This is a genomic window from Serratia sp. JUb9 (assembly GCF_014298095.1).
GTDB lineage: Bacteria > Pseudomonadota > Gammaproteobacteria > Enterobacterales > Enterobacteriaceae > Serratia_B > Serratia_B rhizosphaerae.
In genome coordinates this window covers 1,205,633-1,320,038 of the sequence record NZ_CP060416.1, presented here as the reverse complement: position 1 = coordinate 1,320,038, position 114,406 = coordinate 1,205,633, and the positions used below count along the sequence as shown (strand labels likewise).

The following is a 114,406-nucleotide window of genomic DNA, read 5'->3' as shown; positions in this document are numbered from 1 at the left end:
GGTGGTTCGCTGGAAGATCTGTGGAGCTTTAACGACGAACGCGTGGCGCGGGCGATTTTCGCCAGCCATATCCCGGTGGTCAGCGCCGTCGGCCATGAAACCGACGTCACCATCGCCGATTTCGTCGCCGATCTGCGCGCCCCCACGCCTTCCGCCGCCGCCGAACTGGTCAGCCGCAATCAGCTGGAGCTGCTGCGTCAGCTGCAGTCGCAGCAGCAGCGGCTGGAAATGGCGATGGACTACTACCTGGCGCAGCGTCAGCAGCAGTTCAGCCGCCTGCATCACCGCCTGCAGCAACAGCACCCGCACCTGCGGCTGGCGCGTCAGCAGACGCAGCTGTTCAAACTGCAGCGCCGGCTGGAAGAAGGCATGCAGCATCAGCTGCGTCTGACGTCACGCCGCAGCGAGCGCCTGCAGCAGCGCCTGAATCAGGTGCAGCCGCTGGGGCGCATTCACCGCTGTCAGCAGCGTATTCAGCAGCAGGAGTACCGGCTGCAGCAGGCGCTGGAACGTCAGCTGAACGGCTACCGCCAGCGCTTCGGCGTGGCCTGCAGCCAGCTTGAGGCGGTCAGCCCGCTGGCAACGCTGGCGCGCGGCTACAGCGTGACGCAAACCCCGCGCGGCGAGGTGCTGAAAACCACCAAACAGGCGCAGGTGGGCGAAATCCTGAAAACCCGTCTGCAGGACGGCTGGCTGGAAAGCGAAGTGAAAACCATCAAAAAAGTGAGCAAGCCGCGCAAGAAGCGCGCGGCGGAATAGTCTTCAGCGGGCGCCATGACGGCGCCCGTTTGTTTAGCTCAGCGAATAGCCGTCCGCCCGTTCCCCGTTGATCCACAGCTCGCGCGTTTCCGCCACCGGCAGCGTCACCGCCAGCCGCCGCCACGCCGGGCGGAAATCCCCTTCATGGCTAAACGTCAGCGCAATACGCTCTGCGTCGCACTGCATCCGCCAGCGCAGCCACAGCGCGCCGCCCTGCCGCCAGGCGTCGCTCTCGCCGTCGTCTTCAAACAGCAGCCCTGAGCGCTCGCCCTGCTGCAGCGGGAACAGTTTAAGTTCACGCTGGTCATCCGCCGCCACGTCAACGTGCGCCAGACGGCGCGAAAGCGGCAAGGCGGCGCCGGCCCGCACCAGCAGCGGCAAACGCTCCAGCGGCGCCGGCAGCGTCACGCTCTGCCCGCCGCTGAACCACTGGCCGCTGTAGAAGCAGTACCAGCCCGCCTGGTTATCCGGCAGATATACCGTACGCTCACGCTGCTCCGGCTCCACCACGCTGGCCACCAGCAGATCGCGCCCCAGCATAAAATCGTCGTTTTCGCACCAGACGCGGCTGTCCTGCTCGTGATCGAGGAAGGTCGGCCGCAGCATCGGCTCATCCTCGGCGCAGGCCTGCCACAACAGCGTATACAGATACGGCATCAGCTGATAACGCAGGTTGATCGCCTGACGGATCATCGGCGTCGCCGCCGGGTACATCCATGGCTCGTTCACCGTGGCGTCGTCGTTCCAGGAGTGAATGGTAAAACGCGGATGCATCACGCCGTTTTGCACCCAGCGCACCAGCAGCTCGGCGTCCGGCTTATCACCGGAGAAGCCGCCGACGTCATGACCGACGTTATACAGCCCGGACAGGCTCATCCCCAGCCCCATGCGGATGTTGTAACGCAGCGTCTGCCAGCTGGTGCGGTTATCGCCGCTCCAGGTCTGTACATAGCGCTGCATGCCGGCGCAGCCGGAACGGGAAATCAGGTACGGCCGCAGGCCGGGGGCAAAGCGCTGCTGGGCCTCCATCGAGGCGCGCATCATCAGCAACGGCATCACCGGGCGGATATGCTTGATGGCGATCGGCCGGCCAAAACCGTGGCAGCGCGCTTCGCCATCCCACACTTCGTATTCGTTGTTGTCGTTCCAGGTGGAATCGATGCCCATCTCCAGCAGCTGCTGCGTGACGCCCTGCTGCCACCAGCGCACCGTCGCCGGGTTGGTGAAGTCGAGGTGTGACCCTTCGTCATCCCAGAAGCTCGAGCGCTCAGGCGCGTCGCTTTGCGAGTCGCGGATAAACAGCCCCTGCTCCGCCACCGCTGCGTACTGCGGGTGGTCCTGCAACAGACAGGGTTTGATATTCGCCGCCAGCTTCAGCCCGGCCTGGTGGAACGCCGCGCTCAGCGCCTTCGGCTGCGGCACCTTGTCGTAGTTCCAGTTGAACACGTAGCGTTTATCGTTAATCGAGGTATAGCCGGAGGAGAGCTGGAACGAATCGCAGGGAATCTCATGCTGCCGGCACAGGGCGATAAACTGCTGCAGCTGCTGCTGCGCATCCGGCGCGTCGGTATAGTGCATGGTGGAGCCGCTGTAACCCAGGCTCCACTTCGGACCGAAGTGCGTTTTCCCGGTCAGACGCAGCAGCGCTTTGGTCACGTCCAGCACCTGCGGCCCGAGGAACAGGTAATAATCCAGATCCCCCGCCTCCGCCTGATAGCGGCGGTAGGCCGGATGGTAGTTGTCCAGCTCATTGCCCAGATCCAGCCAGCAGCTGCTCAGGTTATCGTAAAACAGGCCGAAGCTGACGTCCTCGCGCCGGGTGATGGTAAACGGAATATGCTTATACAGCGGATCGGTGCTGGCCGCGTTGTAGCCCATGGCGTCCAGGTTGCGCATCTCAAAACGGCGGCCGCTGCGCTCCAGATCGCCGGATTTTTCCCCCAGCCCGTAATAGTGCTCGCCGCCGAAGCGGCGCTGATAGTGCGCCACGCCGTCGCCGTGCGCGTTCAGCAGATAGGCGCTGGTCGGCCGGTCGGCCGCCAGCGGACGCCACTGCCCGTCGGCGGTGCAATACTCCCACTCCAGCCACAGGGGCTGATGCACCGTCACCCGCAGCGCGGCGCTGGTCACCACCAGCCGATCGTCATGCTGCTCCAGGCGGTAGCCCGGCAGGCTGAAACCCGCCACGCTGAGCCGGTCGCGCCCTTCCCACGGCACGTCCTGCTGCGGCGCAATGCTCCAGGTGCGGTCCAGCGCCAGCTCGCCGTTGCGTTTCAGCAACACGCGGAACAGATCCTCCTCCAGCACGTAGAGGCAAAACAGATGCTGATCATCCACCAGCAGTTCGATGCGGTCGTCATATTGGCCGGCGAGGCTCCAGTTCTTTAGCGTTTTCATAGGGCATCCATCTTACGGGTTAAGGTTTTTTTTCTTGCCGCGCTCGGCAATCAGGGCAATCAGGAACAGCGCGCCGATCAGGTCAAAGAAGCCCATCGCCACAAACAGCGGGCCGAAGCCGACGGTATCGGACACCGCGCCGATCAGCAGCGTGAACAGGAAGCTGGCGATCCAGGCGCTGGAACCGCGCATGCCGTTGACCGTCGCCACCTGATTTTTATCGAACGACTCCACCACCAGCGCGCTCAACATGCAGGAGATCACCTGGTGGCCGAAACCGCCGATCGAAATCAGCAGGATCGCCAGATAGGGATCTTTGGTGATCGCCACAAACGCCAGCGACACCATCAGGAAAGCGCCGGTCACCGAGCTGGCGACCACCGAGTTCACGCGCGTGCAGCCAAACCATTTACGGTACAGCGTGGTGAGATAGCCGCTGGCAACGCTGCCGATATCCGCCGCCAAGAACGGCAGCCAGGCGAACATGGCGATCTGCTTCAGGTCCATACCGCGTTCGCTGGCCAGGTACAGCGGCACCCAGAAGCTGAAGACCGCCCAGGCCGGTTCGGCGAGGAAGGCCGGAATAGCGATACCGTAGAATTTTTTGTTTTTGGCCAGCAGTTTGAGGGATTTAAAAAACGGCAGACGCGCCAGTTCTGGCTCATTGTCCGCACCGATCAGCGCCAGCTCCTGTTGGCTCAGATTCGGGTGCTGCTGCGGCGCATGATAGAAGCGCCACCACAGCAGCACCCAAACCATCGCCAGCGCGCCGGAGAACAAAAATGCGCCCTGCCAGCCAAAGGAGACGTGAGCAACCACGATAATCGGCGGCGCCAGCATCGCGCCGACGGAAAAGCCCACCCCGGCCCAGCCGGCGGCAATCGGCCGCTCTTTTTTCGGGAACCAGTCGGAAATCGCCTTGGCGTTGGCCGGCGTGGCGGCGGCTTCCGATGCGCCCATAAAGAAACGCAGGATCGCCAGTTGCAGCCAGCTGCCCGCGCCGGCGTGCAGCATACAGACCAACGCCCAGACGCTGGCGCAAATCAGGAAGCCCATTTTCAGGCCGATCTCGTCAATCAGCCAGCCGCACAGCGGCTGGAACAGGGTGTACGCCAGCTGGAAAGCGGCGACGACCCAGGAATACTGTTCGGTGGTCATATTCAGGCTGGTTTTCAGCTCCGGCGCCAAAATGCCCAGCGAGTTGCGGGTAATGTAGTTGACCGTCACCCCCAGCAGAAACAGCGCCAGCATCCACCAGCGTAACGATTTGAACTTACGCCGTCCGCCGTGCACGGCTTCCTGGTTTATCTCAACACTCATCTTCTCTGCTCCGCGGCGTCGGCGTCTGTCGCTTCGGCCTTTTTATGGGTACATGTGTTATTCGGAGGGATTAACAGCGGCGCAAACCTCGCCCTGTTACGACAATCCGGTGCAGTAAAACCGCCAAATTGGCCTGATAACTCGGGCAAATTGGTGAACCAGATCAGACTATCGGCCAGCGATGAACAGAGAAACGTGGTTTTTTGCAAAAATTTTCATACATTAAATAACCACGGCGCGACAAGGCGGCAACGCCAGTAAATACGCAGAACCGGCGCTATGAAAAAATTTTCATCACGCGATTTGAACGAGATCACAAAATGAACGGAAAGCTGAAAGTGCAGGAAATTGCCCGCCAAACCGGCCTGTCAATCAGTACGGTTTCCCGGGTTCTGGCGGGCAAGGCCAACACCAGCAGCGCCGCACGGCAAAAGGTGCTGGAGTGCGCGCAGCGCAACGGCATTTTGCACGCCATTTCCAGCGGGCGCCTGATGCTCAACAGCGTGATGGTGTTTGCGCCACAGCGCGCGTTTGACGTGCGCACCGATATTTTTTACTACCGGGTGATTCAGGGGATTATCGCTGCGCTGGCGCAGCACGAGGTCAGGATCCGCTATTGCGCGCTGGAAGAAACGCACAGCGACGGGGCGCTGTTCCTGGCCAAAATGAATGAGCCGCAAACCCAGGCGGCGCTGATTATCGGCATCGATGACGAGCATATCCACGCGCTGGCCGCCGATCTCAATAAACCCTGCGTGCTGATCAACTGCAGCGATCGCAGCATGCGGCTCGACAGCATCTCCCCCGACCATCAGCGCATCGGTGAATTTTCCGCCGACTATCTGCTGCAGCAGGGCCACCAGCGTATTCTGCACCTACAGTGCCTGCGCCGCCGCACCATGGAGCTGCGGCTGGCCGGCATACGCCAAGCGTATATGCAGCAGCACATGCCGTTTGATGAAAGCCGGCAGCTGATCACCACCTCCGGCTTCGGCAGCGCGGAAGCGGAGCAGGCGCTCGCGACCTTTATCGGCCAGCTCGCTGACCGCAACGCATTGCCGACGGCGGTGCTTGCCGGCGGCGACTATATGGCGGTCGGCGCGGTTAACGCCCTACAACGGCTCGGCTTCAGCGTACCCAACGATATGTCGGTGATGAGTATGGACGGTTTCAACCTGGCGGAAATCCACGACGTGCCGCTGACCTCGCTGCACGTGCCGCGCGACGAACTGGGCGCGGAAGCCATCCAACTGCTGCAACGGCGGATGCTGCGGCCGGACGCCCCGGTCTGCAACCTGCTGCTGCAGGGGCGGCTGGCGATCCGTGAATCGGTCAAGCGTCTGAACGTGCAGCAGGCGACGCCGGCGGTGAGCACTTACCACCACAAGCTGTATGACGTGTGAACTACACTTAAGCGGAGTGCATCTGATGCGTTAACCGGCGTGGCAGCCTAAGGAGAGTCATCATGTCTAACCTGCTTGCTCGTTCCGTTATTCCGCCTTATATCCTGCGACGAATCGTCGAACACGGCAGCGTACCGCAGCGCGATTGCGCCCAGCATACCCTGAACCATGTGCAGAGCCTGCTCGGCAATATGCCGCTGCGCGCCGACGGCACGCAAACCGCCGCCGCCGGCAGCGTGGAGCGCGATATCTATGACGCGCAAAACGGCACCCAACTGCCGGGCAAGGCGGTGCGCAAAGAGGGCCAGCCCAGCAACGGTGACGTGGCGGTGGACGAAGCTTACGACTACCTCGGCGTTACCTACGACTTCTTCTGGCAGGCCTTTAAACGCAACTCGCTGGACAACCAGGGGCTGGTGCTGACAGGCAGCGTACATTACGGCCACGAATACCAGAACGCCTTCTGGAATGGCCAGCAGATGGTGTTTGGCGACGGCGACGGCGAAATCTTCAACCGCTTTACCATCGCCATCGACGTCGTCGGCCACGAGCTGGCGCACGGCGTTACCGAAAGCGAAGCCGGGCTGGTCTATTTTCAGCAGGCCGGCGCGCTGAATGAGTCGCTGTCCGACGTCTTTGGCGCGATGGTCAAACAATTCCACCTGAAGCAGACCGCCGAGCAGGCCGACTGGCTGATCGGTGAAGGCTTGCTGGCCGAGGGCATCAACGGCAAGGGGCTGCGTTCGATGTCTGCCCCCGGCACCGCCTATGACGACCCGCTGCTGGGCAAAGACCCGCAGCCCGCCAGCATGCAGGATTATATTGATACCAAAGAGGATAACGGCGGCGTCCATCTCAATTCCGGCATTCCTAACCGCGCGTTTTATCTGGCGGCCAGCGCCCTGGGCGGCTATGCCTGGGAACAGGCCGGCGTAGTGTGGTACGACACGCTGTGCGACAAGGCGCTGCCGCAGGATGCCGACTTCGCCACCTTTGCCGCGCTGACCGTTAAGCACGCCGGGCAACGTTTCAGCCAACAGGTGGCGGATAAAGTTCAGGCGGCCTGGCGGCAAGTGGGGGTGGAATAATGCGTCCGCTGCCATCGTTCAGCCAGATAACGGTGATTGAACTGGCCCGGGAAGGCGGCTTTGCCTTTATTCCCAAACTGGCCGGACTGCGGCGCATCGTCGTCGCCGATATTTCGCCGGATGAATGCCAACGTCTGGAACAGTTGCTCAATCAGTCGCTGCCCTACGCCCGCGAGGAGGGGCAGCCCGACTCCCCCGGCCGCGGCGACCAGCGTTATTTTCGCGTACAGATTGATTACTACGGCCAAGAGGGCAGCAGCCAAATCGTGCTGCTGATCCCGGAAAGCGAGGCGCCGCAGGCGCTGGTCGATCTGTGGCAGACCGGCCAGGTGGATAAATAGCGCGCTACGCCGCCGGTACGGCGGCGTATCAGGTCAGCGGCAGATAGCGAAAGCGCACGCGCTTTTTGCTGATTAACCCGTGGCCGTGCTGGCACAGGTAATCTACCGCGCCGCAGGCCTTCAGTTCCTGCAGCGGCTGCCCGCACTCCGAGCAGTCGGCCCGCTGTCGGTAGTCGCGCTGGCAGCCCTGACAGTGAAAGTGACCCTTCTCCCACACCAGCGGCTGACCGCAGTCGGGACACAGTGCGTCCATCCGTTTTCTCCTGTTAGATTGCGCCCCAGGAACGTAAGAAATAAATTCCCAGCGCGGTGGTGAAGAAAGAGCCGACGGTGGTGATGGCGATAATATTGGCCGCCAGCGTCGCGTTGCCGCCCATCGCCCGCGTCATGACGTAGCTGCCGGAGGCGGTCGGCGTGGCGGAAAACAGGAAAATAATGCCCAGCGCCGCGCCCTCAAAGCCGCACAGCCAGCCGCCCATCGTCATCAGCACCGGCACCACAAACAGCTTGGCCGCCGAGGAGAGCGCCGCCACGTTGGAGGAACGGAACATCGCCCGCAGGTCGAGGCTGGCGCCGGTGCACAGCAGCGCCAGCGGCAGCGACAGGCCGGAGATATAGCTGCCGGTCTGCACAATCACCTGCGGAATGCCCAGCCCGGTCTGGGCATACGCCAGCCCGCACACCAGGCCGATAATCAGCGGATTGGTGACGATGCCGCGCAGCAGCGACAGGCGGCTGATTTTCTTGTCTGGCCCGCCCTGCAGACTGCGCGTCAGGGTGATCACCGACAGCACGTTGAACAAAATCACGGTGACCGTCAGATACAACGACCCCAGCGCCACGCCCTCATCGCCGTAGGCGGTCATCGCATAGGCCAGGCCGACGATGGCGGTATTGGCGCGAAAGCCCCCCTGCACGAAGACGCCGCGCTCGCGCGGCTCTTTCACCAGCCACAGCGCGGCGATCTCCAGCATCAGGAAGGTGGCGACGGTGCCCAATGCGCCGTACATCACCAGCGGCAGATTAGCCAGGATATGCGGATGGTTGGTGGCAATGCTGAAAAACAGCAGGCAAGGCAGCGCCAGGTTGAACACCAGCTTGCTGGTGCCGTCGATAAAGCGATCGTCCATCAGACGCCGATAGCGCAGGAACACGCCCAGCAACATCATCAATAAATTCGGTACGGTAACGCTGAATGCAAAATTCCAGGTTTCCCAGGACATGGTGTTCCTTCAGACTCAAGTGCGGCAACAATAATACTCAGATAATAAAACGATTTCGGACAAATAAAAAAGGGCGCGGTCAACGCCGCGCCCTGTTATACCCGTCATACTCCAAGTTTCAGGTGTGTTGGCGGCGCTCAGTCACCCGAATCGCTTACCTGTGTAAGCTCATCGGGATGCCTTCCCTTGCCGCCTTCCTGTCACTCGAATTATTTGCCTTTCTTCAGATGGCTCATCAAGCGTTTGCGCTTACGCATCTGGGTCGGCGTCAGCGTATTGCGCTTGCCGGCAAACGGGTTCTCACCCTCTTTGAACTGGATACGGATCGGCGTCCCCATCACCTTCAGCGAGCGGCGGAAGTAGTTCATCAGATAACGCTTGTAGGAATCCGACAGGTCGGTCACCTGGTTGCCGTGGATCACCACGATCGGCGGGTTGTAACCACCGGCGTGGGCGTACTTCAGCTTCACGCGACGCCCGCGCACCAACGGCGGCTGGTGGTCGTCCGCCGCCATGTTCATGATCTTGGTCAGCAGCGAGGTGTTAACACGGCGCGTGGCGCATTCGTAGGCTTCCTGCACCGACTCGAACAGGTTGCCGACGCCGCTGCCGTGCAGTGCGGAAATAAAGTGCACGCGGGCAAAATCAACGAAGCCCAGACGCAGGTCGAGCATCTCTTTGACGTGATCGCGGTCTTCCTCGCTCATGCCGTCCCACTTGTTGACCGCAATCACCAGCGAGCGCCCGCTGTTGAGGATAAAGCCGAGCAGCGACAGATCCTGATCGGAGATGCCTTCGCGCGCATCGATCACCAGCAGCACCACGTTGGCGTCTTCGATCGCCTGCAGCGTTTTGATCACCGAGAATTTCTCTACGGTTTCCGTTACTTTTCCGCGCTTACGCACGCCGGCGGTATCGATCAGCACATATTCCCGCTCATCGCGCACCATCGGAATGTAGATGCTGTCGCGGGTGGTGCCCGGCATGTCGTACACCACCACGCGCTCTTCGCCGAGGATGCGGTTGGTCAGCGTGGATTTGCCAACGTTCGGCCGGCCGACAATCGCCAGTTTGATCGGCAGATCCTGCGGGTTGAAGTCATCTTCCTCATCCGCCGGGATGCCCTCTTCTTCCAGCTCGCCGTTCTGCTCCGCCCAGTAAGCGGCGTTGGCCTCTTCTTCGGTGAGCTCGACTTCCTGCTCTTTTTCCGGCACAAACGGCACCAGCACGTGTTCAATCAGCTGCGTCACGCCACGGCCGTGAGAGGCGGCGATAGGATGCACATCACCCAGCCCCAGCGCGTAGAAATCGGCGCTGGCCATATCCGGGTCGATACCGTCAGTTTTGTTGGCCACCAGGAAGGTTGCCTTCTGACGGCTGCGCAGATGCTGGGCAATGCCCTGATCGGCAGGCATCAGCCCGGCGCGCGCATCGACCATAAACAGCACGATATCGGCTTCTTCAATCGCCAGCAGCGACTGGCCGGCCATATGGGTTTCGACGCCATCCTCGGTACCGTCGATGCCGCCGGTATCGATGATGATAAATTCGTTGCCCTCTACTTCGGCACGACCATACTTGCGGTCACGCGTGAGCCCGGGGAAATCCGCCACCAGCGCATCGCGCGTACGTGTCAAACGGTTAAACAAGGTGGATTTACCCACATTCGGGCGCCCGACCAGCGCGACGACAGGTATCATTGTTGAAGCCTCTATTACTTAATTATCAATGCGTTACCACGCTACGGATGGACACCGGCAGCGCAGCTTATAAAAATACGAAACGGCCCCTGAACGTTTCAGGAGCCGTTGTGCCCGCATCACCTCTAGACGGTTATGTCCTGGCCTGCGGGTCTCGGTGCTTGAGCGGCCGGGCTCAGCGGGTAAATGCGTAAACCTCGCCGCCCTTGGCCTGCACCACCAGCTTCTCGCCCGCTACCATCGGCGCAGACAGGAAGCCGGAGCTGTCCACTTTCTGCTGAGCAACGAAACGGCCGTCGGTGGTGTTGATCCAGTGCAGGTAGCCTTCGGAATCGCCAACCACCAGGTAACCATTATACATCGCCGGCGGCGTCAGGTTACGGTGCAGCAGTTCGCTCTGCGTCCAGACGGTCACGCCGCCTTCGGTGCTCAGGGCAATCACGCGGTCGTTTTGGTCAACCATATAGATACGGCCGGCATCAACGATAAAGTCGCTCACGGAACCCAGCTCGCGCTTCCACATAATCTGGCCGGAGCGCAGATCCAGCGCCGCCAGGTTGCCATTATACCCCAATGCATAGACTACGCCGTCAACAATCACCGGCGTGGTGTCAACGTCATTCAGACGGTCGATTTCCGTAGCGCCGCTCGGCTGGGAAATGCGCTGCTGCCAGATCAGCTGGCCCTGCTGCATCAGCACGGCGTTAACGCGGCCGTTATCACCGCCGACAATCGCTGCGCCGTAAGCGGTGGACGGAGCGGATTCGCCGCGCAGAGACAGCGCCGGCATATCCAGGTTAACGGTCCACTTCACCGCGCCGTCGGCCTCATTAAACGCCTGCAGCTGGCCGTTGCTGGTATGCACCAGCACCATGCCGTCGCTCACCACCGGACGGGACAACACTTCACCGGCGGCCTTGGCCTGCCAGGCTAGCGTGCCGTCAGAGGTGTTAAGTGCGTAAACCACCGCCTTCTCGCTGCCCACATAGGCATTGGAGCCGGCAACCGTCACGCCGCCGGATAACAAGGCTGAACGGTTACTCGAGAAGAAGCCGGTTTTCTCAGACAGATCGGCCTTCCACTTTTCTTTACCGCTTTCGGCGTCCAGCGCCTTCACAATGCCATGACGGTCGGCAGCATACACGGTGCCGTCCTGGTAGGCCGGACGCAGGTGCGAATAATATTCGCCGATGCCGTCGCCGACCGAGGTGCTCCAGGTTTTGCTCGGAGTAAACTGATTTTCAACTTTTGGCAGCGGAGACATGGTGACCACGTCTTCTTCGCTGTTGAACAGCGAACAACCGCTCAGCAGGGCGGCGGAAACCAGCCCGACCAAGAGTGTTTTACGCAATTGCATTGGGAATTCCCCTTAGCTGGACAAGTTATTCAATTTCATGCGCAGCAGCGCCTGCTGAGCCTGAGAAGGATTGGATTCAAGACCTTTGCTGTAGGCTTCACGCGCGCCCTTGGCGTCGCCTTTCGCCAGCAGTACGTCGCCGCGGATGTCCGCCTGCATCGCCGCCCAGCCTTCGCCTTTGACGCCATCCAGCGTTTTCAGTGCTTCATCCAGCTTTTTTTCCTGCAGTTGGACGCGCGCCAAACGCAGGTTAACGATTGACAGCAGGTTATCTTCTTTCGCTTTCCCCTGCGCCAACACCAGTTGCTGTTCCGCTTTTGCAAAATCTTTTTGTTCAACGAAATGCTTCGCCAGCTCCATCGCCGTCATCACGCCATAGCTGTTGCCATTCGCCTGAATGAACTGCTCCGCAGCGGCGACGTCGCCCGATTTGCCGGCAGCCAGCGCTTCGCTGGTCTGCTGATAAGACTGGGAGGCAGCCAGCATATTGGAGTCCTGATGACTCTGCCAGATACGCCAGCCAACCAGGGCACCAATGCCAAGCACCACGCCGACCGCCAGCGCTTTGCCGTTTTCGGCAAAGAAGCGACGGAGAGCGTCAACCTGTTCGTTTTCGGTGGTATAGACTTCCACGGTGTCCTTCTCCTTAACCTAACATCAAAGCCAGCTTCGCCGCGAGTTCGCTTTGCGCCAGCGTTTCTTGTTCACCACTACGCAGGTCTTTTACCACCACCTGCTGCTGCGCCACTTCATCTTCACCCAGGATCAGCGCCACGCGAGCGCCCCATTTATCCGCGCGGGTGATTTGCTTCTTGAAGTTGCCGCCGCCGTAGTTGGTCATTAATTTCAGCTGCGGCGCAGCGTCGCGCACCTGCTCCGCCAGACGCATCGCCGCGCTCTGCGCCCCTGCACCGGAGGAGATGACATAAATATCCACCGCCGGATCGGGCTGGAACTCCGGGTTCACCGCCTGCACCAGCAGCACCAGACGCTCCAGCCCCATGGCGAAGCCTACCGCCGGCGTGGCGCGGCCGCCCAGTTGCTCGACCAGACCGTCGTAACGACCGCCGGCGCACACGGTACCCTGCGCGCCCAGGCTGGTGGTGACCCACTCAAACACCGTGCGGTTGTAATAATCCAGGCCGCGCACCAGACGCTCATTAACGGTATATGGGATGCCGGAGGCGGTTAAAAGTTCACACAGGCCGTCGAAATGCGCTCTGGACTCGTCGTCCAGATACTCGGACAGGCGCGGCGCATCATTCAGCAGCGCCTGTACGTCCGGGTTCTTCGAATCCAGCACCCGCAGCGGGTTGCTGTACATGCGACGCTTGCAGTCTTCATCCAACACCTCGACGTGCTGCTCCAGGAACGCCACCAGCGCATCGCGGTAGTTGGCGCGCGCCTCCAGCGAACCGATGGAGTTCAGCTCCAGCTTGACGTGATCGGCGATGCCCAGCGCTTTCCACCAGCGCGCGGTCAGCAGGATCAGTTCAGCATCGATATCCGGCCCCTGCAGGCCGAATACTTCGGCGCCCAGCTGATGGAACTGGCGATAGCGGCCTTTCTGCGGACGTTCATAACGGAACATCGGGCCGATATACCACAGACGCTGTTCCTGATTGTACAGCAGACCATGTTGGATACCGGCGCGTACGCAACCCGCCGTACCTTCAGGACGCAGCGTCAGGCTCTCGCCGTTGCGGTCGTCGAAGGTATACATCTCTTTTTCCACGACGTCGGTCACTTCACCGATGGCGCGTTTAAACAACGGGGTCTGCTCTACAATCGGCAACCGGATTTCGCTGTAACCATAGCTGCCCAGCACCTGCTTCAGGGTGCCCTCAATACGCTGCCATAATGCCGTTTCTGCCGGCAGGTAATCGTTCATGCCGCGAATGGCTTGAATGTTTTTTGCCACGTGAGTTCTCTGTTCGTTTTATATAAAAATGAACCCGATTATAGGGACTTTCGCCTGCGTGATTCAATGCGCAAGCGCCCCCGGGTTCATCTGGGGGGCAGACATCAGGCCTGCCCGGCAATAGTGCTTACTTTTCCAGCATGTTGACCGTAATGCGGTTGCTTTCATCCATCATCGCCGCTTTGGCGCGGATCTTGGCTTCCAGCTGGTCAATCATCTGTTCGTTATCAAAGCGCTCTTTCTGACGCACGCCGTCTTCATAGAAGCCGCTTTTCTTATGGCCGCCGGTCACGCCCATCGTCGAGACCAGCGCCTCGCCCGGGCCATTGACCACGCAGCCGATAATCGATACATCCATCGGCGTGATGATGTCTTCCAGGCGCTGCTCCAGCGCATTGACCGTGCCGATCACGTCGAACTCCTGACGCGAGCAGGTCGGGCAGGCGATAAAGTTGATACCGCGCGAACGGATACGCAATGACTTCAGAATATCGAAGCCGACCTTCACCTCTTCCACCGGATCCGCCGCCAGCGAGATGCGCAGCGTATCACCGATGCCTTCCGACAGCAGCAGGCCCAGACCAATGGCCGACTTCACCGACCCGCTGCGTGCGCCGCCGGCTTCGGTAATCCCCAGGTGCAAAGGCTGATCGATGCGCGCGGCCAGCAGGCGATAGGACTGCACCGCCAGGAATACGTCGGAGGCTTTCACGCTGACCTTGAACTGGTCGAAGTTGAGACGGTCGAGAATATCGACGTGGCGCATCGCGGATTCTAACAGCGCTTCCGGCGTTGGTTCGCCGTACTTTTCCTGCAGGTCTTTTTCCAGCGAACCGCCGTTGACGCCGATACGAATCGGGATGTTTTTATCGCGCGCGCAGTCAACCACTGAGCGAATGCGCGATTCGTTGCCGATATTGCCGGGGTTGATACGCAGGCAATCGACGCCGTATTCGGCCACCTGCAGGGCGATGCGGTAATCGAAGTGGATATCCGCCACCAGAGGTACGCTGACCCGCTGCTTGATCTGCTTGAACGCCTCGGCGGCGTCCATGGTCGGTACGGAAACGCGGACGATATCAACGCCGACGCGCTCCAGCGATTTGATCTGGTTAACCGTGGCTTCAACATCGGTAGTACGGGTATTGGTCATGGACTGCACCGCAATCGGCGCGCCATCGCCAATGGGCACCTTGCCGACGTAAATGCGTGTTGATTTGCGACGGTTAATGGGTGCTTGGTTATGCATCACTTACTCTTCTCCATTGCTGCTCATCACTCAAGACGCCAGCCGCGCAATCACTGCGCGGCAACGGTCAGACGGGCAACACGGTTTGACTTAACAAACCGGCTTAAATCTACCGGTTTACCTTGATATTGAATCTGCACTGCCGCCGGCGCACCGATGGTCAGCTTGTAAGGCGCGGAGCCGGTCAGGTTCAGCTTACCGCCGCTTTTCTGCATGCCGCTGAACAGCGTTTTACCGCTGGCGTCGGTGACCTGCAACCAGCAATCGGCGGAAAAATCCATCACCAGCGCATTCGGGTCGACCGCCGGCGCGGCCATGGCGGCATCACCGGTCGGCAATGACGCGGCGTTATCGGCAGGCGCGGCATCAGGAATGCTGGCCTGGCTTGGCGCCACCACCGCCGGCTGCTGCGCGGCGTCGCTGCCGCTGGCGACCGATGGTGTGGACGGCGCAGGCGCTGCCGGCGCACTGTCGGCCGGCGCAGGCGTTGGAGCGGCATCCGCTGCCGGCGTCTGCGTATCGGCATTATTGTCCGTCAGCGGTACCGACTGGCCTTCGCTCTGCTGCGACAGCTGCGCCGATGACTGGTTGGCCATGTTGGCAATCTCATCCTGCTGCGCCTTGTGATTTTGCCACCACCAGGCGCCGGTCAGGCCGATCACCACAAACAGGATCAGCCAGGTAAAGCTCATCAGCCAGCCGTCGCGCTTCTTGCGCCGTTTGCCCAATGAAAAGCTTTGCATCGGCGCCACTTTGGCCATCTTCACCGGCGTCTGCTTGGCCATCGCCGGCAGCAGTTCATCCTCCGGCACATGCACCAGCTTGGCGTAAGAGCGGATATAACCGCGCACAAAGGTCGAAGCCAGATCGTCCGACAGGTTGTCCGCTTCGATGTCGCGTACGGTAGACATTTTGAGGCACAGGCGTTCCGCAACGGCCTGCTGACTCAGCCCGAGCTGCTCTCGGGCCTGACGCAGGCGCTCGCCTGTCGTCATGGATACGGTTTTGTCTTGGGAGGCTTCAGTATTCATCGGCTAAGAACTGCTGGTACTGTTTGGATTGTGGAAAACTTCGCGCTAACTGCCTTCCATAGCGCTGAACGCTATCCTGACGGCCGGCTAACGCGGCGAAACGAATCTGTAACCATAAACTGTCGGCGCTGGCCGGCAGAACGTGCTGATAAACATCCAATAGAAACTGCGACTGCGCACGTTTCCCTGCACCAAATTGCTTTTCAGCCTCAACCAACAGCGGTGAGCCTTTATCCGGGTCGATCTTTAACGCCTTCATCAGCAGCGGCCGCGCCCGATCGTATTGATCAGCCTGTAAAAAACAGTAACCCGCGTTTTCCAGACTGTCGGCGATCTGGCCGTAATCGGCGGCTGACGCCGCGGCGCTAAACTGCTGTTGCGCCTCTACATACTGCCCTAAACTGCAAAGAAACGCACCGTAATTATTCAATACGCTACCATTGCCCGGCGCCAGTTTCAGCGCCTGCTGATAACGCTGCCGCGCAGCATCGGACGCGCCGATGCGCTGCTGATACAGCGCCATCCCCAGCTGGGTGCGGTAATCCTGCGGCGCGGCGTCCGCCGCGTTCGCCAGATTTTTACGCGCCGCCTCCAGGTTGCCCTGCTGCAGATACGCCAAACCCAGCTGCAGACGCGTCTGCGCCGCCGCCGGGTTATCCGGCACCGAACCGGAACAGCCGGCCAACAGGCCTGCCGTCAACAGCCATCCCCAGGATTTCAGCTTCATGCCGTTTGAACTCCTTGTACGATGTTACCCGATCGCCTGAGGGATTGCTGCTTACATAACAGGCTGTTAGATAACTAAAATCTTCCTATAGACTTCAGACCGTCTGCACCTTGATAGGTTCCCCGGCCATTTTCTTTTTCAGCGTGCGCTTGGTGCGGTCGATTACCTCGCCCGCCAGCTGCCCGCAGGCCGCGTCGATATCATCGCCGCGGGTTTTACGAACAATAGTCGTAAAGCCGTATTCCATCAACACTTTGGAGAAACGATCGACCCGGCTGTTGGAGCTGCGGCCATACGGCGCGCCCGGGAACGGGTTCCATGGGATCAGGTTAATCTTGCACGGCGTATCCTTCAGCACTTCCGCCAGCTGATGCGCATCGTCGGTACTGTCGTTAACGTGATCCAGCATCACATACTCCACCGTCACCCGCCCCTGGTTGGCGTTGGATTTCGCCAGATAGCGGCGCACCCCGGCCAGGAAGGCTTCGATATTGTATTTACGGTTAATCGGCACGATTTCATCGCGCACCGCGTCGTTCGGTGCATGCAGCGAGATCGCCAGCGCTACGTCGATCATGTCGCCCAGTTTATCCAGGGCCGGCACCACGCCGGAGGTCGACAGCGTTACGCGGCGCTTCGACAGGCCGAAGCCGAAGTCGTCGAGCATGATTTCCATCGCCGGCACCACGTTGGTCAGGTTGAGCAGCGGCTCGCCCATGCCCATCATCACCACGTTGGTGATCGGACGCTGGCCGGTCACCTTCTGCGCGCCGATGATTTTCGCCGCACGCCACACCTGGCCGATGATTTCCGACACGCGCAGGTTGCGGTTAAAGCCCTGCTGCGCGGTGGAGCAGAATTTACACTCCAGGGCGCAGCCTACCTGTGAAGAGACGCACAGCGTCGCACGGTCGGCCTCCGGGATATAGACGGTTTCAACCTGCTGGTCGCCGACTTTGATCGCCCACTTGATGGTGCCATCGCTCGAACGTTGCTCTTCGGCCACTTCCGGCGCGCGAATTTCGGCAATCTGCTGCAGTTTGCCACGCAGCACCTTGTTGATATCGGTCATCTGCTCGAAGTCATCGCAGCAGTAGTGATAGATCCACTTCATGACCTGGTCGGCGCGGAACGGCTTTTCGCCCAGCGAGGCGAAAAACTCACGCATTTGCTGGCGGTTCAGATCCAGCAGGTTAATTTTGGCGGCAGCCGGTTGCTCCGTTTTAACGGATTGATCTTGCATAGAATTATTTTCAGACACGGTGTGCTCGGACGCGATGGGTTCTAACATAATGATCTTTAGCCTCGTTATTACACGTTATGGCTGGCTCCCTTTCGGGAACAAGAATGGGCGAAGTGTGTTGTTATCCCTGCCGTCGCTTTCAGGCGGCGGACAGTGCCGGGATAAAACACGCCCTGGACAAGCTGACTCATCCAGGGCGCGGCATTGTACAAATTTTAGTAGCGAGTTTCCACGACGGGAAAGCATTCAGGGCATTTTTATTGTTTCAGCCGGTGAATATTACCCCTTGTCGGTAGAAACCAACGCTATCAACGCGGGCAGATTTCGCTGTCGTTGAAGAAGTAAGCGATTTCACGCGCAGCGGATTCCGGGGAGTCGGAACCGTGCACCGCGTTAGCGGTGAAGCTGTCCGCGAAGTCAGCACGCAGAGTGCCGGCCAGCGCGTTGTCCGGGTTGGTTGCACCCATGATGTCGCGGTTACGCTGGATCGCGTTTTCTGCTTCCAGAACCTGCACCATGATCGGGCCAGAGGTCATGAACTCAACCAGACCATCGAAGAATGGACGGCCTTTGTGCTCAGCGTAGAAGCCTTCAGCTTGCTCACGGCTCAGCTTCAGCATTTTAGCGGCGATGATTTTGAAACCCGCACGCTCGAAACGCGCATAGATAGCGCCGATGTCGTTGTTGGCTACGGAGTTTGGTTTAACGATGGAAAAGGTACGTTCTACGGTCATAATGGCCTCAGTCTAACTTCCTAATACGGGCCGGACTCAGAAAAAATCCGCCGGCCTTGTTCAAGTGGCGCAAATTATATGTGCGCTGTTAACGCTTGCCTACGGGAAAACCAACATTTCTTTAAAAAAATATTAGCGCCGGCGACGATTTTGCCGCCAACGCCCCGCCGGCGTACAACAATGCGCCGCTATTGGGTGGTATCCGTGGAAGGAATGATGTTGCGCAGCCAGCTGCCCCAGCGACGCTGATAGAACGGCTGGGTATGGGCGATCAGGTAGTGGCTGACGCCGCGCTCTTTTTCCGACACCAGGCAGAAGTCCACCGGCTCATCGTCCGGCAGCGCTTCGCTGGCGACGCTGCCCGCTTCCTGAATCAGCGCATCGATCTCCGCCGCATCGCCGTCCACTTCCACGCCGACCAGCAGATTGGGTTTCTCATCCAGCGCACGGTCATGCATCAGGGCCAGGAATGCCCGGCGTACCGGCTTGCGCTGGCTGAACAGCGTGGTCAGCGCATCCACCATCGCCGCCGGATACACCTCCGGCTGGCCAAGCAGGATTTGCGATTCTTTATCGATATAGTGTTCAACCGGCTTGCTCACCCCGCCGTTCGCCAGCAGCATCGTCACTTCTTCCGGATAAAACTCTTTGCCGTATTCCGCCTTCGGGTTCAGGAACAGTTCAGCGCCCTGGGTAATTTCAAACAGTACCCGCGCCGGCATAGCGATAAACGGCTGTTCGTCCTCTACCGCCTGCTGCAGCAGACGCAGGGAGGAAAAGAACGGCACGACGCTGCTGCCGTCCTGCTTTTCCCAATGCTGAATGTTCACCGGCGTATCCGCATTCAGGACGATTTCGCCCTGCTGCTGCACCTGCTCGCCGTCGCCTAGGATATAGACGGTCGACTCCAGCAGCTCGCGGAAAAACGCCGGCCGGTGCGCCGCTTCGCTGACCGCCAGCTTCAGCAGGCGCTCCAGTTCATTGTCGTCAGCGGCGACATTATCGTGGTGGTGGGAACTCATGACCAACTCCAATCATTAAGGGGCCAGCACGCTGGCCCCTTACGGTCTGTTAACGATCTCTTCAGCTTTATTTTGCTTTGTTCAGCAGCAGGTTGGCAACGGCGCGCACGCCCAGCCCGGTAGCGCCGGCGGACCACTGATCCACCGCGCCTTTACGGTAGGTGGCGGAGCAGTCGATATGCAGCCAGCCCTGCTGATACTGGGTAACAAAGTGCGACAGGAAGGCCGCCGCGGTGCTGGCGCCGGCGCTGTAGGCCGGGCCGGCGATATTATTCAGCTCGGCGAAGTTGGACGGCAGTTGGCTGCGGTGGAACTCGGCCAGCGGCAGACGCCAGAACGGCTCGTGCTCTTCCTGTGCGCTGCTGAGCAGCTCCTGCGCCAGTGCATCGTCAAAGCTGAACAGCGCATGGTAGTCATTGCCCAGCGCAGTTTTCGCCGCGCCGGTCAGGGTGGCGCAGTCGATAATCAGTTCCGGCTGCTGGGCGGAGGCGTCGATCAGGCCGTCGGCCAGCACCAGGCGCCCTTCGGCGTCGGTATTCATCACTTCGACGGTTTTACCGTTGCGATAGCGGATAATATCACCCAGTTTAAAGGCATTGCCGCTGACCATGTTGTCCGCGCAGCACAGGTAGAGCTTCACCCGCTTGTCGAGACCGCGCGCCGCCGCCAGCGCCAGCGCGCCGGTCGCCGTGGCCGCGCCGCCCATATCGGCCTTCATCGAATCCATAAAGGCGCTTTGCTTCAGACTGTAGCCGCCGGTATCAAAAGTGATGCCTTTGCCGACCAGGCAGGCGAACACCGGCGCCTCCGGGTTGCCGCTCGGGTTGTAGTCCAGCGTCAGCAGCACCGGCGGACGCGAGGAACCGCGGCCAACGGTATGAATGCCGGCATAGTTCTGCTCGCGCAGATCTTCGCCTTTGATAATGCGGTAGCTGACCGCATCGCAGCCGACGTCACACATCAGGTCGACGGCGCGGGTTGCCAGCTGCTCTGGCCCCAGCTCTTCCGCCGGCATGTTGATGGTGTCACGCACCCAGTCAACGATCTTCAGGCGGCGATCCAGTTCCTGGCGCTCCTCGGCGGACAGCTGCGGCCATTCAACGCTGCGCGTGCCCTTCGGCCCGCGGAACCCCTGCCAGAACGCCCAGCTTTGCTCCAGGCCCCAGCCTTCGCCGGCCAGCGTGACCTGACGGATACCCTGACCGTCGATTTTACGCGCCGCGCGTTGAATTGCGCCCAGCTTGCCGCCGCCGGTCAGATGGATGGTGATGCCGTAATTGTTGGTGCTCAGCAGGGCTTTTTCACCCCAGCGCGCATCTGCGGGCTGGTGGGACAGGGTAATCTGCATGGTTTCAGTCGTCATAGCCTACTCCGTATATGCTTTATACCCGTCATACTTCACGTGACAGGTGTGTTGGCTGCGCTCAGTCACCCGCATCACTTACCGGTGTAAGTGATTCGGAATGCCTTCTCTTGCCGCCTTCCCGCCACTCGAATGATTTAGGGTATATACGTTTTTATCGGTCGGATACAAAATAAACGGGCCGCCCATGGCAGCCCGTTACGCTATTAGTCGCTAGTCTGCTTCATCTAACCAGACCAGCAAAATCGCTTCCAGTATTTTCTCGTTGGAAGCCTGCGGATCGTCATCAAACTCTTCCAGCTCGCAGATCCACTGATGCATATCGGTAAAACGCACGGTTTTCGGATCGGTGTCCGGATAGGCATCGTACAGGGCTTCGCCGATCTCGCGGCTGTCGGTCCACTTGAGTCCCATTATGATCTCCCGTTCAGGATGGCGGCTAACAATTAGTGCTCGCGCGCGTGGTTAACGGTATAGCGCGGCATCTCCACCACCAGATCGTCGTCCGCGACGCGCGCCTGGCAGCTCAGACGGCTTTCCGGCTCCAGCCCCCAGGCTTTGTCCAGCATATCGTCTTCCAGCTCGCTGCTTTCATCCAGAGAGTCAAAACCTTCACGCACGATGCAGTGGCAGGTGGTGCAGGCGCAGGATTTTTCACAGGCGTGCTCGATATCGATACCGTTACGCAGCGCAACATCGAGGATGGTTTCCCCTTGTTCCGCGTCCAATACCGCCCCTTCCGGGCATAAGTCCTGATGGGGCAGGAAAACAACTTTAGGCATGGTTAAACCTCATCCACAGAATGGCCAGCCAGCGCCCGTCGGATGGAAGCATCCATACGGCGCGCGGCAAAATCTTGCGTAGTCGCATCTAATGTTTTTATTGCGGCTTCAATGGCCGCCGGCCGATCGCCCTGTACCGCCTGTTGCAAGGCGGCCATGGCAGCGTCGATCGCCTGGCGCTCTTCTTCACTCAGCAACGCCGCATCGCTCGCCAGCGCGCCCTGCAGGCTTTCCAGCACGCGCGCGGCTTCCACCCGCTGCTCTGCCAGCATGCGCGCACCGACATCGCTCTGCGCATGGGCCATCGAATCTTTGATCATCCCGGCGATCTCGTCATCCGACAGACCGTAGGACGGCTTCACCTGAATCGACGCCTCAACGCCGGTGGATTTCTCCATTGCGGTCACGCTCAGCAGGCCGTCCGCATCCACCTGGAAGGTGACGCGGATATGCGCCCCGCCCGCCGGCAGCGGCGGCAGGCCGCGCAGCGTAAAGCGGGCCAGCGAACGGCAGTCCTGCACCAGTTCGCGCTCACCCTGCAGCACGTGAATCATCATCGCGCTCTGGCCGTCTTTAAAGGTGGTGAACTCCTGCGCGCGCGCCACCGGAATGGTGGTGTTGCGCGGAATCACCTTCTCCACCAGACCGCCCATGGTTTCCAACCCCAGCGACAGCGGGATCACGTCCAGCAGCAGCATTTCGCTGTCGGGCTTGTTGCCCACCAGGATGTCAGCCTGCACGGCGGCGCCGATGGCGACTACTTTATCCGGGTCGATCGACGTCAGCGGCGTGCGGCCAAAGAAGGCGCCGACCTGCTCACGCACCAGCGGCACGCGGGTCGAACCGCCCACCATCACCACTTCCAGCACCTCTTCCGCGCTGACGCCGGCGTCTTTCAGCGCGCGGCGGCAGGCCATCAGCGTGCGTTTGACCAGCGTGGCAATCAGGCTGTTGAACTGTTCACGCGTGACTTCACCCTGCCAGCCGGCAACGTCCACCGTCACGGACTCGGCGTCGCTCAGCGCGATTTTGGCCTGGATGGCGGCGTCCAGCAGCTGACGCTGCAGGCCGTGATCGCTGCGGTCGGCCACACCGGCCTGCTCGCGCAGCCAGTCGGCCAGCAGGTGGTCGAAGTCATCGCCGCCCAGTGCAGAGTCACCGCCGGTGGCCAGCACTTCGAAGACGCCGCGGCTGAGGCGCAAAATAGAGATATCAAAGGTACCGCCGCCCAGGTCGTACACGGCAATGGTGCCTTCCTGCCCGGAATCCAGCCCGTAGGCGATGGCCGCGGCGGTCGGTTCGTTCAGCAGACGCAGCACGTGCAGGCCCGCCAGACGCGCGGCGTCTTTGGTGCCCTGACGCTGCGCGTCATCAAAATAAGCGGGAACGGTGATCACCACGCCGTCCAGTTCACCCTCCAGCGCCTGCTGCGCCCGGGCAGACAGAGTCTTGAGGATATCGGCGGACACGCTAACCGGGTTAAGCAGCCCGGCGGAGGTGGCAATCATCGGCAGGCCGTTGTCGCTGGCCTGGAATTGGTAAGGCAGGTTCGGATAGCGTTGCTGTACGTCAGCCAGGGAGCGGCCCATCATGCGTTTGACCGAGCTGATGGTGTTGGCCGGATCCTGCGCCGCCTGCGCACGCGCGGCGGCGCCGACCTGCACGGCCTGCTCGCCATAGTGCACCACCGACGGCAGCAGGTGACGCCCTTCGGCATCGGGCAGCGTTTCAGCCTGCCCGCTGCGCACCGTGGCGACCAGCGAGTTGGTGGTGCCCAGATCGATGCCGGCCGCCAGACGGCGCTGATGTGGCGCGGCGCTTAACCCGGGCTCACTGATTTGTAATAAGGCCATGTTGAGCTTCCAGAATTAAAAAAATCACTCAAAACCCAGCAGTTTTTCTTCGAGTTGTTCAACCTGTTGCTGGAGTTTGTCCAAAAAGCGCAGTTTGCGCACGGTATCGGCGGCGTCGGTCCACTGTTCGCTGTCCAACTGCTGCACCATCTGGGCGCTGCGCTGTCTGACGGCGGCGGCGAGGCGTTCGCCAAAGGCGGCCAGCGCGGCGTCATCCGCTTTGCGTTCAATGCCGTCAAGCTCTTCACGCAGCTCCAGCTGTTCCATCAGGAACGCCGTATCGCGCAGGGTATGTTGTTCATTACCCAGATCAAAACCGTGCAACGATAGCATATACTCGGCGCGTTTTAACGGGTGCTTCAGGGTCTGGTAGGCTTCGTTAATGGTCGCCGCCTGCTGTAGCGCCATCAGGCGTTCGCGTTCCGGCTGGCTGGCAAAACGGTCGGGATGGAATTGACGTTGCAAATCCTGAAAGCGGGATGCAAGCAGGCTGCCGTCCACGGGATAGCGAACTGGCAGCCCGAATAAAGTAAAGTAATCCATAGCGTGCTCTGGGCGTTATCGTGAGGGTTTCGGGTCCCCCCGCGCCGTGCGGGGGCATCTCATCCCTCCGCAAAGCCTCTGCGGAGGAACACGACGGGCTATCAGACGTTGAAACTTTCGCCGCAGCCGCACTCGCTTGAGACATTCGGGTTGTTGAACTTGAAGCCTTCGTTCAGGCCTTCCTTAACGAAATCAAGTTCGGTGCCGTCAAGGTAGACCAGGCTTTTGCCGTCAATGATCACCTTAACGCCTTTGTCTTCGAAGATCATGTCGTCGTCATTGACTTCGTCAACAAATTCCAACACGTACGCCATCCCGGAACAGCCGGAGGTGCGAACCCCAAGACGCAGGCCGAGACCTTTACCGCGGTTATTCAGGAACGCCTGAACGCGTTGCGCAGCGCTGTCGCTCATAGTAATCGACATAACAACCTCACACTCAATATCCCCTGCATCTTGCAAACCGGCGTCGGGGAGCGAACCGGCCCCGGGACAACAGACATCGTCCCAATAAACGCGGGCGCAGCATGCAACATGCTACGCCCTACACTGAACTTACTTGGCGTCGTGCTTGCTTTTATAATCAGCAATCGCCGCTTTGATCGCGTCTTCCGCCAGGATAGAGCAGTGGATTTTTACCGGCGGCAGTTCCAGCTCTTCAGCAATTTGGGTGTTTTTAATCGCTTCCGCCTGATCCAGCGACTTGCCCTTCATCCATTCGGTCACCAGCGAACTGGAAGCGATGGCGGAGCCGCAGCCGTAGGTTTTGAAACGCGCATCTTCGATGATACCGGCGTCGTTCACCTTGATCTGCAGCTTCATCACGTCGCCGCAGGCCGGTGCGCCGACCATGCCGCTGCCGATGCTCGGGTCTTCATTGTCGAAGGAACCCACGTTACGCGGGTTTTCGTAGTGATCGATTACTTTTTCGCTGTAAGCCATGACCTTGCTCCTGAATCCTGAGAATTAATGATGTGCCCATTCGATGCTGTTGATATCCACGCCCTGCTTGAACATTTCCCACAGCGGAGAAAGGTCGCGCAGACGGCCGATAGACTTGCGAACCAGCTCGATGGTGTAGTCGATCTCTTCTTCGGTGGTGAAACGCCCCAGCGAGAAACGGATCGAACTGTGCGCCAATTCATCGCTCATTCCCAGCGCACGCAGCACGTAGGATGGCTCCAGGCTGGCGGAGGTACAGGCTGAGCCAGAAGATACGGCCAGGTCTTTCAGCGCCATAATCAGCGATTCGCCTTCAACATAGTTGAAGCTGACGTTCAGGATGTTCGGCGCGCCCTGCTCCAGGTCGCCGTTCAGGTATACTTCTTCCATATCCTTCACGCCGTTCCACAGACGGTCGCGCAGCGTGCGCAGGCGCGCCATCTCGCTGTCCATCTCTTCTTTGGCGATGCGGTACGCTTCGCCCATGCCGACGATCTGGTGCACAGGCAGGGTGCCGGAACGCATGCCGCGCTCGTGGCCGCCGCCGTGGATCTGCGCTTCGATACGGATGCGCGGCTTACGGCGTACGTACAGCGCGCCGATGCCTTTCGGCCCGTAGATTTTGTGACCGGAGAAGGACATCAGGTCCACTTTCAGCTGGCTCAGATCGATAGGCAGTTTGCCCACGCTCTGGGTCGCGTCCACGTGGTAGATGATGCCGCGCGCGCGGCACATTTCGCCGATGGTGGCGATATCCTGCACCACGCCGATTTCGTTGTTCACGTGCATGATGGACACCAGAATGGTGTCATCGCGCATCGCCGCCTCAAGCTCTTTGAGGTCGATGATGCCGTTGCTCTGCGGCGCCAGGTAGGTGACTTCAAACCCTTCGCGCTCCAGCTGACGGCAGGTGTCCAGCACGGCTTTGTGTTCGGTTTTGCTGGTGATGATGTGCTTGCCTTTTTTCTGATAGAAATTGGCAGCGCCTTTAATCGCCAGGTTGTCGGATTCGGTCGCCCCGGAAGTAAACACGATTTCACGCGGATCGGCGCCCACCAGTTCAGCAATCTGATTGCGGGCGATATCCACCGCTTCCTCAGCCTGCCAACCGAAACGGTGGGAACGGGAAGCCGGGTTACCGAAGGTGCCGTCCAGGGTCAAAAACTGCATCATTTTTTCAGCAACGCGCGGATCAACCGGCGTCGTTGCTGAATAATCCAGATAAATCGGTAATTTCATTGCTCTTGTGCTCCGTACATCACTTCCAAAAACAAAATGCTCAAGTATTCGTCAGCTGCTTATGCGCGCAGATTAACGTTGATCGTCTCTTCCTGGCGGCCGTTGGCGGAACGACGCGTGTCATTATTCTGACGGTCGGCAACATCCAGTACTTCCTGATTATTGACCAATTCAGCCAGCGTAATGCTGTTCAGGAAACCGCTGATACGCTCGCTCAGGTCACGCCACAGGGTGTGCGTCAGGCAGCGATCGCCGCCCTGGCAGCCTTCTTTCCCCTGACAGCGGGTCGCGTCGACCGATTCATCAACGGCGGTAATCACCGCGCCGACGGCAATCTCGCCGGCGTCTTTGCCCAGCAGATAACCGCCACCCGGGCCGCGCACGCTGGCTACCAAACCGTTCTTACGCAGACGGGAAAATAATTGCTCCAGATAAGAGAGCGAAATTCCTTGCCGCTCTGAAATATCAGCCAATGGTACGGGCCCTTCCTGGGAGTGCAATGCCACGTCAAGCATAGCGGTTACGGCATAACGGCCTTTGGATGTCAGTCTCATAGTCAATGGTTACCTGTTGGTCAAACATGGCGGAAAGTCTGACATTCCCGAGTAATTCAGTCAACTATTTAACCGAGTAATTCACTCAGGTATTAGCACGTTTTGTAATAAAGCATAACGAATACTTATTTTTCAATTATTTGCCTAGCTTATCTATCGACGTCAGCATGCCGCGCAGAATATTCAGCTCCTGCGCTTCCGGGCGCGCGCGGGTAAACAGACGACGCAGGCGGCTCATCACCTGTCCCGGATGCGTCGGGCGAATAAACCCGCTGCGCTGCAGCGTCTGTTCCAGATGCTGATAGAAACGCTCAAGGTCATCCACCAGCGGGTAAGCTTCTTCTTCCTGCTGCGCCGGCGCTTCCGCCTGCTGGCGGTCGAGGTAGGCAACGCGCACCTCATAGGCCAGGATCTGCACCGCCATCGCCAGGTTCAGCGAGCTGTAATCCGGGTTGGCCGGGATCGCCACGTGGTAATGGCACTTTTGCAGTTCATCGTTGGTCAGGCCGACACGTTCACGGCCAAACACCAGCGCTACCGGCGCCTGCTCGCCCTCTTTCACCGCCTGCACGCCGCATTCGCGCGGTTCAAGCATCGGCCAGGGCAAGGTGCGGGAGCGTGCGCTGGTGCCTACTACCAGACCACAGCCGGCGATCGCTTCGTCAAAGGTGTCAACAATGGTGGCGTTGCCGATAACATCGCTGGCGCCGGCGGCCAGCGCGATGGCCTGAGAATCTGGTTTTACCAGCGGATTGACCAGATAAAGGTTGGTTAAACCCATGGTTTTCATGGCCCGGGCCGTTGAGCCCATATTGCCGGTATGAGAGGTTTCAACCAGAACAATGCGGATATTGTGCAGCATACAAACTCTGAGCGTGTCGGAAATCGCAGTATCCTATCACAGGAGACGACTTAATGGCATGCGCGTTACGCCCGTCTGCAATTTAACCGGTGAAGAGGTTAGGCATTTCACAGAACACCTGCTATACTCCGCGCCGTTTCCTGTTCTTTAACATCCTAGTGGAAGATACCCATGCATCCGATGCTGACTATCGCCGTGCGCGCTGCGCGTAAGGCCGGTAACCTGATTGCCAAAAACTACGAAACTCCGGACGCTGTTGAAGCGAGCCAAAAAGGGAGTAACGATTTCGTCACTAACGTCGATCGCGATGCAGAGCATCTGATCATCGACGTCATCCGCAAGTCTTACCCGCAACACACTATCATCAGTGAAGAACGCGGCGAGCTGATTGGCGAAGATCGCGATGTACAATGGGTGATCGATCCACTGGATGGCACCGCCAACTTTATTAAACGCTTCCCACACTTCTCCGTTTCTATCGCCGTGCGCATCAAAGGCCGCACCGAAGTGGCGGTGGTTTACGATCCAATGCGCAACGAACTGTTCACCGCAACCCGCGGCCAGGGCGCACAGCTCAACGGTTACCGTCTGCGCGGCACCAGCGCCAAAGACCTCGACGGCACCATTCTGGCCACCGGTTTCCCGTTCAAGGCGAAACAGCACGCGCCGGCTTACATCAATCTGATCGGTAAACTGTTCACCCAGTGCGCCGACTTCCGCCGTACCGGTTCCGCCGCGCTGGATCTGGCCTATGTTGCCGCCGGCCGCGTTGACGGTTTCTTCGAGATCGGCCTCAAGCCGTGGGATTTCGCCGCAGGCGAGCTGCTGGTGCGTGAAGCCGGCGGCGTGGTCACCGACTTCGTCGGCGGTCATAACTCCTTCAGCTCCGGCAATGTGGTCGCCGGCAACCCACGCGTCGTCAAAGCGCTGCTGGGCACCATGCGTGAAGAACTGAGCGAAGCGCTGAAGCGTTAATCAGACCCGCCAGCAAACAAAGGCGAGGCTTAGGCCTCGCCTTTGTCGTATCTATTCCGCCTTAACGCGAGAAAGGCCGCACCCCGCCGCTGAACTCCGGCTGCGCGCTGGCGTAAAGCAATACCCCGGCAAACAGCAACAACAACCCGCCCAGCAATGCCAGCGATCCCCACGCCACCGCCTGCCAGTTTGCCGACGCGCGCGACACGCTGATGCGTTCCGCCAGCCGGCGACCGTAATGTACAAACAGCGCCAGCAGCGAAATGGTCAGCGATGTGCCCAGCGCCATCGCCAGCGCCGACGCCACGCCCCAGGCAAACACGCCCAGCACCTTGGAAAACAGCAGCACCAGAATCGCGCCGGAACAGGGTCGGATGCCCATCGCCAGAACAATCGCCGCCCGCGTGCGCCAGTCGCTGCCGGCCTGCAGTTCGCTGTCGCTGGGGAAATGACGGTGTCCGCAGCCGCAATGCGCGCTGTGCACGTGATCGTCAGCCAGCGGCTGCAGACGCTGGATACGCAACGCCGGTGCCGGTTTCAGCGCCTTCAGCGCGGCGGCCAGACGGCGCAGCGCCCGCCAGCTCAGCAGTGCGCCCAACAGCACCACCAGCAGGTAACTGCCCTGCTCCAGCCAGAAGCTGCTTTGGTGCAGTTGACGCGATGACAGCTGCAGCACACCCAGCAGCAGCGCCACCAACGCCACCGCCACCAACCCCTGCAGCAAAGAAGCGGCAAAGGTCAGTTTCAGGCTGCTTTTCAGCCGCGTCGGATGCGTCGCCAGATAGGTCGAAATCACCACTTTACCGTGGCCCGGCCCCAGCGCGTGCAATACACCGTAGCTCAGGCTGAACAGCATCAGCGTGATTCCGGCGCGCTGCGGATCGGCTTTCACCTGCTGCAACAGCGCCGCCAGCTGCTGGTTCAGCGTTTTCTGCCACGCCACGCTCTGCAGCATAATTTGCGGCCAATAGTGCCACACCAGCTGCGCACCGGCCGCCAGCGCCAGCAGCAGCAACAGTAATGGCCACAGGCTGGCGGCCCAATGACGGCGACGAAGCGGCGAGCTGCCGAGGTTTAGTGACATTGTAAAGTAATCCGTTGGGCGAATTGTTGGCCAAGCTGCAGGTCCTCTCCCGGCGAATCGTTTTTATCCAGCGACAACGCATACGCCTGCAGCGAGGCGTCCGGTGTGGGCGTGAACAGCTCGAAGCGACACTGCTGCGCCATCTCGGCCGGCAGATGGATCGCCGATGAAGCCTGATAGCTCATATCGACAAAGTAGGTGGGATCATAGGTGGAGATACTAAAAGGTTTCCCCACCAGCGGCTGCGGATGCGCCAGCGGCAGGACAAACTCCAGCACCGCCTTGTGCCCCTGACGGGAAAGCCGGTATTCCGGCGGCAAATTGGTATATTTCACCGGTTTGCCGTCGCGGTAGATATCGGTAAAGTAGTGCTGCCCCAACACGTTGGCCATCACCTGCGCCGCCAGTTTTTTCCAGGTTTCCGAGTCGCTTTTGGCATTCTGCGCATCGTACAACAGGTCCGCCGACGTCATTTCGTCCATCACCCACACCATTCTCAAACCAACCAGTTGCTGTTCCTGCACCACAAAGGTGGTGTTCATATCGATGAAACTGTGCGGATGCGCCGCTGCATCCACGCTATACCACGCCGCCAATCCGACCAGCAAACCTCTTAGCTTCATCATATCAACCTTTACTTTTGTTATAACATAACACAATGTATTGATAAACCGGCATCACACCACGCCAGAATTGTGACGAAAGTTATAAGCCGAAGCAAAACCCGGTGCCAGAACCGCGCCGGCTCAATACCGTTTGCTATGCTTAAACATAATTTCAATGTTACCTGCTGGATACACCCATGAGCCTGGACACTTCCCCCGTGCCTGAGCTCTCCAGTCAACAGCGGCGCTGCCGCCTGCTGTTGCTGCTGTTTACTCCGCCGCCTACGGTAAAACTGGAGACTATCAGCCACATCAACGGCGTCGACCTCCCCACCACCCGGCAAGATATCGCCGAGGTGAGCAGTGAAATCCGGCGATTCCATCACCTGGAGATCGCGGGAACCCCCGAAGAGGGCTACCAACTGACCGGGAGCACGCTGAATCAACGCCTCTGTCTGATCCATTGGCTACGACGGGCGCTGCGCTGCTGCCCGCAGTTTGTTGAAGACACCTTCAGCCCGCAACTGCACCGGGCGTTGACCCTCGACAGCGCCCAGGCGGCCCGCTTGCAGCAGGCGTTGGAAAACTGTGCCGCCACGCTGAAACAGCCGCTTGAGGAGCGCATCCGCCTGTTCCTGCCGCCCTATCTTTGCTACTGCCTGTGGGAAATCCGCCAACAGCGCCACCCGTCGTTCACCGACGCCCAGCGCGCCTGGCTGCATCAGAAGCCGGAGCAACAGGCCGCCGCCAGGCTTTATCCGCTGCTGCTGGCGCTGTCCCGTCGCCCCCCTCAGGCCGATGAACAAGACTTTCTGGTGCTGATGTTCACCCTGTTAAAAAACCACAGCTATGAGAGCGATCACTCTGACGAAGATTTACGCCTGATGGCGGCGATCGAACGGATGGTTGAACATTTCCAGCAGCTTTCCGGCATGAGTTTCAGCAGCAGAGCGGACCTGATTACCCATCTGTTCGCCCATCTGGCGCCGGCGGTAGAGCGCTGCCACTTTGATATCGGTATTGATAATATGCTGCTAGAAGAAGTGGTGCGTAAATACCCGCGGCTGATGCGCACCACGCAGCAGGCGCTGGAGCCGTTTGAGCAGGAATATGGTATTCGTTTTTCGCGCGAGGAGGCCGGCCTGGTGGCGATAAGCTTCGGCGCCTGGCTGATGCAGGGCAACGCCCTGCAGGAAAAACAGGTACTGCTGCTGACGCTGGATAACCCGCAGCTGGAGGAAGAGCTGGAGTATCAGCTGCGTGAACTGACGCTGCTGCCACTCAATATCAAATATCAGCCGCTGCGCGACTTTCTGCGTTCCGGCGCGCCGCATGACGTCACGCTGGTGATCACCCCTTACGCCGCACCGCCGCAGGCGACGCAGCCGCCTTTGATCTACACCGAACTGCCGCTGGCGCGCGGGCAACGCAAGACCCTGCGCGCCCTGCTGGAAACTCCTTAACGCGCGACGCTGACCGCCGGCGGCCGGATAAACAGCGCCGGCAGCACAAGCGCCGCCATCACCCAGAATACGCCGCCCTGCCAGTGTTCAAACAGGAAGCCGGCGATCACCGTCATCACCGCGATGCCGCCGCCCAGCGCCAGGCCGGAATAAACCGCCTGCAGACGAATAACGTCCGGCCCGCTGCGTGCGCTGATAAAGCGCATCGCCGCCAGGTGGCAGACGGTAAAGGTGCCGCAGTGCAGTATCTGCACCAGCAACAGCCAGCCCAAATCGGTGGTGGCCCCCATCAGTCCCCAACGCGCCACGCCGCAGCAGGCCGACAGCAGCAGCAGATTGCGTGCGTTCCAGCGCCGGAACAGGATGCTGCTGCTGGCGAAAATAATCACCTCGGCCACTACGCCCAACGACCAGAAATAGCCGATGGCAGCGGCCGAGTAGCCGGCCTCCTGCCAGTAAATCGAGGCAAAGCTGTAATAACCGGCATGCGCGCCCTGCAGCAGCGTCACGCACAGCAGAAAACGCCAGACCGGCCCTTCCGTCAGCAGTTCACGCCACGAGCGTTGCGGCTGGTTCTGTACGCGCGTCTCTCCCTGCGGCATCACCGTCGGCTTCAGCAGCATGCCGAGCAACATCGCCAGCAGGCTGGCAAGCAGACAGTATAAGATGGCGTGATGTCCCCAGGCCGCTACCAGCTGGCCGGTCAGCGCGGAGCCAATCACAAACGCCAGCGATCCCCACAGCCGCACCCGGCCGTAGTCCAGCGTAATTTGCTTTTGCCAGGTGCCAGCCAGCGCGTCGGTCAGCGGCACCAGCGGTGAAAAGAACAGGTTAAAACCGGCGATGACCAGCATCAGCCAGCCCCAGGCGTTGCCAAAACAGAAGCCGACGGCGAAAGCCAGCGTCAACAGCGCCAGAATGCGCAGCGCCGTCACCAGATTGGCGGGATCTTTCACCCGAGGGGCAATCAGCAGGCTGCCGAGAAAGCGCGCCACCAGTCCGGCGCCCAGTAGAATACCGATGACATCAGGCTCCAGCCCTTCGCCCTTGAGCCAAACGCTCCAGAACGGGAGATAAATACCGTAAGAAAAGAAGTAGGTGAAATAGCTGAGCGCCAGCCAACGTGTTGATTGCAGAACCATGTTCCCTCCGGTGTGTGGGCGATACTTTGACAGAGCTCACACCGGCCCGCAATAACGCTTACGACCTATAGGATGATAGTGCCAAACACCTCACACTTTGCCCGGTAACAGACGCAAAAAAACCCGCCGCAGCGGGTTTTTTCAGGGTGCGGAAACGCGGATTACGCGTAAACCGGCAGACGGGCGCAGATATCCAGCACTTTCTGTTTAGTGCGTTCGATAACGGCTTCGTCATGGATGTTGTCCAGCACGTCGCAGATCCAGCCGGCCAGTTCGCGCACTTCCGCTTCCTTGAAGCCGCGACGGGTAACAGCCGGGGTGCCGATACGGATGCCGGAGGTGACAAACGGGCTCTTCGGATCGTTCGGCACGCTATTTTTGTTGACGGTGATGTTGGCGCGGCCCAATGCGGCGTCAGCTTCTTTACCGGTCAGGTTTTTATCGACCAGATCCAGCAGGAACAGGTGGTTATGCGTACCGCCGGAAACCACGTTGTAGCCGCGCTCCAGCACCACTTCCACCATCGCTTTGGCGTTTTTCGCTACCTGCTGCTGATAGGTTTTGAACTCTGGCTCCATCGCTTCTTTCAGCGCCACCGCTTTACCGGCGATCACGTGCATCAGCGGGCCGCCCTGCCCGCCTGGGAACACGGCGGAGTTCAGTTTCTTATACAGATCTTCGTCGCCGCCCTTCGCCAGGATCAGGCCGCCGCGCGGACCCGCCAGCGTTTTGTGGGTGGTGGTGGTTACGATGTGCGCATGAGGCACCGGGTTCGGGTAGACGCCTGCGGCAATCAGACCAGCGACGTGCGCCATGTCGACGAACAGGTAAGCGCCGATGCTGTCGGCGATTTCACGCATTTTGGCCCAGTCGACTACGCCGGAGTATGCGGAGAAGCCGCCGATGATCATTTTCGGCTTGTGAGCCTGCGCCTGCTTGGCCAGGTCGTCATAGTCGATTTGGCCTTGTTCGTCGATGCCGTAAGGCACCACGTTGTACAGTTTGCCGGACAGGTTAACCGGAGAGCCGTGAGTCAGGTGGCCGCCGTGCGCCAGGTTCATCCCCAGGATGGTGTCGCCCGGCTGCAGCAGCGCGGTGTACACCGCGAAGTTGGCCTGGGAGCCGGAGTGCGGCTGTACGTTGGCGTAATCGGCGCCGAACAGCGCCTTCGCGCGGTCAATCGCCAGTTGCTCGACGATATCCACATATTCGCAGCCGCCGTAATAACGCTTGCCCGGATAGCCTTCTGCGTATTTGTTGGTCAACTGAGAACCCTGAGCCTGCATCACGCGCGGGCTGGTGTAGTTTTCAGAGGCAATCAGTTCGATGTGCTCTTCCTGACGAACGACTTCCTGTTCCATTGCGCGCCACAGTTCGGCATCGTAATCTGCAATGTTCATTTCACGCTTTAACATCCGGCATCTCCTGACTCAATCAGCTAACTTAAAATCACCCGTTTTGGGTTGTGGGCCACAGTGTAAACTGTTTTCCCCCATTGAGGATAGGCCTTGACAGAGGTTTTTACGCAAACGATTGGCTTGAGGCTGCGCAAGGCTTTAATCCATTTAAGCTTCCCGTATTTCAACGGATATTTTCTCATCGGCCCGATGCGTTTTTTTCATGTTCTGTGAGGCGGATCGTCAGTTAACAAATACGCAACAAAAAAGCGGGTATTTACAACCTGTTAAGAAGCTTATAAGATGCATTTAAAATGCAACATTAAAACTTCACCATAAGGCTGCCCCACAATCCATCAAAAAACATGGGAAACCGTGGGGATAAACTGATGACCCGCCTGATACCTGAAGCAGGCCGGACATATACAGGAGTATGACCATGCTGGATCAACAAACCATCGCCACCGTCCAATCAACCATTCCTCTGCTGGCGGCGACCGGCCCCAAACTGACTGCCCATTTCTACGACCGCATGTTTACCCACAATCCAGAGCTGAAAGATATTTTCAACATGAGCAACCAGCGTAACGGCGACCAGCGGCAGGCGCTGTTCGACGCCATCTGCGCCTACGCCGGTAATCTGGAAAACCTGGCGGCGCTGTTGCCGGCAGTGGAACGCATCGCGCAAAAACATACCAGCTTCAATATCCAGCCGGAGCAGTATCAGATCGTCGGCACCCACCTACTGGCGACGCTGGACGAAATGTTCAGCCCGGGCCAGGAAGTGCTGGATGCCTGGGGCAAAGCCTACGGCGTACTGGCCGACGTGTTTATCCAGCGCGAGGGGCAGATTTATCAGGAAAGCGCCACCGGCGACGGCGGCTGGCGCGATCGCCGCGCGTTCCGCATTGTGAAGAAACAGCCGCAGAGCGACATTATCAGCAGCTTTATTCTGGCGCCGGTGGACGGCGGTAAGGTGGTTGACTTTAAACCGGGGCAGTATCTGGCGGTATATATCAAGGACGATGGCCTGGAACATCAGGAAATCCGCCAATATTCCCTGACCGCCGCCCCTAACGGCGAATACTACCGCATTGCGGTCAAACGCGAGGATCGCGGGCTGGTATCCAACTATCTGCATCAGAAAGCACAGGAAGGCGATGTCATCGATATCGCGCCGCCGCACGGCGACTTCTTCCTCGACGTGGCGCCGACCACGCCGGTGGCGCTGATCTCCGCCGGCGTTGGTCAGACGCCGATGCTGGGCATGCTCAATACGCTGCACGCCAAACGGCATCAGGCCGAGGTGCACTGGCTGCACGCGGCGGAAAACGGCCAGGTGCATGCTTTTGCCGATGAAGTGGCGGCTATCGCCGCAGAAATGCCGAACCTCAGCCGTCACGTCTGGTACCGCGAACCGGGCAAGGATGATGTGGCTGGACGTGACTATCAGTCACAGGGTCTGATGGATCTTGGCGCGCTGCGCGCGACGCTGGTGAATCCGCAGATGCACTACTACTTCTGCGGCCCGGTCGGCTTTATGCAGTTTGTCGCCAAACAGCTGCTGGAGATGGGCGTCGACGCCGAACGCATGCATTACGAATGCTTCGGCCCGCATAAGGTGCTGTAAGGTTCGCCGCCGGGCAGGGCTACCCTGCCCGGCGCATCGCTTAAATCGCCTCTTCGTCCTGCTCGCCGGTGCGGATACGCACCACGCGCGCCACGTCGAAAACGAAGATCTTGCCGTCGCCAATCTTGCCGGTCTGCGCGGTCTGCATAATGGTTTCCACGCAGGTGTCGACGATATCATCGGCCACCACAATCTCAATCTTCACCTTCGGCAGAAAGTCGACCATATACTCCGCGCCGCGGTACAGTTCGGTATGCCCTTTCTGGCGGCCAAAACCTTTGACCTCGGTGACCGTCATCCCGGTGATGCCGACTTCCGCCAGCGCTTCACGCACGTCATCCAGTTTGAACGGCTTGATAATCGCGTCAATCTTCTTCATTTGTATTCCTTAATTACCAATTTTTGCGGCCAAAGCCGGATGTGATCGGATAGCGGCGGTCCTTGCCGAAGTTACGGGCGGTAATACGCGGCCCGACGGCGGCCTGACGCCGTTTATACTCATTAATATCCACCAGACGGATCACCTTGCGCACCACCGCCTCGTCAAAGCCGGCCGCCACCAGATCGGCCACCGACTTGTCGTGTTCGACATAGCCTTCCAGAATAGCATCCAGAATGTCATACGGCGGCAGGCTGTCCTGGTCGACCTGATCCGGCGCCAGCTCCGCCGACGGCGGACGGTCAATCACCCGCTGCGGGATGACGTAGGAGACGGTGTTACGGTACTCCGACAGTTTGAACACCAGCGTTTTCGGCACGTCCTTCAGCACGTCGAAACCACCGGCCATATCGCCGTACAGCGTCGCGTAACCCACCGCCATCTCGCTCTTGTTGCCGGTGGTGAGCACGATGCTGCGGCGCTTGTTGGACAGCGCCATCAGCACCACGCCGCGGCAGCGCGCCTGCAGGTTCTCTTCGGTGGTGTCTCGCTCGGTGCCGGCAAACATCGGCGCCAGCTGCCCCATAAAGGCGTCGAACATCGGCTCGATGGAGACCACGTCAAATTCCACCCCCAGAATCTCCGCCTCTTCTTTTGCATCGGCGATGCTGATATCGGCGGTATAGCGGAACGGCATCATCAGCGCCTGCACTTTTTCTTTGCCGAGCGCATCGACGGCGATCGCCAGCGTCAGCGCCGAGTCGATACCGCCGGACAGGCCAAGCACCGCGCCCTGGAAGCCATTCTTATTCACATAGTCGCGCACCGCCAGCACCAGCGCCTCGTAAATCTGCGCCAGCTGCGGCAGCTCGGCGGCCGGCGCGGTCATCGGCTCAACCTCCAGCTCGTTGAAGCGCAGCAGCGTGACCTGTTCGGCAAAGGCCGCCAGGCGGTGCGTCATATTGCCGGCGGCGTCGAACACCTTCGAGCAGCCGTCGAAAATCAGCTCGTCCTGGCCGCCGATTTGGTTCAGGTACACCAGCGGCAGATCGGTGCGGCGACAGTGGCCGGCCATCAGCGTCTTGCGGATATACGGCTTCTCGCGGTTATACGGCGACGCGTTGATCGACAGCACGATCTCGGCGCCGGCCGCTTTCAGCGTATCGATCGGCTGCGGGAACCACAGATCCTCACAAATCAGCAGCCCCAGACGGTAGCCTTTCAGCTCGACGACGCAGCTGGCATCCCCTTCATGGAAGTAGCGTTTTTCATCAAACACGCCGTAGTTGGGCAGTTGCTGCTTGAAGTAGCGCGCCTGCAGTTTACCTTCGGCAAACAGCGACAGGGCATTATACAGTTTGCCCTCTTCACGCCACGGGTGGCCAACCAGAATCGCCACCTCGCCGGACGCCTGCTGCAGGCGGCCCAGCTGCACGTCGCAGCGCTGGTAAAAATCATCGCGGTACAGGAGGTCTTCCGGCGGATAGCCGGACAGCGCCAGTTCGGTGAACATGACCAGATCGGCTCCCGCCTTCTGCTGCTCCTGCACGATTTGCAACATGCGTTCGCTGTTGCCTTCAATGTCGCCCACCAGCAAATTCAGCTGGGCCAACGCAATGGAAAGTGATCTGCTCATAACTTTATGCTCTGCCATGCATCACAAACATGGAGTGTATACCCTTCACCGCGCCGTTTACGCATCGGCTGGGGGATATCCACACCCGCTTAGTGGGTTGAAAATATCATTCTTTAAAGTCGTTGGCGTCCAGTTCGTGGCGCGACAGCAACTTATAAAATTCGGTACGGTTACGGCCCGCCATACGCGCCGCCTGTGTCACATTGCCCTTGGTAATCTGCAGCAGTTTGCGCAGGTAATGCAGCTCAAACTGGTTGCGCGCCTCGGCAAAGGTCGGCAGCGCGGTGTTTTCGCCCTCCAGCGCCTGCTCAACCAGCGCCTCGCCGATCACCGGCGCCGAGGTCAGCGCCACGCACTGTTCGATCACGTTCACCAGCTGACGCACGTTGCCCGGCCAGCTGGCGGTCATCAGACGCTTCATCGCATCGGTGGAGAAACTGCGCACAAACGGTTTATGCCGTTTGGCCGATTCACGCAGCAGGTGATTGGCCAGCAACGGAATATCCTCGGCGCGCTCGTTCAGCGCCGGGATCTTCAGGTTCACCACGTTCAGGCGGTAGTACAAATCCTCACGGAATTCGTTTTTCGCCATCGCCTTCGGCAGGTCACGGTGGGTCGCCGAGATAATGCGCACGTCGATATCCAGATCGCGGTTGCTGCCCAGCGGACGCACCTTGCGCTCCTGCAGCACGCGCAGCAGTTTAACCTGCAGCGACAGCGGCATATCGCCGATTTCATCGAGGAACAGCGTGCCGCCCGCCGCCGCCTGGAACAACCCCTCGCGGTTGCTGACCGCGCCGGTAAAGGCGCCTTTGGCATGGCCGAACAGCTCAGACTCCAGCAGCTGTTCCGGCAGCGCGCCGCAGTTAATGGCGATAAAGGCTTTCTTGGCGCGCGGGCTGGCGCGGTGGATCGCCTGCGCCAGCACCTCTTTACCGGTGCCGCTTTGGCCGTTAATCAGTACGCTGACGTCCGACTGCGCCACCATGTTCGCCTGCTCCAGCAGACGCAGCATCGCCGGGCTGCGGGTGACGATATCCTCACGCCAGCTGTCATCGCCCGCCGGCGCCGACAGCGACAGCGCTTCGTCAATCGCCTTGTATAACGCATCGCGATCGACCGGTTTGGTCAGGAAGCTGAATACCCCCTGCTGGGTCGCCGCCACGGCGTCCGGAATGGAGCCGTGCGCGGTCAGAATAATCACCGGCATGCCGGGCTGACGCTTTTGGATTTCCGCAAACAGCGCCATGCCGTCCATCTCATCCATGCGCAGATCGCTGATCACCAGATCGATCTGCTCGCGCGCCAGCAGGCGCAGCGCTTCCTGTCCGCTTTCGGCGGTCGTAACGTGAAAACCTTCGCTGGTCAGGCGCATGCCCAGCAGCTTCAGCAGGCTGGGATCGTCATCAACCAGAAGTAAATTGGCCGCTTTACGTGCTGTCATTGCGCGTCGGACTCCTTGTTGGCCTCAGGTGGCGCGTAAGTATCTTCAGGCTCGACGGGAATGGCGGTGCCTTTTTCCGGTATGCTTTCCGGCTCAGCCGTCTTGCGCACCGAGGCGCCGTTACCGGCCTTGCCCTGCGGCGCGTTATTGTCCGGCAGCTCGCCCTGCAGCTGTTTGCGCGAGGAGAGACGCCGCTCAATGTCCGTCAGGTTCTCCAGTTTACGCGAGGTTTCCTGCAGCTGATTTTGCAACCGCGCCTGACTTTGGCGCAGAGCATCGACCTGGTTGTCGCTGTTTTCCTGCAGACGCTGGTAACGCAGTCGCTCTTCGGCCAACGCTACCTGCTGCTGCTGCTGCTGACGCCACAGCTGCAGCAATGGACGCAGAGAGCTGGGGAAATCCAGGCGATAGCCGTTAAGCCGATCGAGCATCTGACGCCGCTCCGCCTGGGTTGGCTCGGCGCTGCCGAGCAGAATGCTTTGCTTGAAAACGCCGTCCCAGCTGGCGGCCGGCAGCGCTCTCGCCTGCGCGCGCGCCTGCGTGGATCCGATACGTTCGGCACAGTCCATGGCGCGCAGCCAGTACAGGGAATTCTCCAGCGCTTCTTTACCGTCCAACTGCCACAGGGTGTCGCAAGGCGCGATGTGGTAATCCACCACTTTGGCGTCAGGAATCGCCTCTTGGGGCTGCTGTCCCAAACCGCCGCTGACGGCGCGATCGGCGCAGCCTGCCAGCAACAGCGGGACAAAAAACAGCGTCCCCAATAAAGAGAGCGGACGTTTGCCGAGCAAAGCACGTTGCTGCGCGCGCGTTGAAGGTTCGGTCTTCGGTAGACGAGCGCGTTTAGACCATGTGTACATTATTTATTCGTTCTCGGCGGTTAGTGGCAATTCAATACGGAAACAGACATCGGCATCGTCGACGTCAACCAACTGCAGCTCCCCGCGCATGCGGCGGATGCAGTCATGAGCGATACTCAGCCCCAGTCCGCTTCCTTTTACCGCCCCTTTTCGCTGGTGACTACCCTGGAAAAAAGGCTCGAAAATCATGGCTCGTTCGGCTTCGGGGATTGGCGTGCCGGTGTTGGCGACGTCAATCTGCACCCGCTGCCCTGCCTGACGGCTGCGAATCCAAATGTTACCGGATTCCTTGCCATAGTGCACCGCATTGGAATAGAGATTATCCAGCACGCGCATTAATAGCGTAGGCTCTGCCCAACAGTTTTTCGCTTCCAGCGCGATATCGGTGCGAATCAGCTTGGCCCTTGCCGGCAGGCTGTGCGCGGCCACCACCTGCTCAACCATCTCCGTCAGCGCGACCGCCTCATGCTCCGACGGGCCGTCGGCCAGCTTACGGTTATAGTCCAGCAGTTGCTCAATCAGCTGCTGCAGATGGCGGCTGCTCTGGTCGAGAATCGTCACCACCTCTTTCTGGTCGGCGGTCAGCGGACCGGCCACCTCATCCGCCAGCAGCTCGGTGCCTTCGCGCATGCTGGCAAGCGGCGTTTTCAGCTCATGGGAAATATGGCGCAGGAACTCGTGACGCTGAGATTCCAGCCAGGCCAGCCGTTCGCTCAGCCAGATAATGCGCTGCGCCAAAGAGCGCAGCTCGCGCGGCCCTTTAAACGTCGCGGCGGAACCGAGCGCCCGCCCCTCGCCCAGCCGGTTAATCATCCGTTCGATCGCCTTGACCGGCCCGATAATCATCCGGGTAAACAGCACCACCAGCAGCACGCTGACCAAAAACAGCAGCAGCGCCTGCCAGCCGAAGTACTGGCCCCGCTCGGCAATTGCCTGCTGCAGCTGCTGGCCGCGGGAAAATACCACCGCCCGCGTCGCCTGCACCATTTCCGCATTGGAATTGGAGAAGGATTCAAGCAGGGTTGAGGCGTCTTTATCCGGACCGCTGCTCTGGCACTGGATGGTCGCCAGCTGCGTTAGCAGCTGACGCAATGTTTGATAATAGCGTTCATCGGGCAGGATTGGGGCATGCGCGTCGAGCATTTGCGAATATTGCTTACGCTGGTTCTGATACAGCCGCGCCAGCGTGGGATCGACCAGCACGCAATATTGCCGGTAGCTGCGTTCCATCTCCAGCGCCACGCTGGTCATCGCCTCACTGCGGCGCGCGTCCACCAGCGTCGTCCGGTTGATATTAGCCGCCTGCGCGCTGAGATGATCGAGGCTCTGGTAGGCCTGATAGGCCAGCACCAGCAACGGCAGCAGCACCAACAGAAACGCCATCAGCACCAGTTGGCGCAGCGAGCGGGGGAATAAACGCCATCTTTTCAACGAAATCATCTCATTGTCCCTTGTCTGCCCTGATGCTAACCGAGTCTTCAGCAAGAGAAAAGCCTGAACGGCGGGATCGGACAGTGAAGTTTCACCGGGTATGGCATCCAGGACGGCAATAGCACAGGAAAAAGGGAAAATCGCAGCGGGAACAAGGAAATTGACGTTGGGGCATCGCGCCCCAGCGCAAGGAAGATGTGGATGCCCGTTGGCCTCGTCCCCTGGGTGATGTAGCAAAATGCTGGCATCGAACAGGACGAATAGCATCCTAATGTATCCGGGATTGATGAAAAAGCTCATCACAGTTGGATACAGGCGGTGCCTCACTCCACGTGTCGCCCGATGCTTGATAAAGTCGCGTAAGCGGCAATTATCGGTTTAGTTGGACGATAGGCACCATTTCTTTGGCATCATTCGGAGGCTTATGAGGCAAGATGTCCGTCACAAGACGGCGCCGTCATAAAAAGTTGAATGAGCAACTGCAGTCATTAATGCACACAGCGTGCCAACTTTAAGATGCACAGCATAATGTATTGATTTTATTTGATTAAAATTTAATTATCTATTTTCAGTCCGCTTATGGTCATGCTGCCGGCGCTGCTTTCTTCGCCATGCCGTCGCCAAAACCCGACACCTTAAGTGAATTTTATTATCACTCTTATAAATCAATACGTTAAATGTCACCTTTTGACGACACCCTAAATAACCCTTGTCGCAAAATACCGACATTTTATATAAAAACTTTTAAATACAATGCATTAAAAAAGGGAACGTCACCGTTCCCTTATTATCTCGCTGGCCGAGCCGAAGATGGCCCGGCCTCAAACCGCGATTTAGCCTAACTGCCGGCGGGCGTTGCGGAACATCCGCATCCACGGGCTGTCTTCGCCCCACTCTTCCGGATGCCAAGAGTTGCTAACGGTGCGGAATACGCGCTCAGGGTGCGGCATCATCACCGTCGCGCGCCCGCTGGCGCTGGTCACCGCAGTGATACCGTTTGGTGAGCCGTTCGGGTTGGCCGGATAGTTCTCCGTCACCTGACCGGCGTTGTCCACAAAGCGCAACGCCACCAGGTTATGGCTCTCCAGCGCCGCCAGATGGGCCGCGTCACGCACCTCTACGTGACCTTCGCCGTGTGAAACCGCGATCGGCATCCGCGAGCCGGCCATATCCTGCATAAACAGCGACGGGCTGGCCGCCACTTCCACCAGGCTAAAGCGCGCTTCAAAACGGTCCGACAGGTTGCGTACAAAACGCGGCCAGTGCTCGGCGCCCGGGATCAGGTCGCGCAGGTTGGACAACATCTGGCAGCCGTTACATACGCCCAGCGCCAGCGTCTGCGGACGATGGAAGAACGAGGTGAATTCATCACGCACCCGCTCGTTAAACAGAATGGACTTCGCCCAGCCTTCTCCGGCGCCCAGCACGTCGCCGTACGAGAAGCCGCCACAGGCCACCAGCGTGTGGAAGTCCTGCAGGTCGCGGCGCCCGGACAGCAGGTCGCTCATATGCACGTCCACCGCGTCAAAACCGGCGCGGTGGAACGCTGCCGCCATCTCCACGTGCGAGTTGACGCCCTGCTCACGCAGCACCGCCACCTTCGGACGCGCGCCGCTGGCGATATAAGGCGCAGCGATGTCGTCATCCGGCGCAAAGGTCAGCTTGACGTTCAGCCCCGGATCGCTGTCATTCTGCTTGGCCTGGTGTTCCTGATCGGCACAGCTCGGATTATCGCGCAGGCGCTGCATCTGCCAGGTGGTTTCCGCCCACCAGGTGCGCAGGGTGCTGCGGCTTTCGCTGTATACCGGCTGCTCGCCACTCTTGATCACAAAGCGATCGTCCTGCTGCACGCGGCCGATGCGGTGCACATTGTCCACCAGACCGTGTTGGGCAAACGCCTGCAGTACCGCCTCGACCCGATCGGCGCTGACCTGAATCACCGCACCCAGTTCTTCGTTGAACAGCGTCGCCAGCGTATCCGCGCCCAGCGTCTGAATATCCGCCTCCACGCCGCAATGGCCAGCAAAGGCCATTTCCGCCAGCGTCACCAGCAGGCCGCCGTCGGAACGGTCGTGGTAAGCCAGCAGCGCACGATCGGCCACCAGCTGCTGCATGGCGTTAAAGAAGCCGGCCAACTGTTCGACATTACGCACATCCGCCGGCTTGTCGCCCAGTTGCCGATACACCTGCGCCAGCGCGGTAGCGCCCAGCGCATTATGGCCGTTGCCGAGGTCGATCAGCAGCAGTTCAGTGTCACCCTTGTCGGTGCGCAGCTGCGGCGTCACGGTGTGGCGCACGTCTTCCACGCGGGCAAAGGCGGTGATCACCAGCGACAGCGGTGACGTCATTTCGCGCTGTTCGTCACCTTCCTGCCAGCGGGTTTTCATCGACATCGAGTCTTTACCCACCGGGATGGTGATGCCCAGCGCCGGACACAGCTCTTCGCCCACCGCTTTTACCGCTTCATACAGGCCGGCATCTTCGCCCGGGTGGCCCGCAGCGGCCATCCAGTTAGCGGACAGCTTCACGCGTTTGAGCGAACCGATTTCCGTCGCCGCCATATTGGTCAGCGCTTCACCGACCGCCAGACGACCGGAAGCGGCAAAGTCCAGCAACGCCACCGGCGCGCGTTCGCCGATCGACATTGCTTCACCGTAGTAGCTGTCGAGGCTGGCGGTGGTCACCGCGCAGTCGGCCACCGGAATCTGCCACGGCCCCACCATCTGGTCGCGCGCCACCATACCGGTAACGGTACGGTCGCCGATGGTGATCAGGAACGTTTTTTCCGCCACGGTCGGCAGGTGCAGCACGCGCTTCACCGCGTCCGCCAGCGTAATCGCTTCGCGCGCCATCGGCTCGCCCTGCGCCTGCAGCCGGGTGACGTCGCGCGTCATTTTCGGCGTTTTGCCCAGCAGGACGTCCAGCGGCATATCGATTGGCTGGTTGTCGAAATGTGTATCGTTAAGCGTCAGATGCTGCTCTTCGGTCGCCTCGCCGATCACCGCGTACGGCGCGCGCTCGCGGCGGCAGATTTCGTCAAACTGCGCCAGCTGTTCCGGCGCCACCGCCAGCACGTAACGCTCCTGCGATTCGTTACACCACACTTCCAGCGGGCTCATGCCCGGCTCATCGTTCAGGATGTCGCGCAGTTCGAAACGCCCGCCGCGGCCGCCGTCGCTGACCAGCTCCGGCATGGCGTTGGACAGGCCGCCCGCGCCGACGTCGTGAATAAACAGAATCGGGTTTTCCGCACCGAGCTGCCAGCAGCGGTCGATCACTTCCTGACAGCGACGCTCCATTTCCGGGTTATCGCGCTGTACCGAGGCAAAATCCAGGTCAGCGTCAGACTGGCCGGAGGCCATGGAAGACGCCGCGCCGCCGCCCAGGCCGATATTCATCGCCGGGCCGCCCAGCACCACCAGCTTGGCGCCGATGGTGATTTCACCTTTTTGTACGTGGTCAGCGCGGATGTTGCCGATGCCGCCGGCCAGCATAATCGGCTTGTGATAGCCGCGCAGTTCGACGCCGTTGTGGCTGTTGACCTGCTCTTCATAAGTACGGAAGTAGCCCAGCAGCGCCGGACGGCCGAATTCGTTGTTAAACGCCGCGCCGCCCAGCGGGCCTTCGGTCATGATGTCCAACGCGGTAACAATGCGCTCCGGCTTGCCGAAGTCCTGCTCCCACGGCTGTTCAAAGCCAGGGATACGCAGGTTGGACACCGAGAAACCGACCAGGCCGGCCTTCGGCTTCGCCCCGCGCCCGGTGGCACCTTCATCGCGGATCTCGCCGCCGGAGCCGGTCGCGGCGCCCGGCCATGGCGAAATAGCGGTCGGGTGGTTGTGGGTTTCCACCTTCATCAGGATATGCGCATCTTCCTGATGGTAATCATACTGGTCGCTGCCCGGCGCGGCGAAAAAGCGGCCGACCTGAGAGCCTTCCATCACCGCGGCGTTGTCTTTATAGGCCGACAGCACGTGATCCGGCGTCTGCTCAAAGGTATTTTTGATCATTTTGAACAGCGACTTCGGTTGCTGTTCGCCGTCAATCACCCAGTCAGCGTTGAAAATTTTATGACGACAGTGCTCAGAGTTGGCCTGCGCGAACATATACAGTTCGATATCCGTCGGGTTGCGCCCCAAACCGGTAAAGGCATTCAGCAGGTAGTCAATTTCATCCTGCGCCAGCGCCAGGCCAAGCTTGAGGTTGGCCTGCTCCAGCGCGCCGCGCCCTTCGCCCAGCACGTCCACCGTCTGGTAAGGGGACGGCTGATGATGAGCAAACAGCTGTTGTGCCTGTTGCAGATCGTCAAATACCGTTTCCATCATGCGGTCATGCAGCAGCGCGGCCAGCCGCCGCCACTGCGCATCGTCCAGCGCCGGCGCGCTGATATAAAACGCCAGGCCGCGCTCCAGACGCACCACCTGCGTTAAACCGCAGTTATGGGCGATATCGGTCGCTTTGGAAGACCAGGGGGAAATCGTGCCCGGACGCGGCGTCACCAGCAGCAGGCGGCCTGCAGGGGCATGTTCGGCGAGAGAGGGACCATACTTAAGCAAGCGCTGAAGTTTGGCGTGTTCTTCGGCACTTAGCGGTGCGCTAACATCGGCAAAGTGGACGTACTCGGCATAGATATCACTGACCGGAAGTTGTGCGTCCTGGCAGCGGGACAGCAGTTTGGTAATACGAAAAGCCGACAAAGCGGGCGAACCACGCAGTATTTCCATAATCAAAGTTCTCTCGTCTTCGAAGCAGCTGATTTCAGCGCTTCATTGGGCGCAACAGGGGAAAACGCGCGCCATTATAGAGAATCCGCGCCGCAGACGAAACCGTTTGCGTGGTGATTATTGATAATTCCTAATTCTGCCGTCTGATTGTCATATTGTGTCAATAAAGTTGCACACTGGCGTTTTGTTACGCAAAATGCCCGCAAATACTGTCGATATCCCCATACTAATAAATGCTTTCCGGCCCGATGCAGACAGGCGTCGCCGCGAGATAACTATTTGAAACACCAAAAACTAAACTACATTCTCATCGGCGTTATCACCGTGCTTCTGGCTCTTGCGCTCTGGCCGAACATCCCCTGGCGCAGCGGTCAGGGCGGGCAACTCGAAGAGATCATATCCCGGGGAGAGCTGCGCATCAGTACGCTCAACTCGCCGTTAACCTATTTCACTACCCCCAAAGGCCCGAGCGGCCTGGACTATGAATTGGCGAAACGCTTCGCCAATTATCTGGGCGTGAAACTGGTCGTTTTGCCGCATCAAAACATCAACGATCTGTTTGACGATCTGGACGATAATGATGCTGATATTCTGGCCGCCGGCCTGATCTACAATCAGGAGCGCCTCAGCCGCGCCCGTACCGGCCCGGCCTACTACTCCGTCTCCCAGCAGCTGGTGTACCGGCTGGGCAATGCGCGGCCGAAAACCTTTGCCGACATTAAAGGCAAACTGGCGGTGGCCTCCGGCTCCGCCCACGTCAGCACGCTGAAACAGCTGAAACACGATAAATATCCTGACCTGCAGTGGGAGTCATCCAGCGACCGGACATCGCGCGAGCTGCTGGAGCAGGTGGCCGCCGGCAAACTGGACTACACCATCGGCGATTCAGTCAGCATCGCGCTGCTGCAGCGCATCCACCCGCAACTGGCCGTCGCCTTCGACGTCGCCGACGAGGAGCCGGTCACCTGGTACCTGAAACGCAGCGGCGATGACAGCCTGTATGCCGCCATGCTGGACTTCTTCAGCCAAATGGTGGAAGACGGCACGCTGGCGCGGCTGGAAGAGAAATATCTCGGCCATGTCGGCAGCTTCGACTACGTGGACACCAAATCTTTCCTGTCGGCGATCGATTCGGTGCTACCGACCTACCAGCCGCTGTTCCAGAAATATGCCACGGCGTTTGACTGGCGCCTGCTGGCGGCGATCGCCTACCAGGAGTCGCACTGGAATCCACTGGCGACCTCGCCAACCGGCGTGCGCGGCCTGATGATGCTGACCCGCGCTACCGCCGACGGACTAGGCGTGAACGACCGCCTCGACCCGGAAGAGAGTATTCAGGGCGGCGCACTCTATCTGCAGCGCCTGATGGCAAAAATACCGGAAACGGTGCCGGAAGATGAAAGGATCTGGTTTGCGCTGGCGGCCTATAACATCGGCTGGGGGCATATGCTCGACGCGCGCAAACTGACCAAAATGCAAAGCGGCAATCCGGACAGCTGGGTCGATGTGAAACAGCGCCTGCCAATGCTCAGCCAAAAGCGCTACTACCCGCAGCTGACCTACGGCTATGCGCGCGGCCGGGAAGCCTATAACTACGTAGAAAACATCCGCCGTTATCAGGTCAGCCTGGTGGGATACCTGCAGGAAAAAGAGAAAAAAGCCGCGCGGGAACGGCAGGAGCAGACCGCCATGATGCAGAGCTACCCGGCGGTGCCGGCCAAACTGGCGCTCAACCTCGATTAATCCGCAGCGCCGGCCGCGCGCTGCGCCAGCTTCAGCGCCTTTTTCTGTTCGCGGCGCAGGCGGAAAAAGTTGCTCAGCGTCGCGGCGCACTCATCCGCCAGTACGCCAGCGGTAATCTCCACCTGATGATTCATGCCCGGATGTCGCAGAATATCCACCAGCGAGCCTGCCGCACCGGTCTTTTCGTCTGAGGCGCCATACACCAGACGCCGTATGCGGCTGTGCACCATCGCGCCCGCACACATCACGCAGGGTTCCAGCGTCACGTATAACGTCGCATTCAGCAGCCGGTAGTTCTGCAGCACCGCGCCGCCCTGCCGTAACGCCATAATTTCCGCATGGGCGGTCGGGTCATGGCGGCCAATCGGCCGGTTCCAGCCCTCGCCGATAACCTGATTGTCCAGCACCAGCAGCGCCCCCACCGGCACCTCGCCTTCTTCCTGCGCACGCAGGGCCAGTTTCAGCGCCTGGCGCATCCAGTAATCGTCATTATATTCGGTCATTATCTCGTTCCTCGTGCGCTTTGCGGCCGGCATTATACACAGTAGCCGATTCCCGCTCCTCTTTTGTCACCGGCAAAAGCACGCTCGCTCCCGCACAGCGGGTGCAGAATGGCGGCCTTTCCCCGGTGTACGCCCCTAATACGCTGAATATTCGCCAAATCATTGTGGTAGATCATGTCTCACCTCCCCCGAACGGAGTAACGTAGCAGCCATAAAATCAATGATTTCAAGGAGCGCACAATGGCTGCTGCAACATTCTATATTCCTTCCGTTAATATGATCGGCTCCGGCTGCCTGGAAGAGGCGGCGAAAACCATGCAAGAGCAAGGCCTGCGCCATGCGTTGATCGTCACCGACCGGGTACTGAACGACATCGGCGTGGTCGCCCAGGTGCAACAACTGCTCACCGCACAGGATATCCAGAGCTGCGTGTACAACGGCACTCACCCTAACCCAACCACCAGCAACGTTGAACAGGGGCTGGCGCTGCTGCGCGAACATCAGTGCGACTGCGTCATCTCTCTTGGCGGCGGCTCTCCGCACGACTGCGCCAAAGGCATCGCGCTGGTCGCCACCAACGGCGGCGATATCAAGGATTATGAGGGCGTTGACCGCTCCGCCAAACCGCAGCTGCCGATGGTGGCGATTAACACCACCGCCGGCACCGCGTCAGAAATGACCCGTTTCTGTATCATTACCGACGAAGTCCGCCATATCAAAATGGCTATTGTCGATAAACACGTCACGCCAATCCTGTCCGTTAACGATCCGCACCTGATGGCCGGCATGCCGAAAGGGCTGACGGCGGCCACCGGGATGGACGCGCTGACGCACGCCATCGAGGCCTACGTCTCCAGCGCCGCCAACCCGATCACCGACGCCTGTGCACTGAAGGCGGTAACCATGATTATGGCGTCGCTGCGCGATGCGGTGAACGACGGCAAGAACATGCAGGCGCGTGAAGATATGGCTTACGCCCAGTTCCTGGCCGGCATGGCGTTCAACAACGCCTCTCTGGGCTACGTGCATGCCATGGCCCACCAGTTGGGCGGCTTCTATAACCTGCCGCACGGCGTCTGCAACGCGGTGCTGCTGCCTCACGTACAGGAGTTCAACGCCTCCGTAGCGGCAGGCCGCCTGAAAGACGTCGCCGTTGCGATGGGGCTGGAAGTGAGCAACCTGAACGACAGTCAGGGCGCTGCGGCCTGTATCGCAGCCATCCGCAAGCTGGCGCAGGATGTCGGCATCCCGGCCGGGCTGCGCGATCTGCAGGTGAAAGAAGAAGACTTCGATACGCTGGCGGCTAACGCGCTGAAAGACGCCTGCGGCTTCACCAACCCGATCCAGGCCAACCACGAGCAGATTGTCGCCATCTTTAAAGCGGCCATGTAAACCGCGCCGGCAAGTAAGCAGCAAAAAGGGCAGGATTCGCATCCTGCCCTTTTTTGTTATTCCAACTGCTGCAGCTCGCCTTCTTTACTTACCCGCCAGCGGTGTTCGCAGAAGAACAGCAGCGGATTGTCCTGTTTGCTGTCGCTGTAGCCGCTGTACAATTTTAACGGCGCGCCGATGCGCTGCTCCAACTGCGTTACTTTTTGTTCCCCCAGGCAACGCATCACCAGCACCCAGCCGCCATAGCGGCGCGTCATCCTGCTGCCGATCAAGCGCACCCGCGGTAAAAACCGCGAATCCTGATACACCTGCTCCACCAGCCTTTCCGGTGAACCGGTAATCAGCCACACCTGCGCATCATGCGCATCAAGATACTGGCGTAACCGCATCTGCACCACAGGAAATGCGGTCACCTTGGCGCGGAAGTAGGCGACAAAGCGCGCTTCCAGCGCCCGCAACCGCGCCTCCGAATGGCCAAAAGTGATTGCCCACAGCAGCAGGCTCATCGGCCAGCGCGCCGCGCGTCCGGCAATCAGCAGCGCCGCGCCCACCAACGGCAACAGGGGGATCACCAACACAAGATTCAGCGGCTGATGCCGCAATAAAAAGCGCAAGAAGCTGCCAAACATATCTTCCTGATGCAAAGTGCCATCCAGATCGAAGAACACGATGCGGCGCGACTCTTCGGCCTTCTGGCGTGACTGGTCACTCAAACGCTACTCCTCAGGATCGTTGAACCCCATGACCCAGGTGAAAATGAACCCTGCTACAATCGTAATCAGCATCCCGGCCAGATACAACATCACCTTGCCCGAGACGATAGTCAACGCCAAAGGCAGCCCGGAGAGGCCGAAGGTAATCACCGTCGCCACCTTCCAGTAGCTGATCAGCGCACCGCCGACCGCACCGCCGAGGCAGGCGCCAATAAATGGTTTGCCCAGCGGCAGCGTCACGCCAAAAATCAGCGGCTCGCCAATGCCCAGAATACCAACCGGCAGCGCGCCCTTAATCACTTTTTTCAGCCGCGCGTTACGAGTTTTCAACAGTACGGCGAGGGTTGCACCAACCTGCCCTACGCCCGCCATCGCCAAAATCGGCAGCAGCGGATTGGCACCATGCGCCTGCACCAGTTCAACGTGGATCGGCACCAACCCTTGATGCAGCCCGGACAACACCAGCGGCAGAAACAGGCCGGACAGTAGTGCGCCAACCAGCAGCCCGCCCTTGTCCAGCGCCAGGTTGGCACCGTGGGTAATCGCATCGGAAATATAACCGCCTAACGGCTGCAGGATCGCAATCGCCAGCGAAGCGGTAATCAACGTAGTCAGCAGCGGATTTAAAATCAGCTCCACCGATTCCGGCAGCAGCCTGCGCAGGCGCTTTTCCAGCCAGCACATCAGCGCCACCACCAGCAGCACAGCGATCACACCGCCGCGCCCCGGCTGCAGCGCTTCGCCAAACAGGGTTATTTGCGCCAGCTGCGGACTGGAAAGAATGCCGGCCATTACCCCGCCCATCGCCTGCGAACCGCCGAACACCCGCGCCGCGTTAACGCCGACCAAAATATTCATAATGGCGAACACCGCGCTGCCGAAGATCGCCAGCAGGCCAAGTATATTCGGGTAGCTCAGGGCGATATCGCCGGCGATATTCGGCCGCTTCAAAAGATTAATAATACCGGTAATCAGGCCGGAGGCGATAAATGCCGGTATCAGCGGTATAAAGATATTAGCCAGTTTTTTCAGCACCCCGCTCATCGGCGCGGCGTATTTGGCTTTGGCGGCGGCCTTATTTTCGGCAATGTTATCACCGGCATCGAGAGAGGCAGCAGGCTCACTCAGCAAGGCGCGCATCTCATCCACCACCTTGGCGGCGGCGCCCGGTCCAACGATAAACTGGTGCTGTTCACCCTGCTTTATATATCCCTTCACGCCGTCCAGCCGCTGCAGCAAAGGCAGCTCCAGGCGCCGCTCATCGCTGACTTCGACACGAACCCGCGTCATGCAATTTTCCAGCTTGAGGATGTTCCCCTCGCCGCCGACGCCCGCCAAAATCTGCCGGGCCAGTGCCGCCGTCTTATCCATTGATCACCTCAATGAGCCATTAATCCGCCAACGCTGCACGCAGGTAGCCGTGATGCGCCTGTAAACGCCGCAGCGCCTCTTCAGCGCTGATTCCGGCCAACAGCATCAGAATCGCCGGCTTCACCTCAAAATCAGTCTGCGCCAGCGCAGTTTCCGCCTGGCTGCGTTCGGCGCCGGTCGCCTCAACGACAATGCGGCAGGCACGATCCACCAGCTTTACGTTGGTCGCCTTCACGTCCACCATCAAGTTTTGGTACACCTTGCCCAGTTTGACCATCGCGCCGGTTGAGATCATGTTCAGCACCAGTTTTTGCGCAGTGCCGGACTTCATACGGGTCGAACCGGTCAACGCCTCCGGACCGACCAGCGGGGAAATTGCCACCAGTGCTTCCGCAGCGATCGGCGAGTCGGGATTACAGGAGATCGCCGCCGTCGGGCAACCTAACTGACGCGCATAGCGCAATGCGCCGATCACATAAGGCGTACGGCCGGAAGCCGCCAGCCCAACCACCATGTCAGTCGGTGTTAACGTCAGATCCTGCAGGTCACGCTCCCCCAGCGCTGCGTCATCCTCAGCGCCCTCTACCGCTTTTAACAGCGCGCCGGGGCCGCCGGCGATCAGACCCACGACCACACCGTGCGGCACGCCGAAGGTTGGCGGACATTCGGACGCGTCCAGCACGCCAAGGCGACCGCTGGTGCCCGCCCCCAGATAAATCAGGCGGCCGCCTGTCTGCAGCGCCGCCGCTGCCAAATCGACCGCCTGAGCGATCTCCGGTAGTACCGCCGCAATCGCCTGCGGCACTTTACGGTCTTCATGGTTAAAGCAGGTCACCATCTCCAGCGTCGACATTTCATCCAACGTCATCGTCTCTGGATTGCGGGTTTCGGATACGAGTGCGCCTAAATTCATTGGGTAACCTCTGGAATTTTTAATTCAAAAATACAAGATAATATTTGAATATTTAATTCAACAAAGCGAGCACTATTTGCTAGTTTATACTGGCGCGCTCACAAAAATTTTTACTGCGCGCCAACGCGCCGTTATGGCAACATCTTCCCACTGGCACTATTAGGAATAACGGCATGAGTACCCTTCTTCGCATTCGTCAAATGTATCCCGCCCTGGCGCAGAACGATCGAAAACTGGCGGATTACCTGCTGCACAACGCCGAAGAGGCTCGCCATCTGAGTTCACAAAAACTGGCCCAGGTGGCCGGCGTCAGCCAGTCCAGCGTGGTCAAGTTTGCGCAGAAGATGGGTTATAAAGGTTTCCCGGCGCTGAAACTGGCGCTGAGCGAAACGCTGGCACAGCCGCAGTCGGAGCCGGTGGTGACCGTGCATAACCGGATTCTCAGCAGCGATACGCTCAAAATCGTCGGTGAGAAGCTCTTACTGGAGAAACAGGCGGCGTTGCGCGCCACGCTGGATATTAACAGTGAAGAACGCCTGTACCAGGCCTTAACCATGCTGCGCGGCGCGCGGCGAGTGTTTCTGATGGGGATTGGCGCCTCAGGTCTGGTCGCCAAAGACTTTTCCTACAAACTGCTGAAAATCGGCGTGATGGCGGTGGCCGAAGCCGATATGCATGCGCAACTGGCTGCGGTGCAGGCGCTGGACCCGCAAGACTTGCTGGTTGCCCTCTCCTTCAGCGGCGAGCGGCGCGAAATCAATCTGGCCGCCGACGAAGCCAAAGCGGCCGGCGCACAAGTTCTGGCGCTCACCTGCTTTTCCCCCAACAGCCTGCAGCAGCGTGCGGACCACTGCCTGTATACCATTGCCGAAGAACCCAGCACCCGCAGCGCCGCCATTTCCTCCAGCACTGCCCAATATGCCCTTACCGACCTGTTGTTTATGGCGTTAATCCAACATGATTTGGATCATGCGCGAGTACGTATTAAACATAGCGAACAGTTGATGAAAAAATTGGTGTAGGCGTATAATAACCTACACCGCATATAAATTAAGATATTTCTTGCCATAGATTAATTCCAAATACATTCCGCGGTCGCTAGGCGTATCCCCTTTTGGGGATATTTTCGTACGGACACAAATTATTAAGTTAATTTAATGACTATGCACACATTAATTGCTGGAAAAACACGCACAAGTATTACTCCTCACACTATTCTAGTTATTGCCCTATATATTACTTCATCAGTTGTGTTGACCTACTCCCTAGGCTACCATAACGCAAATATCATCGACATCCTACTGATGATGCTAATATTACCCTCGCTATCATCAGTTCCATTATTACGTTATCTTCTCGTCATACCCTTTTTTATCCTATGTGCGATATACTTCCCAATAGGTTATATTTACGGCAAGCCATCAGTATCGGTAATTTCAGCATTAATGCAAACCAATATATTGGAGGCACATGAGTTTTTGCTTTCAATGCCGAAACGGTGTTATCTACTACCAATTTTAGTTATCGTACTATTAATATCACTTAGTCGATATGCTTGGCGTTCGTCTACTACGGTGAAGAAAAATCTACCTTATTGGTTATTATTAGCTCTCATTTTTTTAGTTTATGGTGCAAGCAATAACTTACATACACTAAAAATTACTGATTACTTTTTATCGGCATTCACCAGTTATCGAAATTATCAAGAGCAAATCACACGGCTTGATATGGCCCGCACCACCTCTCCCGACTGGATTGTCACTCCATCAGCCGATCGACAGGCTAATTATGTCATTATCATCGGGGAGAGTATGCGACGAGACTATATGTCTCTTTTTGGCTACCCGCTGCCAACCACACCGTTTCTCGACCAGGCTAACGGCGACTTTTACAGCAACTATATTTCTACTGCCCCCAATACCTTCGAGTCCCTGCCCCGTACACTGGCGCTCAGCCAAGGTAAACAGGTTGATTACGCAAATAACGTCGTAACGCTGGCCAAGGCCGCCGGCATACAGACCTACTGGTTTTCCAACCAAGGATTCATTGGCGATTATGATATCCCAGCGTCTAAAATCGCCAGCTACAGCGACCGGCGCTATTTCCTTAAGCACGGGGACTATCTGTCGTCAAACACCGATGATTATCAACTGCTGTCGCCCTTTTCCCATACGCTAAAAAATAGTCATAATGGACTGTTTATCTTACATATCATGGGATCGCATCCAGATTTCTGTGCACGTCTGAATGGTGCCGAACCAACGTTCAGCGTTAAAAACCAGGATCTATCATGCTATCTCTCCACCTATCGAAAAACCGACGACTTTATTCAGCAGACCTACCACCTACTGCAGCAGACACAGCGCCCTTTCAAGCTGTTTTATTTCTCCGATCACGGCTTGGCCAAGCGTTATATCGGCGGAGACTCCTATCTGCGCCATAGCAGTGAATTCAAGCAAAATTACGACGTGCCTTTGGTGATCTTGTCCGATAATGCTACGCAGCACCGACAGATAGATACGCCTTACAGCGCGTTCAATTTCATCCAAATCTTCGCCCAACAAACCGGCATCGCCATTACCCAACCTGATATGGCAGCCTACGCGATACAGCAAAAGCAACGCCAAGTTTACTCAGGGCAAGAGATGGTGGCCTATGATAGTCTGGCAGAAGACAAAGTTGATCTGCCTGATGAAAACCACCTGCGCGGTTAAGAAATAACCAGAAAAGAAGCGATTTTATGGTAAAGTGCGCGGCGGCAGAAACTGCTTCTGCGCCCCCCCGGCATGTAAGATGGAATTGTTACTAATATGGCTCTGCTGATTACCAAAAAATGCATCAACTGCGATATGTGTGAACCCGAGTGCCCGAATCAGGCTATCTCAATGGGTGCGGACATTTACCAGATTGATACCGAACGCTGCACCGAATGCGTCGGTCATTATGATACGCCGACCTGTCAGCAGGTATGCCCGATTGATAACACCATTGTGGTCGACCCGCAGCATACGGAAAGCCAGGAACAGCTGTGGGATAAATTTGTGGTGCTGCATCACGCCGACAGGCTGTAATTCACGGACGCCGCGCCCGGCGGCGTCCGTATCGTCATCAGCTTTCGATTATCACCGTCGCGCAGGCATAACGGCGCTCATCGGCCAGTGAAACGTGGATGTTCGTCACACCCATTTCCTGCGCCAGCTCCGCCGCCCGTTCATGCAGGCGAATATTCGGCTTGCCTAATCCGTCGTTAAACACTTCGAACTGATTAAACGCCAGGCCGTTGCGAATACCGGTGCCGAACGCCTTTGCCGCCGCCTCTTTGACGGCAAAACGCTTGGCCAGAAAACGCACCGGTTGCTGATGCTGCTGATAGAGCGCCCATTCGGCCGCGTTCAGCACGCGCCGCGCCAGCCGATCGCCGCTGCGTTCAACCACCGCTTCAATACGTGCAATTTCAACGATATCGGTGCCAAGCCCAAGTACCGCCATTAGCGACGCGCTTCCCGCATCAGCAGCTTCATCTCGGCAACCGCGTCTGCCAGGCCGCTCATCACCGCCTGCCCGATAATGGCGTGGCCGATATTCAGCTCATGCATTTCCGGCAACGCGGCAATCGGCTGCACGTTATGGTAGGTCAGACCGTGGCCGGCATTGACCTTCAGACCCTTTTCCGCCGCATAGCGCGCCGCCTGCGCAATGCGCAGCAGTTCGGCCTCTACCGCCAGCTCACCCTGCGCTTCGGCATAGGCGCCGGTGTGAATCTCAACGTACGGCGCGCCCACCGCCACCGCCGCATCAATCTGGCGATGATCCGGGTCGATAAACAGCGAAACCTGAATGCCCGCCTGCGTCAGACGCTCAACCGCCAGCGTCATTTTGTCCAACTGGCTGGCGACGTCCAGCCCGCCCTCGGTGGTCACTTCCTCACGCTTTTCCGGCACCAGGCAGCAGAAGTGCGGCTGCAGTTCACAGGCGATGTCCAGCATCTCGTCGGTCACGGCCATTTCCAGATTCATCCGCGTCTGGATGGTCTGGCGCAAAATACGCACGTCGCGATCGGTGATGTGGCGGCGGTCCTCACGCAGATGAACCGTAATGCCGTCTGCACCGGCCTGTTCAGCGGTAAATGCCGCCTGTACCGGATCGGGATATTGGGTTCCGCGCGCGTTACGCAAGGTGGCGATATGATCGATATTAACGCCGAGCAGTAAATCAGCCATGACAACCTCTTAGATTGAAATTTTCGTTCCCGCAGTTTACACGCAGGCGGAAAGCGGCAAAAGCAGAAAGGGCGTCAGGCGTCATCAACCGGCGTATGCGGTTGCTTACGGACGAACTGACGAAACAGCTCGCGGCTTTTCAGCGGCTTGCCGCCAAGATAGGGTTTCAATGCGATACGGGTAAAACGTTTGGCGGCGCGCAGGGTATCGGCATCCGGGAACTGACGCTCGGCCAGCGCGCGCAGTTCGCGGCCGGTAAAGCTGTAATGATCCACTACCAGGCTGGCAATAAAGCCTTTTTCCTCACGATAGCGGTAGGTCATGCCGTCATCGACCGCCTCGCCGCTGCCGGCGCAGTGCAGAAAATCCACGCCGTAACCCAGATGATGCAACAGCGCCAGTTCAAACTGCCGCAGCGCATGTTCCGGCGAACCGTCTGCCGCCGCCAGCGCCTGCAGACACTGCAGGTAGTCAAAGAACAGTACCGAATAGTTGGCTTCCTGCTCCAGCACGCGCGACAGCAATTCGTTAACGTACAGGCCGCTGTACAGCATCATGCCACTGAGAGGTAAACCGAGGGAGACTGCTTCGGCGTTGCGCAGCGTTTTTACTTCGCCACGCCCGCCCCAGCGGACTAACAGAGGGGTAAAGGGCTGCAGGCAGCCCTTCAGATTGGAACGGCGGCTACGCGCGCCTTTGGCCAGTAAACGCACCCGCCCGTGGCCTTCGGTAAACAGATCCAGCATCAGGCTGGTTTCACTGTACGGTCGCCCATGCAGGACGAAAGCGCGCTCCCAGCCGTCCATCGGCGGTTACTTCAGATCGTCGACATAGCCCAGGCTGCGCAGCGCACGTTCGTCGTCCGCCCAGCCGGATTTAACTTTCACCCACAGTTCCAGATGCACTTTGGCTTCAAACATCTGTTCCATGTCCTGACGGGCTTCAATACCGATGGTTTTAATCTTCGCGCCCTTGTTGCCGATAACCATTTTCTTCTGGCCTTCGCGCTCAACCAGGATCAGACCATGCACGTCATAGCCGCCGCGGTCGTTGGCGACGAACTGTTCAATCTCAACGGTCACCGAATAAGGCAGCTCTTCACCCAGGAAACGCATCAGTTTTTCGCGGATAATTTCCGACGCCATAAAACGCTGCGAACGATCGGTGATGTAATCTTCCGGGAAGTGGTGTTCCGCTTCCGGCAGCAGCTTGCGCACAATGCCGGCGATGGTGTCGACATTCATCCCTTTCTCGGCGGAGATTGGCACCACGTCGAGGAAGTTCATCTGCTGGCTGAGGAAAGCGATATGCGGCAGCAGTTTGGATTTGTCGGTTACGTTGTCGACCTTGTTGATCGCCAGCAGTACCGGGCACTTCAGGCTGCGCAGTTTGTTCAGCACCATCTCATCGTCGTCGGTCCAGTTGGTGCCTTCGACCACGAAGATCACCAGCTCCACATCGCCGATCGAGCTGCTGGCCGCACGGTTCATCAGGCGGTTGATGGCACGTTTTTCTTCGATGTGCAGCCCCGGGGTATCCACGTAGATCGCCTGATAAGGCCCTTCAGTGTCGATACCCATAATGCGGTGACGCGTGGTCTGCGGCTTACGCGAGGTAATGGAGACTTTTTGCCCCAGCAGTTGGTTCAGCAACGTGGATTTGCCCACATTGGGACGCCCAACGATCGCGATAAATCCGCAGTATTGTGTTTCTTCGCTCATTCAAGCTCCAGCTTTTTCAGCGCTTGTTCCGCTGCCGCCTGCTCGGCTTTACGGCGGCTTGAGCCGGTGCCTACCACCGGTTCGCTCAAACCACTCACCTGACAGTGGATGGTAAACTCCTGGTCGTGCGCTTCACCGCGAACCTGCACCACCAGATAAGAAGGCAACGGCAGATGACGCCCCTGCAGAAACTCCTGCAAACGGGTTTTTGGGTCTTTCTGCTTGTCGCCCGGGCTGATTTCATCCAACCGGCTACGATACCAGTCAAGAATCAAACGTTCGACGGTCTGAATATCGCTGTCCAGGAAGACGCCGCCAATCAAGGCTTCCACCGTATCCGCCAAAATCGACTCGCGACGGAAACCGCCGCTTTTCAGCTCGCCAGGGCCAAGGCGTAAACATTCGCCCAGGTCAAACTCACGAGCCATCTCCGCCAGCGTATTGCCGCGCACCAGCGTGGCGCGCATACGGCTCATATCGCCCTCGTCTACGCGAGGAAAGCGGTGGTAGAGCGCATTGGCGATGACAAAACTCAAAATAGAGTCGCCCAGGAACTCAAGACGTTCATTATGTTTGCTGCTGGCGCTGCGGTGAGTCAGCGCCTGCAGCAAAAGTTCTTGCTGTTGAAAAGTGTAGCCCAGCTTGCGCTGCAGCCTGTTAATTACGATGGGATTCATGAGTTACCAATAGATCAAGAATGCGTCAAAAACTTTACAGCATACGGAACAGACCTGCTTTCCAAAGCTGTTTCGTTTGCAGTGGCTCTAAATCGAACCAACTTTTATCGCCCGGTATTCTACAACGAGCAGCAACAGAATGCTGCGTTTATCTCCCCGCCCTGCTTCACGCCGCACTAAATTAATACGGCGCCGGGCAGAACGGGAAGACATGCGGAATTAGTGAATACCACCAATACGGCTTAATCTTACGCCGGTCGGCCACTCACCTTCCTGTTTTTCAAAGCTCATCCAGATTGCGGTCGCTTTACCCACCAGGTTCTTCTCCGGTACGAAGCCCCAATAACGGCTGTCGGCGCTGTTATCGCGGTTATCGCCCATCATAAAGTAATGACCGGCCGGCACTACCCACTCGGCCAGCTGATTACCCGGCTGCTGGTAATAGGCGCCAACCTGATCCTGCGTGCCCGGCACGGTCAGCACCCGGTGCGTCACGTCGCCCAGCGTTTCGTTGCGCTCACGCAGACGAATACCGCCTTGCGGCACGCTGTCGTTCAGCGGCACATTGTAGAAGCCGTTGCTGGCTTCGCCCATGCCGCTGCGGCTGAACATTTGTACGAAATCGCTCGGCGCCGCCTGATTATAGGTGACCGCCAGCGCCTTATCGCAGGACTGGCCGTTGTCACATGCCGGCTGTACCGTAACGCGCTTGTTCAGCGGATCGTAGCTGACCTTATCGCCCGGCAGGCCGACAACGCGCTTGATATAATCCAGCTTCGGATTCAGCGGGTATTTAAATACCGCGATATCGCCGCGTTTCGGGTGGCCGGTTTCAATCAGCGTGGTCTGGGTAATCGGATCTTTAATCCCGTAAGCGTACTTCTCCACCAGAATAAAATCGCCGATCAACAGCGTCGGCATCATCGAACCGGATGGAATCTGGAACGGCTCGTAAACAAACGAGCGCACCACGAAGACCAGCAGCAACACCGGGAAAACCGATGCGCCGGTTTCCACCCAGCCCGGCTGCTTGGCAACTTTCGCCAGCGTCTTGTCATCCAGCGTGCCGTCGGTCTGTTCGTTGACCGCCGCAATTTTCGCCCGGCGAGCCGGCGCCCACTTAAAGCGCTCCAGGCACCAGATGATCCCGGTCACCAACGTGGCAATCGCCAGGATCAAGGCAAACATATTCGCCATGCAAACTCCCTTGTTATCGAGCCTTCGCTCTTACTTACCGTCTTTACCCACGTGCAGAATGGCCAGGAACGCTTCCTGCGGCAGCTCAACGTTGCCGACCTGTTTCATGCGCTTCTTACCGTCTTTCTGTTTCTGCAGCAGCTTTTTCTTACGGCTGACGTCGCCGCCGTAGCACTTGGCCAGAACGTTCTTACGCAGCTGTTTCACCGTTGAGCGCGCAATGATATGCGTGCCGATGGCCGCCTGAATGGCAATATCGAACTGCTGACGCGGGATCAGATCTTTCATCTTTTCCACCAGCTCGCGGCCGCGGTATTGCGCGTTATCGCGGTGGGTGATCAGCGCCAGCGCATCCACGCGCTCGCTGTTGATCAGCACGTCGACGCGCACCATGTCGGAGGCCTGGAAGCGTTTGAAGTTGTAATCCAGCGACGCATAACCGCGCGAGGTGGACTTCAGGCGGTCGAAGAAGTCGAGCACCACTTCCGCCATCGGAATGTCATAGGTCAGTGCCACCTGATTGCCGTGATACACCATATTGGTCTGCACGCCGCGTTTTTCCACGCACAGCGTAATCACGTTGCCCAGGTACTCCTGCGGCATCAGCATATGACATTCGGCGATCGGCTCGCGCAGCTCGGCAATATTGTTGAGCGGCGGCAGTTTGGACGGGCTGTCGACATATACCGTTTCACCGCCGGTGGTCTCCACTTCGTAGACAACCGTCGGCGCGGTGGTGATCAGATCCAGACCGTATTCACGCTCCAGACGCTCCTGAATGATCTCCATATGCAACAGGCCGAGGAAGCCGCAGCGGAAACCAAAGCCCAGCGCGGTGGAACTTTCCGGCTCATAGAACAGCGAGGCATCGTTCAGGCTCAGTTTGCCCAGCGCATCGCGGAAGGCTTCATAATCGTCAGAGCTGATCGGGAACAGGCCGGCATACACCTGCGGCTTCACTTTTTTGAAGCCCGGCAGCGGTTTTTCCGCCGGCTGGCGCGCGGTGGTCAGGGTATCGCCCACCGGGGCGCCCAGAATGTCTTTAATCGCACAGACCAGCCAGCCTACCTCGCCGCAGTTCAGCACGTCGCGGTCGACGCGTTTCGGGGTGAAAATCCCCAGGCGGTCGGCGTTATAAATCTGACCGGTGCTCATAACTTTGATCTTGTCGCCTTTGCGCATGGTGCCGTTTTTAATCCGCACCAGCGATACCACGCCAAGATAGTTATCAAACCAGGAGTCGATGATCAGCGCCTGCAGCGGCTCATCAGGATCGCCCTCCGGCGGTGGAATGTCGCGCACCAGACGCTCCAACACGTCCGGCACGCCGACGCCGGTTTTCGCGGAGCAACGCACCGCATCGGCAGCGTCGATGCCGACGATATCTTCAATCTCCTGCGCCGCACGATCCGGATCGGCAGCCGGCAGGTCGATTTTGTTCAGTACCGGCACCACTTCCAGATCCATTTCAATGGCGGTATAGCAGTTGGCCAGCGTCTGTGCTTCTACGCCCTGCCCGGCGTCAACCACCAGCAACGCGCCTTCACAGGCCGCCAGCGAGCGTGAAACTTCATAAGAGAAGTCGACATGGCCCGGGGTATCGATAAAGTTCAGCTGATAGGTTTCACCATCGGGCGCCTTATAATCCAGCGTGACGCTCTGCGCCTTGATGGTGATGCCGCGTTCGCGCTCCAGATCCATGGAGTCCAGCACCTGTGCGGCCATTTCACGGTCGGTCAGGCCGCCGCAAATCTGGATAATACGGTCCGACAGCGTCGATTTACCGTGGTCAATATGGGCAATAATGGAGAAATTTCGTATATGCTTCATTATAAAAGTTTTTCTGCCTTGGTATTTCTGAATTACTCGCCTATGGAAACCCGCATGGACCTAAAGCGACAGTGAGTTGGGTTAGGCCGTCTTTCGCCTGAATCGCTGCATTCTACATGCCGTAACAGCGAAAACCTAGCGATCGCTGCAGCGAAAACATTCTATTATGCGCTGTTTAATGGGGCAGGTGCCAGCCATGGATGAAAACAAATGTTAATCGGAAAAACATTTTGCCCGGACGGGAAAAGGCCGGTAAAAACGCATACCGCTCCAGCCCTTAATACATAATGCACCGCCGTGCAATCAACCCACTCTTAAACCCTCAAAAAAACAACCTTAATATCAGTTAATTATCCACTTTCGCGCTTTAGGAAAAAACCCATATACCTGACGTCCGCACCTCGATAGAAAGAGGGTGAGCTCCGTATAAAATGATGAAATCAGGGCACTACATCGGCAAGCCCGCCGGAGTTCACCAGCATATCTCTGTAGATTGATTGGAAGGTGCGTATGATCGATAAAGGGCAGATGCTGAGCCGGCACGATTTTTCAAAGGTCAACTGGGGCATTCTGGCAGCGGCGGCGCTGCTGTTAACCATCGGCGGCGCGCTGCTAATGCTGCCGCTGATGAGCAATATGGAAGAGCGCGGCATACTGACCTTGCTGCAAACCGGCGCGGTAACCATATTACTGGCGTGTATCCTGCTGGCGCTGCGTCATGTTCTGCGCCCGACGCAGACCTATCGCCTGTATGAACACGGCGTCAGAGTGTTCAATAGCCATAACCACCAGGAACGCTTTATCCCGTTTGAGAAGATCGTCGATATTTATCGCATCCGCAGCGTGCCGCTGCTGGGCAACCTGTGTGGCGGGCTGTGCGAAGCCATGGCGTTCCGTACCGCCGCCGATCAGCCCTGGTGTACGGTATTCAGCAATGTGTCACACGCCTGGGCGCTGCGTGACACCATCATCAACCAGCAGATCCTGTTGCGCGGCCCGGTGGCCCTCAATGCGTTATATCAGGGAGAGGAGCTGGCCTTTAACTATATTGCCGGCAGAACCCGCTGGCTAACCTGGCTTCTTGGCAGCAGATTACGGCACCTGCCGGGCCAGACGCTGCGGCTGAGCGCCAAAACGCTGGTTACGCCGCAGGGGGATATCGCCATCGAACAAATCCGCTCGCTGGACAGCCAGCCGCAGCACGGAGTTATCCATTTACTGGACAGCCAGGGTCAGACGCTGGCCACGCTGCGTTACTATTCACTGCTGAGCGCCGATCTGTTTATTGCGTTGCTGGAGCATATGATTAACAACCGCATCCCCGCCTACCGCAACCCGGCGATGACGCGGCCGTTCATTTAGTCAGACAGAGGGGATTCCGGCTGCAGGCGCAGCGCGGTAGGAGGCAGGCCGATTTGCAACACCACCGGCTGGTAGGCGTCCTGTTCACCCAGACGGTGGGCCAGTTTACGCGCCAGCAAAAAGGCGCCCACGCCGCCAAACAGCGCGCCCAGTGCCGCAGCGCCGTCCGTCGCCAGCCACAGCTGCAGCGCGCCGCCGCCGAGCATCATACCCAGCAGCGGTGTCAGATAAACCAGCATCGCCGAGCGCAGCAGGCTGCCTTCGGTGATGCCCACCTCAACCCGTTGCCCCGGCTCCAGCGGCTGTTCAATCTGCACCTGCAGCTGATGCTCGGTTTCCGGCACCAGTTCATTCAGCGCACGCGCACCGCAGCCCGAACGGGCCTTGCAGCTGCCGCAGCCCGCTTTAGGCTCGCAACGCAATAGCGCCACGCCCTGTTGCCACGAGACTACCGTGGCCCACTCTTTCATCATTTCGACGATCCCCTGAAGGAAATACCGTCAGCAATACGCTTGGCGGTTGACGGCGGCAGTTCGCCGACGATGGTAATCTCTTTGCCGTTGCGTAATTCGGTCTGAATCGTCCGTCGCCCCTGGCGATAGAGCTGCGTGCCAACGCCACTGCCCGCCGGGCTGACATTGACCGAGAAACTGAACAGGCCGTCGCTGTACAGTCGCGTTTCAACCGGCACGGAAACGTTCGGCAACTTGCGGCGATTGCGCGCCACTTCGCTGACCCCGGCCGGTAACCAGGCCGTGTTCCAACCCAGTTTAACATTGTCCATCGCCGGCAGGGAAATCAGCGGCGGCAATGAGGCTTTCAGCAATCCGCTCAGCGCGTTTTGCACCTCTTCCCCCACCTCAAATGAGATCACCCGATATTGCTCCAGCGTTTCGCCGTTGCGGTCAAGCAGATCCACCCGCAGCGGCAGTTTGGTCTCTTCATCCATCCAGACAATATAGCTGTAGCGCGAACCATCGCGCGCCACCACGCGGATCACCTCGCAAGGACGATCGGAAATACGCGTCCGGCCGACGGAGATAAAATCATAGTATTTCGCCAGACGGGTAAAGTCGGCGTACACAATGGAAGGCAGCGCATCAACGATATGGTCGCCCGACAGGGTAAACGGCTCCAGGCCCGGTTCGAAATAGCTGATGCCGTCGCCGCGCTGCAGCACTTCACGCCGCGGACCGTCCATATGCAGTAACTGGCCGAGCGCCTGCTGCTCCACCAGGGCATGGCGATAGCGCAACGACTCTATCCCCTGCTTGGTGATGCTGATATAGGCAAGCTCGTAATTGAGTGAACGGCTGGCGCTGCTCATTTGTTGCAACAACGCCCCGGACGCGGTCTGCGCCGGGGCGATATTTGAGTAGAGCAGGCTGCCCGTCAATAGACAAACGGAGAACCAAAGTTGCTTCATTACTGCTGCTGCATTCCTAAAGACTGGGTGCCTGGAACCTGAACGGCGGCCTGCTGCGGCGTGCCTTGATCAAGTTGCAATTGGTTTGAATGCAAGCGGCGTTGCAGTTCGTAATCCTGCAGCATCGCATTGATACGTTTACGCTGTTCCTGCACCTGCTGCTGTTGACCGCTGCCGGTTGAGAAACTGTCTGCCGGCACGCCCAGGCTGACCGGCGATGGCTGCCCCATAATCGGCAGCGTGTTGAACACCGGCGCTTCCGAAGAACCCGGCTGCGTGGCATCAGGCTGATTATAGTGCTGGACGCCGACGATCACCGCCAGAGAGACGCAGGCGGCAACCCCGACCTGAGTCAGCTGGCTGGCCCATGGGCGCACTTTGTGCCAGAAAGGCATCTTCTGCCAGGTTTCCGGCTGCGGCTGAGATTCAGGCACCGCCGAAGGAACCAGACGAGCAGGCTCTTTCTCCAGTGCAGCGGCAACACGTTCGGCGATATCGAGATGAATTACTTGTCCTACATCACCCCGAAGCGTGTCACGTATCAGGTGATAGCTCTGCCAGCTTTGTTGAAGCGCCCGATCCTGCGACAAAGAGCTCAGCAGTTCGTTATCGAGCGATTCACCATCCATCAGAGCGGAAAGTTTTTCTTTCTGCATGCCTAAATACCCTTCCTGTATCCGCCATCGCTAACGCTGAATCAGCGGCTGAACTTTATTATCGATAGCTTCCCGAGCGCGGAAAATACGCGAGCGTACGGTCCCGACCGGGCAATCCATGATGGCGGCTATCTCTTCGTAGCTTAGGCCATCCAACTCCCGCAAGGTGATCGCCATACGCAGATCCTCAGGGAGCGACTCAATGGTACGGAAAACTATCTGTCTCAACTCTTCTGACAACATTAAGTTCTCAGGGTTCGAAATTTCTTTCAATGCGCCGGCGCTTTCATAGTTTTCAGCGTCGTTGGCGTCCACATCACTTGCCGGCGGACGCCGCCCCTGAGCAACCAGATAATTCTTTGCTGTATTCACAGCGATTCGATACAACCAGGTGTAAAAAGCGCTGTCGCCGCGGAAAGATTCCAGCGCGCGATAGGCTTTAATAAACGACTCCTGCACCACATCAGGCACATCGCCCTGCGGCACATAGCGGGAAACCAGACTCGCCACTTTATGCTGGTAGCGTACCACCAGTAAGTTAAACGACTTCTGATCGCCCTTTTGGACCCGTTCAACCAGCACCTGATCCGTTAACTGCTCGCTCATCCGAGGTAAATTCTCCCCAAATCTGTCTCCACGCGTGAAATTGTACTGCCAGCCATACATTTTTCCTGAGCAAGCACTCGCTTGGAGTTCATATGGAAATCAAAGTTCCATACGGCCATTGTTTTTTCTGTTGATGTCGCCCTATCCGTGGCATTTGCCCGGACAATTAGGCTAACATGATTTTCACTCTTCTTCTGCACACATCATACGTTATGCAACCATCTTCTGAATATGTTAGCGATGTACTGATCGTCGGCAGCGGTGCTGCAGGCCTGTCACTGGCTCTGCGGCTGGCACAACACGGCAAGGTGACCGTGCTGAGCAAAGGCCCGCTCAATGAAGGCGCCACCTTTTATGCCCAGGGCGGCATCGCCGCGGTATTTGATGAAACGGACAGCATTGCGTCGCACGTTGACGATACGCTGATTGCCGGCGCGGGGCTTTGTGATAAAGAGGCGGTCGAGTTTATCGCCGGCAATGCGCGCCATTGCGTCCAGTGGCTCATCGATCAGGGCGTGCTGTTTGATATCGAAACCAACGCCCAGGGCGAGAAACGCTATCACCTGACGCGTGAAGGCGGCCACAGCCACCGCCGTATTCTGCACGCCGCAGACGCCACCGGTAAGGAAGTAGAGACCACACTGGTGGGGAAAGCAAGCGCACATCCGAATATTTGCGTCATGGAGCGCCGCAACGCCGTCGACCTGATCACCTCCAGCAAAGTCGGCCTGCCCGGCACCCGCCGCGTGGTGGGCGCCTACGTCTGGAACCGCGAGCTGGAGCAGGTGGAGACGCACCGCGCCAAAACCGTGGTGCTGGCGACCGGCGGCGCCGCCAAAGTGTACCAGTACACCACCAACCCGGACATCTCCTCCGGCGACGGTATCGCCATGGCCTGGCGCGCCGGCTGCCGCGTCGCCAACCTGGAGTTTAACCAGTTTCACCCCACCTGCCTGTTCCATCCGCAGGCACGCAACTTTTTGCTGACCGAAGCGCTGCGCGGCGAAGGCGCGCATCTGCTGCGCCCGGACGGCAGCCGCTTTATGCCGGACTTCGACCCGCGAGGCGAACTGGCGCCGCGCGATATTGTCGCCCGCGCTATCGACCATGAAATGAAACGCCTCGGCGCCGACTGCATGTATCTGGATATCAGCCATAAACCCGCCGAATTTATCATCCAGCACTTTCCGATGATCCATGACAAGCTGCTGACGCTGGGCTTTGACCTGACCAAACAGCCGATCCCGATCGTACCGGCGGCGCATTACACCTGCGGCGGTGTGATGGTAGACCAACATGGTCGTACCGACCTGGACGGACTGTACGCCATCGGTGAGGTGAGCTATACCGGGCTGCACGGCGCCAACCGCATGGCCTCTAATTCGCTGCTGGAGTGCCTGGTGTACGGCTGGTCGGCCGCCGAGGATATTGTGCGCCGCCTGCCGGCCATCAAGCTGGCCAAGGCACTGCCGCAATGGGACGAAAGCCGGGTGGATGACTCGGATGAACGCGTGGTGATCCAGCATAACTGGCACGAACTGCGGCTGTTTATGTGGGACTACGTCGGTATCGTCCGCACCACTAAACGCCTGGAGCGCGCTCTGCGCCGTATCAACACGCTGCAGCAGGAAATTGACGAGTACTACGCCAATTTCCGCATCTCCAATAACCTGCTGGAGCTGCGTAATCTGGTGCAGGTGGCGGAACTAATGGTGCGCAGCGCTATGGCGCGCAAAGAGAGCCGCGGCCTGCACTACACGCTGGACTATCCGGAGCCGCTGCCGCAAGCGCTTCCTACCATTCTGCAGCCGTAAGGCGCTCAGGGCGCGCCGGCGCCCTGCTCAATAAAACAGATAAAAATCGGTGATCAGGCGACGGAACGGTGCAGTGTAGTCACCCTCCGCCTGCTTGATGGCCAGATCGCTGTGCGCACACGTCTGCGCCGTGCGCGTCAGCGCCAGCAATATACGATGCCGTGGGGTATCCGCCCGGTCGCTGACGTTCACCCGCTGCGCCAAATGCCAGCCGCGCTGCAGCGCATCGGCGGCAAAGGCCTCGCCAATGTCATACGGCAGCACCACGCACAGCATACCGTCGGGCTGTAGCAGCCGTTCGGCGCAGGCCAGCAGTACATCATGAGTCAGCGTTTCGGTATAGCGCGCCGCATCGCGCGCCCGATCGCGGCAAGCTACCGCCGGCGCAAAATACGGCGGGTTGCTGACAATCAGATCGTAGCTGGCGGTCCGCTGCCCAGTAAACTGTTGAATATCCTGCTCATATATACGGATGCGCGACGCCCACGGCGACGCTTCTGCATTGTCATGCGCCTGCGCGGCGGCGGCGGCGTCCAGTTCTACCGCGTCGATCTGCACGTCATCCGCCGTACGCTGCGCCAGCATCAGCGCAATCAGCCCGCTGCCGCAGCCGATATCCAGCACCCGCCGGACCGCCGTCACCGGCGCCCAAGCGCCGAGCAGCACGCCGTCGGTGCCGACTTTCATGGCACAGCGATCGTGAGCGACAAAAAACTGTTTGAAGGTAAAACCGCCGCGACGCGGTTTGAAATTGGCTTTTGACTGACTGTCCACAATGAGTACCTGGCTGGAAAACCGGCGTAGCATAAGGCAATCTGCGGAGTGGTAAAAGAGTCCCGGCCTGAAAAAGGATGAACCCGGCGGCCAACCCGTCTATAATCGGCGCCCCAAGTAGAGGTAGACCATGACAGCAACCAATTTTTCCGAACTCGATCTCGATGAACGCCTGATCAACGCCCTGCGTGATAAAGGCTACGACCGCCCGACCGCTATTCAGGCCGAAGCCATCCCACCGGCAATGGACGGGCGCGACGTCTTGGGTTCGGCGCCGACCGGCACCGGTAAGACCGCCGCATTCTTGCTGCCTGTGCTGCAGCACCTGCTGGATTTCCCCCGCAAGAAGTCCGGCCCGCCGCGCGTATTAATCCTGACCCCGACGCGCGAACTGGCGATGCAGGTCGCCGATCAGGCGCGTGAGCTGGCGGCCCATACCTCACTGGATATTGCCACTATTACCGGCGGCGTAGCCTATATGAACCACGCGGAAGTATTCAGCGAAAACCAGGATCTGGTGGTCGCCACTACCGGCCGCCTGCTGCAGTATATTAAAGAAGAGAACTTCGACTGCCGCGCGGTGGAAACGCTGATCCTGGATGAAGCCGACCGCATGCTGGACATGGGCTTTGCCCAGGATATCGAAACTATTTCCGCCGAGACGCGCTGGCGCAACCAGACCCTGCTGTTTTCCGCCACGCTGGAAGGCGAAGCTATCCGCGAATTCGCAGAACGCATCCTGAACGAACCGGTGGAAGTGGAAGCCGATCCTTCCCGCCGCGAGCGTAAAAAAATCCTGCAGTGGTACTACCGTGCTGACGATGTGCAGCATAAAACCGCCCTGCTGATCAATCTGCTGCAGCAGCCGGATGTACAGAAATCAGTGGTCTTCGTACGCAAGCGCGAGCGTGTACATGAGCTGGCCACCTGGCTGCGGGAAGCAGGCATCAACACCTGCTATCTGGAAGGCGAGATGGTGCAGGCCAAACGCAACGAAGCGGTGAAACGCATGATGGACGGCCGCGTCAACGTGCTGATCGCCACCGACGTCGCCGCCCGCGGTCTGGACATTCTGGATATCACCCACGTGTTCAACTTTGATATGCCGCGCACCGCCGATACCTATCTGCACCGCATCGGCCGCACCGGCCGCGCCGGCCGCAAAGGCACCGCGATTTCGCTGGTCGAGGCTCACGATCACCTGCTGCTGGGCAAAGTCGGCCGCTACCTCAACGAACCGTTGAAAGCGCGCGTGATTGACGAACTGCGGCCGAAAACCCGCGTGCCGAGTGAAAAGAGCAACGGCAAGCCGTCCAAAAAAGTGCTGGCCAAGCGCGCGGCCGACAAGAACAAAGCCAAAAGCAAGGATAAAGCCAAGGTGAAAGTTCGCCATCGTGAGGCGAAAAACATCGGCAAACGCCGCCAGCCGAAAGGCGCACCGGCAACCAACGGCGAATAACGAACGCCACAGAAAAACCGCCTTCCGGCGGTTTTTTTATCTCCTCACAATACGCGATAACGCGCCGCCAGCCGGTGCGCCTGCAGCCAATCATCCAGCTGCTGACGCGCCTGACGCATGGCTTCATTCTGCAGATGCCGCGGCGTCTGGGCGAAATAAGCCTGAAATGTCATCCCCTGCCGGTTAACCGCCGCAGCATCCGCGCCGTTTTGCAACAGCATCAACGCCACCTGCGGCGCGTTGATTCTGGCGGCAATATGCAGCGGCGTATCACCGACGCGATCGGCCAGACGGCTGTCGGCAGCCGCATCCAGCAGTTGGCGCACCTGCGTCGGACGGCCGGCCAGCACCGCAGCGGCCAGCGGCGTCGCGCCGCTGACGGCGTTACGCACATCAACCACCGGCTGCCGCGCCAGCAGCTGTGTCAGATAGCCGGCATCCTCCACCATCGCCGCAATATGCAGCGCGCTGTTGCCGTCCATGCCGGTTTCCGTCACGTCGGCGCCGGCATCCAGCAGCGCCTGTACGCTGCCAGGCTGCTGGCGTAAAATCGCCCACTGCAACAGCGTTATACCCTGCTCGCCGCGCTCACCAAGCGCCTCCGGCGTCGCCAGTGCCGCGATACGGGCCGTATCACCAGTGGCAACCGCCAGCGCCAGCGGCTGGCAGCTCTGGCCGTTAAACGGCGTCGTTTGCTGATTCATCTGCAGTTCCTCGGCCTTTCCCGACAACGCCAATACTGCTAACGGTATCAATAACATCAGCAATATTGGCCAGCGTAATCTGTCAGGCATCGGCCTTTGTCTCCCACGGTTTCTGTTCCATCATTGAGCTAATCACCTTATCAATACCATGCGCGGCAAGACTGCGCTCCAGATGCTTGCTCGGCCGCCAGTCGTCAATACCATTTAGCGTATCATTATTTTCCAAAATGATTTGATGGCCGATGGCATTCGGGATCAGCGACGTCGACTCCTGCGTCGACGTCAGCATGTCATATTGCTCGCTGTAGCGGCGAATACCGCCGGCTTCCGCATCCTGTCTGGCTGCGGCCGGATCGATACCAAAGCGATTCAGGGTGTGATCGGACACTCCGGCAGCGTTGAAGGTGACCGCCAGCGTACCGGTGGCCAATGCGGCGGTAGCCGCCAGACCGCCCCCCAGTGAGTGCCCGCTAATTACCAGTTGCTCGCCAAACGCCGCCTTGGCGCTTTTCGCTACTGACACTGCCTGATTGTACTGTACGTCATCGTATCCCGTCGCCTGACGCACATTGCTTAACCAGTCCCGCCAGTCGTTGGTGCCGGCAAAGGCCAGTACATATTGCTGCCCGTCATGGTAAATGCCCGCCTGAAAACCCGATGCCGTATCATGCAGGCTTGCAGGCTCAATACCGGCGCTCAGCAATGCCGCATCGCTCAGGCGGCTGAAATTTTCTACGCCCTTTCCGTCCAGGCTGTAAACGTCCTTAGCCAGCAGCGCCAGGGTGTAGTCCCCCTGTTGCGGCACTTGCCCGCGCATCAGATCGGTTTTGGCCGACGAGGCGACAGCGGCGACATCATTGACCAACGAATGCAGCAGTTGCTGCGTTTGCCGGTTCTGTGACGACGTTGATGGATGCGCCGCCGTGGGCAACCGTTCGCCAGCGACAGGCTCTGCCGGAATGGGCGGCTCCGTGCGCCGTTCGGGAACCACAGGCAAAGATACGGCAGGTAACGCCGCCGAAGTAAAACTTAAAGACATGCTCATGCCGACTCCTTGTCGATAGTTCAGTCATCGCACTGATAACCAGCGCCAGGTTAGCTATCGGCAGGTCGGAGCAGTTCTGTAATACCAGAGTGTGATCCCGGTCTAAATTTTGATTGCCGGGCATAAAAAAGGGGAGCCAAGGCTCCCCCGATAAGTCAACCGCCTGACAATTACAGGCTTTCGGTAAAGGTACGTGTAATCACGTCACGCTGCTGTTCCGGCGTCAGTGAGTTAAAGCGCACCGCATAGCCGGAAACGCGGATGGTCAGCTGCGGGTATTTTTCCGGATGCTTCACGGCGTCTTCCAGCGTTTCACGACGCAGTACGTTGACGTTCAGATGCTGACCGCCTTCAACACGCACGGTCGGCTGCATTTCCATCGGCACTTCACGATACTCGATGGTGCCCAGCTCGCTGACCGGCACGATTTGGTCTTCAGCATAATCGGCTTTGGCGCACACGCAACGTGCTTCTGATTTTTCGTTATCCAGCAGCCAGAAAGAGTTCACCAGCGCCTGATTGTTTGCTTTGGTAATTTGAATACCGGTAATCATGTTGTTGCCTCCGTACAAGGGCGAAAAAACTTATTTCATTGATAACCCGAACAAGGTTTAGGTCATTTGGTAAAACCATTTATTGTTCTGTATACCAGCCCGACCCCGGTAATTCTTTGATTAAGGTCAATTTCCAACCAAAGCCCACGCGCTACAAAACGGCAAATTTCTGTTTTATATCAATATTTACCCAATCGGTACTGGCAATTATTTTTGTAAATTTTCAACAAAACCTGCAAAGACCATCTGCGCCGCCGCTGAGTGACAGGGAATGTTAAATGCGGGTTTCGCTCCGTAAAGCTAAACGGTAAGCTATGCCCGATGAATGATTAACGAAAACAAAGGAGAGCGTTAATGTCCACTCCCCTCACCTGGCATGACGTTATTGGCAAGGAGAAAGAGCAACCCTATTTTGTCGACACGCTCGCCTTTGTTGCCAATGAGCGTCAGGCCGGCAAAACCATTTACCCGCCGCAGAAAGACGTGTTTAACGCTTTTCGCTTTACCGAACTGGCCGACGTCAAGGTGGTGATCCTCGGTCAGGATCCCTACCACGGCCCGAATCAGGCGCATGGCCTTTCATTTTCCGTGCTTCCCGGCGTGCCGGCGCCGCCGTCGCTGGTGAATATGTATAAAGAACTGGCAACGGATATTCCGGGCTTCGAGCGCCCCGATCACGGTTGCCTGCAAAGCTGGGCGGAACAGGGCGTACTACTGCTCAACACCGTATTGACGGTGGAGAGAGGAAACGCGCACTCGCATGCCAATCTGGGCTGGGAAACCTTTACCGATAAGGTCATCGCCGCGCTGAATGAAAACCGCGAAGGCGTGGTGTTCCTGCTGTGGGGCTCACACGCGCAGAAGAAAGGCAATTTTATCGACCGTCAGCGTCATCACGTGCTGAAAGCGCCGCATCCGTCGCCGCTTTCCGCCCATCGCGGCTTCTTTGGCTGCCGGCACTTCTCGCAAGCCAACCAACTGCTGGAACAGCAGGGGCTAACGCCGATCGACTGGATGCCGCATTTACCGCAGCAATAAGCCAGACGGCAAAAAGGCACCCGAGGGTGCCTTTTCTTTATCTATTGCATCATACAGGCAACGATTATTTGGAAACTGCCACCATCGCCGGGCGCAACAGACGACCGTTCAGCGTATAGCCTTTCTGCATCACCATCATCACCTGGTTCGGTTCATGATCGGCAGACTCCATCAGGCTCATCGCCTGGTGCACATCCGGATTGAACGGCACATTCACGTCGCCGACAATTTCGATACCGTATTTACGCACCACGTCCAGCAAGGATTTCAGCGTCAGTTCGATACCTTCGACCATCGCCGCCAGCTCTGGATTATTACGGTCCGCCAGCTCCAGCCCGCGCTCCAGGTTGTCGATTACCGGCAGCAGATCGGAAGAGAATTTCTCCAGGGCGAATTTATGCGCCTTTTCAATATCCTGCTCGGTACGACGACGAATATTTTCGACTTCAGCCTTGGCGCGCAGCTGGCTTTCGCGTTCGCGCTGCTGAGCGTCCGCCAGTTGGGCTTCCAGCTCGGCAATACGTGCGTCACGCAGATCGACACCTTCTGCTGCTTCCTGCTGCACGTCCTCGTGCTGAGCGTGTTCCATTTCTTCCGAGACTTGCTCGTTTGGCGTCTTGTGTTCTTTACTACTCATGAATATCTCCGCGTTTTAGCATTAATCCCGCAACTTGGCTTATTATGGGGATCAAAACCGGGGTTTCAAGTCAACCGGTCACAATGTAAGACATAATCTGGCTCCGGTGAGGGAAAACGCAACAATGAATAAAAAATTTAACTGCATTGGCATTGTTGGCCACCCGCGTCACCCGTCGGCGCTGGCAACGCACGAGATGCTGTTCCACTGGCTGGTCGCCCGCGGCTACAACGTGATGGTTGAACGACAAATCGCCAAGGATCTGGGGCTGAAAGAAGCGGTAACCGGCAGCCTGGCGGAAATCGGCCAGCAGGCCGACCTGGCGGTGGTGGTCGGCGGCGACGGCAACATGCTCGGCGCGGCGCGGGTGCTGGCGCGTTACGAGATTAAAGTCATCGGCGTCAACCGCGGCAATCTCGGCTTCCTCACCGATCTGGACCCGGACAATGCCCTGCAGCAGTTGGCCGACGTGCTGGAAGGCGAATACATCAACGAGCAGCGCTTTCTGCTGGAGGCGATCGTCCAGCGTGAGCAGCAGCCATACCGCATCAGCACCGCCATCAATGAAGTGGTGCTGCACCCCGGCAAAGTGGCGCACATGATCGAGTTCGAAGTCTATATCGATGACCGCTTTGCTTTTTCCCAGCGCTCCGACGGCCTGATTATCGCCACGCCGACCGGTTCTACCGCCTATTCACTGTCCGCCGGCGGCCCGATACTGACGCCGTCGCTGGAAGCCATCGCGCTGGTGCCGATGTTCCCGCATACCCTCTCCGCCCGCCCGCTGGTCATTAACGGCGACAGCACCATTCGGCTGAAGTTTTCTCACGTCAGCAGCGATCTGGAAATCAGTTGCGACAGCCAGATCGCCCTGCCTATCCAGGAGGGGGAAGAGGTGCTCATTCGTCGTAGTGATTTCCACCTGAATCTTATTCATCCAAAGGATTACAGCTATTTCAATACGTTAAGCACCAAACTCGGCTGGTCTAAAAAATTGTTCTAAAATCTTGCTCAGCTACTTTACTGTATATAAAACCAGTTTATACTGTATGAAATTACAGTTATGTGTTTATACACAGGAAGGTTCCCATGCTGTCGCAATTAACCATCAGCAATTTTGCTATCGTTCGTGAGTTGGAGATCGACTTTCAACCGGGTATGACGGCGATTACCGGTGAAACCGGCGCCGGTAAGTCGATTGCGATTGATGCCCTGGGCCTGTGTCTCGGCAGCCGTGCCGACGGCAATGCGGTCCGGCTGGGCGCCTCCCGCGCCGACCTGTGCGCACGCTTTTCCCTGGCCGACACCCCTTCCGCCCGCGAGTGGCTGGAGCAAAATCATCTGGACGACGGCAACGAATGCCTGTTGCGCCGGGTGATTGGCGCCGATGGCCGCTCACGCGGCTTTATCAACGGCACCTCCGTGCCCCTGTCGCAGCTGCGCGAGCTGGGCCAACGTCTGATCCAAATTCACGGCCAGCACGCACATCAGCTGCTGCTGAAACCGGAACACCAAAAATCACTGCTGGACGCCTACGCCGGCGAAGCGGAACTGATGACGGAGATGCGCCAGGCCTATCAGCGCTGGCACCAAAGCTGCCGTGAGCTGGCGCACCATCAGCAGCAATCCATCGAACGCGAAGCGCGTAAACAACTGCTGCAGTACCAGTTGAAAGAGCTGAACGAGTTCGCGCCGCAAAGCGGCGAGTTTGAGCAGATTGATACGGAATACAAACGCCTGGCCAACAGCGGCCAGTTGCTGACGCTCAGCCAGCAGGCGCTGCAGCTGTTGGCCGATAGCGACGAACACAACATGCTGAGCCAGCTGCACAGCGTCAAACACCTGCTGCTGGAGCTTATCGGCATGGATGACAAACTTGCCGGCCTGCTGGATATGCTGGAAGAGGCGTCGATTCAAATCAGCGAGGCCGGCGACGAACTGCGCCACTATGCCGAACGCATGGATCTCGACCCCAACCGCCTGTATGAACTGGAGCAGCGCATTTCACGCCAGATAGCGCTGGCGCGCAAACATCATGTCACGCCGGAAGAGCTGCCGACCCTGCATCAGCAGTTGCTGGAAGAGCAGGAACTGCTGGCCCAGTATGAAAGCGACCACCAACAGCTGAACGAAGCGGTTACCCAACACCATCAGCAGGCGATGGCGCTGGCGGAGCGCCTACACCAACAGCGCCGGCACTATGCCGCCGAACTCACCCAGTTGATCACCGACAGCATGCATGCGCTGTCAATGCCGCACGGCCAGTTCAGCATCGACGTACATTTCGAACCTGAACATCTGGGCGCCGAGGGCGCAAGCCGCGTTGAGTTCTGCGTTTCCACCAACCCCGGCCAGCCGCTGCAGCCGCTGGCGAAGGTCGCTTCCGGCGGCGAGCTGTCGCGTATTGCGCTGGCGATTCAGGTGATTACCGCGCGTAAGATGGAAACGCCGGCGCTGATTTTCGATGAGGTAGACGTCGGCATCAGCGGCCCAACCGCCGCCATCGTCGGTCGCCTGCTGCGCCAACTCGGCGAGTCCACCCAGGTGATGTGCGTTACCCACCTGCCGCAGGTGGCCGGCTGCGGACATCAGCACTTCTTCGTCAGCAAACAGACCGACGGCACAGCGACAGAGACGCAGATGTCGCCGCTGGGTAAACGCGCACGCCTGCAAGAACTGGCGCGCCTGCTGGGCGGCAGCGAAGTCACACGGAATACGCTGGCTAACGCAAAAGAGCTGCTGGCGGCGTAAAAAACTCAACTTTTTCATATTCTCGCGGTCTGAATGTAGCGCTGTAAACCTGAACGATTTCAACTTGCTGCATACCGACCGCCCGACAGGCCTGAGGGGCGGCGATGCCCCGCCCTGCCGAGTCAAAATGCACGGCTATCGCCGCAGCCGCTTGAAAGTTGAAGGGTATAAAGGTTTCCAACTGCCGCAAGGTCTATTATCATCGGCATCCTATGCCCTAAAGGAATATGATTACTATGCGCTGTAAAATGCTGACTGCTGCCGCTGTGGTTCTTGTGATGCTGACTGCAGGCTGCTCGACTTTCGAAAAAATCGTTTATCGCCCTGATATCAATCAGGGGAACTACCTGACAGCCGCCGACGTGGGCAAAATCCACAAAGGTATGACCCAGCAGCAGGTCGCCTACACTCTGGGTACGCCAATGCTGCAAGACCCGTTTGGCACGCAGACCTGGTACTACGTGTTCCGCCAACAGCCTGGCCACGAGAAGATCACCCAGCAGACGCTGACGCTGACCTTCGATAGCGCCGGCGTATTGACGGATATCCAGAATAAACCGGCGCTGACCGGCAAGTAATTACGGGCCGCCCGCCGGCCCATACAAGAGTCGGTTAATCTTGTATGACAGTCACAGGCTGCAACTCGGCAGGTGAGGTTCAAAAAATAAGGCGCTGATAGCGCCTTATTTTTTTGCTTTCTCCGCGCGTTGCCGACGCAGTTCTTTCGGGTCGGCAATCAGCGGCCGGTAAATCTCCACCCGGTCGCCATCATTCAGCACATCGCCCGGCTTGGCCGGACGGCTATAGATGCCGACCTTGTTGGTCGCTAAATCGATATCCTTACGGAGTTCCAGCAGTCCGGAGGCTATAACCGCCTGTTCGACCGTACTGCCTGCCGCCAGCTTAACCTGGCGCAGATACTGACGTTCCGGCAGCGCATAAACCACCTCTACGCGTATCTCAGACACTGTAAACCTCTTTGGCGCGCTGGGTAAAAGCCTGCACCATATTGCTGGCCAGCTCTTTAAACACCTTACCGAACGCCAGTTCGATCAGTTTGTTGGTGAACTCAAAGTCCAGATGCAGTTCAACCTTGCAGGCCTCCGGGCTGAGCGGCGTAAACTGCCAGCCGCCCATCAGCTTGCGGAACGGGCCATCAACCAGTTGCATGTTGATACGATGGTTATCCTGCAGTGTATTACGCGTTGTAAAAGTTTTGCTGATACCGGCTTTGGCTACGTCCACGGCGGCGGTCATCTCACTGTCCGTCGCATTCAGTACCCGACTGCCGGTGCAGCCCGGTAAAAACTCGGGATAGGCGTGAACATCGTTAACCAACTGGTACATCTGCGCAGCGCTAAACGGCACCAGCGCAGATCGACTAATCTGGGGCATATCATTTCCTGAGCAACATAAATCGAACAGATAATAACATTTATCTGGCGTCAGACAAAAAATCTGCTACGCGGGCAGACGCCCGCTAACGCAAAAAAATTGCGCAGACGTTGAACGCTAAAGGATTTCTTTCGCTGTGGCATCCAGTATAATGAGCACCTTATGAAAAAGAAAAAAGCATACAAACCCGGCTCAGCCACCATTGCGCAGAACAAACGCGCCCGCTACGAGTACTTCATCGAAGAAGAGCTCGAGGCTGGCCTGTCTCTGCAAGGGTGGGAAGTAAAATCGCTGCGTGCTGGCAAAGCCAATATCAGTGACAGCTACGTGATGTTCCGTGACGGTGAAGCCTATCTGTTCGGCGCCACCATCACGCCACTGAACGTGGCTTCATCACATGTGGTATGCGACCCAACGCGCTCCCGTAAACTGCTGCTGAAAAAACGCGAGCTGGACTCGCTGCTTGGCCGCGTCAACCGTGACGGTTACACCGTCGTCGCCCTTTCCATGTACTGGAAAAACGCCTGGAGCAAGTTGAAGATCGGCGTTGCCAAGGGTAAAAAAGAGCACGACAAGCGCGATAACATCAAAGATCGCGAATGGCAGACGGCGAAAGCCCGTATCATGAAGAACGCAAATCGTTAAGCCGCTGGCATAGCAGCGTAAACTTCTGATATACTGCCTGACAGTTACTTGGGGCTGATTCTGGATTCGACGGGATTTGCGAAGCCCAAGGAGCATGCCGAGGGGCGGTTGGCCTCGTAAAAAGCCGCAAAAAAATAGTCGCAAACGACGAAAACTACGCTTTAGCAGCTTAATAACCTGCTCAGAGCCCTCTCTCCCTAGCCTCCGCTCTTAGGACGGGGATCAAGAGAGGTCAAACCCAAAAGAGATCGCGTGGATGTCCTGCCTGGGGCTGAAGCGTTAAATCCAATCAGGCTAGTTTGTCAGTAGCGTGTCCATCCGCAGCTGGCCGGCGAATGTAAAGATTGGACTAAGCATGTAGTGCCGACGGTGTAGTAATTTCGGACGGGGGTTCAAATCCCCCCAGCTCCACCAAATAGGTCGCCGGTGATACCAGATAGACCCGGTGATAATGACAAAAAAGCCCGCAAGCTCAGCCTGCGGGCTTTTTTGTGTCCTCAATCGCAAGATCATCCGTTCGGATGTCGAGAAAAGTGCGTGTAATCCCCAGACACCTAACATAATGAAGGCCAATCACGCATGCCAACGATGGAAGCATCCAACCATAAAAGTCATACTCTGGAAAAAGATAGATAGCCATTCTATTTTTAATTTGAAACTCGGGCATGGCAATGAGTAACTCAAAGCTATTATAAAGATAAAACTAGCCAAAGTGATAAATGTTAATACTCTGTACTCGATGTAGTAGATCCGCTATTTTTTCTATGAGCAGCAACCAGTGCATCATGTAACGCCCCTACTGTCAGATCGCGGATGATAGGACGAGGCTTATTACGCAGCCAACCTATCAACCGTCCAATACAAAGCGGATCAAACCCTTCGGAATGGAAAAGATATTCGTTCTCCCCCAGCGAGAATGTAGTCCGGTAACCGTCTTCATCCGTATGCAGGACTATTCCAAACCTCTGTGCGACCTCCTCCAAAAGCTCCGCACCATCATCGCCGGTAATGCCTAGATCTTCTTCAAGATAAGTCTGCGCAGTGATAGAAGCACGGCGACTCCCTGTAAAATCACGTACAAAGTCGATAAGCTGAGAAAGAGTAGGATAGCAATATTCAGTGTTAGTCATGATAAAGTTACACACCAAGCTTAATTATATTAACGATTAAACCAATAATATCAAAACGCTTCACAAAGCCAATTCTATCGAAAAAACGTCTGGAATGATAAAATAGGTAAATATATCACCAATAACACCCCCCTATTTCAATAGTAGTACACCTAACATATCGAGCCACAACAGTTTTATTTTCCATGCATTAACTCTTCAACGCCGTAGCACCCACAATAATTAATGCCTCCAACATTATTCCGGATAAACCACAGCGCCCTTCTCTTTTTATTCACCAGCCGGCTTTTCCTCCAACTCCGGCGCCGCACGCAGTCGCTTCAACAGCATAAACAGGAAAAGCGGCTGAATCACCGTCAGGGCCATCGTCAGCCAGGCCAGCTGGTCGACATTGCCCAACCGCCCATCCACGTTGGTTAATATCATTGAAGATACGACCGCCGCCAGGCCGCTGAAGATATGCTGGCAAACGCTTTGTAAGGACATAAAGCCCGCTCTTTCCCAGGGCTCGGGCACCTGGCTGTTTACCGCCGCCACGGCAATAGTGCGCGTCGCGGTCACCGCCATAAACAGCGTGAAAATCACGATCGGCGTCATCGATGGCGTATGTAAGAAGCCATCCCACACCACCAGCAGGATCAACAGCCCCATTATCAGCGTCATGCGCATGGCCCCCAGCTTATCAATCAGGCGACCGCCAAACTGCATCGCCAACAGGCTAAAAATACCGCCAGTCACGTAGTAATAGCTCATGTCGCTGCGCGGTACGCTCAGGTTGAATTGGAAATAGGTCGCCACGTTAGGCACGATCAGGAACGTGCTGAAAATCGCCAGCCCGATCGCCGCAAAGGCGTTCAACACCACCGGACGCCTCAGCATTTTGACAAAGGAAAACGACGGCTGTTGCTGCTGCAGATGCGCCGTCATCGTCGGCAATTTTGCGTACACCGCCACCAAGACACACATGCCCAAAGCGCTGACGATATAAAAAGGCGCGCTCCACCCGTAGCGCATCGCCAGTTCCAGCCCCAACGGAACGCCGGCAATTGCCGCCAGTGAAAAAGCGCCCATCACGATAGCCATCGCCCGGCCACGCTGCTGTTGTGGCACCGCATCGGCTACGATGGCCAAAGCTATCGACGTAGCCGGGCCGGCGCAAACTCCTGCCAACAGGCGAGTGATAAACAAACTTTCCATATTCCAGGCCAGCGTGCATGCCCAGGTCGCCGCCGACAGCCCTAATAACGCCACCAGCGCGACAGACTTACGATCGAACCGGTCAATAAACTTCGCACATAACAGCGAGGAAAGTGCCGCCGCCAGCGTATAACCCCCGCCCAGATAGCCGATATAGGTGGGTGAAATCCCCAGCTCTCGCGAAAGATCCGGCCCCAGCGGCATCACCATCATAAAGTCCAGCGCATTGACCAGTTGAATTAGCGCCGCCAGCCAGACGATACGCATTTCCGGCGTACTTACCTTGCTCATCCTTTAAACTCCAACATTAATGGCAATCCCTACGCCGGATCTGCTGATATTTTCATCTAAAAATAAGCGACAGTTCCAGCACAAACATCTGACAAAGGATCAATAGTAGTTCACTTCTTATATTTGGATATTTCGCTACGCTATATAAATTCAGTCAGAAGGACACCGCTATGGTTTGGTATGCGCAAGAACGGTTCTCCGTCCGTCTTGAGTGGGGGATAGAGGCTGTCGAACAACTTGGCCAGACGGCAGATTGCATCATCATCGTTGACGTGATGTCATTTTCAACCTGTATAAGCCTTGCGGTGGATAACGGCGCCAGGGTTTATCCCTATCCCTGGAAAGACGAGTCGGCAATCGCCTATGGCAATGAGAAAGGGGCAATCGTTGCAAGTACTGAGCGCCGCCTCAAAAGCAACGGCTATTCCTTATCCCCTTGTTCGCTCAAAGACATCGAACAAGGCGCCAGGCTCGTTCTCCCCTCGCCCAATGGCTCGGCAATCTCTTTTCGCGCCAAGGATAGCGATGCAGCCGTCTTCAGCGGTTGCTTCAGAAACATGGCGGCAACCGCCAGAGCCTGCCGCCATTTTAAGCGCATCCTGGTCATACCCTGCAGTGAACGGTGGCCAAATGGCACGCTGCGCCCTGCGGTTGAAGATTTGGTCGCCGCCGGCGGCATTATTTCTTATCTGGCGGAAAAAACATGGTCCCCGGAAGCCAGGGCTACCGCGTCAGCATATCGTCAAAACAGCCCGTATGGTCTATCAGACCTGGGTGAATGCACCTCGGCGCTGGAACTGGCAGAAAGGGGCTTTGCTGAAGATGTGGCGCTTTGTCTGAACGTTAACGTCAGCAAACTGGCATGCCGTTTAAGTCAGGAAGCTTATATCGCCCAATGCGAATAACCGGCATAAACCCCGGCTGAATCACTTGCGGCATCACTACATATCAACGCTCTAGCAAATGCTAAATTCAGTATCAAACCTAATACTATAAATATGGAGAACACTTAAAATTATTCTCCCTGCTTCCGGATCACTGCCCGGAGGCTATCCCTTCCAACGCCGGCGCAATAGCGGCATCCAGCATCGCCCCGTGGCTTAATGCCGGCCATTGGCGATAGCTGGCCCGCAACCCCGGCAGTGTGTCCAGACGCTGCGACAGCTGACGCGCGACATCGGCCGGCTGCGACGTACGCTCCCCTGGATGCGGCTGCGCCTCAGGGGCCTGTTGCCCCACCCACAGCTGCAGACGGGCGTTCAATACCGGCGACTGGCGGACAAACGCCTGCGCTTCCTTAAGAATTTGCCCTTTGCCCCACCACAGCGAAGGCTCCACCGCAATATAGTGCTGGAACAACTGCGGACGCTGGAACAGCGTATGCAGCACAAACAGCGCGCCGTATGAATGCCCCCACAGCGTCTGACGCTGCGGATCCACGGTGACGCGCGCCGCCACCTGCGGTTTGATGCGCTGCTCTAGCAGCGTCGCAAACGCATCGGCACCGCCGCTGCGCCAGCGGCCCATCTGCACCGGGTGGCCACGCTGCCCGGCAGGCAACGCCGGCGTATAATCATAGGCGCGCCCGGCTGCATCAATACGCAGATCGTTATCATAAGACAGCATCACCAACAGCGGCGGATGCGGCGCCTGCGCCAGACGCTGCAGTAGCCCGGCATTAAGCTGCATCAACACGGCGTTGCCATCCAGAAAATAAATCACCGGATACCCCGCCGCCGGGGCGGCCTGTTTCGGCTTGGCGATGCGAATGCGGTAGTGGCGTTCACCATCCGCCGAGGCCAGACGAAAGTCGCTGAAGGCATAGTCAGCCGTCCCGCGCTCCGCCACCGTAACGCCAATCCGGCGATCCAAATCCGGCCGGGCGCTGGCGGGCGCCGTTGCGCACACGCTCACCAGCAGTACAAATAAAACCCTATAAAAACGGTGGTAAAACAACGGCATAAACCATCCTGTCTGTAGGTGAAACGTCATAGTGTCGCAACAGATGTTATATAAATTTCAGCCGGGTAGCGCAATCGCCCCGTGACCGTCCCCGCTGGAAATCAATCATGCGTCCGCCTACTATGACGAATGAGTGATTTACCACCACCACATCTGACACCGGAGATTCCATGTCACAAAATATCTACGACAACCAACGCTTCTTTGACGGTTACGCGCAGCTCAGCCGCTCGCAACACGGCCTGGACGGTGCACCGGAGTGGGCCAGCATCCGTGAAATACTGCCGGCTCTACAGGGGAAAAACGTCATCGATCTGGGCTGCGGCTACGGCTGGTTCTGCCGCTACGCCCGTGAGCAAGGGGCCGCCGAAGTGCTGGGGATCGATCTGTCGCAAAAGATGCTCGAGAAAGCGCAATCCATGACCAATGACGCCGGTATCCGCTATCAGCAGCAGGATCTGGAAACGGCACAGCTGCCGGCGGCGTCTGCCGATCTGGTTTACAGCTCGCTGACGCTGCATTACATCGTTGACCTGCCAGCGCTGTTCAGCCGCGTCTTTCAGGCGCTGCGCCCCGGCGGCCGGTTTATTTTCACCGCAGAGCACCCCATTTACACCGCGCCGCAGCGGCAGGGCTGGCTGATCGCCGAGGACGGAAAAAAATCATGGCCGGTCAACGGCTACCAGCGTGAAGGAGAGCGTATTTCCAACTGGCTGGCGGAAGGGGTGATCAAACAGCATCGCATGCTGGGCAGTTACCTGAATATGCTGGTGCAGCAAGGCTTCATCATCAATTATTTGAATGAATGGGGGCCTTCAGCACAGCAAATCCGCGACAACCCGGCGCTGGATGAAGAAAAAGAGCGTCCGATGATTTTCATCCTGTCTGCGCAGAAGGCGCGCTAATTCCCCCGCTTTTTTCCTCCTGCCCTTCATTCAATATTGCCATTTTCGGGGAGGCCGCCTCCCCCGCAGCGCCTGCGCGCCATAATTCCGCCTATGCCAACGTTCAGGCCGCACCATACCTCGAATAACGGTAAACATGGTCTACGCTTTAAGCAGCAACACAACATAACGTTTATCAGTGGCTAAGGAGTTAGCAATGGGTGATAGTTCAAAAGACGGCGTTATTCTGCTGGCCAGAATATTGCTGATGATCCTGTTTATCATTTTCGGCTGGATGAAACTGACCAACTTTGGCGCAACCGTCACCTCCATGGAAGGTTACGGCGCCCCGATGCCCTATCTGGCGGCGATTATCGCCGTGGTGGTGGAGTTTTTGTTTGGCATCGCGCTGATTGTCGGGATCTTTACCCGCCCCATCGCGCTGCTTTTCGCCCTGTACGTGCTGGGCACCGCCTTTATCGGCCATCCGTTCTGGCACATGACCGGAGCGGAAATGATGGGCAACGAGATTAACTTCTTTAAAAACGTCAGTATTATCGGCGGGTTGTTGCTGCTGGCGGTCACCGGCGCCGGGCGTTACTCGCTGGACCATAAACTGTTCGATAAATAACCCACGCGGCCGATTAGCGCATTCTGCGCCATCGGCCGCCCTGCACGACGGCGGATAGCCATGAAAATAGAACGGCTGGACCACCTGGTGTTAACGGTGGCGGACATTGAACGCAGCTGCCAGTTTTATCAGCAGGTGCTGGGGTTTGACATCATCACCTTTCGCGGCGACCGCAAGGCGCTGCGCTTCGGCCAGCAAAAAATCAATCTGCACCGGCAGGGGCATGAGTTTGAACCAAAAGCGCACCGCCCCACGCCCGGCTCGGCCGACCTGTGTTTTATCACCTCGACCCCGCTTGAGCAGGTGTTCGAAGAACTGGACGACCTCGGCGTCATCATTGAGGAGGGGCCGGTGGAGCGCACCGGCGCGATTGGTCCTCTCCTCTCGCTGTATCTGCGCGATCCGGATAATAACCTGCTGGAAATCGCCAATCTGCTGTCCGCCTGAGCGCGCGACGTTAACGGCTGCGCTTGGCGTGACGCTCGAAATTATCCGCTTTGGCCGCCGCAGATTTACGCAGCGTCACATAGCAGGCCCCCTCGCCGCCGTCACGCGGCAGCGCGCGGCAAAATGCCTGCACCTGCTCCAGCTGTGCCAGCCACTTGGCGACATAGCTGCGCACAATATTGGCATGGCTTTCATCATCACGCCCGCGGCCATGTACGATCAGCAGCGAGCGCAGGTTCTCCTTTTCCGCCAGCGTGATAAACCGGTACAGCTCCTGCCGGCAGGTCTCCACCGGCCGCCTCAGCAGGTGCAGGCTGGCCTGCGGGGCGTAGCGTCCGCTGCGCAGCTTATCCAGTACGCCCTGCTGAATCCCTTCCCGTTTGTATTCGAGCGGCGTATCGCCGGGAATAATCGTCAAAAAATCGCTGCTGAGTGGGTTTTCCTCTGACTGTGCCAGCGCGTCGCGCCGGGCGCGCTTATCGACCTGGGACTGCGGTTGCAGATACAGCGTTTGCTGCTGCCCGGATAACGGGATGACGTCCGCCATCGCCTGCTCAAAAAAGCCTTTATCTTCGTTGCTCATCTCGCTGCCACTCACGTAAGGGTTGATACCGGAAACGACCTGGGGCTCCTTGTACTGCGGGGAATTTCGTTGATTGTAAGACCCTGCGGCCAGGTTGCAAGTTCCGGATGCGCACCGGGAGTTTGTCTGCTTTTGTTCGCAACGGGTGAGCTTACGCGCGCTTTTCGTTATACTGCAGACAGACTACTGAGTGCCGCAAAGGGAAGAAGACCATGACTATGCGCGAGCTGGAAATCCAGTTTCAAAATGCAATGAATGAGTTGCAGGCCAGCTTCGAAAAGCAGCACCGCGAATGGCAACAAAGCTATGACGCTCTGCAACAACAGCTGGAAGAATCCAAACAGCGTGAGATGGCGCTGCTGGAGGAGGCCAAACGGCGTGAGGCCGCGCTGCATGCGCAAAATGAGCAACTAGCGCGCAAACTGAGCACCGCCACTTCCGTTCCGCAACAGCATGCGCTGGTAAAACAGATAAAAATGCTGGGTGCGCATCTGGACGCGCTGGCAAAAGACGCCGCCACGTTCAACCACCATCTGCAAAACCAGCAGCAGACCGCAGGGAACTTCAGCGGCGAGCAGCACTGAAACGGCAGGCGCCAGCCCGGCGCCCCAGACCATCACTGAGTAGAAAATAGCGCCATGACGTGGATTATCATCGCTGTTCTGATCGTCGTATTTATCGCCGGCTATCGGATCCTGACGTCCGATACCCGCAAGGCCGTTGACTCGCTGGCCCAGTGGCTGCGGGTCAAGCCCATGCTGATTGAGTCAATGATGCAGGAAATGGGTGGCCGCAACAGCCAGGCGTTTATTCGCATGCTGAATAACGGCTATACCGAAGAGATGCACCGGGCCGCCTACCTGCTGTTTATCTATGTCGCCTTTATCAAGGAGGCAGACGACACCCAGCTCGCCCAATGGCGCGATATGCTGATTCGCGCCGGCCTGTCGCCGGAACTGAATGCGGAATACACCGAATCCGCCCTGTTCTACTTTGCCGAATTGGATCTGGACGCGTTTGAACTGGCGCAGTTCCGTCGCGCCTATAATGCGCGTTTTAATCTGGATGCGGTAGCCAACGGCTGAGTACCGGCACGGCGCAACGAGCCGCGTTGGGGTTACAGAAACATGCTGTAAAGGTAGCGGCTCAGCGCTTCACGCGAGCTGAAACCGTGGGGAATACCGTAACGCTGGCCCGGACTGTCGCCGCTGACGTCCAGCGGGAATTCAAGGTATTGTTCGCTGACGCGTATCGGCGAAGCCGGCGTGGCGAAATAGCGGCTGCGCTCTTTTAACTCAGGATGAATCACCAGCGCGGTTCTGCCCATCCGGGCTTCCCGGTTCACGTACACATAGTGCTCGCCCTTGCGGTAACCATACGCCTGGTCGGTCATCGAGTCACACTTAAAGCCAGTACTCTCCAATACCTTAGCCACTTCATCCGGCCGTAAATACATCGCTTTCTCCTCTCATTCCAAACTGCCGTGCGACCTTACCGGAATCATTGGCCGAAACAATAATTTTCCGCCGTCAGCACGGGGGTTTCAGACTATTCTTGAGGCACGGTTTATGGCGGGATAGCGTTGCATTCTGCAGAACCAAACGCGCGGTTTGAGGCACAGCGAAGGGGAAAATGGCGTTACGTTTGAAAGGGAAATCAGGCGTCGACGGGCGGCACGCGGGTTACAAAAAACGGTTCAGAAACAGCCACCAGGCGACCAACAGGCCGCACAAGGCAATCACGCTGCAGATCAGCGCCAACAGGTAGCGATTTATCATGACAGGCGGCCCTAAAAAAACACCCGGGGGAACCGGGTGTTGGCATCAGACGCCATAAGCCAGGCGCTTGACGCGTGGCTTATGGCGATCGCTTAATCAAGCGGCTTTCTTGCCTGCTTTTTTGTGATGCTTTTTCGCCGCCTGCGCTTTTTGCGCCGGGGCTTTTTTAGCGTGTTTTTTCGCTTTGGCGGCCTGAGCTTTCTGCTCTGCGGCTTTTTTATGGGCTTTTTTGTGATGCGTTTTCTTATGGCTGGTTTTTGCCGGCGCTTTTGTCGCCGCGGCAGCCGGTGAGCTGGTGGTTGCCGCCGGTGCAGCTGCTGCCGGCGCAGCCGCAGTTTCAGCCGCGAAGGCCACGGAAGACAGACCCATCGTTGCCGCAACAGCCAGAGCTAATAATTTTTTCATCATTACATTCCTCAGTATGTTCTTCGGTAAGCCCCTGCGGGCCGTTGCAGCAGATACTAGAAGAAGCGCCGTCGCCTTTCCGTGAGTGATTGGTTTCCTTGAGTAACCAAATGTACAACCCCACAGGTGCTGACTCTCACACGTGCCGACGCGCGGCCGAAAAATGGTCTACACTGTAAAGATGTGCTGATGAATATGTGCATGACAGACCTTGGCAGAACGTGGGTATCGCACCCGACGCGCTGCCGGACCGGCGTTAACACCCCTTGCAGTCATAAAGATAAAACAGATGTGCGTCTGGCCCGCGGGAAACCGCGGGCCGCTTACTTTTATCCCCCATACCGTCGCCAGACCGACCAAAACCTCTCCTGATTGACTCTCCTGCTTAGCGGCATAAAAAAATTTTCCGCCGCCGATCCAGCCCCGGTGCGGCTTCGCACAAAAATAGGATAAAACACTATATATAGAGCGGTTGATAAACCTAAGATCAATATATAGTATCTTAAGCATCAGCCGCAGGGACAACGCGTGGGTTGATAACGTCGTCAGAAATGCCGCATCAGGTTCTGGTTTCTGACTTTACCGCCTTTCCTTCAAACCAAAAGGTAAATGCGAATCATGAGTATTATTATTTACAGTAAGCCGGACTGTGTCCAGTGCAACGCCACCTATCGCGCATTCGATAAACAGGGAATTGCTTATCAGGTGATCGATCTCACTCAGGATCAGCAAGCGCTCAACCATGTCAAATCATTAGGCTACCAGCAGGTTCCGGTGATCGTTGCCGGCGACGATCACTGGGCGGGCTTTCGCCCCGACAAAATTGGCGCGTTGATTCACGCCACGGCGTCGTGAGTCGTTCTGATGAATCCATTGGTCTATTTCTCCAGCAGTTCGGAGAACACACACAGGTTCGTTGAGAAACTTGCGCTGCCGGCGATACGCATCCCGATCGCCGGCAGTCGTGAAAAGCTGCAGGTGGATCGCCCCTATATCTTGATCGTACCCAGCTATGGCGGCGGCAGCGCCACCGGCGCGGTGCCGATCCAGGTAATCCGCTTTCTCAACGATCCGCATAATCGCGCTTATCTGCGCGGCGTCATCGCCGCCGGCAACACCAACTTCGGCGCAGCGTATGGCATCGCCGGCGAGATTATCGCCAAAAAATGCCAGGTGCCTTTTCTTTACCGCTTTGAACTGCTCGGCACCGCACAAGACGTTGCAAACGTACGACAGGGAGTAACCGCATTTTGGCAACGACAGAATTGATCAGACCCGGCGCCGACGCGCTGGACTACCACGCGCTTAACGCCATGCTCAACCTTTACGATGCCGAAGGGCACATCCAGTTTGAGCAGGATAAACAGGCCGCGCGCCACTATTTCCTGCAGCACGTGAACCAGAACACGGTGTTTTTCCATAATCTGGCGGAAAAGCTGCGCTATCTGGTGGATGAAGGCTACTACGAACCGCAGGTGCTGACGCAGTACGATTTCCCGTTTATCAAACAGCTGTTTAAGCAGGCGTATGCGAAAAAGTTTCGCTTTGCGACCTTCCTCGGCGCCTTTAAGTATTACACCGGCTATACGCTGAAAACCTTCGACGGCAAACGCTACCTGGAACGCTATGAGGACCGGGTATGTATGGTGGCGCTGACGCTGGCGGCCGGCGATACCACGCTGGCGCAGCATCTGGTGGAGGAGATGGTGTCCGGACGCTTCCAGCCGGCGACGCCCACCTTCCTGAACAGCGGCAAAAAACAGCGCGGCGAGCTGGTTTCCTGCTTCCTGCTGCGGATCGAAGACAATATGGAGTCGATCGGCCGGGCGGTGAACTCGGCGCTGCAGCTGTCGAAACGCGGCGGCGGCGTGGCCTTTCTGCTGAGCAATATCCGCGAGGCCGGCGCGCCGATCAAGCGGATCGAAAACCAGTCGTCCGGGGTGATCCCGATCATGAAGATGCTGGAGGATGCCTTCTCCTACGCCAATCAGCTGGGCGCCCGACAGGGGGCCGGCGCGGTGTATCTGCACGCCCACCATCCGGATATTCTGCGCTTCCTCGATACCAAGCGCGAAAACGCCGATGAGAAAATCCGTATCAAGACGCTGTCCCTTGGCGTCGTGATCCCGGACATCACCTTCGAACTGGCGAAAAACAACGAAGAGATGTACCTGTTCTCGCCGTATGACGTCGAAAGAGTGTACGGCGTGCCGCTGTCGGAGCTCAGCGTCAGTGAAAAGTACCGCGAAATGGTGGACGACAAGCGCATCCGCAAGTCGCGTATCAACGCGCGTGAGTTTTTCCAGCTGCTGGCGGAAATTCAGTTTGAGTCCGGTTATCCCTATATCATGTTTGAAGATACGGTGAACCGCGCCAATCCGATCGCCGGCCGCATCAATATGAGCAACCTGTGCTCGGAAATCCTGCAGGTCAACCGCGCCAGCCGCTACAACGACGATCTCAGCTATCAGCAGATCGGTAAGGACATCTCCTGCAACCTGGGTTCGCTGAACATCGCCAAAACCATGGACGCGCCGGACTTCGGCAAAACGGTGGAAACCGCCATTCGCGCGCTGACCGCGGTGGCAGAGATGAGCAATATCAGTTCCGTGCCCTCCGTCGCCGAAGGTAACCGCGCCTCGCGCGCCATTGGTCTCGGCCAGATGAACCTGCACGGCTATCTGGCGCGTGAACGCATCTTCTACGGCTCGCCGGAAGGGATCGACTTCACCAATATCTATTTTTACTGCGTCGCCTATCACGCCCTGCGCGCCTCGAATCAGCTGGCGATCGAGCGCAAATGCAGCTTCGGCGGCTTTGAAGAGTCGGCCTATGCCAGCGGCGAATACTTCGCCAAATACATTGATACCCCATGGCTGCCGCAGACCGAGCGGGTAAACGCGCTGTTTGCCGACGCCGGTGTCTCTATCCCGACACAGGCGGACTGGCAGGCGCTGCGCCAGTCGGTGATGCTGCACGGTTTGTACAACCAGAACTTGCAGGCGGTGCCGCCAACCGGTTCGATTTCTTACATCAACAACTCCACCTCAAGCATCCATCCGATCGTCTCGCGTATCGAGATCCGCAAGGAGGGCAAGATCGGCCGCGTCTATTATCCGGCGCCCTATATGACCAATGACAATTTGGCGTATTACCAGGACGCCTACGAGATTGGTCCGGAAAAGATCATTGATACCTACGCGGCCGCTACCCAGCATGTCGATCAGGGGCTGTCGCTGACGCTGTTCTTCCGCGACAGCGCCACTACCCGCGATATCAACCGGGCGCAGATCTACGCCTGGCGCAAGGGCATTAAAACCATCTACTACATCCGCCTGCGTCAGATGGCGCTGGAAGGTACCGAAGTTCAGGGCTGCGTGTCCTGCGCGCTGTGAGGAACGTTATGAAACTGCAGAGAGTCCAGGCGATCAACTGGAATAAAATCGAAGACGATAAGGATCTGGAAGTATGGAACCGGCTGACCGCCAATTTCTGGCTGCCGGAGAAGGTGCCGCTGTCGAACGATATCCCCTCCTGGGGCACGCTGACGCCGAAGGAGCAGCAGCTGACCATTCGCGTGTTCACCGGCCTGACGCTGCTGGACACCATTCAGAACACCGTCGGCGCGCCGACGCTGATCGGTGATGCCATCACCCCGCATGAAGAGGCGGTCTATTCCAATATCAGCTTTATGGAAGCGGTGCACGCACGCTCCTACAGCTCGATCTTCTCCACGCTGTGCCAGACCCGCGACGTCGATGAGGCCTACCGCTGGAGTGAAGAGAACCGCGCGCTGCAGAAAAAGGCCGATATCATTCTGGCGCATTACCGCAGCGACGATCCGCTGTTGAAAAAGGTCGCCAGCGTGTTTCTGGAATCCTTCCTGTTCTACTCCGGCTTTTATCTGCCGATGTACTGGTCCAGCCGCGCCAAACTGACGAATACCGCCGATCTGATCCGCCTGATCATCCGCGACGAAGCGGTGCATGGCTACTACATCGGCTATAAATTCCAAAAAGGGCTGGAGCAGGTTGACGCCGCCCGTCGCCAGCAGGTGAAGCGCTTTGCCTTCGACCTGCTGCAGGATCTGTATGAAAACGAGGTGCACTACACCGAGGAACTGTACGACGAGGTGGGCTGGACGGAAGAGGTGAAAACCTTCCTGCACTACAACGCCAACAAAGCGTTGATGAACCTCGGTTACGAGGCGCTGTTCCCGGCATCCATGGCGGAGGTTAACCCGGCGATTCTGTCGGCGCTCTCCCCCAATGCCGACGAGAACCACGATTTCTTCTCCGGTTCGGGGTCGTCTTACGTGATTGGCAAGGCGGTGATCACCGAAGATGAAGACTGGGCGTTTTAAGCGGCCAAAAAAAGCCCCGTGGGGACGGGGCAAGGCAAAGACCTGCTAAGGAACACTATCAGGCAAAGAAATGCGACAACACCAGCAGAGAAAGGGATACGTTGATCGCGCCGCCGATGCGGGTGGCGATCTGGGCGAACGGCATCAGCGACATGCGGTTGCCGGCCGTCAGGATCGCCACGTCGCCGGTGCCCCCCTGCCCACTCTGGCAACAGGAAACAATGGCGACATCGATCGGGTGCATGCCAATTTTTTTACCGACGAGGAAACCGGTGCCCACCAGCGCGCCGACGGTGCAGACAATCACGATCAGGTTCTGCACGGTGAAGGCGTCCACCAGCTCCTGCCACGGGGTAATCGCCACACCGACGGCGAACAGAATCGGGTACGTCACCGCAGTGCGGAAGAATTTATACACCACCTGTGAGCCTTCCTGGATACGCGGCGAAACGCCGTGCGCCAGTTTGACCGCCACGGCGGCAAACAGCATGCCGACCGGTGCCGGCAGGCCAATCATACGGTGCAGCAGCATCCCCACCATATACAGCAGAATCGCCAGCAGCGCGCCGCAGGCCAGCGTGCTGACGTCCACCTTGCCGCTGACTTTTTCGACCGCCGACATCTCGCTGCCGCCCGCTTTACTCGGCATCAGGCTGCCTTCGCCGGTGAGATGCGGGTAGCGTTTGCCCAGTTGGTTCAGCAGGCCGGCCATCACGATCGCCGTCAGGCTGCCGAGCATGACGATCGGCAGAATGCGCCCCAGCGCCACGCCCTGCTCCATATGCAGGATCGTCGCATAGCCCATTGACAGCGGAATCGCCCCTTCGCCGACGCCGCCGGCCATGATCGGCAGGATCAGGAAGAAGAAGATCTGGAACGGCTCCAGCCCCAGCGCCAGCCCGACGCCCATCCCCACCAGCATGCCGACGATCTCGCCGCACAGCATCGGCACGAAGATACGCAGGAAGCCCTGGATCAGCACCTGGCGGTTCATGCTCATAATGCTGCCGACGATAATGCAGCAGATGTAGAGATAAAGAATATTGGTCGACTTATAGAATTTGGTGGTCGACGCCACCACCACGTCCGGCAGCAGACCGTAATGCACCAGCGCAGAGGGGATAAAGGTCGCGCAGATTGCTGCCGCCCCCATTTTCCCCACCAGCGGCAGACGTTTGCCGAACTCACCGCAGGCAAAACCAAAAAAGGCCAGCGTCGCCACCATCACCACGATATCGCTGGGCAACGAGCCTTCCAGACAGTCGAGCAGAATCAGTCCGCCAGCCAGTAAAAAGAACGGCAGCGGAATAATACCTATTTTGTAATTATCCAAAACCCGCCACCACTTTTCCCGCAGCGGAACGTCTGCGGTTTTATCGCCGGCAACGAGATAAGAATCATCAGTTGTGCTCATAATCTGGCCTCTTATTGGTTTGTTCAGCCATCATAGATAATGCAACAGATTATTCGCTGTGATTCTGTTCAAAGATAAAAAGGGTTTTTAATGGTGGTTATGGTTTCTATGGTTTTTAATCGGGTTATGTAAAATATGGCGTGGTGTTAATGGTTTTAAAGATAATTTAATTTAAACTTTATCGAATTATAAACAGTGTAGACGAATTCGCCACGGCGAGTATAAAGCCATGCCGGCGATCACAACATGATCGAACGCAATACACCTGACGACGCATCTCGTGATAGGGTAAGCCACCGAATTCGCTTCCTGACCCACGGCCGACATGCGTAGAAAACTCTCATTTCAAATCAAACTGTTTCTGTGTCTGGTCGCGTTCTCCTGCCTGCTGCTGACGCTGATCGGCGCCTACACCTATTATCAGCTGGATGCCCAACTGCACCGCGATTTGGGCGCGCGGGCGCAGGTGCAGGCCCGGGAAATTGCCCTGATTCCCTCTTTGGCGCAGGCGGTGCAACAACAGGACGCACATGCCATTGCCGCCCTGCTGAAAAAAATCCGCGCCAGCAGCGACGCCAGTTATATTGTGATCGGCGATCGTCATGCTCGCCACCTTTATCATTCCGAATATCCCGGCCGTTACGGCACGGCGATGGTCGGTGGCGATAATAAAGAGGTGCTGGAAGGTAAGAGCATTATTTCCATTCGAAAAGGCGGCATCGGAATATCGTTACGCAGTAAAGCGCCGATCGTCGACGAAAATAATCAGGTGATCGGCATTGTGTCGGTCGGCTATCTTAAATCGCATATCGATAATTTAAATGCACGCACCCTGACGCAGATTATCGGCTCGATTATTCTACTGCTGATCGCACTGTTTATTTTCTCCTGGCTGCTGTCAAAAAACCTCAAACGCCAGATGTTCTGGCTGGAGCCGCAGGATATCGCCCTGCTGGTGCGTCAACAAAAGGCGCTGCTGGAAGCCATTTATGAAGGGGTGATCGCCATCGATCCCCAGCAGAAGATCATCACCATCAACCACGCCGCGCGCGAGCTGCTGGATCTGCGCCAGCCGGCCAGCAGCCTGATGGGGCGCGATATCGCCGAGGTGATCCAGGCACAGCCGGACTTTTTCAGCCCGACGCAGCTCGCCCAGGATTGTCACGACGAGGTCTGCCGCTTCAACCACGTCCGGGTGATCGCCAACCGGGTGCGCATCATGCAGGAAGATCGCCTGCAGGGCTGGGTGATCAGCTTCCGCGATAAAAACGACATCAATACGCTGAGCAGCCAGCTCAGCCAGGTGAAACGCTACGCCGACAGCCTGCGCATTATGCGCCACGAACAACTCAACTGGACTGCCACCCTCGCCGGGCTGCTGCATATGCAGCGCTATGACGAAGCCATACGCTACGTGGAGGCGCAGTCGGAAGGCGCGCAGGAGATCCTCGACTTTATTTCGCAGCGTTTCAGTTCGGCGGCGCTGTGCGGCCTGCTGCTGGGCAAATATGCCAGCGCGCGGGAAAAAGGCGTGGAACTGCGTTTTGACCCCGCCTGTCAGCTGCGCCAGATACCGGCCGCGCTGAATGAAACCGAACTGATGTCGATTATCGGCAACCTGCTGGATAACGCGGTGGAAGCAACCCTGCATTGCGCTGCGCCGCACGACGCGGTAGAACTCTATATTAATGATAATGGCAATGAGTTGGTGATTGAGGTCGCCGACCACGGCGGCGGCATCGCGGCGGAGATACGCGAGACGCTGTTTGAACAGGGCGTTTCCACCAAACGGCACGGCGATCACGGCATCGGCCTGCACCTGGTCGCCAGCCATGTCGCCCAGGCGCACGGCAGTATAGAAGTGTCGGACAATGAGCCGCACGGCGCCATTTTTTCCCTGTTTATCCCCAAGAATTGATAAAAAACGGGCACCCGAAGCATGCAACCTGAAGCACTGGACGTTTTGATCGTCGAAGATGAACCGCAGCTGGCAACGCTGCATGCAGAGTTTATCGAGAAGAATTTTAATCTGCGCGTCGTCGCCTATGCCGCGACCCTGAGCGAAGCGCGAGCCAAAGTCAGCGCACAACGGCCGCGGTTAATCCTGCTGGACAATTTCCTGCCGGACGGGCAAGGCATCGAGCTGATGGAAGAGCCTGCGGTCAAAAATCCCGGCTGTTCGGTAATCTTCATCACCGCCGCCAGCGATATGCACACCTGCAGCCAGGCCATTCGTAACGGCGCCTTTGATTACATCATCAAACCGCTGTCGTACAAGCGGCTGCGCAACTCGCTGGAACGTTTTATGCAGTTTGTGCAGACCCAGCGTACGTTTAAAGTGATCGACCAGAGCAACGTCGACGCCCTGTATAACCTGCAGTCCAAGCAGTTTTCCACTGAGCCGAGCGCCAAGGGCATCGAGCCCAATACCCTGGAGCTGGTGCAGGCGCTGTTTATCCGCCGACCGGATTACGCCCATGCAGTGGAGGATATTGTCGAGCAGGCCGGCATCAGCAAAACCACCGCGCGCCGCTACCTGGAATACTGCGTCAGTACGCAGTTCGTCCGGGTCGAAATGGTGTACGGCAATATCGGCCATCCCAGACGTTTGTACCGTAAGGCGTAACGTGACATCAGACTGTCACAGTCGCCGGTTACACTGCCCCGGCGATATCCCCTCGATGTCGACGTCTGTTGTTGAATACTGATGAATTTCACCCGGCTATCCGCCGGGTTTTTTATTATTTCCGCCACGCTGAAATTTACCCATTGCGCTGTCATCCAGGACGATAAAATATGCCTCCAGCAGGCAAGATTTATCCTGAAAAATATCAACCGACATTTCAGCCGCAGGCAACGGATATTTATCAATAAATCCGTCTTGTTCAGTGGAATATTTTGCGATCGTTGCCAATAATTTTAAATCACCGGCAATTTTACCATAGCCAAGATAACGCCTGATGTAAACCGCCGCCCGACGTACTGATAACATTGAGACTTGTCTCAAATGCTCACTGTGTTAGGGTATGAAGCACTATTATTTTCGTATTAGGAAGTTTTTTATCGTTTGAAATAAACCAGAGGAAACAGCACATTGCATGTCAATTAAAATAGAAGTTAAGAATCTATATAAAATATTCGGTGAACATCCGGATCGCGCATTTAAGCTGATAGACAAAGGGTTCAGCAAAGACCAGTTGTTTGAAAAAACCGGACTTTCACTTGGCGTGAAAAATGCCAATCTGGCCATTGAAGAAGGCGAAATCTTCGTCATCATGGGGCTTTCCGGCTCCGGGAAGTCAACCCTGGTACGCCTTCTCAATCGTCTGATCACCCCCACCCGCGGCGAAGTACGCATCGACGGCGAAGATATTGCGAAAATATCGGAATCTGCGCTGCGTACGGTGCGCAGAAATAAAATCAGCATGGTATTCCAGTCATTTGCGCTGATGCCGCACCTGAATGTAGTAAATAATACGGCATTCGGCATGGAACTGGCCGGCATTCCGCTGCAGGAACGGCAGCAAAAAGCGCTGGAGGCGCTGCGTCAGGTCGGGCTGGAAAATTATGCCCACTCCTACCCGGATGAATTATCCGGCGGTATGCGCCAACGCGTCGGCCTGGCCCGCGCCATGGCGAATAACCCGGATATATTACTGATGGATGAAGCCTTCTCGGCGCTCGATCCGTTAATCCGCACCGAGATGCAGGATGAGCTGGTGAAACTGCAGGCCAAACATCAGCGCACCATCGTATTTATCTCTCACGATCTGGATGAAGCCATGCGCATTGGCGATCGCATCGCCATTATGCAGGGCGGTGAAGTGATTCAGGTCGGCACGCCGGATGAAATCCTCAACAACCCGGCCAACGACTATGTCCGCACCTTCTTCCGCGGCGTCGATATCAGCCACGTTTTCAGCGCGAAGGATATCGCCCAGCGCCGCCCGGTCACCCTGATCCGCAAAGCGCCCGGTTTCGGCCCGCGTTCGGCGCTGCGTCTGCTGCGTGACGAAGACCGCGGCTATGGCTATGTGCTCGACCGCGGGCAGAAATTTGTCGGCGTGGTGTCGATCGACTCGCTGGAAAAAGCGCTGGAGGCCAACCTGAGCCTTGATGACGCACTGCTGGAAGCCCCGGCGCCGGTTGCTGCCGATATGCCGCTCAGCGAACTGATTTCGCTGGTAGCGCAGGCGCCCTGCGCCGTACCGGTTATCGACGACGAGCACACCTATATCGGAATCATCTCCAAAGCCATGCTGCTGCAGGCTTTAGATAAAGAGGGCCCAGCGAATGAGTGATGACAAAAACCAAGATCCGTGGGCAAGCGCCTCTGAACAACCTGACGCCCCGGCGCAAAACACGCCGACGCAGGATGCCCCGACACAGGGCGCTCCGGCACAGGACGCCCCCGCAGGCGGCAGCAGCGATCCCTGGTCAACCGGCGGTTCCGCCGGCGATGCGCCCGCACAGGCACCGGCCGGGAATGGCGCGGACGCCTGGTCCAGCAGCCCGCCGCCTGCCACGCATGATGCCGGACAGCAGGCTGCCCAGGGCGGCGCAGACTGGCTGAACAGCGCGCCGGCCCAGCCGGAGCACTTCAACCTGCTCGACCCGTTCCACAAAGCCTGGGTGCCGTTTGACTCCTGGGTCACGCAGGGCATCGACTGGCTGGTGCTGCATTTCCGCCCGCTGTTTCAGGGCATTCGCGTGCCGGTTGATTTTATCCTCAGCGGCTTTCAACAGCTGCTGCTGGGGATGCCGGCGCCAATCGCCATTATCGTGTTCTCGCTGATCGCCTGGCAGCTGTCCGGCCTCGGCATGGGCGCCGCCACGCTGGTGTCGCTGATCGCCATCGGCGCAATCGGCGCCTGGTCGCAGGCGATGGTGACGCTGGCGCTGGTGCTGACGGCGCTGTTCTTCTGTATCGTCATCGGCCTGCCGCTCGGCATCTGGCTGGCGCGTAGCAAACACGCCGCCAAAATCATCCGGCCGCTGCTCGACGCCATGCAGACCACCCCGGCGTTTGTCTATCTGGTGCCGATCGTCATGCTGTTCGGTATCGGCAACGTGCCAGGCGTGGTGGTGACCATTATCTTCGCCCTGCCGCCGATCGTGCGTCTGACGATCCTCGGGATCAAACAGGTGCCGGAAGATCTGATCGAAGCGGCCGAATCCTTCGGTTCCAGCCCGCGCCAGCTGCTGTTCAAGGTGCAACTGCCGCTGGCAATGCCGACCATTATGGCCGGGGTTAACCAGACGCTGATGCTGGCGCTGTCGATGGTGGTGATCGCCTCGATGATCGCCGTCGGCGGTCTGGGACAGATGGTGCTGCGCGGCATCGGCCGGCTCGACATGGGCCTGGCCGCCGTCGGGGGCGTCGGCATCGTGATTCTGGCCATTATCCTTGACCGTCTCACCCAGTCGCTGGGGCGTGACAGCCGCAGCAAAGGCGCCCATCGCTGGTACGCCCACGGTCCCATCGGCCTGCTCGCCCGGCCATTTATGAAAAAAGCCTGAGAGGTTTTCCCGCCGGCAGCGTTCCGGCGGGTCACAACGCCACAACATCAAACACAGAGGAAAGACTATGCGCACTACAGGAATCTGGGCTGTCGCCCTTACCACACTGATTGGTTCACAGGTTGCTTCCGCTGCTGATTTGCCAGGAAAAGGTATCTCGGTACAACCGGTGCAGAGCACCATTTCGGAAGAGACCTTTCAGACCCTGCTGGTCAGCAAGGCGCTGGAAAAACTGGGCTACGACGTTAAACCACCGCGTGAAGTCGACTACAACGTTGCCTATACCTCAATCGCCTCCGGCGACGCCACCTTCCTCGCCGTCAACTGGGATCCGCTGCACGCCGACCAGTACAAGGCCGCCGGCGGTGATGCCAAGTTCTACCGCGAAGGGGTATACGTCAACGGCGCCGCACAGGGCTATCTGATCGACAAGAAAACCGCAGACAAATATCACATCACCAACGTGGAGCAGTTGAAAGATCCGAAAATCGCCAAGCTGTTCGACACCAACGGCGACGGTAAGGCCGATATGACCGGCTGTACGCCGGGCTGGGGCTGTGAAGCGGTGATTAACCACCATCTGGACGCCTACGGGCTGGAAAAGACCGTCACGCACAATCAGGGCAACTACGCGGCAATGATCGCCGACACCATCACCCGCTTCAAGGAAGGCAAACCGATCCTGTACTACACCTGGACGCCATACTGGGTGAGCGACGTACTGGTACCGGGGCGCGATGTGGTCTGGCTGCAGGTGCCGTTCTCCTCCCTGCCGGGCGAGCAGAAGAACGTCGACACCAAGCTGCCTAACGGCGCCAACTATGGCTTCCCGGTCAATACCATGCGTATTGCCGCCAACAAACAGTGGGCAGAGAAGAACCCGGCAGCCGCCAAGCTGTTCGCCACCATGAAACTGCCTATCGCCGATATCAACGCCCAAAACCTGCGTATGCATGAAGGCCAGGCGTCTGAATCCGATATCGAAAACCACGTTAACGGTTGGATCAAGGCCCATCAGGCAACATTTGACGGCTGGGTGAAAACCGCCGAAGAAGCCGCGGCGAAGAAGTAATCCCTCCCTCTACGGCCCTCTCTCTGCGGGAGGGCCGATTCTCACTCTCCCGCCGGCCCTAGGTCGCTAAACTGTAAAAAGCGCTCCGCCGCCCTGGACAGCGGCTGATGCCAGGCGCAATACACCTGTCTGCGCGGGCCATCCTTGATGGGCACCGCCACCAGTCCGCTCAGACGCAGGGCGGTAGAAACCGGCACGATGCCGGTCGCCAGCCCGCTGCGCACCAGATTCTCCAGCCATTCAATATGGTCGATTTCAAAGCTGACGTGCCGCCTGACCCCGGCGGCCTGAAAGGCGCGGTCGGTCTGCCGCCGGGCGCCGGTGCCGCTATAAAAATCCACCAGCGGAACTTCCGCCAGTGCCGGCAGCGTCACCTGCCGACAGCCGGCCAGCGTATGGCGAGGCGACACCAGAGCCACCAGCGGCTCATCGGTCAGCAGACGGTGAGAGGCCGGCAGCATATCCTTGTCCCCCGGCCAGATGCCGACAAACGCCACGTCGGTCTGCTGCTGACGAACGTTTTCCAGCAGCAGCTCGCTGATCCCCACGTACAGGCGAATATTGACCGCCGGATGATGGCGATGAAAGGCCGCCAGCTTTTCCGTCAGATCTATCGCATTCAGCGTTGAGATGGTGCCAATGGTCAGCGTGCCGGACAGCGTGCCGCTGGCCGACACCACTTCATCCACCAGCGTCTGACGAGCCGACAGCAGCCGCTGTGCCGGCAGGATAAACGCGCGCCCGGCCGAGGTCAGCGACACCCGGCGCGAGGAGCGTTCAAACAGCACGCAGCCCAGTTCCTCCTCCAGTTTGGCAATCTGGTGGCTAAGGGCTGACTGGACGGTATGGCAACGCTGAGCGGCGCGGGTAAAACTCTGCTCCTCCGCCACCGCCAGCGCATAGCGGATCTGTTTCAGGTTCATGGCATCTATCGTGAAATGAGATAAATAAAATGAAAATTATACATTGGATTTGTCAGCTTTCCTGCCCGATACTCTGCGCACTTTTTCCAGTTATCTGAAATCCGATGAAAACAACAACAGAACACCCGGGACTCAGTCCGGCGCTGACCGCGCTGATCGCCATGGCGACCGGCCTGGCCGTCGCCAGCAACTATTACGCCCAGCCGCTGCTGGAAACCATTGCCCAGCAGTTTAACCTGTCGGTTAATCAGGCCGGCTTTATCGTCACCGCCGCCCAGTTGGGCTATGCCGTCGGCCTGCTGTTTCTGGTGCCGCTCGGCGATATGTTCGAACGGCGCGGCCTGATCGTGTTTATGACGCTGCTGGCCGCCGGCGGCATGTTGATCACCGCCACCTCCAGCACGCTGGCGGTGATGATCCTCGGCACCGCACTGACCGGGCTGTTTTCCGTGGTAGCGCAAATTCTGGTGCCGCTGGCGGCGACGCTGGCGCATCCGGAAAAACGCGGCAAAACCGTCGGCATTATTATGAGCGGCCTGCTGCTCGGCATTCTGCTGGCGCGCACCGTCGCCGGGGCGCTGGCCTCCGTCGGCGGCTGGCGCACCATTTACTGGGTGGCCAGCGCGCTGATGATCGTCATGGCGCTGATCCTGTGGCGCGCGCTGCCGCGCTATAAGCAGCACAGCGGGCTGAATTACCCGCAGCTGCTGAAATCGATCTTCGTACTGTTCGGCACCACGCCGCTGCTGCGCACCCGCGCCCTGCTCGGCGCGCTCTCTTTCGCCAATTTCAGCGTGCTGTGGACCTCGATGGCGTTTCTGCTGGCCGCCCCGCCGTTCGGTTATTCTGAAGGCGTTATCGGTCTGTTCGGCCTGGTCGGCGCCGCCGGCGCGCTGGCTGCTTCCCACGCCGGCCAGCAGACGGATAAAGGCCGGGCCGGATTCACCACCAGCGCCGGGCTGATCCTGCTGCTGTTATCCTGGATACCCATCGCTTTAGCTAAACAATCACTCTGGGCACTATTAATCGGCATCATCATTCTGGACCTGGCAGTGCAGGCGGTACACGTCACCAACCAGAGCGTGATTTACCGCGTGATGCCCGACGCGCGCAACCGTCTGACCGCCGGTTATATGACCAGCTACTTTATCGGCGGCGCGCTGGGCTCGCTGCTGTCGGCCTCTGCCTACCAACATGCAGGCTGGTACGGTGTCGCCGCCGCCGGCATTACGCTGTGCATCATCAGCCTGTTAATCTGGTGGCGCGGCCAGCGGCACGACCCCCAGTGGCGGTCAAAATCTGATTAGCAAGAAAACAATAACCAGTGAAATTTATTAGCGGCACAGGGTATAAACATTACTCACTCTCTGGTAATGTTCTGGAGATAAACTATTGGTCTCCTATTCTGTGCCGCCGACAATATGCAAAGCCAAGCCTCTGAGAACCTGACGCCTTCCGCCGCACGCTCTACTTTCGTCAATGGCATTATTGACAGCCTGCCAATCGTTATCGGCTACCTACCGGTGGCGTTCGCCTTTGGCCTCAGCGCCGTCAAGCTCGGCTTCTCGCCGCTGGAAAGCCTGTTTTTTTCCTGCATCATCTACGCTGGCGCCAGCCAGTTCGTCATCACTGCGCTGCTCAGCGCCGGGATGTCGCTGTGGGTGTCCGCGCTGACGGTGATGGCGATGGATATCCGCCATATTCTCTACGGGCCGGCGCTGCGCCACCGCATTAGCGCCCGCCTGTCCAAAGGTAAAACTGCTCTGTGGGCGTTCGGCCTGACCGACGAGGTCTTCGCCGCCGCCAGCGCCAAACTGATCCGCGACCGGCGCAGCTGGAGCGAGAACTGGATGCTCGGCATCGCGCTCAGCTCATGGCTCGCCTGGGTGGCGGGCACGGCGTTAGGCGCTCTGTTTGGCAACGGCCCGCTGGAGCAGTTCCCGGTTATCGAGGCCTCGCTCTCCTTTATGCTGCCCGCGCTGTTTCTCAGTTTTCTGCTGGCTGCCTTCACCCGCCCGCAAAGTCTGATTATCGCCGCTTCACTGGCCGGCGCGCTGCTGGGGCTGCTGTGTTTCTCTATTCCGGCGGCAATCCTGAGCGGTATAGGCGCAGGCTGCCTGGCGGCGCTGTTACAACCAACGGCAACGGAGAACGTCGATGAACGCTGATGTACTGCTTATCGGTCTGGTGGTCGGCTGCGCGAATTACCTGTTCCGTTACCTGCCCTTGCGGTTTGCCCCGGCGCGTCAACGGCCGGGTATGCCGCGCGGTAAAATCGCCCTGCTGCTCGACAGCATCGGCATTGCCTCCATCTGCGCGCTGCTGGTGGTTTCCAGTACCCCGGAGGTGATGCGCGATCACGCCAGGCTGCTGCCGACGTTAACCGGTTTCGCCGCGCTGGCGCTATGCTTTTACCGCACGAAAAGCATTATTTACGCTACGCTGTTCGGCGCGCTGGCGTTCGGCGTTACTTTAAAAATTCTTATTGTTTTTGGTTGAGCCGAGAGCCATTACGTGCGCCCCCTCACATAACCATGCGCAAAGTGGCGATTAATGGCGCAATCACGGCAAATAAATGACACAAATTGTTAAATTATTCACCAAGCTGAAGATTTACATTATTAATCACTATCGTTACTATACCGAACGTAATCAATGAGGCCCCTAAATAATGGAAAACTCGTTTACCCCCATAGAAAATATGTTGAATTTCCGCGCCAAACGTCAGAAAGACTTCCCCTATCAGGAAATTCTGCTGACGCGGCTGTGCATGCATATGCAAAGCAAGTTGCTGGAAAATCGCAATAAAATGCTGAAGGCCCAAGGGATAAACGAGACATTGTTTATGGCGCTGATTACGCTGGATGCACAGGAAAACCACAGCATTCAGCCTTCGGAGCTCAGCTCCGCACTCGGCTCTTCGCGCACCAATGCGACACGCATCGCCGATGAGCTGGAAAAACGCGGGTGGATTGAACGTAAGGAAAGCGACAACGACCGCCGCTGTCTGCATCTGCATTTGACGCCAAAAGGCACCGAATTCCTGGCGCAACTGCTGCCGCCGCAGCACAAATGTCTGCATTTCCTTTGGTCCACACTCAATAACGATGAGCAACGCCAGCTGGAGCAGCTGACGCGCAAACTGCTGGCACGTCTGGATCAAATGGAAGTCTCAGAACAGTTATCCTAATTATTCATTTCTGTTCAGGTAACCAAATTTATGCGATCCCCATTTAACTGGAGACTCACCCCGCTGTTCGCCGTTTTACTGCTGGCCGGGTGTGCATCTACCGATAATATAGCCCCGCAGTCTACCCTGATGGATCCGCAAAACCTGCAGCTGGCGCAACCGAAGGTCAGTTCGCTGGCCATCAGCCCGCAGTGGTGGCGCGCCCTCAACGATCCGCAGCTCGATGGCCTGATGACTCAGGCGCTGCAAAACTCGCCGTCGCTGAAGCAGGCTGCCGCACGGGTGCGCGAAGCACGCAGCGTGATGGGTGAAGCCAGCGCCGCCAACGGCCCGAACCTGGATCTCAACGCCGGCACCACCCGCCAGCGTACCCCGCAAAACGTCAACTCCGGCCTCGGTTATCCCAACAAGCCAATTTACTCCAGCTCCAATTCGCTCGGCCTGAACCTGGCCTACGAATTTGACTGGTGGGGCAAATACCGCAACCAGGTCAACGCCGCCAAAGCGCAGGTTGACGCCGCGCGCGCCGAGCAGGAACAGGCGGCGCTGACGCTGACCAGCTCCGTAGCTTCGGCCTATTACCTGCTGCAGAACTATTATGCGCAGGAAAAACTGCTGCAGCAGGAAGTGACGAACAACGACCGCCTGACGCAGCTGCGCCAGCAGCAATATCAGGCCGGGATGACCGGCGTCGACGTACCGCAACAAACCAAAGCGCAGTCCGATGCGGCCAAGCAGCAAATTCTGCAGCTGCAGTCGCAAATTGAGCAGTTAAAACACCAGCTGGCAGCCCTAAGCGGCCAGGGTCCGAATGCGATGCAGCATTTGCGTCCGGTGAAACTGCCGGCCGACTCGCTGCTGGCGCCGAAAGGCGAGCTGACCGCCGACCTGCTGGGTAAACGCCCGGACATTGCGGCCCAGCGTCAGCTGGTGGAATCCTATAACCAGCGCGTCGCCGCGGCCCGTAAAGAGTTCTATCCGAGCCTGTCGATTTCCGCCTTCGCCGGTTTGACCACCACCAACGTCAACGGCACCAGCCCGAACCTGTTCGAAGCCGCCAGCCAGGCTTGGAATATCGCCCCGGCGATTTCGCTGCCGATCTTCCACGCCGGCGCGCTGCGCAGCAAGCTGGGTGAAGAGTCCGCCCTCTACGATCAGGCGGTAGAATCCTATAACCAGACTATCCTCAATGCGCTGCAGGAAACCGCTGACGCCATTACGGTTCAGCAAAGTACCGCCCAGCAGTTGCAGCAGGCCTCCTCGGCCTCGCAGTCTATGCAGCAAGTTTACCAGGTCGCCAATGCACGTTACCGGGCAGGGATTATCGGGCGTGACGATCTGTTATCCAGTCAGACGCAGCTGATCCAGCAGCAACTGACGGAATTAAGCGCCAGCAGCAATATGATGCAGGCGAAGATAGGACTGATCCGCGCGCTGGGCGGCGGCTATCAAGCCCCGTCGGCCACGGACGAAAAAGCATAATAACTCTATCCAAAATAATTAAAGCGGTATCACGGCGGCCGGCATGCGTCGTCGCCTGAACCGGCAAGGAAAAACGTGGAGAAAACCATGAGCACAAATGCGGAGACACAAACCCCGCAGCAACCGACAGGCAAAAAGAAACAGCGTAAATTTTGGCTGCTTCTGCTGACGGTGATTTTTATTGTTATTGGGGTGGCTTATTTAGTGTATTGGTTCCTGGTGCTGCGTCATCATCAGGAAACCGACGATGCCTACGTGGCGGGCAACCAGGTGCAGATTATGTCCCAGGTCGGCGGCAGCGTAACGCGCATCAATTTCGATAATACCGATTACGTCAAACAGGGCGATGTGCTGCTGACTCTCGACCCGACCGACGCCGAACAGGCGTTCGAACGGGCGAAAACCGGGCTGGCCAACAGCGTGCGTCAGACCCACCAGCTGATTATCAACAGTAAGCAGTATCAGGCCAATATCGCCCTGCGCAAATCTGACCTGAGCAAGGCGGAGAACGACCTCAAGCGTCGCGTGGTGCTGGGCAGCGTCGACGCCATCGGCCGTGAAGAGCTGCAACACGCGCGCGACGCCGTCACCAGCGCTAAAGCCGCGCTGGAAGTGGCCGTGCAGCAATACAACGCCAATCAGGCGATGGTGCTGAATACGCCGCTGGAACAGCAGCCGGCCGTGCAACAGGCTGCCGCACAGATGCGCGACGCCTGGCTGGCGCTGCAGCGCACCAAAGTGATCAGCCCGATCACCGGCTATGTCTCACGCCGCAGCGTACAGGTCGGCGCGCAGATCGCCGCCGGTTCGCCGCTGATGGCGGTAGTGCCGGCCGATCACGTGTGGGTTGACGCCAACTTTAAAGAAACGCAGATCGCCAATATGCGCATCGGCCAGCCGGCCACCGTGGTCAGCGATGTCTACGGCGACGACGTGGTGTATCACGGCAAAGTGGTCGGTATCGATATGGGCACCGGCAGCGCCTTCTCCCTGCTGCCGGCGCAGAACGCCACCGGCAACTGGATTAAAGTGGTGCAGCGCCTGCCGGTACGTATCGAGCTGGACGCCAAGCAGATTGCCGATCATCCGCTGCGCATCGGCCTGTCTACGCTGGTGAACGTCGATACCAGCGACCTCAACGGCCGCATGCTGGCCAACGTGGTCAACGACAAGCCGCGCTATCAGAGCGATGCGCTGACGCTGCAGCTGGCGCCGGTGAACCAGATGATCGCCGATGTTATTCATGCTAACGCCGGTTAAGCGAGCGGGAGGCTACCTTGGCAGCACAAAAACCGCTTGAGGGGGCCCAGCTTGCCTGGATGACGGTCGCGCTCGCCATGGCGACCTTTATGCAGGTGCTGGACTCCACCATTGCCAACGTTGCGATACCGACCATCGCCGGTAACCTCGGGTCATCCAACTCGCAGGGCACCTGGGTTATCACCTCGTTCGGGGTGGCGAACGCCATCTCCATCCCGATTACCGGCTGGCTGGCGAAGCGCTTCGGCGAAGTGCGGCTGTTCCTGTGGTCCACCGCGCTGTTCGCCATCGCTTCCTGGCTGTGTGGTATCTCCAACAGTCTGGGCATGCTGATCTTCTTCCGCGTGATCCAGGGGCTGGTGGCCGGCCCGCTGATCCCGCTGTCCCAAAGCCTGTTGCTGAATAACTATCCGCCGGCGAAGCGGGCCATGGCGCTGGCGCTCTGGTCGATGACGGTGATCGTCGCGCCGATTTTCGGCCCGATTCTCGGCGGCTATATCAGCGACAACTATCACTGGGGCTGGATCTTCTTCATCAACATCCCTATCGGGGCGTTTGTGATTTTCGCCGCCCTGGCGACGCTGCGCGGCCGTGAAACCAAAACCGAGATCAAACCGATAGACACTATCGGGCTGATTTTGCTGGTGGTGGGCATCGGTTCGCTGCAGGTGATGCTGGATCAGGGGAAAGAGCTGGACTGGTTCAACTCCACCGAAATCATCACCCTGACGGTGGTGGCGGTGGTGGCGCTGCTGTTCCTGGTGGTCTGGGAGCTGACGGACGATCACCCGGTGGTGGATCTGTCGCTGTTCAAGTCGCGTAACTTTACCATCGGCGTGCTGTGCATCAGCCTGGCCTATATGCTCTACTTCGGCGCCATCGTCCTGTTGCCGCAGCTGTTGCAGGAGGTGTACGGCTACACCGCGACCTGGGCCGGGCTGGCCTCGGCGCCGGTCGGCCTGATCCCGGTGCTGCTGTCGCCGCTCATCGGCAAATTCGGCCACCGGCTGGATATGCGCCGGCTGGTGACCTTCAGCTTTATTATGTATGCCGTGTGCTTCTACTGGCGCGCCTATACCTTTGAACCGGGTATGGACTTCGGCGCCTCCGCCTGGCCGCAGTTCGTCCAGGGCTTCGCCATCGCCTGCTTCTTTATGCCGCTGACGACGATTACCCTGTCCGGCCTGCCGCCGGAGCGTATGGCGGCGGCGTCGAGCCTGTCGAACTTCGTGCGTACTCTGGCCGGTTCAATCGGCACCTCGATCACCACCACGCTGTGGACGCAGCGCGAATCGCTGCACCATTCGCAGCTGACGGAGTTTGTGAACCCTTACAACCCGCAGTCGCAGGAGATGTACCACCAGCTTGAGCAGTTGGGAATGAGCCAACAGCAGGCTTCGGGGTATATCGCCCAGCAGATTACCGCTCAGGGGCTGATTATCTCGGCCAACGAAATCTTCTGGCTGTCGGCCGGGGTGTTCCTGATTCTGCTGGCGCTGGTGTGGTTCGCCAAACCACCGTTCAGTTCCAGCGGCGGGGGCGGCGACGGCGCCCACTGATCCATCCATAAAAAACGGGCGCCTCAGGCGCCCGTTTCTTTTATCGCAATCTGGCCATTACGCCTGATTCTGACGCCACCAGTCCGCCAGCAGAATGCCGGTCGCGACCGAGACGTTCAGACTCTCCACCTTGCCGGTGCCGCCGATGGAGACGTTCATGTCCCCCTGCTGCCAGGCGCCGTCGCTCAGGCCATCGCGTTCCTGACCCAGCACCAGCACCATTTTGGCCGGCAGTTTGGCCTGCGCCAACGCCACGCCTTTATGGCTGGAGGTGGTCACGATGGTGTAGCCCGCCTGGCGGAAGCTATCCAGCACCGACAGGAAGTCGTCGGCATTGATCGCCTTGATATGCTCCGCGCCGCCTTCTGCGGTACGTACCGCCGCGCCGGATTCCAGCAGCGCCGGATCCTGCAGCAGCACGCCGTTCACGCCGAAGTGGGCGCAGGAGCGCATGATCGCCCCCAGGTTGTGCGGGTTGCCCACCGCTTCCAGCGCCAGCACGCAGTCACTGGCCGGCGCCGTCTTCAGGTAAGTGGTCGCATCCAGTCCCTGGCGCTTTTTGATCAGGAAGCAGACGCCGCCGTGGTGCTCGGTGCCGGACGCTTTTGCCAGCTCTTCATCATCCACCACGTGGTAAGCCTTACGGTTAGCCGCCATCCAGCGCAGCGCCTCGCGGAAACGCGGCGTCACCGACTGCACGAACCAGGCGCGCACGATAGCGTCAGGACGGCTGGCGAACAGCGCCTGACAGGCATTCTCGCCATACACCCGCGTTTCTTCCGCGCGCTGGCGGCGCAGCTGTTCCGGATCGATAAAACTTTTGCCGCTGATGCCGCCGTGGTCGAACGCCGGCTCCGCATCCGGGCCGCGCGATACGGTTTTCCACGGCGAATCATTGCCGCCGCGTCCTTCCGTACGTGCCGGACGACGCCCGCCGCGGTCGCCGCCGCGCGCCTTATTATCCTGAGCGCCGCGACCGGAGCGCGACTTGTCCGCCGGACGGCCTTTGCCGGCCGGGCGTTTGTTGTTACGATCGTCGCCGCCGTCTTCGTCATTGCGGACGTACATCACTTTAACTTTGCCGTTTTTGCCACTAAATGAGTCGTTCATTGTCTTCTCCACCAACGCGCAGGCGCGAAGATTACCTGATGTCGGTCTGCTAAGCCACCAACTTGGACGAATAAGATCCCGGCTATTACATTCATTGAACAAACCTCTTTGTTCGATAACGCGCTTTTGCCGATAATAAACAGCATTAACGAAACATAGCCGCCACGCTTGCGCGCTATGTCAGCTACCCGTACCCGAGGTTCCCATGAATACAGTTTGCTCCGCTTGTAACGCCACCAACCGCGTCCCGCAAGACCGTCTGACTGACGGCGCCAAATGCGGCCGCTGCGGCCATGAATTATTCGATGGCGAGGTGATTAACGCCACCGCAGAGACCCTGGATAAATTACTGCAGGATGACCTGCCGGTAGTGGTTGACTTTTGGGCGCCGTGGTGCGGCCCCTGCCTCAACTTTGCGCCGATTTTCGAAGACGTTGCCGAAGAACGGGCCGGCAAGGTGCGCTTCGTCAAGGTCAACACCGAAGCTGAACCTGAACTCAGCGCGCGCTTCCGGATTCGCAGCATCCCGACCATCATGCTGTTCCGCGACGGGAAAATGGTGGATATGCTCAGCGGCGCGATGCCCAAAGCGCCGTTTGACAACTGGCTTGATGAATCAGTGTAACGCAAAACCCGCCGCCGCGCCGTCCGTGACGGACGGCGGCCCCCATCCCACCCTGATGTTTTCTGCGTTACAATAGCGGTTTTTACGCCGGAATAAGCGCCGGCCTGCCCAGGATCGCTATGACCGACAACGCCGTACTTCGCCTGCGCCAGCTTCGTCTGGATCGCGCCACCCGTCCTTTTCTGGCACGCGGCTGCCGCGTGGCGCGCTGCCAGGGCTGCCTGCTGCCGCAGAAAAACTGCCTGTGCGACACTATTACTCCTCAGTCCGCCGACAGCCGTTTCTGCCTGATCATGTTCGGCGCCGAACCGCTCAAGCCCAGCAACACCGGCCGGCTGATCGCCGATATTCTGCCGGACACCCAGGCATTTCTCTGGTCGCGCACCGAAGTCGATCCGGCGCTGCTGGCGGCGATTAACGATCCGCACCGTCAGCCGTACGTGGTATTCCCTGCCTCCTACGCCGATGCCGGACGGCCGGTCTACAGCCAACTGCCGGCGAGTGGCAAGCCGCCGCTGTTTATCATGCTCGACGGTACCTGGTCGGAAGCGCGCAAAATGTTCCGCAAAAGCCCCTACCTGAATCAGTTCCCGGTATTTTCACTGGACGTCGCCGCAGCGTCCGACTATCAGCTGCGTGAAGCCAGCCGCGCCGAACAGCACTGCACCGCCGAAGTCGCCGCCGCGCTGCTGCAACAGGCGGGTGACGACGCTGCCGCGCTCGGCCTGAGCCAGCACTTCAGCTATTTCCGCCAGCGCTATCTGGCCGGTAAACCTACGCGTCCAGCGGCGTCGATCACAGCAACATCGCCATAAAGCGCCTAAAATCAGGCGACAACGTTGCGGTTAAAGGAGTGAGGTTATGAGTCAGCGAGGCTTGGAAGCGCTATTACGTCCCAAATCTATCGCCGTGCTGGGGGCGTCGCAACGGCCGGGACGTTCGGGCCATCTGATGATGCACAACCTGCTCACCGGCGGTTTCAACGGCCCGATTCTGCCGGTCACGCCGCGCTATAAGGCGGTATGCGGCGTGATGGCCTATGCCGACGTCGCCAGCCTGCCGATCGCCCCCGACCTGGCAATCATCTGCACTCACGACTCACGCAATCTGCCGCTGCTTGGCGCATTGGGCGAACGCGGCTGCAAAGCCGTGATTATTCTCTCCGCCCAGCCGGAGCAGTTCGCCGAGCTGAAAGCCTGCGCCCAGCGTTACGCCATACGCCTGCTGGGGCCGAATAGTCTCGGCCTGCTGGCGCCGTGGCAAGGCATCAACGCCAGTTTCTCACCGGTGCCGATACTGCCGGGCCGGCTGGCGTTTATTTCACAATCCGCCGCCGTCGCCAATACCATTCTCGACTGGGCGCAGCAGCGCGAGGTCGGCTTTTCCTATTTTGTCGCATTAGGCGACAGCCAGGATATCGACGTCGATGATCTACTGGACTTTCTGGCGCGCGACGCGAAAACCAGCGCCATCCTGCTGTATCTGGAAAATATTCACGATGCGCGCCGTTTCCTGTCAGCCTCGCGCAGCGCCTCCCGCAATAAGCCGATTCTGGTGGTAAAAAGCGGTCGCAGCCAGCAGGCCCAGCGTCTGCTGAACGGCCAGCAGGGGCTGGACGCCGCCTATGATGCCGCCATCCAGCGCGCCGGCCTGCTGCGCGTGCAGGATACCCACGAGCTGTTCTCGGCGGTGGAGACCCTCAGCCATATGCACCCTCTGCGCGGCGAGCGTCTGATGATTATCAGCAACGGCGCCGCGCCGGCGGCGATGGCGCTCGACCAGTTGCTGGCGCGCAACGGCAAACCGGCCATGCTGAGCGAAGAGACGCAGCAGCAACTCAGCGCGGCGCTGCCGGGTTTTATCCCGCTGAACAACCCGCTCGACCTGCATGATGACGCCACGCCGGAACGTTATCTGGCAGCGCTGCAGGTGCTGCTGGACAGCAACGATTACGACGCGCTGCTGCTGATTCATGCCCCCAGCGCCGCCGCGCCCGGCACCGTAACCGCGGAGAAACTGGTCGCGGCAATTCGCCAGCACCCGCGCGGCAAGCGCATCACGCTGCTGACCAACTGGTGCGGCGAATACTCCTCGCAGGAAGCCCGCAGGCTGTTCACCGACGCCGGGATACCCACCTACCGTACGCCGGAAGGCGCCGTGACCGCTTTTATGCATATGGTGGAGTACCGCCGCAATCAGAAACAGCTGAAGGAGACGCCGGCCCTGCCGGTCGGACTGACCGCCAATACCGCCGCCGCTCATCAGCTGATTCATCAGGCGCTGGCCGAAGGCGCCAGTCAACTGGATACCCATGAGGTGCAGCCGATCCTGCAGGCCTACGGCCTCAGCACGCTGCCGACCTGGATTGCTGGCGACAGCGCCGAAGCGGTGCATATCGCCGAGCAGATCGGTTATCCGGTGGCGCTGAAGCTGCGCTCGCCGGATATTCCGCATAAGTCCGAGGTTCAGGGGGTGATGCTCTATCTACGCACCGCCACCGAGGTGCAGCGCGCCGCCGATGCGATTCTCGATCGCGTCAAGCGTACCTATCCGCAGGCGCGCATCCACGGCCTGCTGGTGCAGAGCATGGCGAACCGCGCCGGCGCGCAGGAACTGCGGATCGCCGTTGAGCAGGATCCGATCTTCGGCCCGCTGATTATGCTGGGCGAAGGCGGCGTGGAGTGGCGGCAGGAACATCAGGCCGCCGTCGCCCTGCCGCCGCTCAATATGGCGCTGGCGCGCTATCTGGTGCTGCAGGCGGTGAAAGGCGGCAAGATTCGCGGCCGCAGTGCCCTGCGCCCGCTGGATATTCCCGGCCTTAGCCGGCTGCTGGTGCAGGTCTCCAACCTGATCCTCGACTGCCCGGAGATCGCCCGGCTGGATATTCATCCGGTGCTGGCGACCGGCAGCGAATTCACGCTGCTGGACGTATCAATGCAGCTGGCGCCGTTCAGCGGCGATCCGCAGGCGCGGCTGGCCATTCGCCCCTACCCGCAGGAGCTGGAAGAGACC

The 114,406-nt window shown here is 58.4% G+C and carries 111 protein-coding genes, 1 other RNA gene and 1 pseudogene (2 of these 113 cut by a window edge); 47 read left to right on the top strand and 66 right to left on the bottom strand.

Annotated features, from left to right (window positions below; all coding sequences use genetic code 11):
* A protein-coding gene (gene xseA / locus HF675_RS06255; protein ID WP_187044261.1) for an exodeoxyribonuclease VII large subunit crosses the window boundary here: on the top strand, positions 1–759 show its 3' portion. Its footprint begins 618 nt before the window's first position; 759 of the gene's 1,377 nt are visible here — the last part of the coding sequence; its start codon lies off the left edge, out of view; it ends in the stop codon at positions 757–759.
* 33 nt (positions 760–792) lie between these two features.
* Here the strand turns inward: xseA and HF675_RS06250 are convergent, their stop codons facing one another.
* Both HF675_RS06250 and HF675_RS06245 read right to left on the bottom strand, forming a co-directional pair.
* A complete protein-coding gene (locus HF675_RS06250; protein ID WP_187044260.1) occupies positions 793–3,156 on the bottom strand; it encodes a glycoside hydrolase family 31 protein in 2,364 nt (787 codons plus the stop codon).
* 12 nt (positions 3,157–3,168) lie between these two features.
* A complete protein-coding gene (locus HF675_RS06245) occupies positions 3,169–4,476 on the bottom strand; it encodes an MFS transporter (protein WP_187044259.1) in 1,308 nt (435 codons plus the stop codon).
* A 320-nt stretch (positions 4,477–4,796) separates the two neighbouring features.
* Here HF675_RS06245 and HF675_RS06240 point away from each other — a divergent pair, with 320 nt between their 5' ends.
* The 3 genes from HF675_RS06240 (at position 4,797) to HF675_RS06230 (ending at position 7,308) form a co-directional block, all read left to right on the top strand.
* Complete coding sequence (locus tag HF675_RS06240; protein ID WP_187044258.1) at positions 4,797–5,879, top strand: LacI family DNA-binding transcriptional regulator; 1,083 nt, start codon at positions 4,797–4,799, stop codon at positions 5,877–5,879.
* Positions 5,880–5,941: 62 nt separating this feature from the next.
* Positions 5,942–6,967 carry a M4 family metallopeptidase gene (locus HF675_RS06235; RefSeq protein ID WP_187044257.1) on the top strand — a complete coding sequence of 342 codons (1,026 nt, stop codon included), beginning with the start codon at positions 5,942–5,944 and terminating at the stop codon, positions 6,965–6,967.
* Entirely contained in the window at positions 6,967–7,308 is a 342-nt protein-coding gene (locus HF675_RS06230) for a protealysin inhibitor emfourin (RefSeq protein ID WP_160030282.1), read from the top strand. Before HF675_RS06235 ends, HF675_RS06230 begins: the two co-directional genes overlap by 1 nt.
* A 28-nt stretch (positions 7,309–7,336) precedes the next feature.
* Here HF675_RS06230 and HF675_RS06225 read toward each other — a convergent pair whose 3' ends face one another.
* From HF675_RS06225 to trmJ, 22 genes are all read right to left on the bottom strand, one after another.
* Positions 7,337–7,561 (bottom strand): zinc ribbon domain-containing protein, encoded by a 225-nt coding sequence (locus tag HF675_RS06225; RefSeq protein ID WP_187044256.1) that lies wholly within the window; start codon positions 7,559–7,561, stop codon positions 7,337–7,339.
* A gap of 13 nt (positions 7,562–7,574) precedes the next feature.
* A complete protein-coding gene (locus HF675_RS06220; protein WP_105232179.1) occupies positions 7,575–8,531 on the bottom strand; it encodes an AEC family transporter in 957 nt (318 codons plus the stop codon).
* A 209-nt stretch (positions 8,532–8,740) separates the two neighbouring features.
* Positions 8,741–10,231: a ribosome biogenesis GTPase Der gene (der, locus tag HF675_RS06215; protein WP_111736617.1), complete on the bottom strand. Its 1,491-nt coding sequence runs from the start codon at positions 10,229–10,231 to the stop codon at positions 8,741–8,743.
* A gap of 175 nt (positions 10,232–10,406) precedes the next feature.
* Positions 10,407–11,588, bottom strand: a complete 1,182-nt coding sequence (bamB, locus tag HF675_RS06210; RefSeq protein ID WP_105232181.1) for an outer membrane protein assembly factor BamB — start codon at positions 11,586–11,588, stop codon at positions 10,407–10,409.
* A gap of 12 nt (positions 11,589–11,600) precedes the next feature.
* Positions 11,601–12,221: a YfgM family protein gene (locus tag HF675_RS06205; protein ID WP_105232182.1), complete on the bottom strand. Its 621-nt coding sequence runs from the start codon at positions 12,219–12,221 to the stop codon at positions 11,601–11,603.
* A 13-nt stretch (positions 12,222–12,234) separates the two neighbouring features.
* The gene (hisS, locus tag HF675_RS06200; protein ID WP_105232183.1) at positions 12,235–13,509 is read right to left on the bottom strand and encodes a histidine--tRNA ligase; all 1,275 of its coding nucleotides are present in this window, start codon (positions 13,507–13,509) and stop codon (positions 12,235–12,237) included.
* A 127-nt stretch (positions 13,510–13,636) separates the two neighbouring features.
* The gene (ispG, locus tag HF675_RS06195; protein WP_187044255.1) at positions 13,637–14,758 is read right to left on the bottom strand and encodes a flavodoxin-dependent (E)-4-hydroxy-3-methylbut-2-enyl-diphosphate synthase; all 1,122 of its coding nucleotides are present in this window, start codon (positions 14,756–14,758) and stop codon (positions 13,637–13,639) included.
* Positions 14,759–14,808: 50 nt separating this feature from the next.
* The gene (gene rodZ / locus HF675_RS06190; protein ID WP_105232185.1) at positions 14,809–15,789 is read right to left on the bottom strand and encodes a cytoskeleton protein RodZ; all 981 of its coding nucleotides are present in this window, start codon (positions 15,787–15,789) and stop codon (positions 14,809–14,811) included.
* Positions 15,779–16,516 carry a type IV pilus biogenesis/stability protein PilW gene (gene pilW / locus HF675_RS06185; protein ID WP_187044254.1) on the bottom strand — a complete coding sequence of 246 codons (738 nt, stop codon included), beginning with the start codon at positions 16,514–16,516 and terminating at the stop codon, positions 15,779–15,781. The genes rodZ and pilW overlap by 11 nt, the downstream gene beginning before the upstream one ends.
* 94 nt (positions 16,517–16,610) lie before the next feature.
* Positions 16,611–17,807, bottom strand: a complete 1,197-nt coding sequence (locus HF675_RS06180) for a bifunctional tRNA (adenosine(37)-C2)-methyltransferase TrmG/ribosomal RNA large subunit methyltransferase RlmN (RefSeq protein ID WP_015673415.1) — start codon at positions 17,805–17,807, stop codon at positions 16,611–16,613.
* A 260-nt stretch (positions 17,808–18,067) separates the two neighbouring features.
* Positions 18,068–18,493, bottom strand: a complete 426-nt coding sequence (ndk, locus tag HF675_RS06175) for a nucleoside-diphosphate kinase (RefSeq protein WP_015673416.1) — start codon at positions 18,491–18,493, stop codon at positions 18,068–18,070.
* Between the two features lie 188 nt (positions 18,494–18,681).
* Positions 18,682–19,515 carry an enhanced serine sensitivity protein SseB gene (sseB, locus tag HF675_RS06170; protein WP_187044253.1) on the bottom strand — a complete coding sequence of 278 codons (834 nt, stop codon included), beginning with the start codon at positions 19,513–19,515 and terminating at the stop codon, positions 18,682–18,684.
* A gap of 67 nt (positions 19,516–19,582) precedes the next feature.
* Complete coding sequence (gene pepB / locus HF675_RS06165) at positions 19,583–20,878, bottom strand: aminopeptidase PepB (RefSeq protein WP_187044252.1); 1,296 nt, start codon at positions 20,876–20,878, stop codon at positions 19,583–19,585.
* A 213-nt stretch (positions 20,879–21,091) separates the two neighbouring features.
* Entirely contained in the window at positions 21,092–21,292 is a 201-nt protein-coding gene (gene iscX, locus HF675_RS06160; RefSeq protein ID WP_015673419.1) for a Fe-S cluster assembly protein IscX, read from the bottom strand.
* 32 nt (positions 21,293–21,324) lie between these two features.
* Positions 21,325–21,660, bottom strand: coding sequence for an ISC system 2Fe-2S type ferredoxin (fdx, locus tag HF675_RS06155; RefSeq protein WP_105232191.1), 336 nt, complete (start codon positions 21,658–21,660; stop codon positions 21,325–21,327).
* 2 nt (positions 21,661–21,662) lie between these two features.
* Positions 21,663–23,513 (bottom strand): Fe-S protein assembly chaperone HscA, encoded by a 1,851-nt coding sequence (gene hscA, locus HF675_RS06150; RefSeq protein WP_160030273.1) that lies wholly within the window; start codon positions 23,511–23,513, stop codon positions 21,663–21,665.
* A gap of 24 nt (positions 23,514–23,537) precedes the next feature.
* A complete protein-coding gene (gene hscB / locus HF675_RS06145; protein WP_105232193.1) occupies positions 23,538–24,056 on the bottom strand; it encodes a co-chaperone HscB in 519 nt (172 codons plus the stop codon).
* Between the two features lie 101 nt (positions 24,057–24,157).
* Positions 24,158–24,481, bottom strand: coding sequence for an iron-sulfur cluster assembly protein IscA (iscA, locus tag HF675_RS06140; RefSeq protein WP_105232194.1), 324 nt, complete (start codon positions 24,479–24,481; stop codon positions 24,158–24,160).
* A gap of 129 nt (positions 24,482–24,610) precedes the next feature.
* Positions 24,611–24,997 (bottom strand): Fe-S cluster assembly scaffold IscU, encoded by a 387-nt coding sequence (gene iscU / locus HF675_RS06135; RefSeq protein WP_105232195.1) that lies wholly within the window; start codon positions 24,995–24,997, stop codon positions 24,611–24,613.
* Positions 24,998–25,021: 24 nt separating this feature from the next.
* Positions 25,022–26,236: a cysteine desulfurase gene (gene iscS / locus HF675_RS06130; protein WP_105232196.1), complete on the bottom strand. Its 1,215-nt coding sequence runs from the start codon at positions 26,234–26,236 to the stop codon at positions 25,022–25,024.
* A 59-nt stretch (positions 26,237–26,295) separates the two neighbouring features.
* Complete coding sequence (gene iscR / locus HF675_RS06125) at positions 26,296–26,790, bottom strand: Fe-S cluster assembly transcriptional regulator IscR (RefSeq protein ID WP_105232197.1); 495 nt, start codon at positions 26,788–26,790, stop codon at positions 26,296–26,298.
* A 136-nt stretch (positions 26,791–26,926) separates the two neighbouring features.
* The gene (trmJ, locus tag HF675_RS06120) at positions 26,927–27,652 is read right to left on the bottom strand and encodes a tRNA (cytosine(32)/uridine(32)-2'-O)-methyltransferase TrmJ (protein ID WP_105232198.1); all 726 of its coding nucleotides are present in this window, start codon (positions 27,650–27,652) and stop codon (positions 26,927–26,929) included.
* A 171-nt stretch (positions 27,653–27,823) separates the two neighbouring features.
* Between trmJ and suhB the strand changes: the two genes are divergently transcribed.
* Complete coding sequence (suhB, locus tag HF675_RS06115) at positions 27,824–28,627, top strand: inositol-1-monophosphatase (protein WP_105232199.1); 804 nt, start codon at positions 27,824–27,826, stop codon at positions 28,625–28,627.
* 61 nt (positions 28,628–28,688) lie between these two features.
* On the opposite strand, the gene HF675_RS06110 is transcribed toward suhB, so the two are convergent.
* The gene (locus HF675_RS06110) at positions 28,689–29,711 is read right to left on the bottom strand and encodes a nickel/cobalt transporter (protein ID WP_187044251.1); all 1,023 of its coding nucleotides are present in this window, start codon (positions 29,709–29,711) and stop codon (positions 28,689–28,691) included.
* Complete coding sequence (locus HF675_RS06105; RefSeq protein WP_187044250.1) at positions 29,702–30,337, bottom strand: DUF1007 family protein; 636 nt, start codon at positions 30,335–30,337, stop codon at positions 29,702–29,704. The genes HF675_RS06110 and HF675_RS06105 overlap by 10 nt, the downstream gene beginning before the upstream one ends.
* A 176-nt stretch (positions 30,338–30,513) precedes the next feature.
* Between HF675_RS06105 and csiE the strand changes: the two genes are divergently transcribed.
* Positions 30,514–31,779 carry a stationary phase inducible protein CsiE gene (csiE, locus tag HF675_RS06100; protein WP_105232202.1) on the top strand — a complete coding sequence of 422 codons (1,266 nt, stop codon included), beginning with the start codon at positions 30,514–30,516 and terminating at the stop codon, positions 31,777–31,779.
* On the opposite strand, the gene HF675_RS06095 is transcribed toward csiE, so the two are convergent.
* Both HF675_RS06095 and glyA read right to left on the bottom strand, forming a co-directional pair.
* Positions 31,776–32,921, bottom strand: a complete 1,146-nt coding sequence (locus HF675_RS06095; protein WP_187044249.1) for a 3-phenylpropionate MFS transporter — start codon at positions 32,919–32,921, stop codon at positions 31,776–31,778. The two genes, csiE and HF675_RS06095, sit on opposite strands and share 4 nt — an antisense overlap.
* A 161-nt stretch (positions 32,922–33,082) precedes the next feature.
* Positions 33,083–34,336 (bottom strand): serine hydroxymethyltransferase, encoded by a 1,254-nt coding sequence (gene glyA / locus HF675_RS06090; RefSeq protein WP_105232204.1) that lies wholly within the window; start codon positions 34,334–34,336, stop codon positions 33,083–33,085.
* A gap of 421 nt (positions 34,337–34,757) precedes the next feature.
* Here glyA and hmpA point away from each other — a divergent pair, with 421 nt between their 5' ends.
* Positions 34,758–35,948, top strand: a complete 1,191-nt coding sequence (gene hmpA / locus HF675_RS06085; RefSeq protein ID WP_187044248.1) for an NO-inducible flavohemoprotein — start codon at positions 34,758–34,760, stop codon at positions 35,946–35,948.
* A gap of 40 nt (positions 35,949–35,988) precedes the next feature.
* Here hmpA and glnB read toward each other — a convergent pair whose 3' ends face one another.
* The 6 genes from glnB to purL all read right to left on the bottom strand — a co-directional run bounded on the left by glnB (position 35,989) and on the right by purL (position 46,422).
* Entirely contained in the window at positions 35,989–36,327 is a 339-nt protein-coding gene (gene glnB / locus HF675_RS06080) for a nitrogen regulatory protein P-II (RefSeq protein ID WP_004847623.1), read from the bottom strand.
* A 13-nt stretch (positions 36,328–36,340) separates the two neighbouring features.
* A complete protein-coding gene (locus HF675_RS06075) occupies positions 36,341–37,963 on the bottom strand; it encodes an NAD+ synthase (protein ID WP_160030266.1) in 1,623 nt (540 codons plus the stop codon).
* A 106-nt stretch (positions 37,964–38,069) separates the two neighbouring features.
* A complete protein-coding gene (glrR, locus tag HF675_RS06070) occupies positions 38,070–39,407 on the bottom strand; it encodes a two-component system response regulator GlrR (RefSeq protein ID WP_105232206.1) in 1,338 nt (445 codons plus the stop codon).
* On the bottom strand, positions 39,404–40,267 hold the full coding sequence (gene qseG, locus HF675_RS06065) for a two-component system QseEF-associated lipoprotein QseG (protein WP_105232207.1): 864 nt from the start codon (positions 40,265–40,267) through the stop codon (positions 39,404–39,406). The genes glrR and qseG overlap by 4 nt, the downstream gene beginning before the upstream one ends.
* Positions 40,268–40,270: 3 nt before the next feature.
* Entirely contained in the window at positions 40,271–41,707 is a 1,437-nt protein-coding gene (locus tag HF675_RS06060; RefSeq protein ID WP_105232208.1) for a HAMP domain-containing sensor histidine kinase, read from the bottom strand.
* Between the two features lie 824 nt (positions 41,708–42,531).
* Complete coding sequence (gene purL, locus HF675_RS06055) at positions 42,532–46,422, bottom strand: phosphoribosylformylglycinamidine synthase (protein WP_187044247.1); 3,891 nt, start codon at positions 46,420–46,422, stop codon at positions 42,532–42,534.
* A gap of 279 nt (positions 46,423–46,701) precedes the next feature.
* On the opposite strand from purL, the gene mltF reads away from it, so the two are divergent.
* Complete coding sequence (gene mltF / locus HF675_RS06050) at positions 46,702–48,165, top strand: membrane-bound lytic murein transglycosylase MltF (RefSeq protein WP_105232211.1); 1,464 nt, start codon at positions 46,702–46,704, stop codon at positions 48,163–48,165.
* Here the strand turns inward: mltF and tadA are convergent.
* Positions 48,162–48,668, bottom strand: a complete 507-nt coding sequence (gene tadA, locus HF675_RS06045) for a tRNA adenosine(34) deaminase TadA (protein ID WP_105232212.1) — start codon at positions 48,666–48,668, stop codon at positions 48,162–48,164. The genes mltF and tadA overlap by 4 nt on opposite strands.
* 240 nt (positions 48,669–48,908) lie before the next feature.
* On the opposite strand from tadA, the gene yiaY reads away from it, so the two are divergent.
* Positions 48,909–50,060, top strand: coding sequence for an L-threonine dehydrogenase (gene yiaY, locus HF675_RS06040; protein ID WP_187044246.1), 1,152 nt, complete (start codon positions 48,909–48,911; stop codon positions 50,058–50,060).
* 56 nt (positions 50,061–50,116) lie between these two features.
* Here the strand turns inward: yiaY and yfhb are convergent, their stop codons facing one another.
* Genes yfhb through murQ form a run of 3 tightly spaced genes read right to left on the bottom strand, consistent with a single transcriptional unit; the run spans position 50,117 to position 53,057 of the window.
* A complete protein-coding gene (yfhb, locus tag HF675_RS06035) occupies positions 50,117–50,773 on the bottom strand; it encodes a phosphatidylglycerophosphatase C (RefSeq protein ID WP_105232214.1) in 657 nt (218 codons plus the stop codon).
* 3 nt (positions 50,774–50,776) lie between these two features.
* Positions 50,777–52,144: a PTS transporter subunit EIIC gene (locus tag HF675_RS06030; RefSeq protein WP_187044245.1), complete on the bottom strand. Its 1,368-nt coding sequence runs from the start codon at positions 52,142–52,144 to the stop codon at positions 50,777–50,779.
* Between the two features lie 19 nt (positions 52,145–52,163).
* Positions 52,164–53,057 (bottom strand): N-acetylmuramic acid 6-phosphate etherase, encoded by an 894-nt coding sequence (murQ, locus tag HF675_RS06025; RefSeq protein ID WP_187044244.1) that lies wholly within the window; start codon positions 53,055–53,057, stop codon positions 52,164–52,166.
* Between the two features lie 173 nt (positions 53,058–53,230).
* On the opposite strand from murQ, the gene HF675_RS06020 reads away from it, so the two are divergent.
* From HF675_RS06020 to HF675_RS06010, 3 genes are all read left to right on the top strand, one after another.
* On the top strand, positions 53,231–54,079 hold the full coding sequence (locus HF675_RS06020; RefSeq protein ID WP_105232217.1) for a MurR/RpiR family transcriptional regulator: 849 nt from the start codon (positions 53,231–53,233) through the stop codon (positions 54,077–54,079).
* Positions 54,080–54,631: 552 nt separating this feature from the next.
* Positions 54,632–55,771 carry a phosphoethanolamine transferase gene (locus HF675_RS06015; protein ID WP_255427337.1) on the top strand — a complete coding sequence of 380 codons (1,140 nt, stop codon included), beginning with the start codon at positions 54,632–54,634 and terminating at the stop codon, positions 55,769–55,771.
* Between the two features lie 96 nt (positions 55,772–55,867).
* The gene (locus HF675_RS06010; RefSeq protein WP_054306838.1) at positions 55,868–56,128 is read left to right on the top strand and encodes a YfhL family 4Fe-4S dicluster ferredoxin; all 261 of its coding nucleotides are present in this window, start codon (positions 55,868–55,870) and stop codon (positions 56,126–56,128) included.
* Positions 56,129–56,165: 37 nt separating this feature from the next.
* Here HF675_RS06010 and acpS read toward each other — a convergent pair whose 3' ends face one another.
* The 7 genes from acpS to lepA form a co-directional block, all read right to left on the bottom strand.
* On the bottom strand, positions 56,166–56,546 hold the full coding sequence (gene acpS, locus HF675_RS06005; RefSeq protein WP_015673449.1) for a holo-ACP synthase: 381 nt from the start codon (positions 56,544–56,546) through the stop codon (positions 56,166–56,168).
* Complete coding sequence (gene pdxJ / locus HF675_RS06000; RefSeq protein WP_187044243.1) at positions 56,546–57,277, bottom strand: pyridoxine 5'-phosphate synthase; 732 nt, start codon at positions 57,275–57,277, stop codon at positions 56,546–56,548. Before pdxJ ends, acpS begins: the two co-directional genes overlap by 1 nt.
* Before the next feature lie 74 nt (positions 57,278–57,351).
* The gene (recO, locus tag HF675_RS05995; protein ID WP_105232220.1) at positions 57,352–58,083 is read right to left on the bottom strand and encodes a DNA repair protein RecO; all 732 of its coding nucleotides are present in this window, start codon (positions 58,081–58,083) and stop codon (positions 57,352–57,354) included.
* A gap of 6 nt (positions 58,084–58,089) precedes the next feature.
* Positions 58,090–58,998, bottom strand: coding sequence for a GTPase Era (gene era / locus HF675_RS05990; protein ID WP_015673452.1), 909 nt, complete (start codon positions 58,996–58,998; stop codon positions 58,090–58,092).
* A complete protein-coding gene (rnc, locus tag HF675_RS05985; RefSeq protein ID WP_004929158.1) occupies positions 58,995–59,675 on the bottom strand; it encodes a ribonuclease III in 681 nt (226 codons plus the stop codon). The genes era and rnc overlap by 4 nt, the downstream gene beginning before the upstream one ends.
* Before the next feature lie 219 nt (positions 59,676–59,894).
* Complete coding sequence (gene lepB / locus HF675_RS05980; protein ID WP_105232222.1) at positions 59,895–60,872, bottom strand: signal peptidase I; 978 nt, start codon at positions 60,870–60,872, stop codon at positions 59,895–59,897.
* Between the two features lie 30 nt (positions 60,873–60,902).
* Positions 60,903–62,702: a translation elongation factor 4 gene (gene lepA, locus HF675_RS05975; RefSeq protein WP_111736604.1), complete on the bottom strand. Its 1,800-nt coding sequence runs from the start codon at positions 62,700–62,702 to the stop codon at positions 60,903–60,905.
* Between the two features lie 510 nt (positions 62,703–63,212).
* Here lepA and HF675_RS05970 point away from each other — a divergent pair.
* On the top strand, positions 63,213–64,064 hold the full coding sequence (locus HF675_RS05970; RefSeq protein ID WP_111736603.1) for a hypothetical protein: 852 nt from the start codon (positions 63,213–63,215) through the stop codon (positions 64,062–64,064).
* Here the strand turns inward: HF675_RS05970 and rseC are convergent.
* The 4 genes from rseC to rpoE are packed head-to-tail and all read right to left on the bottom strand — an operon-like array spanning position 64,061 to position 66,752.
* Positions 64,061–64,537: a SoxR-reducing system protein RseC gene (gene rseC, locus HF675_RS05965; RefSeq protein ID WP_105232225.1), complete on the bottom strand. Its 477-nt coding sequence runs from the start codon at positions 64,535–64,537 to the stop codon at positions 64,061–64,063. The two genes, HF675_RS05970 and rseC, sit on opposite strands and share 4 nt — an antisense overlap.
* The gene (gene rseB, locus HF675_RS05960) at positions 64,534–65,490 is read right to left on the bottom strand and encodes a sigma-E factor regulatory protein RseB (RefSeq protein ID WP_105232226.1); all 957 of its coding nucleotides are present in this window, start codon (positions 65,488–65,490) and stop codon (positions 64,534–64,536) included. Before rseB ends, rseC begins: the two co-directional genes overlap by 4 nt.
* Entirely contained in the window at positions 65,490–66,146 is a 657-nt protein-coding gene (rseA, locus tag HF675_RS05955; RefSeq protein ID WP_054306833.1) for an anti-sigma-E factor RseA, read from the bottom strand. The genes rseB and rseA overlap by 1 nt, the downstream gene beginning before the upstream one ends.
* 30 nt (positions 66,147–66,176) lie before the next feature.
* Complete coding sequence (rpoE, locus tag HF675_RS05950) at positions 66,177–66,752, bottom strand: RNA polymerase sigma factor RpoE (protein ID WP_105232227.1); 576 nt, start codon at positions 66,750–66,752, stop codon at positions 66,177–66,179.
* 212 nt (positions 66,753–66,964) lie between these two features.
* On the opposite strand from rpoE, the gene nadB reads away from it, so the two are divergent.
* Positions 66,965–68,566 carry an L-aspartate oxidase gene (nadB, locus tag HF675_RS05945; RefSeq protein WP_187044242.1) on the top strand — a complete coding sequence of 534 codons (1,602 nt, stop codon included), beginning with the start codon at positions 66,965–66,967 and terminating at the stop codon, positions 68,564–68,566.
* A gap of 27 nt (positions 68,567–68,593) precedes the next feature.
* On the opposite strand, the gene HF675_RS05940 is transcribed toward nadB, so the two are convergent.
* Positions 68,594–69,340 carry a tRNA1(Val) (adenine(37)-N6)-methyltransferase gene (locus HF675_RS05940; RefSeq protein ID WP_370569829.1) on the bottom strand — a complete coding sequence of 249 codons (747 nt, stop codon included), beginning with the start codon at positions 69,338–69,340 and terminating at the stop codon, positions 68,594–68,596.
* Between the two features lie 130 nt (positions 69,341–69,470).
* Here HF675_RS05940 and srmB point away from each other — a divergent pair, with 130 nt between their 5' ends.
* Complete coding sequence (gene srmB, locus HF675_RS05935; RefSeq protein WP_105232230.1) at positions 69,471–70,799, top strand: ATP-dependent RNA helicase SrmB; 1,329 nt, start codon at positions 69,471–69,473, stop codon at positions 70,797–70,799.
* A gap of 44 nt (positions 70,800–70,843) precedes the next feature.
* On the opposite strand, the gene HF675_RS05930 is transcribed toward srmB, so the two are convergent.
* The 3 genes from HF675_RS05930 to grcA form a co-directional block, all read right to left on the bottom strand.
* The gene (locus tag HF675_RS05930) at positions 70,844–71,593 is read right to left on the bottom strand and encodes an ankyrin repeat domain-containing protein (protein WP_105232231.1); all 750 of its coding nucleotides are present in this window, start codon (positions 71,591–71,593) and stop codon (positions 70,844–70,846) included.
* Positions 71,586–72,548: a phospholipase gene (locus HF675_RS05925; RefSeq protein ID WP_187044240.1), complete on the bottom strand. Its 963-nt coding sequence runs from the start codon at positions 72,546–72,548 to the stop codon at positions 71,586–71,588. Before HF675_RS05925 ends, HF675_RS05930 begins: the two co-directional genes overlap by 8 nt.
* A gap of 170 nt (positions 72,549–72,718) precedes the next feature.
* Complete coding sequence (grcA, locus tag HF675_RS05920; protein WP_105232233.1) at positions 72,719–73,102, bottom strand: autonomous glycyl radical cofactor GrcA; 384 nt, start codon at positions 73,100–73,102, stop codon at positions 72,719–72,721.
* A gap of 354 nt (positions 73,103–73,456) precedes the next feature.
* Here grcA and ung point away from each other — a divergent pair, with 354 nt between their 5' ends.
* Positions 73,457–74,140 (top strand): uracil-DNA glycosylase, encoded by a 684-nt coding sequence (gene ung / locus HF675_RS05915; protein WP_111736600.1) that lies wholly within the window; start codon positions 73,457–73,459, stop codon positions 74,138–74,140.
* A gap of 64 nt (positions 74,141–74,204) precedes the next feature.
* Here the strand turns inward: ung and grpE are convergent, their stop codons facing one another.
* Complete coding sequence (grpE, locus tag HF675_RS05910) at positions 74,205–74,777, bottom strand: nucleotide exchange factor GrpE (protein WP_105232235.1); 573 nt, start codon at positions 74,775–74,777, stop codon at positions 74,205–74,207.
* Between the two features lie 124 nt (positions 74,778–74,901).
* Here grpE and nadK point away from each other — a divergent pair, with 124 nt between their 5' ends.
* The 3 genes from nadK to bamE all read left to right on the top strand — a co-directional run bounded on the left by nadK (position 74,902) and on the right by bamE (position 78,106).
* The gene (nadK, locus tag HF675_RS05905) at positions 74,902–75,780 is read left to right on the top strand and encodes an NAD(+) kinase (RefSeq protein ID WP_105232236.1); all 879 of its coding nucleotides are present in this window, start codon (positions 74,902–74,904) and stop codon (positions 75,778–75,780) included.
* 86 nt (positions 75,781–75,866) lie between these two features.
* Positions 75,867–77,528, top strand: coding sequence for a DNA repair protein RecN (recN, locus tag HF675_RS05900; RefSeq protein ID WP_187044239.1), 1,662 nt, complete (start codon positions 75,867–75,869; stop codon positions 77,526–77,528).
* A 236-nt stretch (positions 77,529–77,764) separates the two neighbouring features.
* Entirely contained in the window at positions 77,765–78,106 is a 342-nt protein-coding gene (gene bamE, locus HF675_RS05895; protein ID WP_105232237.1) for an outer membrane protein assembly factor BamE, read from the top strand.
* Positions 78,107–78,211: 105 nt separating this feature from the next.
* Here bamE and HF675_RS05890 read toward each other — a convergent pair whose 3' ends face one another.
* On the bottom strand, positions 78,212–78,496 hold the full coding sequence (locus tag HF675_RS05890; RefSeq protein WP_105232238.1) for an RnfH family protein: 285 nt from the start codon (positions 78,494–78,496) through the stop codon (positions 78,212–78,214).
* Positions 78,489–78,923: a type II toxin-antitoxin system RatA family toxin gene (locus HF675_RS05885; RefSeq protein WP_015673472.1), complete on the bottom strand. Its 435-nt coding sequence runs from the start codon at positions 78,921–78,923 to the stop codon at positions 78,489–78,491. Before HF675_RS05885 ends, HF675_RS05890 begins: the two co-directional genes overlap by 8 nt.
* Before the next feature lie 162 nt (positions 78,924–79,085).
* Here HF675_RS05885 and smpB point away from each other — a divergent pair, with 162 nt between their 5' ends.
* Positions 79,086–79,568: an SsrA-binding protein SmpB gene (smpB, locus tag HF675_RS05880; protein ID WP_015673473.1), complete on the top strand. Its 483-nt coding sequence runs from the start codon at positions 79,086–79,088 to the stop codon at positions 79,566–79,568.
* A gap of 50 nt (positions 79,569–79,618) precedes the next feature.
* Positions 79,619–79,982, top strand: a transfer-messenger RNA (tmRNA) gene (gene ssrA / locus HF675_RS05875).
* A 308-nt stretch (positions 79,983–80,290) separates the two neighbouring features.
* Here the strand turns inward: ssrA and HF675_RS05870 are convergent.
* The gene (locus HF675_RS05870) at positions 80,291–80,698 is read right to left on the bottom strand and encodes a DUF1493 family protein (RefSeq protein ID WP_105233488.1); all 408 of its coding nucleotides are present in this window, start codon (positions 80,696–80,698) and stop codon (positions 80,291–80,293) included.
* 270 nt (positions 80,699–80,968) lie between these two features.
* Positions 80,969–82,186: an MFS transporter gene (locus tag HF675_RS05865; RefSeq protein ID WP_187044238.1), complete on the bottom strand. Its 1,218-nt coding sequence runs from the start codon at positions 82,184–82,186 to the stop codon at positions 80,969–80,971.
* Between the two features lie 170 nt (positions 82,187–82,356).
* On the opposite strand from HF675_RS05865, the gene HF675_RS05860 reads away from it, so the two are divergent.
* On the top strand, positions 82,357–83,091 hold the full coding sequence (locus tag HF675_RS05860; protein WP_187044237.1) for a 2-phosphosulfolactate phosphatase: 735 nt from the start codon (positions 82,357–82,359) through the stop codon (positions 83,089–83,091).
* A gap of 130 nt (positions 83,092–83,221) precedes the next feature.
* On the opposite strand, the gene HF675_RS05855 is transcribed toward HF675_RS05860, so the two are convergent.
* A complete protein-coding gene (locus HF675_RS05855) occupies positions 83,222–84,148 on the bottom strand; it encodes an alpha/beta hydrolase (protein ID WP_187044236.1) in 927 nt (308 codons plus the stop codon).
* 170 nt (positions 84,149–84,318) lie between these two features.
* On the opposite strand from HF675_RS05855, the gene HF675_RS05850 reads away from it, so the two are divergent.
* From HF675_RS05850 to HF675_RS05840, 3 genes are all read left to right on the top strand, one after another.
* Positions 84,319–85,053, top strand: a complete 735-nt coding sequence (locus HF675_RS05850) for a bifunctional 2-polyprenyl-6-hydroxyphenol methylase/3-demethylubiquinol 3-O-methyltransferase UbiG (RefSeq protein ID WP_187044235.1) — start codon at positions 84,319–84,321, stop codon at positions 85,051–85,053.
* Positions 85,054–85,249: 196 nt separating this feature from the next.
* Entirely contained in the window at positions 85,250–85,663 is a 414-nt protein-coding gene (locus tag HF675_RS05845; protein ID WP_160030236.1) for a DoxX family protein, read from the top strand.
* A gap of 60 nt (positions 85,664–85,723) precedes the next feature.
* Positions 85,724–86,110 (top strand): VOC family protein, encoded by a 387-nt coding sequence (locus tag HF675_RS05840; protein WP_187044234.1) that lies wholly within the window; start codon positions 85,724–85,726, stop codon positions 86,108–86,110.
* Positions 86,111–86,120: 10 nt separating this feature from the next.
* Here the strand turns inward: HF675_RS05840 and smrA are convergent, their stop codons facing one another.
* Positions 86,121–86,693, bottom strand: a complete 573-nt coding sequence (gene smrA / locus HF675_RS05835) for a DNA endonuclease SmrA (RefSeq protein ID WP_187044233.1) — start codon at positions 86,691–86,693, stop codon at positions 86,121–86,123.
* A gap of 212 nt (positions 86,694–86,905) precedes the next feature.
* On the opposite strand from smrA, the gene HF675_RS05830 reads away from it, so the two are divergent.
* Positions 86,906–87,277 (top strand): MbeD/MobD family mobilization/exclusion protein, encoded by a 372-nt coding sequence (locus HF675_RS05830; RefSeq protein WP_111736586.1) that lies wholly within the window; start codon positions 86,906–86,908, stop codon positions 87,275–87,277.
* Between the two features lie 54 nt (positions 87,278–87,331).
* The gene (locus HF675_RS05825) at positions 87,332–87,778 is read left to right on the top strand and encodes a DUF1198 family protein (RefSeq protein WP_105232249.1); all 447 of its coding nucleotides are present in this window, start codon (positions 87,332–87,334) and stop codon (positions 87,776–87,778) included.
* A 32-nt stretch (positions 87,779–87,810) separates the two neighbouring features.
* On the opposite strand, the gene HF675_RS05820 is transcribed toward HF675_RS05825, so the two are convergent.
* Together HF675_RS05820 and asr are read right to left on the bottom strand one after the other, a co-directional pair.
* Positions 87,811–88,149, bottom strand: coding sequence for a DUF2002 family protein (locus HF675_RS05820; RefSeq protein WP_105232250.1), 339 nt, complete (start codon positions 88,147–88,149; stop codon positions 87,811–87,813).
* 418 nt (positions 88,150–88,567) lie between these two features.
* Positions 88,568–88,876, bottom strand: coding sequence for an acid resistance repetitive basic protein Asr (asr, locus tag HF675_RS05815; protein ID WP_105232251.1), 309 nt, complete (start codon positions 88,874–88,876; stop codon positions 88,568–88,570).
* Between the two features lie 185 nt (positions 88,877–89,061).
* On the opposite strand from asr, the pseudogene HF675_RS23925 reads away from it, so the two are divergent.
* The 5 genes and pseudogenes from HF675_RS23925 to nrdF all read left to right on the top strand — a co-directional run.
* Positions 89,062–89,136, top strand: a pseudogene (locus HF675_RS23925) (hypothetical protein); the annotation flags it as partial.
* 358 nt (positions 89,137–89,494) lie between these two features.
* On the top strand, positions 89,495–89,731 hold the full coding sequence (gene nrdH, locus HF675_RS05810; protein ID WP_105232252.1) for a glutaredoxin-like protein NrdH: 237 nt from the start codon (positions 89,495–89,497) through the stop codon (positions 89,729–89,731).
* Positions 89,732–89,740: 9 nt separating this feature from the next.
* Positions 89,741–90,145, top strand: coding sequence for a class Ib ribonucleoside-diphosphate reductase assembly flavoprotein NrdI (gene nrdI / locus HF675_RS05805; protein WP_111736585.1), 405 nt, complete (start codon positions 89,741–89,743; stop codon positions 90,143–90,145).
* A complete protein-coding gene (gene nrdE / locus HF675_RS05800; RefSeq protein ID WP_187044232.1) occupies positions 90,127–92,271 on the top strand; it encodes a class 1b ribonucleoside-diphosphate reductase subunit alpha in 2,145 nt (714 codons plus the stop codon). The genes nrdI and nrdE overlap by 19 nt, the downstream gene beginning before the upstream one ends.
* 8 nt (positions 92,272–92,279) lie before the next feature.
* Positions 92,280–93,239 (top strand): class 1b ribonucleoside-diphosphate reductase subunit beta, encoded by a 960-nt coding sequence (gene nrdF / locus HF675_RS05795; protein WP_111736583.1) that lies wholly within the window; start codon positions 92,280–92,282, stop codon positions 93,237–93,239.
* A gap of 58 nt (positions 93,240–93,297) precedes the next feature.
* Here nrdF and HF675_RS05790 read toward each other — a convergent pair whose 3' ends face one another.
* Entirely contained in the window at positions 93,298–94,653 is a 1,356-nt protein-coding gene (locus HF675_RS05790) for a 2-hydroxycarboxylate transporter family protein (protein ID WP_187044231.1), read from the bottom strand.
* Positions 94,654–94,978: 325 nt separating this feature from the next.
* On the opposite strand from HF675_RS05790, the gene HF675_RS05785 reads away from it, so the two are divergent.
* Positions 94,979–96,571: a sensor histidine kinase gene (locus tag HF675_RS05785; protein WP_105232257.1), complete on the top strand. Its 1,593-nt coding sequence runs from the start codon at positions 94,979–94,981 to the stop codon at positions 96,569–96,571.
* Positions 96,572–96,592: 21 nt separating this feature from the next.
* Positions 96,593–97,279, top strand: a complete 687-nt coding sequence (locus HF675_RS05780) for a response regulator (RefSeq protein ID WP_105232258.1) — start codon at positions 96,593–96,595, stop codon at positions 97,277–97,279.
* A gap of 96 nt (positions 97,280–97,375) precedes the next feature.
* On the opposite strand, the gene HF675_RS05775 is transcribed toward HF675_RS05780, so the two are convergent.
* Positions 97,376–97,645: a hypothetical protein gene (locus tag HF675_RS05775; protein ID WP_187044230.1), complete on the bottom strand. Its 270-nt coding sequence runs from the start codon at positions 97,643–97,645 to the stop codon at positions 97,376–97,378.
* Positions 97,646–97,751: 106 nt separating this feature from the next.
* On the opposite strand from HF675_RS05775, the gene proV reads away from it, so the two are divergent.
* The 3 genes from proV (at position 97,752) to proX (ending at position 101,245) form a co-directional block, all read left to right on the top strand.
* Positions 97,752–98,954 (top strand): glycine betaine/L-proline ABC transporter ATP-binding protein ProV, encoded by a 1,203-nt coding sequence (proV, locus tag HF675_RS05770; RefSeq protein ID WP_105232260.1) that lies wholly within the window; start codon positions 97,752–97,754, stop codon positions 98,952–98,954.
* On the top strand, positions 98,947–100,173 hold the full coding sequence (gene proW, locus HF675_RS05765; protein WP_187044229.1) for a glycine betaine/L-proline ABC transporter permease ProW: 1,227 nt from the start codon (positions 98,947–98,949) through the stop codon (positions 100,171–100,173). Before proV ends, proW begins: the two co-directional genes overlap by 8 nt.
* Before the next feature lie 67 nt (positions 100,174–100,240).
* Positions 100,241–101,245 (top strand): glycine betaine/L-proline ABC transporter substrate-binding protein ProX, encoded by a 1,005-nt coding sequence (gene proX / locus HF675_RS05760; protein WP_105232262.1) that lies wholly within the window; start codon positions 100,241–100,243, stop codon positions 101,243–101,245.
* Positions 101,246–101,286: 41 nt separating this feature from the next.
* Here proX and HF675_RS05755 read toward each other — a convergent pair whose 3' ends face one another.
* Positions 101,287–102,168, bottom strand: coding sequence for a LysR family transcriptional regulator (locus HF675_RS05755; protein WP_187044228.1), 882 nt, complete (start codon positions 102,166–102,168; stop codon positions 101,287–101,289).
* 104 nt (positions 102,169–102,272) lie between these two features.
* Between HF675_RS05755 and HF675_RS05750 the strand changes: the two genes are divergently transcribed.
* The 7 genes from HF675_RS05750 (at position 102,273) to emrB (ending at position 109,659) form a co-directional block, all read left to right on the top strand.
* Positions 102,273–103,475, top strand: a complete 1,203-nt coding sequence (locus tag HF675_RS05750) for an MFS transporter (RefSeq protein WP_105232264.1) — start codon at positions 102,273–102,275, stop codon at positions 103,473–103,475.
* 114 nt (positions 103,476–103,589) lie between these two features.
* Positions 103,590–104,336 (top strand): AzlC family ABC transporter permease, encoded by a 747-nt coding sequence (locus tag HF675_RS05745; RefSeq protein WP_105232265.1) that lies wholly within the window; start codon positions 103,590–103,592, stop codon positions 104,334–104,336.
* On the top strand, positions 104,326–104,667 hold the full coding sequence (gene ygaH / locus HF675_RS05740) for an L-valine transporter subunit YgaH (protein WP_111736578.1): 342 nt from the start codon (positions 104,326–104,328) through the stop codon (positions 104,665–104,667). Before HF675_RS05745 ends, ygaH begins: the two co-directional genes overlap by 11 nt.
* Positions 104,668–104,839: 172 nt before the next feature.
* Complete coding sequence (gene mprA, locus HF675_RS05735) at positions 104,840–105,358, top strand: transcriptional repressor MprA (RefSeq protein WP_111736577.1); 519 nt, start codon at positions 104,840–104,842, stop codon at positions 105,356–105,358.
* Between the two features lie 30 nt (positions 105,359–105,388).
* The gene (locus HF675_RS05730) at positions 105,389–106,840 is read left to right on the top strand and encodes an efflux transporter outer membrane subunit (protein ID WP_105232268.1); all 1,452 of its coding nucleotides are present in this window, start codon (positions 105,389–105,391) and stop codon (positions 106,838–106,840) included.
* Positions 106,841–106,927: 87 nt separating this feature from the next.
* On the top strand, positions 106,928–108,100 hold the full coding sequence (gene emrA, locus HF675_RS05725; RefSeq protein ID WP_105232269.1) for a multidrug efflux MFS transporter periplasmic adaptor subunit EmrA: 1,173 nt from the start codon (positions 106,928–106,930) through the stop codon (positions 108,098–108,100).
* Between the two features lie 17 nt (positions 108,101–108,117).
* Positions 108,118–109,659, top strand: a complete 1,542-nt coding sequence (emrB, locus tag HF675_RS05720; protein WP_105232270.1) for a multidrug efflux MFS transporter permease subunit EmrB — start codon at positions 108,118–108,120, stop codon at positions 109,657–109,659.
* A 57-nt stretch (positions 109,660–109,716) separates the two neighbouring features.
* Here emrB and HF675_RS05715 read toward each other — a convergent pair whose 3' ends face one another.
* Entirely contained in the window at positions 109,717–110,769 is a 1,053-nt protein-coding gene (locus HF675_RS05715) for a tRNA/rRNA methyltransferase (RefSeq protein WP_105232271.1), read from the bottom strand.
* 205 nt (positions 110,770–110,974) lie between these two features.
* Here HF675_RS05715 and trxC point away from each other — a divergent pair, with 205 nt between their 5' ends.
* The 3 genes from trxC to HF675_RS05700 form a co-directional block, all read left to right on the top strand.
* The gene (gene trxC, locus HF675_RS05710; protein ID WP_111736575.1) at positions 110,975–111,394 is read left to right on the top strand and encodes a thioredoxin TrxC; all 420 of its coding nucleotides are present in this window, start codon (positions 110,975–110,977) and stop codon (positions 111,392–111,394) included.
* A gap of 119 nt (positions 111,395–111,513) precedes the next feature.
* The gene (locus HF675_RS05705; protein ID WP_187044227.1) at positions 111,514–112,209 is read left to right on the top strand and encodes a tRNA-uridine aminocarboxypropyltransferase; all 696 of its coding nucleotides are present in this window, start codon (positions 111,514–111,516) and stop codon (positions 112,207–112,209) included.
* Between the two features lie 46 nt (positions 112,210–112,255).
* Positions 112,256–114,406, top strand: partial view of a bifunctional acetate--CoA ligase family protein/GNAT family N-acetyltransferase gene (locus tag HF675_RS05700; protein WP_187044226.1) — the 5' portion only. The gene runs 501 nt beyond the window's last position; the window shows 2,151 of its 2,652 coding nt (coding positions 1–2,151); it begins with the start codon at positions 112,256–112,258; its stop codon lies beyond the right edge, outside the window.

Coding starts and splice junctions, on each gene's coding strand:
- HF675_RS05855 (WP_187044236.1), bottom strand. CDS start 84,148: ATGCCGTTGTTTTACCACCGTTTTTATAGGGTTTTATTTGTACTGCTG.
- iscR (WP_105232197.1), bottom strand. CDS start 26,790: ATGAGACTGACATCCAAAGGCCGTTATGCCGTAACCGCTATGCTTGAC.
- HF675_RS05785 (WP_105232257.1), top strand. CDS start 94,979: ATGCGTAGAAAACTCTCATTTCAAATCAAACTGTTTCTGTGTCTGGTC.
- smrA (WP_187044233.1), bottom strand. CDS start 86,693: ATGAGCAACGAAGATAAAGGCTTTTTTGAGCAGGCGATGGCGGACGTC.
- HF675_RS06225 (WP_187044256.1), bottom strand. CDS start 7,561: ATGGACGCACTGTGTCCCGACTGCGGTCAGCCGCTGGTGTGGGAGAAG.
- era (WP_015673452.1), bottom strand. CDS start 58,998: ATGAGCGAAGAAACACAATACTGCGGATTTATCGCGATCGTTGGGCGT.
- iscA (WP_105232194.1), bottom strand. CDS start 24,481: ATGTCGATTACTATGAGCGACAGCGCTGCGCAACGCGTTCAGGCGTTC.
- ygaH (WP_111736578.1), top strand. CDS start 104,326: ATGAACGCTGATGTACTGCTTATCGGTCTGGTGGTCGGCTGCGCGAAT.
- HF675_RS05820 (WP_105232250.1), bottom strand. CDS start 88,149: ATGTATTTACGGCCGGATGAAGTGGCTAAGGTATTGGAGAGTACTGGC.
- trmJ (WP_105232198.1), bottom strand. CDS start 27,652: ATGCTGCACAATATCCGCATTGTTCTGGTTGAAACCTCTCATACCGGC.
- pilW (WP_187044254.1), bottom strand. CDS start 16,516: ATGAAGCTGAAATCCTGGGGATGGCTGTTGACGGCAGGCCTGTTGGCC.
- iscU (WP_105232195.1), bottom strand. CDS start 24,997: ATGGCTTACAGCGAAAAAGTAATCGATCACTACGAAAACCCGCGTAAC.
- glrR (WP_105232206.1), bottom strand. CDS start 39,407: ATGACAGCACGTAAAGCGGCCAATTTACTTCTGGTTGATGACGATCCC.
- HF675_RS06010 (WP_054306838.1), top strand. CDS start 55,868: ATGGCTCTGCTGATTACCAAAAAATGCATCAACTGCGATATGTGTGAA.
- HF675_RS05745 (WP_105232265.1), top strand. CDS start 103,590: ATGCAAAGCCAAGCCTCTGAGAACCTGACGCCTTCCGCCGCACGCTCT.
- HF675_RS05755 (WP_187044228.1), bottom strand. CDS start 102,168: ATGAACCTGAAACAGATCCGCTATGCGCTGGCGGTGGCGGAGGAGCAG.
- HF675_RS06220 (WP_105232179.1), bottom strand. CDS start 8,531: ATGTCCTGGGAAACCTGGAATTTTGCATTCAGCGTTACCGTACCGAAT.
- acpS (WP_015673449.1), bottom strand. CDS start 56,546: ATGGCGGTACTTGGGCTTGGCACCGATATCGTTGAAATTGCACGTATT.
- grpE (WP_105232235.1), bottom strand. CDS start 74,777: ATGAGTAGTAAAGAACACAAGACGCCAAACGAGCAAGTCTCGGAAGAA.
- der (WP_111736617.1), bottom strand. CDS start 10,231: ATGATACCTGTCGTCGCGCTGGTCGGGCGCCCGAATGTGGGTAAATCC.
- HF675_RS06030 (WP_187044245.1), bottom strand. CDS start 52,144: ATGGATAAGACGGCGGCACTGGCCCGGCAGATTTTGGCGGGCGTCGGC.
- HF675_RS05840 (WP_187044234.1), top strand. CDS start 85,724: ATGAAAATAGAACGGCTGGACCACCTGGTGTTAACGGTGGCGGACATT.
- HF675_RS05885 (WP_015673472.1), bottom strand. CDS start 78,923: ATGCCCCAGATTAGTCGATCTGCGCTGGTGCCGTTTAGCGCTGCGCAG.
- smpB (WP_015673473.1), top strand. CDS start 79,086: ATGAAAAAGAAAAAAGCATACAAACCCGGCTCAGCCACCATTGCGCAG.
- asr (WP_105232251.1), bottom strand. CDS start 88,876: ATGAAAAAATTATTAGCTCTGGCTGTTGCGGCAACGATGGGTCTGTCT.
- sseB (WP_187044253.1), bottom strand. CDS start 19,515: ATGAGTTCCCACCACCACGATAATGTCGCCGCTGACGACAATGAACTG.
- recO (WP_105232220.1), bottom strand. CDS start 58,083: ATGGACGGCTGGGAGCGCGCTTTCGTCCTGCATGGGCGACCGTACAGT.
- murQ (WP_187044244.1), bottom strand. CDS start 53,057: ATGAATTTAGGCGCACTCGTATCCGAAACCCGCAATCCAGAGACGATG.
- mprA (WP_111736577.1), top strand. CDS start 104,840: ATGGAAAACTCGTTTACCCCCATAGAAAATATGTTGAATTTCCGCGCC.
- HF675_RS06230 (WP_160030282.1), top strand. CDS start 6,967: ATGCGTCCGCTGCCATCGTTCAGCCAGATAACGGTGATTGAACTGGCC.
- proW (WP_187044229.1), top strand. CDS start 98,947: ATGAGTGATGACAAAAACCAAGATCCGTGGGCAAGCGCCTCTGAACAA.
- HF675_RS06245 (WP_187044259.1), bottom strand. CDS start 4,476: ATGAGTGTTGAGATAAACCAGGAAGCCGTGCACGGCGGACGGCGTAAG.
- bamE (WP_105232237.1), top strand. CDS start 77,765: ATGCGCTGTAAAATGCTGACTGCTGCCGCTGTGGTTCTTGTGATGCTG.
- yiaY (WP_187044246.1), top strand. CDS start 48,909: ATGGCTGCTGCAACATTCTATATTCCTTCCGTTAATATGATCGGCTCC.
- nrdH (WP_105232252.1), top strand. CDS start 89,495: ATGAGTATTATTATTTACAGTAAGCCGGACTGTGTCCAGTGCAACGCC.
- csiE (WP_105232202.1), top strand. CDS start 30,514: ATGAGCCTGGACACTTCCCCCGTGCCTGAGCTCTCCAGTCAACAGCGG.
- ispG (WP_187044255.1), bottom strand. CDS start 14,758: ATGCATAACCAAGCACCCATTAACCGTCGCAAATCAACACGCATTTAC.
- lepB (WP_105232222.1), bottom strand. CDS start 60,872: ATGGCGAATATGTTTGCCTTGATCCTGGCGATTGCCACGTTGGTGACC.
- pdxJ (WP_187044243.1), bottom strand. CDS start 57,277: ATGGCTGATTTACTGCTCGGCGTTAATATCGATCATATCGCCACCTTG.
- HF675_RS05730 (WP_105232268.1), top strand. CDS start 105,389: ATGCGATCCCCATTTAACTGGAGACTCACCCCGCTGTTCGCCGTTTTA.
- HF675_RS05845 (WP_160030236.1), top strand. CDS start 85,250: ATGGGTGATAGTTCAAAAGACGGCGTTATTCTGCTGGCCAGAATATTG.
- ndk (WP_015673416.1), bottom strand. CDS start 18,493: ATGACCGTAGAACGTACCTTTTCCATCGTTAAACCAAACTCCGTAGCC.
- nrdI (WP_111736585.1), top strand. CDS start 89,741: ATGAATCCATTGGTCTATTTCTCCAGCAGTTCGGAGAACACACACAGG.
- iscS (WP_105232196.1), bottom strand. CDS start 26,236: ATGAAATTACCGATTTATCTGGATTATTCAGCAACGACGCCGGTTGAT.
- HF675_RS05860 (WP_187044237.1), top strand. CDS start 82,357: ATGGTTTGGTATGCGCAAGAACGGTTCTCCGTCCGTCTTGAGTGGGGG.
- tadA (WP_105232212.1), bottom strand. CDS start 48,668: ATGACCGAATATAATGACGATTACTGGATGCGCCAGGCGCTGAAACTG.
- grcA (WP_105232233.1), bottom strand. CDS start 73,102: ATGATTACCGGTATTCAAATTACCAAAGCAAACAATCAGGCGCTGGTG.
- proX (WP_105232262.1), top strand. CDS start 100,241: ATGCGCACTACAGGAATCTGGGCTGTCGCCCTTACCACACTGATTGGT.
- suhB (WP_105232199.1), top strand. CDS start 27,824: ATGCATCCGATGCTGACTATCGCCGTGCGCGCTGCGCGTAAGGCCGGT.
- HF675_RS05830 (WP_111736586.1), top strand. CDS start 86,906: ATGACTATGCGCGAGCTGGAAATCCAGTTTCAAAATGCAATGAATGAG.
- HF675_RS06240 (WP_187044258.1), top strand. CDS start 4,797: ATGAACGGAAAGCTGAAAGTGCAGGAAATTGCCCGCCAAACCGGCCTG.
- HF675_RS06075 (WP_160030266.1), bottom strand. CDS start 37,963: ATGAGCAGATCACTTTCCATTGCGTTGGCCCAGCTGAATTTGCTGGTG.
- hmpA (WP_187044248.1), top strand. CDS start 34,758: ATGCTGGATCAACAAACCATCGCCACCGTCCAATCAACCATTCCTCTG.
- nadK (WP_105232236.1), top strand. CDS start 74,902: ATGAATAAAAAATTTAACTGCATTGGCATTGTTGGCCACCCGCGTCAC.
- hscB (WP_105232193.1), bottom strand. CDS start 24,056: ATGGATTACTTTACTTTATTCGGGCTGCCAGTTCGCTATCCCGTGGAC.
- HF675_RS05825 (WP_105232249.1), top strand. CDS start 87,332: ATGACGTGGATTATCATCGCTGTTCTGATCGTCGTATTTATCGCCGGC.
- qseG (WP_105232207.1), bottom strand. CDS start 40,267: ATGTACACATGGTCTAAACGCGCTCGTCTACCGAAGACCGAACCTTCA.
- iscX (WP_015673419.1), bottom strand. CDS start 21,292: ATGGGACTCAAGTGGACCGACAGCCGCGAGATCGGCGAAGCCCTGTAC.
- HF675_RS05750 (WP_105232264.1), top strand. CDS start 102,273: ATGAAAACAACAACAGAACACCCGGGACTCAGTCCGGCGCTGACCGCG.
- HF675_RS06250 (WP_187044260.1), bottom strand. CDS start 3,156: ATGAAAACGCTAAAGAACTGGAGCCTCGCCGGCCAATATGACGACCGC.
- HF675_RS06020 (WP_105232217.1), top strand. CDS start 53,231: ATGAGTACCCTTCTTCGCATTCGTCAAATGTATCCCGCCCTGGCGCAG.
- HF675_RS05970 (WP_111736603.1), top strand. CDS start 63,213: ATGATCGATAAAGGGCAGATGCTGAGCCGGCACGATTTTTCAAAGGTC.
- HF675_RS06095 (WP_187044249.1), bottom strand. CDS start 32,921: ATGGTTCTGCAATCAACACGTTGGCTGGCGCTCAGCTATTTCACCTAC.
- nrdF (WP_111736583.1), top strand. CDS start 92,280: ATGAAACTGCAGAGAGTCCAGGCGATCAACTGGAATAAAATCGAAGAC.
- proV (WP_105232260.1), top strand. CDS start 97,752: ATGTCAATTAAAATAGAAGTTAAGAATCTATATAAAATATTCGGTGAA.
- HF675_RS06060 (WP_105232208.1), bottom strand. CDS start 41,707: ATGATTTCGTTGAAAAGATGGCGTTTATTCCCCCGCTCGCTGCGCCAA.
- emrA (WP_105232269.1), top strand. CDS start 106,928: ATGAGCACAAATGCGGAGACACAAACCCCGCAGCAACCGACAGGCAAA.
- rpoE (WP_105232227.1), bottom strand. CDS start 66,752: ATGAGCGAGCAGTTAACGGATCAGGTGCTGGTTGAACGGGTCCAAAAG.
- HF675_RS05930 (WP_105232231.1), bottom strand. CDS start 71,593: ATGCCTGACAGATTACGCTGGCCAATATTGCTGATGTTATTGATACCG.
- HF675_RS05705 (WP_187044227.1), top strand. CDS start 111,514: ATGACCGACAACGCCGTACTTCGCCTGCGCCAGCTTCGTCTGGATCGC.
- HF675_RS06180 (WP_015673415.1), bottom strand. CDS start 17,807: ATGTTAGAACCCATCGCGTCCGAGCACACCGTGTCTGAAAATAATTCT.
- srmB (WP_105232230.1), top strand. CDS start 69,471: ATGACAGCAACCAATTTTTCCGAACTCGATCTCGATGAACGCCTGATC.
- HF675_RS05865 (WP_187044238.1), bottom strand. CDS start 82,186: ATGAGCAAGGTAAGTACGCCGGAAATGCGTATCGTCTGGCTGGCGGCG.
- pepB (WP_187044252.1), bottom strand. CDS start 20,878: ATGACGACTGAAACCATGCAGATTACCCTGTCCCACCAGCCCGCAGAT.
- rnc (WP_004929158.1), bottom strand. CDS start 59,675: ATGAATCCCATCGTAATTAACAGGCTGCAGCGCAAGCTGGGCTACACT.
- ung (WP_111736600.1), top strand. CDS start 73,457: ATGTCCACTCCCCTCACCTGGCATGACGTTATTGGCAAGGAGAAAGAG.
- HF675_RS05925 (WP_187044240.1), bottom strand. CDS start 72,548: ATGAGCATGTCTTTAAGTTTTACTTCGGCGGCGTTACCTGCCGTATCT.
- HF675_RS05850 (WP_187044235.1), top strand. CDS start 84,319: ATGTCACAAAATATCTACGACAACCAACGCTTCTTTGACGGTTACGCG.
- HF675_RS05780 (WP_105232258.1), top strand. CDS start 96,593: ATGCAACCTGAAGCACTGGACGTTTTGATCGTCGAAGATGAACCGCAG.
- HF675_RS05715 (WP_105232271.1), bottom strand. CDS start 110,769: ATGAACGACTCATTTAGTGGCAAAAACGGCAAAGTTAAAGTGATGTAC.
- nadB (WP_187044242.1), top strand. CDS start 66,965: ATGCAACCATCTTCTGAATATGTTAGCGATGTACTGATCGTCGGCAGC.
- HF675_RS06105 (WP_187044250.1), bottom strand. CDS start 30,337: ATGATGAAGCTAAGAGGTTTGCTGGTCGGATTGGCGGCGTGGTATAGC.
- glyA (WP_105232204.1), bottom strand. CDS start 34,336: ATGTTAAAGCGTGAAATGAACATTGCAGATTACGATGCCGAACTGTGG.
- hscA (WP_160030273.1), bottom strand. CDS start 23,513: ATGGCCTTATTACAAATCAGTGAGCCCGGGTTAAGCGCCGCGCCACAT.
- rseA (WP_054306833.1), bottom strand. CDS start 66,146: ATGCAGAAAGAAAAACTTTCCGCTCTGATGGATGGTGAATCGCTCGAT.
- HF675_RS06110 (WP_187044251.1), bottom strand. CDS start 29,711: ATGTCACTAAACCTCGGCAGCTCGCCGCTTCGTCGCCGTCATTGGGCC.
- bamB (WP_105232181.1), bottom strand. CDS start 11,588: ATGCAATTGCGTAAAACACTCTTGGTCGGGCTGGTTTCCGCCGCCCTG.
- HF675_RS06235 (WP_187044257.1), top strand. CDS start 5,942: ATGTCTAACCTGCTTGCTCGTTCCGTTATTCCGCCTTATATCCTGCGA.
- rseC (WP_105232225.1), bottom strand. CDS start 64,537: ATGATGAAAGAGTGGGCCACGGTAGTCTCGTGGCAACAGGGCGTGGCG.
- HF675_RS05790 (WP_187044231.1), bottom strand. CDS start 94,653: ATGAGCACAACTGATGATTCTTATCTCGTTGCCGGCGATAAAACCGCA.
- rodZ (WP_105232185.1), bottom strand. CDS start 15,789: ATGAATACTGAAGCCTCCCAAGACAAAACCGTATCCATGACGACAGGC.
- trxC (WP_111736575.1), top strand. CDS start 110,975: ATGAATACAGTTTGCTCCGCTTGTAACGCCACCAACCGCGTCCCGCAA.
- HF675_RS05775 (WP_187044230.1), bottom strand. CDS start 97,645: ATGTTATCAGTACGTCGGGCGGCGGTTTACATCAGGCGTTATCTTGGC.
- fdx (WP_105232191.1), bottom strand. CDS start 21,660: ATGCCTAAAGTTGTTTTCCTGCCCCATCAGGACTTATGCCCGGAAGGG.
- HF675_RS05870 (WP_105233488.1), bottom strand. CDS start 80,698: ATGACTAACACTGAATATTGCTATCCTACTCTTTCTCAGCTTATCGAC.
- glnB (WP_004847623.1), bottom strand. CDS start 36,327: ATGAAGAAGATTGACGCGATTATCAAGCCGTTCAAACTGGATGACGTG.
- lepA (WP_111736604.1), bottom strand. CDS start 62,702: ATGAAGCATATACGAAATTTCTCCATTATTGCCCATATTGACCACGGT.
- rseB (WP_105232226.1), bottom strand. CDS start 65,490: ATGAAGCAACTTTGGTTCTCCGTTTGTCTATTGACGGGCAGCCTGCTC.
- purL (WP_187044247.1), bottom strand. CDS start 46,422: ATGGAAATACTGCGTGGTTCGCCCGCTTTGTCGGCTTTTCGTATTACC.
- recN (WP_187044239.1), top strand. CDS start 75,867: ATGCTGTCGCAATTAACCATCAGCAATTTTGCTATCGTTCGTGAGTTG.